Here is a 113,511-nt window from a genome sequence, read left to right as displayed (position 1 = left end):
CATTTCGGCGGCCGCTGCGTTTCGGCCGAGACGTTCGCGGCCATGACGCAGCAGGTGCGCGAGACTCTCACCCCCTTTGCGCGGCGCATGGCCTCCGAGCGCCGCTGTCCGCGCTTCCATCTTCTGGGCACTTCGGGAACCGTCACCACCCTGGCCGGCGTCCATCTTGGGCTCGAGCGCTACGACCGATGGCGGGTCGACGGCCTGTGGATGAGCGACGACGACGCGACCCGGGCGATCCTGCGGCTGCGGGACATGGATTTCGATGAGCGCGTCGCCAACGGCTGCATCGGACCGCAACGCGCCGATCTCGTCCTTGCCGGCTGCGCGATTTTCGAGGCGATTCGCACGCTTTTCCCGGCGCAGCGGACGCGCATCGCCGACCGGGGGTTGCGGGAAGGCATGCTGCTGGAGCTGATGGAGGCCGACGGCGCGCTGACGCGGCGCGCGTAGAGCGCTGCCCGTTCGCATCGAATCATGTGCTCGACAGGGAATCAAAATGTTTGATCAGATTCTTTGTCTGGCGGCTCGACGGCGGGCGCGCGGGGCGTCAGAAATGTCCACGACAAAATTCGAACGCTCGGGGAGCGGATGACAGACGCAGCCAATGGAGCGCGCCAACATGGGCCTTGCCGCGAGGCGCGGCGATGAGCGGACGCGGATTGTATCGGCCCTGCGTCGGCGTCTTGTTGCTCAATGCGCAAGGCCTCGCTTTTATCGGACGGCGGCGCGCCAAAGGCGCCCACGACCAGACCCGCCCGCCCTATCTCTGGCAGATGCCGCAAGGGGGCATCGACGAGGGCGAGACGCCCTATGAGGCGGCGCTGCGCGAGCTTCACGAAGAGACCAATGTGTCGAGCGTCGCCCTTCTCGGCGAGGCTCCTGACTGGCTTTGCTACGATCTCCCTAGAAACTCCAACAACCGCTGGAGCGGCAAATATGTCGGCCAAATCCAGCGCTGGTTCGCGCTGCGCTTCACCGGCGACGAAAGCGAGATCGATATTCATGCGCCGGGCTGCGGCGCGCATAAGCCCGAATTCGACGCCTGGCGCTGGGAGACGCTTTCGGCGCTGCCGGAACTCATCGTGCCCTTCAAGCGGGTCGTCTATGAGCAGGTGGTGAAGGAATTCGCGCCACTCGCCGCGGCGCAGGCCTAGAGCTAGGCCGACCGCAGGAGCCGCGCGGCGAAGAACCCGTCAATGCCGGCAAGGCGCGCATCTTCGTTCGGCCAATAATGCGGCAAGGTGCGCAGATCGCCGTCTCGGTTGATGAACGCCTCAGGGACGCCCTCGCTAGGATCGATCGGCATTCGGCGAAAATCGGGGTTGCGGCGCAAAAACGCGGCGATCTGCTGTTCGCCCTCCTCAGGCTCGAGCGAGCAGGAGCAATAGACGATGCGTCCGCCCGCCCGCGTCAGGAGCGCCGCGCGATTAAGCAGCTTTGTTTGCAAACTCGCGAGCGTTTCGATGTCACCCGGCTTCTTGGTCCAGGACACGTCGGGATGACGCCGGATCGTTCCCGTCGCCGAACAGGGCGCATCGATCAAAATCGCGTCGAAAGGCTGCGCCTGATAGGCGGCGGCGTCGCCGACGGCGACCTCCGCGTGCAATTGTAGCCGAGCGAGATTGGCGGCGAGCAGCTTCAGGCGCTCCGCCGAACGGTCCAGCGCGACGACCTGCGCGCGGGCAAGCGCCATTTGGGCCGTCTTGCCGCCAGGCGCGGCGCACATGTCGAGCACGCGTTCGTCGGGCTGCGGCGCGAGCAGGCGCGCCGGCAGAGCGGCGGCCGCGTCCTGCACCCACCACTCGCCGTCCTCATAGCCTGGCAGCTCGCTGATCGGCGCGTGGGTGCGCAGCCGCACCGAGCCTGTCGGCAGCACGACGCCGTCGAGCCGCTCCGCCCAGCCCTTCGGATCGTCTTTGACTGTCACGTCAAGAGGCGGCTCGAGCATATGCATGGCGGCGATGGCCCGCCCAACCTCTTCGCCATAATGCTTGCGCCAGCGTTGCGCCAGCCATGGCGGCGCATCGTGCTCGCCGCTTGCCGCGAGGTCCAGGAATTCCTGCCGCCGTCGCGCGAGGTTGCGCAGGACGCCGTTGACGAGCCCGCTAAAGCCGGCGGTTTTCGGTTCGAGGCGCGCCGCGCGCACCGCGAGATCGACGGCGGCGTGATCGGCCGCGTCGAGAAACAGGATCTGCGCCGCGGCGGCGATCAGCGAAAACTCAAGCCGCGCAGCCTGACGCGGCAACCCTTTTTCGAGGAGTTCGCCAAACACATGACGGATGAGGCCGAGCCGGCGCACCGCAACGGTGACGATCGAGCGGGTGAGCGAGACGTCACGGGCGTCGAGTCCCGAGAGGCGCGATGGCACGGCGTTCGCCGCGAAACACTCATCGAGACGATGGCCGCCCTGCACGATGTCGCCGATGATGTTGGCGGCGGCGAGGCGCGCCGGCAGCCCCGGAATCTTCGCCGCTTCGGCTTCCCGCACCGCTTCCGCGGGCACAAAGCCTTGCCGCGAGCCTTGACGCGCCGGCGCACGCGCCGATTTGGCCCGGGCGGAAATTGATCTACTGTCGCTGTTCGCCAAACGGCTTCTCCCTCCGCGACCGAACCGAATCATAGCACAATAGGCGCGGCCGCGGGCGACGAATGCATACAGGAACGGACCATGTCGATGGCAGAAGACCCAGCGCGTTCGACAGAGCAGCGCACGCAGCCGCCGCCCGCCGCGCAGCGCGCATTGGCCGAAGCGGAGGCGCGGCGCCGCGCGGCGGCGCAAGCTCCGGCCCCGCCGCAAGAACTTGGCGGCCGCGGCGGACCCGACCCGGCGCGCTACGGCGACTGGGAAGTCAAAGGAATCGCTAGCGATTTTTGATCCGCGCGCTCATGCGCGTTTCTGGAGAACGTCCCGATATGAAAAAACGAACAGCGTTAGGCGGTCTGTTTCTTTGTCTGACGTTCTCCGTCGCCCGACTGGAGCCGGCGCAAGCGCAGAGCCTCGATCTCGCGTCGAGCAAGGTCGTCGATCTCAGCCACGCCTTCAACGCCGAAACCGTCTACTGGCCGACGTCGCCGTCGGGTTTCGAGCTTAAAGTGCTGCACAAGGGGCCGACCAAGGCGGGTTTCTTCTATTTCGCCAACGCCTTTTGTTCGCCGGAGCATGGCGGCACCCATCTCGACGCGCCGATGCATTTCGCCGAGGGCCGCTGGACGAACGCCGAGATCCCGGTCGAGCGCTTCGTCGGCCCGGCGATCGTCATTGACGTCGCCGCCAAGGCCGAGGCGAACCCGGATTATGTGCTAACCGTCGAGGAGATCGCCGCCTGGGAGGCGGCGCACGGCCGCATTCCCGATAAGGCGATCGTGCTGCTGCGCACCGGATGGAGCGCGCGCTGGCCAGACAAGAAGGCCTATCTCGGCGACGACACGCCGGGCGACGCCACGCATCTCCATTTTCCGTCTTTTGGACCTGAGGCGGCGGCGTGGCTCGCGAAAGAGCGCCGCCCCAACCTCATCGGCGTCGACACGGCGAGCGTCGACAACGGTCCGTCGCAAGACTTCATGGTGCACCGGATCATAGGCGCCGCCAATATCGGCGGGCTCGAGAACCTCGCCAACCTCGATCAGCTGCCGCCGACGGGCGCGATCCTCGTCGCTTTGCCGATGAAGATCGAAAAAGGCTCGGGCGGCCCTGCCCGCATCATCGCGCTCGTCCCGCGATAAACGCGGTTACCCGACGCCCTTGGCGCGCAGGAAGGCCAGCGCCCTTTCCCAGGCGTCGCTGGCGGCGTCCGGCCGATAGCTGTCACGATAATCTGCGAAGAACGCATGCGGCGCATCGGCATAGACGATGATCTCGGCAGGCGCCTGCGCCTTCTTCAGGCGCTCTCGCATGGTCTCGATGAGTTCGGCGGGAATGCTCGGATCAGCGCCGCCGTACAGGCCCAGCGTCGGCGTTTTCAGCTCCCCCGCGATGTCGATCGGCCAGCGTGGCTGCGCCGGCGTATGCGGCCCATCAAGCCGCCCGTACCACGGAATGCAGGCGAGGAGTTGCGGATTGTGCGAGGCATAGAGCCAGGCGATGCGCCCGCCCCAGCAAAATCCGGTGATCGCCGCGCGTCCGGCGTCCCCGCCTCTCGTCGCGGCGTCAGCGAGCGCCTGATCGAATATCGCCATCGTCTCGGCGTCGGGGACCCTGGCGACGATGGCGCGAATGGCCTCTATGTCCGGCGCGTCTTGCGGGTCCCCGTAGCGAATGAGGAAGTCGGGCGCGATGGCGAGATACCCGAGCTTCGCGAATCGCCGGACGATGTCACGGATGTGTTCGTGCAGGCCAAAGATTTCCTGCGCCACGAGAATAATCGGAAAACTCCCGCCGGTCCGCGGGCGGGCGAGATAGGCCGGCGCGCCGCCCGGCAGAGTCGTCATGCCGGCCTCGAGTCCTTCGACGTCCGTAGCGATGGCGCTTGGCGCGGGCGCGCTCGCCGCTTGGGCGAACCGGGCTGGGTGGTCTGAAGGCGAGGTCACGAGGCCTCCTACCAAGCTGACGTCGAGGATTAGCTATGAAGAGGACCGGCTTTGTCCAGCGGGCCAAATCTACGCCGTCCGGTTTCCACCAGTTCTGACCGCCAGGAGGCCCTGCGGGAACGTAAAAGTCTGGCGCGCCAATATCGCGCCGCAACCTCGACTTCTCTTTGCGCGCAAAACCTCGTATATCGCCGCACCGTCATCGGCGGACCCACGCCGAAGGAGAGAGGAAGCCTTGGTCGCCCTCGTTCTCGCCCGGGGCGAGCGCCCTCTTCCGATGTCGATAAAAGGCGCGGCGGCTCCTATCAAAGGAAACCTCCCATGATGCAGCGATCCGACGCCGGTCCCGCCTCCGGCGGCGATGGGACGCAAGCTCATGCGCAACTCGGAGACGAGCGCGCCAAGGGCGGGCTCGCCGGCCTCATCATCGGATCGATCGGCGTCGTCTATGGCGACATCGGCACGAGCCCGCTGTACGCGCTGCGCGAGTCGCTCGCCCATCAGGTGGAGCATGACGCGCTGACGGAGGAGTCCGTCATCGGCGCCATCTCGCTGCTTATTTTTGCACTGATTTTCACGGTGACGATCAAATACGTCATCTTCGTCATGCGCGCCGACAACCGCGGCGAAGGCGGCATCCTTTCGCTGATGGCCTTGGCGCAGACCGCCATGGGACGTCGCACGAAAGTCGCTTTCATGCTCGGCGTCGGCGGCGCGGCGCTCTTCGCCGGCGAGGCGATTATCACGCCGGCGATCTCGGTGATGTCGGCGATTGAAGGCCTGGAGCTTGTCACTCACCGCTTCAGCGAATTCGTTCTGCCGATCACCATCTTCATTCTCGTCACGCTATTCTGGGTGCAAAGTCACGGAACGGCGCGAGTGGCGGCTTTTTTCGGGCCGATCATGATCGTCTTTTTTCTGACCATTGGCGTTTTGGGCGCGATGCATATTCCCGAAGCGCCGCAGGTGCTGCGCAGTTTCGATCCGCGGCAAGGCATCGCCTTTCTCGTGACCCACGGCTGGCTCGGCTTCGCCGTGCTCGGCTCGGTCTTCCTCGCGGTCACCGGCGTCGAGGCGCTTTACGCCGACATGGGTCATTTCGGTCGCGGGCCGATCCGCACGGCCTGGCTCGGATTCGTGTTGCCGGCGCTGCTGCTCAACTATCTTGGTCAGGGCGCGCTCGTGTTGTCGCGCCCCGAAGCCGTCGGCAACCCATTCTTCCTGCTCGCGCCGGACTGGGGGCTTTTGCCGCTTGTCGTCCTGTCGACGCTGGCCACGACAATCGCCGCGCAAGCGGTGATCACCGGAGCGTTCTCGCTGGCGCGGCAAGCGATTCAGCTTGGCCTCATTCCCCGGTTGGAGGTGACGCATACCTCGGCGTCGCAGGAGGGCCAGATCTATATCGGCCGCATCAACCGGCTGCTGCTCATCGGCGTGCTGCTGCTCGTCATCGCTTTCAAGAGTTCGTCGGCGCTTGCCTCCGCCTATGGCATCGCGGTCACCGGCACCATGGTGCTTTCGACGTCGCTGCTGTTCATCGTCGCCTGGCGCAAATGGGGCTGGCCGCTGTTCGCGGCGATCCTCTTCGCCGCCTCTTTCCTGGTCGTCGAATTCGCTTTTCTCACCGCCAATCTGATGAAGGTCAAAGATGGCGGCTGGGTGCCGCTCGCGCTCGGCGGCTGCGTCATGATCATCATGTGGACCTGGACGCGCGGCACGCGTCTTCTCGCCGAGAAAACCCATCGCGACTCCATTCCAATGATGGAGCTCATCGCGATGCTGCAGAAATCGAAGCCGACGCGCGTGCCCGGCACGGCGGTCTTTCTGACGAGCGATCCGGCTGTCGCGCCGACCGCGCTGATGCACAATCTCAAGCACAACAAGGTTCTGCACGAGCGCGTGCTGGTGATCTGCGTGAGAACGGAGGACCGGCCCCGCGTTGCGCCGGGCAAGCGCTTTGAAATAGATAAGCTCAGCGACGATTTCTACCGCGCCACGCTCCACTACGGCTTCATGGAGAGTCCTCGCGTTCCGGCCGCGCTCGCCGCCATGCGCAAGGCCGGACTGAAATACGACATCATGACCACGAGCTTCTTCCTGGGGCGGCGTTCGATCAAGGAAAGCCCCTCCTCCGAAATGCCCGTCTGGCAGGACAAGCTCTATGTCGCGCTCACCCGCCAGGCCGCCAACGCGACGGACTTCTTCTCAATCCCGTCCGACCGCGTCGTCGAACTCGGCGCGCAAGTGACGATTTAGCGCGCGCGAAAACAGTGGACGGGACGGGACCCAGGCACTAAGCAACGGCGGCCCGCGTGGCTCGCCTGAGAGCCGAAAAGGGCCTGGCGGCGCCCGGTCGAGAGGGCTTTTTGAAGAATTCGCCGGCTTACGAAGGACGTCTGTCGCTTATGCCCACCCGCATCGATGATCGCTTCGCCGCCCTCAAGAAGGAAGGGCGCGCCGCCCTCGTGACCTTTGTGATGGCGGGCGACCCGGATCTCGCGACGTCGCTCGACATATTGCGCGGCCTGCCCGGGGCCGGGGCGGACGTCATCGAGGTCGGCATGCCTTTCACCGATCCGATGGCGGATGGGCCGGCGATCCAGGCGGCCGGCCTGCGCGCGCTCAAGGCGGGGACCACGCTCAAGAAGACCTTAAAGCTCGTCGCCGACTTTCGCGCCGGAGACGACGCCACCCCCATCGTGCTGATGGGCTACTACAATCCGATTTATGTTTATGGCGTCGACGCCTTCCTGCGCGACGCCCGGAAGGCCGGCGTCGATGGCCTGATCGTCGTGGACCTGCCGCCGGAGGAAGATTCGGAACTCTGCACCCCCGCGCGGGAGGCCGGGCTGAACTTCATCCGCCTCGCAACGCCGACGACCGACGACAAGCGGCTTCCCAAGGTGCTCGAAAATACAAGCGGCTTCGTCTACTATGTGTCGCTTACCGGCATCACCGGCGCGGCGCTTGCCGACTACGCCGGCGTCAGTCAGGCTGTTGCGCGCATCAAGCGGCACACAGCGCTGCCGATCGCCGTCGGATTCGGCGTCAAAAATGCGGAGAACGCCGCCGAGCTCGCCCGGAACGCCGATGGCGTGGTCGTCGGCACGGCGCTGGTCCAAGCGCTCAAGGCTTCGCTCGACGCGGAGGGCCGCGCCGGACCGTCAAGCGTTGACGCTGTGACGGGGCTCGTCGCGTCCATCGCCGAAGGCGTGCGCGACGCCCGCCCTAAGGGCGGCGTGATGAGTTGGCTGACGAGGCTCGTGTCATGAATTGGTATTCGAACGTCGTCCCGCCGAAGATCAAGGCGCTGATCAAGCGAGAAGCGCCCGAAAATCTCTGGGTGAAATGTCCCGAGAGCGGCCAGCTCGTCTTCCATAAGGACATCGAGGCCAATCTCTATGTCGTGCCCGGCTCGGGCTACCACATGCGCTGTCCGGTCGAGACGCGGCTCGCCAGCCTTTTCGACGACGCCGAATGCGAGCTGATTCCGACGCCGGAAGCGCCTTTGGATCCGCTCAAGTTTCGCGACATCAAGCGTTACGTCGACAAGCTGAAAGAATATCGGGTCAAAACCGGCATGGCGGACGCCGTGACGGTCGCCTTCGGCAATCTCGAAGGCTCGCCGGTCACCGTCGCCGTACAGGATTTCGATTTCCTGGGCGGCTCGCTCGGCATGGCGGCCGGCGAGGCGATCATCGCCGGCTGCGAATACGCGCTCGCCAAACGCACGCCTTTTGTGATCTTCACGGCGTCCGGCGGCGCGCGCATGCAGGAGGGCATGTTCTCGCTCATGCAGATGCCGCGCACGACCATCGCCGTGCAGCGCCTGCGCGAGGCGCGCCTGCCCTATATCGTCGTGCTGACCAATCCGACGACCGGCGGCGTCACGGCGTCCTACGCCATGCTCGGCGACGTGCAGATCGCCGAGCCCGGCGCGATCATCGGCTTCGCCGGCGCCCGCGTCATCGAGCAGACGATCCGCGAGAAGCTTCCCGAAGGCTTCCAGCGCGCCGAATATCTATGCGATCACGGCATGGTCGATATGGTGGTGCCGCGTCAGGAGCTGCGCGAGACGCTGGCGCGCCTGTGCGGTCTCCTGACCAAGTCGCCGCCGCGCCGCGCCGCCGCCTGACATCGCGAGGCGCAGCCGCAATGGATCAGCACGACGCGATCCTGTCGCGACTGCTCACGCTCCATCCGAAGAGGATCGATCTGTCGCTGGGGCGCACGGAGCGGCTGCTCGCCGCGCTCGGCCGACCGGAACTCAGACTGCCGCCCATCATTCACGTCGCCGGCACCAACGGCAAAGGCTCGACGATCGCTTTTCTGCGCGCCATGCTCGAAGCCGCCGGCAAGCGCGTGCATGTCTACACGTCCCCTCACCTCCTGCGCTTCAATGAGCGGATTCGTCTCGGCGCCGAGGGCGGCGGAACGCTTGTCGACGACGAGCGTCTGAAGGCGGCGCTCGAACGCTGCGAACAGGCGAACGCGGGGCAGCCGATCACCTTCTTCGAGATCACGACGGCGGCGGCCTTTTTGCTCTTCGCCGAAGCGCCGGCCGACTGGCTGCTGCTCGAGACGGGCCTCGGCGGACGCTACGACGCGACCAATGTCATCTCGCAGCCCAAATGCGCCGTCATCACCTCGATCTCCCTCGACCATCTCGAGTTCCTTGGCGATACGGTCGAAAAGATCGCCTATGAGAAGGCCGGAATATTGAAGAAGGGCGCGCCGGCCGTGATCGGCTTCCAGTCGGAGCCCGTGGCGCGAACGCTGGAGCGAGAAGCGCGACGCGTCGGCGCGCCGCCGATCGTCGCCGGCCGGGACTTCCACATCTCCAACGAGAACGGGCGCCTCGTTTATGAGGACGAACGCGGTTTGCTCGATCTGCCGCTGCCGCGTCTCGCCGGACGCCACCAGCATGAAAACGCCGCCGGCGCGATCGCCGCCCTGCGCGCGGTCGCCCCGGAGATTCCGGCTGCGGCGATCGAAGCGGGGCTGACGCGCGCCGAATGGCCGGCGCGGCTGCAGCGGCTCATACGCGGGCGCATCGTCGATCTCGCGCCGCCCGGCGCCGAGGTGTGGCTCGACGGCGGCCATAATGAGGATGGCGGCCGCGTTCTGGCCGAGGCGATGGCCGAGTTCCACGACAAGGCGCCGCGACCGTTGGCGCTGATCTGCGGGGCGCAAACGACCAAGGACATTCGCGCGCTGCTCAAGCATTTCGTCGGACTGGCGCGCGAAGTTGTCGCGGTGCCGGTCGAGGGCGAGCATAAGAGCTGGCCGCCCGAGGATGTCGCGAGCCTCGCCAGGGCCGAGGGGATGCCCGGCGCCGCAGCGGGAGGCGTCGAGGAAGCGCTCGCGCTCCTTTCGACGCGCAGCTTCGACGCGCCGCCGCGCGTGCTCATCGCCGGTTCGCTTTATCTCGCCGCCTCGGTGCTCGCCGCCAATGGCTCGCTGGTGGAATAGAGACGTGCTCGCCGCCGCCGCTGCGCCAAATGCCCCCAGCCCCTCACCTTACCTCTCCCCGCAGGCGGGGAGAGGTGATAACCCGCTCGCGGGGAAAAGTGAGATGAGGGGCCTGGGGTCGTCGAGCTCGCGTCGGGAGCGCAACGCGACGTGGCGCCCTGACTGCACTATAAGAGACACGTCCATAGGGCTGTTTTCCCTAACTGGAGCCAAGAACTCATGACCCTGATGTTGGCGAGCGTTCTCTCCCGCGAAGAGGCGGAGATCGCCCTCGCGCGCGGCGCCGACATCATCGACTGCAAGGCGCCCTCGCGCGGCGCGCTGGGCGCCCTCCCCCTCGACACCGTCGCTGATATTGTCGCCTTCGTCGACGGCCGGCGGCCGGTCAGCGCCGTCGTCGAGCTGCCGCACGACGTCGCGCATGCGCTGCGCGACTTTGAGGAGGTCGTCGCAGCAGGCGTCGATTATGTGAAATTCGCCCTGCCGGCGACGCCCGACGCCGTCGAGATCATCGAGGCGCTGGCGCCGCTGACCGCAAAAACAAAGCTCGTGGCCGTCCTCTTCGCCGATCTCGGCCCCGAGTTCGACAATCTCGAACCGCTGGCCGGCGCCGGCTTTCATGGCGCGATGCTGGATACCGCGCATAAAGGCAAGGGCCGACTGCTCGACTATATGAGCGTCGGCGCGCTGTCCGAATTCGTGGCGCGCTGCCGCGCGCTCGGGCTCGCCTCCGGGCTCGCCGGCGCATTGGAGTCTCCGGACGTGCCGCGCCTGCTTGTCACGGGCGCCGACGTGCTTGGCTTTCGCGGCGCGCTCTGTGCGCATGGCGAGCGGCGCGCCGCCATCGACGCCCACGCCACGACGCTGATCCGCGATCTGATCCCATCGACCCGAGGCGCGCACGCCGATTTTTTCGCCCATTTGTCGTTCCTCGGCCGCGGCTATATCGAGCCTGCGGGCGCGAACGACACCGATTGCGTGTTTCTCAAGGATTATGTCGCGCCCGTCGAGATCGGCGCCTACGCCCACGAACACGGCCATACGCAGCGTGTGCGTTTCAACGTCGAAGCGGAAGTGACCCGCATAAACGGCTCCGACGACATGCGCTCGATCTTCTCCTATGACGTGATCATGGACGCGATCAAAATGATTCTCGCCGGCGGCCATATCGAGCTGGTCGAAACGATCGCCGAGCGCCTCGCCGAAAGCGTTCTGCTGCATGAACGCGTGCGCACTGTGACCGTGCAGGTTGAAAAGCTCGATGTCGCGCCGGGCGCCGTCGGCGTGAAAATCCGCCGCGCGCGCGCCCATGAGGACGCGCGTCGCCTGCAGCCGGCGCCGATGCGCATCGATGCCGTCAAGTAACGCGCCCCTCGTCGTTAAACTCGGCGGGAGCCTGCACGCTTCCCCGGCGCTCGCCGATTGGCTTGCGGCGCTGAAGCGCTATCCGCGGCCGCTGACGATCGTTCCCGGCGGCGGACCCTTCGCCGACACGGTGCGCGCCGCGCAGCCGACGATGCGCTACGACGATGCGACCGCACACGCCATGGCGATTCTGGCGATGGAGCAATATGCGCTGGCGCTCGCGAACCGTGACGATTCGCTGGAGCTCGCGGCCTCTCGTGACGCGATCGCAGCGGCGCAGGCGCGAGGACGAATCGCGCTTTGGCGGCCGAGCGCCATGGTCGCCGCGGCCGACGACATCGCGCCTTCCTGGGACGTCACCTCCGACAGTCTCGCCGCCTGGCTTGCCAAAAAAATCGGCACCTGCGCGCTGACGCTTATCAAAAGCGTGGATGTCAGCGATGGCGCCTCAATGACCGAGATTATGCGCAAGGGCGTTGTCGATCCGGCGCTTCCGGATTATCTCGATGGGACGCCGCTCTTTATCGCAGGCCCCTCGTCTCTCCCGCACGCCGCCACGCTTCTTGCCGACGGCGTCCCGCCGGGCGCAGCCATCGCAAATTTTCCAACGCGGAAGTTCGCCTGATGACCAAAAAGAAAGTAGTCACGCCGCGCTGGGGTTGGGCGCTCACCGGATCTGGGCATTTCTTCACCGAATGTCTCGAGATGATCCGCTCGCTCGACCACGTCGATCTTTTCGTCAGCAAGGCGGCGGCGGAAGTCGTGCGCATGTATAAGCACGATCTCGATCTGCCGGAGACGGTTCGCATCTTTAAGGACACCACCGCGAGCGCCGCCCCGGTCGGAAATTTTTACTACAACTTTTATCACACACTGGTTCTCGCGCCGGCGACCTCGAACACCGTCGCGAAATGCGTCGCCGGCATTTCCGACAACCTTGCGACGAATGTCTTCGCGCAGGCCGGCAAATGCCGCGTGCCGACGATCGTTTTCGCCTGCGACACCGCGCCCGAACTCGAGACGCGCGCGCCCAAGGGCATGGTGATGGTCTATCCGCGCCGCATTGATTTGCAGAACACCGACGCGCTTAAATCCTTCGAAGCGACGCAGGTCGTCGAAAGCCTCGCGGCGCTGCAGGAGGCGGTGGAGCGCCGCCGACGCGAAGTCGAGCCGCAACCTTAACGAAAGCTCCGCATGAGCGAGCGCCTGCTGTTCCTCACCGGCCATCTTGCACTGCCGCGATTGGAGCGCTTGGTCGCGAGCTTCGGCGAAGCGGCGCAGGAATGGCGTATCCACGACATTGGCGTGAAGGTCGCGGCGCTGATGACCCAGGAGATCATTCGGCGTCGCCTGCCGCGACCCGTGCAGGCTGACCGTGTCATCTTGCCCGGGCGCTGTCGCGCCGATCTCGCCGTGCTGACCGACGATTTTGGCGTCGTCTTTGAACGCGGGCCGGAGGAGATCGCCGATCTTCCCGCCTATCTCGGGCGCGGCGGCGCGGCGCCGGATCTCTCGCGCTACGACATGCAGATTTTCGCCGAGATCGTCGACGCGTCAAAGATGAGCGTCGCGGATATTTCGGTCAAGGCGCGCGAACTCGCCGCCGGCGGCGCCGACGTCATCGATCTCGGCTGTCTGCCGGATACGCCTTTCGATCATCTCGAGGAAACGATCGCGGCGCTCAAGGTCCATGGCCTGAAGCTGAGCGTCGACTCGGCCAACGTCGCCGAGCTTGAACGCGCGGCGAAGGCCGGCGTCGATCACCTCTTGAGTTTGGACGAAGAAACGCTGTCGATCCTTCCCGACAATTCACCCATTATTCCGATTCTGACGCCGCGGCCGCACGGCGATCTCGACTCGCTGCAGCGCGCCGCACGCCGCGCGCGCGAGCGCGGAATCAGCGCCATTCTCGATCCGATTCTCGATCCGATTCACTTCGGCCTCGCCGCCTCGATCGCCCGCTACGTCGAATTGCGCGCCCGCGAGCCTGAGGCCGAGATCATGATGGGAACGGGCAATCTCACGGAGCTTACCGACGCCGACTCCGCCGGCGTCACCGCGGCGATGCTCGGCATATGTTCCGAACTCGATATCCGGCACCTGCTCACGGTGCAGGTGTCCCCTCATACGCGGCGAACGCTGCAGGAGCACGACGCCGCAAGACGTTTGATGTTTGCGGCGCGCACCGACCGCGCTCTGCCAAAGGGCTATAGCGACGCCCTGCTGCAGATCCACGACCGCAAACCCTATGCTGCAACGCCGGAAGAGATTGCCGCGCTTGCACGCGAACTGCGCGATGCTAATTTCCGCATAGATGTGACGCAGGACGGCGTGCACATCTACGCCAAAGGATTCCACCATGTCGCGGCAGACGCGATGGCGCTCTTCCCGCATCTTGCCGTTGAGCATGACGGCGCCCACGCTTTTTACCTTGGCGCGGAATTAATGAAAGCCGAGATCGCCTACAAGCTCGGCAAGCGCTATCGTCAAGACGAGCCGCTCGACTTCGGAGTCGCGACGGACGTCAACGAAGAGGACGCGACGCGCTTCAAGGAAATGGGTCACACCATGCGCAAAGCGGGCGAAGGACCTGCGAAAGATGCCTCTGATACATGAATGCGTCGTCACGACGCTGTCGCCCGAAGGTCGACCGCATATCGCGCCGCTCGGACTGATCGAGGAACAAGGTTACTGGATCGCGGCGCCGTTTCGCCCCTCCTCAACTCTGTTCAATCTCACGCATAATCCCAAAGCGACGGCGAGCTTTACCGACGATGCGCGGATTTTTGCCGGACTCGTCGCCGGCCAACGCAACTGGCCGCTCACCGACATTGAAGACTGGCCCGCGCCGCGCCTTTCCGCCGCGCTGGCGCACGCCGAACTCATCGTCGCGCGCGTCGAGGAGCACGACTCGCGGCCGCGCTTCTTCTGCAGAGTGAGGCGGATTGAATCGCATCGCGCCTTTCTCGGCATGAACCGGGCGCGCGCCGCCGTGCTGGAAGCAGCGATTCTCGCGACGCGGCTCGACATGCTGCCACGCGAAAAGATCGAGAGCGAACTCGCCTATCTGCAGATCGCCATCGACAAAACCGCCGGCGAGGCCGAGCGCGAAGCCTGGGACATGGTGAAGGCGAAGATCGACGCGCATCAGCACGCCAAAGCAGCGGCGCAGTAGGGGCTTTACGGCAGATCGAGCAACGCCAGCGCCGAAGCCGGCGCGCAATTCGCCGCCCTTGCGGCCATATCCGTCGGCGCTGCGATCAGATCGGCGAAATCGATGAATGTTCGGCCTTGCGCATGCGCCAGACGCGCAGCGAGTTTGCGGCCAACGCCAGCGCCCACTATCGGCGCGTCATACGCAATCGCGTCACGCGATTGGAGCAACGCCATCTGATCTTCGATGGCGCGCAATTGCGCGCGCGCAAGATACAGCGCGAAGGCGCGCCATTGCGCATCGCTCAATTCGGCGGCGTCACGCCCGGCAAGACGCGCCAGCCGCGCGCGCGACGCCGCCGCCGTCTTCGGGCGCCCGTCCGCCGTCGGCGAAAGATCGGCGTCGGTTTCGCCTTCGGGGAGATCAGCGAGCACGCGCCGCACGTCGGCCATCGACGCAAAAGCCTCGTTGACGAGCGGCGTCCACCGTCCGGCGATCGGCGCATGCGCCGCATAGGCGTGAGGCGCGCCGCGCGAAAATCCGGCATAGACGAGTTCGCCACAAGCGAGGCGCTCGGCGTCGCTCGATCCAAGCGCCGCGACACGTCCGGCGCAGATCGGCGCAAGGTCCGTCGTCGTCGATCCAATGTCGATGAAAAGCGCCTCGGCGCAATGGCGCGCGACGAATTCAGCCGAGGCGCGCCAATTCGCCGAAGCGACGGCGTCGACATGGGCGTCCACCTCGTCGCGCGTCAGGAAACCTCGTTCGCCGGCGTAAAAAAGAATGTCAGGAACGCCGATCTCACGCGCGGCGATGGCGGCCACCGTAAGGACGCCGCGCGACCGACTTTCGAAGGCGTCGGAGAGCTCCGCCGTCATTGTCAGGCGATGACGCTCGGCCCCGCCGAGCGCTGCGCGCGCGTCGCGGAGCGCCTGCTCCAGGCTGGCGACGCCTTCATGCGGGGCGCAGGCGATCTGAACGACCGCCGTCAGGCGGCCATCGTCCGCGCGCGCCGCCTTGATATGGGCGCCGCCAATATCCCAGCCGATGACCGCCGCCATCCGCCTCTCCCAAAAGAAAAAAGGGGAGCCGCGCGGCTCCCCTTCGATACTGAAGACGTTCGCGCGGTTCAGTTCGGCGCGAAGGGGTGCTTGGCTTCGTTGCGCTTGGCGACGACTTCCGAAGCCTTCGGCTCGCCCTTGACGGCGCGCGCGATGGCTTCCTTCGTCGCGGTGTAATTGTAGTCCTGGATCTTCTTGTCGTCCGAAGCGTCCCAGTGAATGAACACGCCGACCGCAATGAAGATGTCGTCGGCCTCATCCATCGGGATCACGCCCTCGGCGACCGAATCCGCAACGGCCTTGGCGACGCCATGCTGCGCCGGGCCGAACATCTGAACGGCCTGCTTGGCGCCCTTGATCGTCACCTTGTTGAAGAGGATCGTGTTGGGCTTGCACAGCAGGTTCGGGGCGACGACGGCGAGCAACGTCGTGAAGCCGTCCTTGTTGTTGACGAGCGCATTGGCGAAAGCGAGCTCCGCCGCCGAGCCGCGCGGCCCCATGATCAAGTCGATATGCGCAACTTCATTGCCGTCGCCGACCAGCGACTCGCCGACCAGCATTTTGTTGATCAAAGCCATGTTTTTCTCCCAGAATTCTGGCGCCGGATTCACAGGCGCCCTAAACGAGCCGCACGCGGGGCGCGCGGCGATAAGAGCCCACGCTCGCGGCGCGGACTCAACCATTTTCACGCGTTCTTGCCAAGGCGCGAGACCTGGCAAGCGCGCGAGACGTCACACGAGTTCGCGGGCCAATGCGAAAGCGTGACGGAAGTCGAGGCAAAGCGGCTCGTCGGACGTCGCCATCTTCTTGAAGAGGCCGGATTCCGTGCCGTATTTGACGTTGCCGATCGCCAGCGCGCCGATGCCCAGCGCGCCATGAGGCGAAACCACGACGCCATTGTCGTGCAAACCGCAGCCTTCAACGCCCAGAGGCGGCACGGCGTTGACGTCGGCGGCGATCAGGAGATCCTTGGCGGCGGCGAGATCGTCCTTCGACAGCACCTGGACGCCGGCGCGCGCCGCGCACAGCGCGATTTCATGCTGGCGCAGCAATTCCCGAACTTGTTCTGGAGTGGAGCCGTCGGCAGGCGCCACCTTGATGTTAAAACGCTTGCACATTTCGTCGGCGAGCTTGGCGACACGCTCAAGGCCGCTATAGCCGACGACGGTGACTTCAGCGCCCTCGAGCGCCGAGATGACGGCGGCGGAATAGCCAACAACGCCCGTCGCCCCGTAGATGACGACTTTCGCGCCCTTGAGCTCGCGCTGTTTCTTTTCCCGCAGGATTTTTTCGACGCAGGCGACCATCGCGCCGGCGGTGGTGAAGGAGCCGTAGGGATCGGCGAAGAGCGACACTTCGAAGGGCTTGAGCAGCGCTTTCTTTGCCGTGTCCATCATGTCGAGCGCGAGCACGGCGTCGCGGCCGGCGAAAAAGATGCCGGTGCGCAGCGCCGCCGAAGGCGCGCGCGAGAACATCGCGTCCTGCACGAGCGCGGTGACTTCGTCGAGCGTGACATTGGTGTAAGGAATCGCCGCGTCATAGCCGGCGTCGAGGGCCATGTTCACATCGAAGGGGCTCATATGCTTCAACGTGCTGAGCATGTGCAGAATCGCTTTGGCCATTGAATCTCCCCAACCTTTCCCTCGATTTTCGCGTCTTACGCGGCCATAGGCGACGCGCGGCGGGAGACAGTCTCCAGCCCCTCGATCTCTCAATGATTCCGGCAAAACGAACGGCGCGCGGGCGCGCGCCTCGGCTCGCCCGGAGCGGTGGGAGGCTTAGAACCCAGAACGAAGCCGATGTCTAGAGGCGTGTGCGCCGCAGCGTGCGGCCCCATGGCGGCGGCTGTTGTTGACGGCGGCCGCGCTTTGCCTCTATAAGCCCCGCAATCGAGGCTCGGCGCAATCGGCGTCGCGCCTCGCTGTCTTTTTCACCCTCTGCTGGCGATCGCGGGCGACTGACGCCGCGGTCCATGCATGGAAGAATAGAGCGAAAGGAACCATTATGTCCCGCCGTTGCGAGCTGACCGGAAAGGGCGTGCAGTCCGGCAATCTCGTCAGCCATTCCAATCGGAAGACGAAGACCCGCTTTCTGCCCAATCTCGTCAATGTGACGCTCGCCTCAGAAGCGCTGGCGCGTTCGGTGCGGCTGCGCATCTCCGCGGCGGCGCTGCGGTCGGTGGAGCATCGCGGCGGGCTTGACGCTTTCCTCGCGAAGGCGAAGACCGAAGAGCTGTCGCAGAACGCCCGAACGCTCAAGCGCGAAATCGAGAAGAAGCAGGCGGCCGCGAGCGCTTAAAGCTTCGCCTTCTGTGTTGACATTTGGCCCCGTCGCCTTGCGGCGGGGCTTTTGTCGTTTTAGGCGCCCCCGAGTTTGCCGCGAACGTAATCGGCAAGGATGCCGATTACGCCAATGCGTTTGATCCATGCGAAACTGAGGGCCGATGGAGTTCAGCGCGGCTGCCCGATAACGCAGTTTCTACAAACTAGCGCGCCCAATCCCTCCCTTTACGGCGAAGGTGGTTCGCGAAGCGAACCGGGTGGGGTTTAAAGGGCCATAACGCCCCACCCGCTCGCCTTCGGCGAGCGACCTCCCCGCAAGGGGGGAGGTATGTGCGCTGTAGCTATGCACCGCCGAACTTTCCACGAACATAATCGGCGACAATGCCGATGACGCCAATACGTTTGATCCATACGCAAAACTGAGGGCCGATGGAGTTCAGCGCGGCCGCCCGATAACGCCACCGGGCACGGGAAAGCGGCATGCCAGCGTTTATGTCACTACGAAAATCCTCGTCCAAGCACTGCAAGAAGCTAGTGCGATATTTTGGCGTCGCGAAAAGGCCAACAAGAAATTCAGCAAGAACTGGCGGATTGAGAATCTCCACCCGGCTATCGCTCGCCAAATCAGTAGGGCACTGAAAGACGGCTGCGATCTTCTGAAAACTAGGTATTGGGCATGCCCATGTGATCCCCACTGCAATAGACGATGAAGCCAGAGTGCTCAACCCGAAGGCCCGACATCCAAAAATGCCAACAGCGTAGACAAATAGGGAAAACACAAATCTCCAAAGCCGCGGGGACAGATGTCTCGTAATCGCAACCGTCTCAACCGCCACTGGAACGCGGCGCATGATGAAGATAATCCTGTCAAGCATAGGCCCAGGCCCCTTCAATCTCGACGCCGTCGCGCATTGCATCAACTGCACGCAGGGACGCCTGTAAAGCGGACTGTCCTAGCGCAGTGATGATGAAATGCTGCTTCTTCCGCCCGCCGCGCGCCGCCGTCGCCTCGCCTTCACGGGAAGAAATCAGTCCCCGGTCTTCGAGCCGCTCCAGCACAGCGTAAATCGAGCCGAAGGAATATTCGCGATCCGTGCGCTTCTTGATTTCATCGCGGATCGAAACGCCATAGGCGTTAGGATGCTGAATCATGATGGCAAGCAGCGTCTGCTGCTCGGCGGTCGTCAACTCAGGGATTTTGGACAAGAAACGCTCCGCGATTCGATTTCTTCGCAAGATTGGAAGAAATCGAACACGGGGTCAAGCCCTCTCCTCACCCTCATGCTGAGGAGGCTCCGAAGGAGCCGTCTCGAAGCACGAGGGTGAGGAGAGGCAATATGTTTATCGAGTTTCCTCGTCCTTCGAGACGCGCGCGTTGCGCGCTCCTCAGGATGAGGAAACTCTTGGCCGCCCCTACCCTATATCCGGCCTAACCCCGCAGATCCGGCGGCGTCGCCTCATCGGACAACAACTTCAACGCCTCGTCGAGCGGCAGCTGCGTCTGCGCCTGCGAGCCGAGCCGGCGCATGGAGATCGTCCGTTCGGCCGCCTCCTTCTTGCCGGCGACGAGCAGCACGGGAACCTTCACGAGCGAATGTTCGCGCACCTTGTAGGTGATCTTCTCGTTGCGCGCGTCGACCTCGACGACAAGCCCGAGCTTTCGCGCCGCGGCGGCGACCTCATAGGCGTAGTCGTCGGCGTCCTGCGTGATCGTGCAGATGACGATCTGCAGCGGCGACAGCCACAACGGCAGATGTCCGGCGAAATGCTCGATTAGAATGCCGGTGAAGCGTTCGAGCGAGCCGAAGATCGCGCGATGGATCATCACCGGCGTCTTCTTCTCGCTGTCCGGCCCGATGTAATAGGCGCCAAAGCGCGACGGCAGGTTGAAGTCGACCTGCGTCGTGCCGCATTGCCACTCGCGGCCGATCGCATCGCGCAGCGTATATTCGAACTTGGGCCCGTAGAACGCGCCCTCGCCCGGATTAATGCCCGTCTTGATGCGTCCGCCCGAGCGCGCTTCGATTTCGCGCAAGACCCGCGTCATGATCGCCTCGGCTTCGTCCCAGGCCTCGTCGGAGCCGACGCGGTTCTCGGGACGCGTCGAGAGCTTCACGACCACTTCCTCGAAGCCGAAATCGGCGTAGGTCGACAGAATGAGATCGTTGATCTTGAGGCATTCTTCGGCCATCTGCGCTTCGGTGCAGAAGACATGCGCGTCGTCCTGCGTGAAGGCGCGCACGCGCAGCAGGCCATGCAGCGCGCCGGAGGGCTCATAGCGATGCACGACGCCGAACTCCGCCATGCGCAGCGGCAGATCGCGGTAGGACTTGAGGCCGTGTTTGAAGATCTGGATATGGCCGGGACAATTCATCGGCTTAATGGCGTACAGCCGATCTTCGTCCGTCTGCTCGCGCGCGGGCTGTGAGACGAACATGTTCTCGCGAAACCATTCCCAGTGGCCGGACGTCTCCCACAGCGACTTGTCGAGGAGCAGCGGCGCGTTGACTTCCTGGTAGTCGGCCTTCAAGCGACGGCGCATGTAGGAGATGACGTTCTGGAACAGCGCCCAGCCCTTCGGGTGCCAGAAGATCGCGCCAGGGCCTTCCTCCTGAAAATGGAAGAGGTCCATCTCGCGGCCTAAGCGGCGGTGATCGCGCCGTTCGGCTTCCTCCAGCCGGTGCAGATAGGCGTCGAGTTCCTCCTGCGTCGTCCAGGCCGTGCCGTAGATGCGCGACAGCATCGGCTTCGTCGAATCGCCACGCCAATAGGCGCCCGCGACCTTCATCAGCTTGAAAGCCGTGCCGACCTTGCCGACGGAGGGCATGTGCGGGCCGCGACAGAGGTCGAGCCACTGGCCCTGCCGATAGACGCTCAAGGGTTCATCGGACTTGATCGAGTCGATGAGTTCGCCCTTGAAAATCTCGCCCTTGGTCAGAAACCATTGCTTGGCGTCGTCGCGATCCCACACTTCGCGCGTGATCTTGGCGTCGCGCGCGACGATCTCGCGCATCTTCTTTTCGATCGCCGGCAGGTCTTCGAGCGTGAAGGGCTCGGCGCGGAAGAAATCGTAATAGAAGCCGTTCTCGATGACCGGGCCGATCGTCACCTGCGTGCCGGGATAGAGCTCCTGCACCGCCTCGGCCAGCACATGCGCCGCGTCGTGGCGGATGAGCTCCAGCGCGCGCGGATCTTCGCGCGTGACGAACTCGATCTTCGCGTCGCGCTCGATCGGTCTTGTCAGATCGACGAGCGCGCCGTCGAGCGTCATGGCGACGCTGCGCTTGGCGAGAGAGGGAGAGATGCTCTTGGCGATGTCGACGCCCGAAACGCCGGGCTCGAACTGACGGGACGCCCCGTCGGGGAATGTAACCGCTACCATAGTACGCTCCTGTCGCGCTCAGTCGCCGATACGAGTCGACGTAAGTCGCTTTGGATGAACGGCGCCTTCATAACGCCGCCCTCGCGCCGGCGCAAGCGTGTCTGAGGAGGAAGACGCGGCGCGCCTGGGAGCGTGTATTGCCTACCGGGCGCTTACCGGCAAGCAAGTCAAGGTTGAGCTAGCGCGCCTCTAGGACCGATACCGAGGCGCGCGCGATCGGAGACAGAGTCGCCCTAAAACCAGGGTAACCTCGCCGTAAGACAGCATGCCAAGAGCCGCGTTATTCAAACATGCGGCCCGTGTCGGCCTATCGACTAAAACCAGCGTCCTCGGCCGTACCAACCGCCGCCAAGGATGAGAAGAACAATAATAATGATGAGGAGCGTCTGCGTATCCATGATGTACATTCCCTTCAGTGCGATGGCTACGGCTTTGGCTTGTTCGCAAATGACCACGCCGAGATAGGCACATCATATGGGAGTCGCCGTCGGACAAAAAAGAAGTCGATGAATTACGTGACCAACCTGTCGCTGGATTCTTGGCGAGCAACCTAAGCCTTCAGCGCTCATCGCATGCGAAGTATTCCCGACAACAACTGCCCTGGAGACGCGCGGAAACCGCGAGGCGTGTGCTCGAGGAGTTCAAAATTGCGCCGACAGGGAAAGATCGTTGCGGGGAATTTTCAGAACGATGGCCGCACGCGTTGAAGACTCGTCAGCAGCACCTGAGCGGTGCAGCTGCGCGAGTCCATTCACTGTGCGGATCACTCAGGCCGGCATGACCAAGTGTATTGACTTCGTTTCGCCAATCTTGGGCCATGGGACTTTGATGCCAGCTGCCGACAGGAACATCTGCGCCACATAAAGAACGATGAACACCCCGACCAAAACGACGAGCACGTGAACAACTGTTCGAAATGGCTCCGCGAGAGGAATGACGCGGAGCAAGGTCGTCGCTGCCCACCAAAAAACCCCGATGATGATGACGAGAAAGATGAGTCCTATCAATGTTTCGATCATTGTGGCGTCTCCACCAAGTCGACTTTGCCCAAATGGCGGCCGGCCCTGCAGAAAATATGGACCTCTCTACCGTTCAGACAAGGCCAGCGATGGCGGTGAGCCGTTGTCGAATCGATGAGGACGGCGGCCAGACGCGCGGGAGCAATCGTTGAAATTGGCTCAGACCGGCGCCCCTCAATGCAGGGCTTGGAAGGGAGCGACATGAAAGCGGCGCGTCTCGGTTTGTGTCGCGCCACCATCCAGTCACGAGAATCCGAAGCGTGATCTGCGACCCGGGTGATGCGGCTCCCGCGTTTCGCTATGACCGCGCGTTTTTGTAATCGCGAGCGCTCAGGACGTCTTTCGCCATCAACTTTTGGGAGACCCGCGCGGGGGAAGGGCTAGTAGCTCGTCAGCCTTTTTGGCGTGTGAGCTTTGATAGGATGGCGCGCCCGAAAGGATTCGAACCTCTGACCCCCAGATTCGTAGTCTGGTGCTCTATCCAGCTGAGCTACGGGCGCCTGCTTCGCCATAGCCCCGATGCGTGAAACGGGCTATGGCGACGTGCCGGCTCGTTTACCGGCAAGCGACGCGAATGGCAAGAGCGCATTTACTTTCGCCGCGCGCAGCCTTGCGTCGACGTCGCAAGCATTTAGATAAAAGGCTCTAAGTGGGATTTATAATGGAAACGTTCCTGTCGGATGGCGTCGAGATAGCCTATGTGGATTTCGAGCCTTTAACGGAAGATCGCGGCGAACCGATCGTCCTCGTGCATGGCTTCGCCTCGACCCATGCCGTGAACTGGCTGTTCACGCAATGGGTCAAGACGCTGACTGAAGACGGCCGCCGCGTCATTGTCTTCGACAATCGCGGCCATGGTCGCTCCGCCAAGCTGTACGATCCGGCGCAATATAGTCTCGACCTGATGGCCGCCGACATCGTGCATCTGCTCGACCATCTGTCGATCCCGCGCGCCGACGTCATGGGCTATTCGCTCGGCGGACGCATCGGCACGGTGCTGGCGCTGACGGCGCCCGAGCGCGTGCGCTCCTTGATCCTCGGCGGCATCGGCGAAAATCTCATCGAGAACTCCGGCCTGCCGCGTGGCCTCGCCGAAGCCATGGAGATTGAGCGCATCGAGGACATCGACGATTCGACTCTCAAAATCTTCCGCGGCTTCGCCGAATCCACCCGCAGCGACCTCGCCGCCCTCGCCGCCTGCGTGCGCGGCGCCCGCAAGTCCGTCGAGCCAGAGTCGCTCGCGCGCATCACCGCGCCGGTGCTGATCTGCGTCGGCACGCGCGACGACGTCGCCGGCGACCCGCTCCCGCTGGCCGAGTTCTTCCCCAATGCCCGCGTGGTCGATATTCCCGGCCGCGACCACAACCGGGCCGTCGGCGACAGGATCTATAAGCAGGCGGTGCTGGAGTTCCTGGATACGCGGCCTTAACGCTCGCGGGCGGGCGCCCGTGCTATTGTCCCAGCGCTCCGCTATATCATTGCCTGACCAAGGAGGGGCGGATGGGCGCCGAAACGCGCGAACTTGGCGCGAAGATCATCGACTTCGCCCAAAATGACCCTCTGTTCGCGCGGCTGCGCGCGGAGGCGGAGGACGTGCTGCGGCGCGAACCGGAGCTCGGCGGCTTCCTGCATCCGGCGATCCTGTCGCAGAACGGCGTCTTGGGCGTCGTCGCGCATCGGGTGGCGCAGCGCCTCGACCGGCCGGAGGCGCCCTATATCGCGATCCGCCAGGCGTTCGAAGAATGCGCCGCGCGCGAACCGGGATTGGTCGAGGCGTTCCGCGCCGACCTGCTCGCCGTGCTTGAGCGCGATCCCGCCTGCACGAGGCTGATCGAGCCGGCGCTGTATTTCAAAGGCTTCCATGCGCTGCAGACCTATCGTCTGGCGCATTGGCTGTGGAAGAACGGCCGCAGCGACTTCGCCCTCATCCTGCAGAGCCTGTCGTCGCAGACCTTCCAGGTCGACATCCACCCCGCCGCCGTGATCGGCAAGAGCATTTTCATCGATCACGCGACCGGCCTCGTCATTGGCGCGACCAGCGTCGTCGAAGACGAAGTGTCGATGCTGCATGGCGTGACGCTCGGGGGCACCGGCAAGGCGCGCGGCGACCGCCATCCCAAGGTCAGGCGCGGCGTGCTGATCGGCGCCGGCGCGAAGGTCCTCGGCAATATTGAGATCGGCCGCTGCGCCATGATCGCCGCGGGTTCCGTGGTGCTCGACCCGGTTCCCGCCAACAAGACCGTCGCTGGCGTGCCGGCCCGGATCGTCGGCGAGGCGCGCTGCGCTGAGCCGGCGCTTGCCATGGATCAGATGCTGGCCTATCTCGACGCCGGCATGTGAAGGCGGAGTTGACCTTGAGCAAAATTCTCCTGGGCTTTGCGCTCGTTTTTGTCGCGGCGTCGTTGCTATCTTCACGCGCCGCGTTGGGCGCCGGCTGGCATTATTACGACCCGGAATGCCCGATCGATCTTGGCGGCAAGTCGATGAAATTCGTCGCCATGCAGCCCAAGAAGAATGTCGACCGGGAGTGCATCGCGCTGCCCGACGTCGGCCCCAGCGTCATCGTGCTCGACGCCGCCGACAATGAATTGCGCGACATGAATTGGGACATCCGCATCCTGCGCGGCAAGGGGCCGAACGGCGACGCCGACCCGGAAGCCGATATCGTCGGCCGCCTGCCGGTGCAGAAGTTTCGCAACGGCATGGTGAATTTCGACCAGAATTTTAAAGAGCCCGGCGAATACGTGCTCTACGCCAAGCTCACGAGCGACGACGGCGCCAAGAGCTTTGAGGGACGGCATCCGTTCTCGGTCGGCCTGATGACGGAAGAGGAATTTTATCTCTACATCGCCTTCGGCGTTTTCGTCCTCGTCGCCGGCGGCGTCGCCTTCACGCTCTGGCGCCAGGGCAAGCTGGGATTCAAGATCCCGGATTTTTCGAAACCACAGTAGGCCTGTCCACTATCAGCGCCGCGAGGGTGAAGGTCCCGCGCCGCGGGTGAAGTAAGGCCTCGGCAGGCCGGCATTCCGCCAAAGGAAAATCGGGCAAACTGGACGCCTCTTCGCGCAAGAGGCCCCCTTGCCAAATGCGATCGACAGGCAAATCCTCGATGCGGACCGGGCTTGGCCGGTCCGGGACGTGAAGCGCGGAATGACCTGCGACCTTGAGAAAAATGTGGAGCGGGTGCGACCACGCGGGAGCTCCAGTGGAGAAACGCCGCCCGCGGATTCGGTGGAAGCGCGGGCGTTAAATCCCTGGCTGGTCGTCGCCTTGGTCTCCATCGGCGCGTTTCTCGGTCAATTCGATGCGAGCGTGGTTCAACTGGCTTTGCCCACGCTCGGCAAGACCTTTGACGCCTCGCTGGAGACGGTGAGCTGGGTGGCTTTGGCGTATCTTGTGTCATTCGCCTCATGCCTGCCGATCTTCGGACGGCTCTGCGACATGTTCGGCAGGAAGTCGCTTTACCTCATCGGATATTTACTGTTCGTGTTTGCGAGTTCGTTGTGCGGTCTCGCCTCGGACATCGATTGGCTGATCCTGTTCCGCGTTCTTCAGGGCGTCGGCGGCTCCTTGCTGGGCGCAAACAGCATCGCAATACTGGTTAGCTCGGTTGGCAAGGACCAGCAGGGCCGGGCGTTGGGGTTCTTTGCCGCCGCCCAGGCGGTCGGAATGAGCGCCGGGCCGGCGGTCGGCGGTTTGCTTCTCGCTTCGCTGGGGTGGCGCTGGCTGTTCTGGGTTTGCGTTCCTATTGGCATTATCGCTGCGGCGATCGGATGGCTTGCGCTTCCCCAGACGAAAGTCCTCAACGAAAGAGCGACGTTCGATTGGCGCGGCGCCTTGCTTCTGGGCCCTGCCCTGATCTGTCTCGTGCTCGTTCTCAATCAGGTCTCGGCATGGGGCGCCGCCTCCCCCGCGACCCTCTTTCTTATCGCGCTGTCCGTCGTGCTGATGGCGCTTCTCGTGCGACAGGAGCGCGGCTCTCCCTCGCCGCTTGTCGACCTCCGGCTATTCCAGAGCAAGGGATTTTCCTTTGGCGCGATCGCCGTCCTTCTCGGCTACGCAATGCTTTACGGGATGTTTTTTCTCATATCGTTTGCGCTGGAGCATGGATATGGGGATAGCCCGCTGGCGGCCGGCCTGAGGTTGGCGATCATTCCCGTCGCCCTCGGCGTGACCGCTCCATTCGGCGGCTCGCTCAGTGATCGGCTGGGCGCGCGCATGCTCAGCGGCGCCGGCATGACGCTCTGCTGCGTCGCTCTGGCGGTTCTGGGTTTCGCGATCGTGAGCCAGAGCGCGAGCCGCACTCCCGACGCTGTCGCGTTCGCCTTGTTCGGCGCGGGCCTGGGCGTTTTCATCGCGCCCAACAATCACGCCACGATCAATGCAGCCCCGAAACATCTTGCGGGACAGGCAGGCGCGATGCTGAATCTCATGCGCGTCCTGGGCACGAGCATCGGCGTTGCGAGCGCTTCCTCGACATTGTCCTGGGGTATCCAGCTTGTGACCGGTTCCTACGGAGACTGGAAGTCGTTCCCGGGCTCCACGACGCTCTACGCCGTCGACATCGGGCTGGTGATGCTCGCCTGCATGGCCGCCGTCGCGGGGCTCATATCCGTGCTGCGGCCTGTCGAAGAGAAGGCGAGCTAGACGAGGGATCACCCAAACCGATTATTCCTCGGAAACCCTCTCGGCGGCAGTCGTCCCGCTTCGGCACGATGGCCGATCCAGTCCTTGAGTTCCGCCTTGTCGATCGTGAACACGCGGTTCGAGGCGTCCGTCCATGTGAGGCCGTCCTTCAGCGCGAAAACCTTCGCGTCCGCGACGCCGCCGTCCTTGTAGCGCTGCATGCGCACGCCCTTGCCGCGCGCCATGCGCGGCGCTTCGATCAAGGGAAACACCAGGAGCTTTCTATTCTCGCCGATGATGGCGATGTGGTCGCCCTCCGCCTGCGTCACGATCTTCAATATAGAGGGCGGCTCGACGTTGAGCGCCGCGCGTCCCTTGCGCGTCGACGACAAGAGATCATCCTCGCTCACGACGAAGCCGCGCCCGTCATTCGTCACCAGCAGCAGCGCGGCGCCCGCGACATGCGGCAGAACGGCGACGACGTCGGCGCCTTCCTCGATCTCGGCGAAGAGCCGGATCGGCTCGCCATGTCCGCGCCCGCCCGGAAGTTTCGACGCGTCTAACGTATAGGCCTTGCCGTTCGAGGCCAGCGCCAGGATTTTCGACGTCGTCTGCGCGAAGAAGGAGGCGCCGAGTTCGTCGTCGCCCTTGAACTGCAGGCTCGAGAGATCCTGCACATGACCCTTCAGCGCGCGAATCCAGCCCTTCTTCGAAACGACGATGGTCACCGGCTCGCGTTCGATCATCGCCTCGGCGAGGTCGAGATCAATCGGCTCTGGCGCGTCCTCAAATGTCGTGCGCCGCTTGCCCTTCGGCGTCTGCGGGCCGTAGGTTTTCTTCAGCTCGCGCACCTGCCAGGCGATGGTCTTCCACTGCTTGTCCTCATCGGCGAGCAGCGCCTCGATGTCCTTGCGCTCGGCCGAAAGCTCGCCGAGTTCCTTCTTCAGCTCCATTTCTTCGAGCCGGCGCAGAGCGCGCAGCCGCGTGTCGAGAATGTATTCGACCTGCAAATCGGTCAGCTTGAACGTCTTTTTCAGCTCGCCCTTCGCGTCGTCCTCTTCGCGGATGATGCGGATCACCTCATCGAGATTGAGGAAGACGATGACCATGCCTTCCAATTGCTCGATGCGCCGAACGATCGCGGCGAGGCGATGGCGCGAGCGGCGCTGCAGCACGGTCCGGCGATGGTCGAGCCATTGCCTTAAGGCTTCGTCGAGCGAAACGACGCGTGGCGTCACGCCGTCGACGAGCACATTCATGTTCATCGGAAAACGCGTTTCGAGCTCGGAGAGCTTGAACAAAGTCTCCATCATCAGCGCCGGATCGACCGTGCGCGCGCGCGGCTCGAAGACGATGCGCACGTCTTCCGCCGATTCATCGCGCACATCGGCGACGAGCGGCAGTTTGCGCTCGGAGATGAGTTCGGCGAGCCGTTCGATGAGGCGCGACTTCTGCACGCCATAAGGGATTTCCGTGACGACGGCGACCCATCCGCCGCGCGGCAGCTCCTCTTTCATCCAGCGCGCGCGCACACGAAACGAGCCGCGCCCGGTGCGATAGGTCTCGATAATCTCGTCGCGCTTGTCGACGATGATGCCGCCCGTTGGAAAATCCGGCCCCTGCACGAAAGTCAGCAGCTGTTCGGCGGTCGCCTTGCGGTGGGAGATGAGATAGAGCGCCGCGTCGCACAGCTCGGCGAGATTATGCGGCGGAATGGACGTCGCCATGCCGACGGCGATCCCCTGCGCGCCATTGGCGAGCAGATTGGGCAGCGCCGCGGGCAGCACCACCGGCTCCTTCTCCTCGCCGGAATAGTTGGGGATGAAGTCGATCGCGTCTTCGTCGATGCCTTCCAGAAGAGAGCGCGCGACCGCCGTCATGCGCGCCTCGGTGTAGCGATAGGCGGCCGCCGAATCGCCGTCGACATTGCCGAAATTGCCCTGCCCGTCGACGAGCGGATAGCGAGAGGAGAAATCCTGCGCGAGGCGCACCAGCGCGTCATAGATCGCCTGATCGCCATGCGGGTGGAACGAGCCCATCACGTCGCCGACGATCTTTGCACATTTCTTGAACGGCGCGCCGGGATCGAGGCGAAGAATATGCATCCCGTAAAGGATGCGTCGGTGCACGGGTTTAAGCCCGTCGCGGGCGTCGGGCAGCGCGCGGCCGGTGATGGTCGAAAGCGCGTAACGCAGATAGCGCTCCTCGAGCGCCTCGCGCAGATCGACGGGCGCAATTACGCTAACATCGCTTGCGCCCTTGCCTTTTCCCGTTCCCGCGCCGCCTTTTTGCGCCATGTCAAAAACCCGATTCTGCCTTTGCGATCGGTACTATGGCCGCGCGGGCGTCGGCGCAAGCGAAGGATTTCGAAGCGGCTCTTTAACTCTGAAAAGACGTCGTCGACGTATCGACTGCGTTTTGTGCGGCATTGTAACAAATAAGGTCTTGCGGGCGACGCGTTTCGTCCTTTAGAAGGCTGCCAAGCGATGGCGCGGATCGGCGCGGTCGAATTTTCGCCGGTTTTCCGCGGCTTTCAAAACATGGCGTCCATGAAGAAACTGTTTTTGGCGCTCATCTCGGCGCTGCTTGTCACCTCCGCCTCCTTCGCCTTGGATAGATCGACGGTCTCCGGTCCGACGGTCGCCGCGCGGGACCGCGCGCTTCAGGCGCGCGACGCTGACGAAGACATGCAGGCGATCTGCCGCGAGGTGCTCGTCGACATCGATCAGGGCTACGGCGTCAGCAGCCATGAATCGCGTTATATTTGCGGCGACAAGCGCCGCTAACCGATCCGCCGACGACTCATCTACGCCGCTGCGTTTTTCGCTCTCTCACACCACGCGCAAAAGAGCGCCAACGTAAAGTTCGCGCGCCGCCGGCAGCGCGACGCCGCGCGGCTTGAGCACGTCGCGCGTCAGGAAATATCCGGTCAATCGGAACGCGGCGATGAGATCGGCCTGCTCCGCCACAATGCTCTCATGCTGAAGAAAGTCGGGATAGGGCAGGAGTTTGTCGCGCCACGGCGCGCCGGCGGCGCGGCTCACCGCGCGGCCCGATTTCGGCGACACATAGGCGAGATCGTCCCTCGCGCCGGTCAGCGCGCAGGCGTTGAGATCGAGCCCGAAGCCGAGCGCGCCGAGCAGCGCAAGTTCGAATCGCGCCAACATCGTCGCGGCGCCTTCGGCGCCGCGAATGTCGCCGAACAACGCCGCAATGGCGTCGGCCATTTCGAACAATTCCTCATGGGGGTCGCGCTCCGGCAGCAGACGCAGCAACGCGCAGAGCGAGACGACGCCATGGAGCGCCGCGGCGCGGTCGAGGAAATAGGCGGCGCGGGCGACGAGCGGCTCGACCGTCAAGGCGCCGAGATGATCCTCAAGACGCGCCCGCCACTGCGCCGCGACGAGATTGCCGGGCTGCAGAATCGGACGGAGCCGGCGCGAGCGACCGCCGCGCACGAGACCAAGATGGCGGCCGTGTCCACGCGTCATCACCTCGAGGATGACGGAAGTTTCGCCATGCCGACGCGCGCCGAGAATAAGAGCGTCGTCGCGCCATTCCATATCAGGCTCACACTTCGGAAAGCTTCATATCCGGCCTGTAATCTAAGCCTTCGACATCCTTGATCAAAGCCTGGCCGCAAATCACCCGGTTTTGCGTCGGGTCGAAGGTGAGCGACGGCGATCCGTGGAGTCGCCAGCCGAGGCTCAACGCTTCCGTGACGCGATGGCAAAACGCCGCGTCGTCGGGCCCGGTGAGAAAACGATAGGCGGTCATCGCCTTGCGTTCGTTCGACATTCAATTCTCCAGCGCCGCGCGAATCACCTGACCTTGGCCGATATTATTTCCCCTTGGGAAAATCGAGGCGCATCTCGCGATAGCGCTCCGGGTCGTCGGCCCAATTTTCCCGGACCTTCACGAACAGGAAGAGATGCACCGGCTGTTCGGCGGCCTCGGCGATCTCCCGGCGCGCCGCCTGACCGATGGCCTTGATGGTGCGGCCGCCTTCGCCGATGACGATCTTTTTCTGGCTGTCGCGCGCGACAAAAATCGTCTGCTCGATGCGCGCCGAGCCGTCCTTCTGATTGGTCCAGGAGTCGGTCTCGACCGTCGACTGATAAGGCAATTCGTCGTGCAGCCGCTCATAGATCTGCTCGCGGGTGATTTCCGAGGCGAGCAGCCGCAGTGGCGCGTCCGAGAGCTGATCCTCGGGATAGAGCCAGGGCGATGGCCCCATGCGCTGCGCGAGCGCTTTGCGCAGATCGCCGACGCCGTCGCCTTTCAGCGCCGAGATCATGAACGTTTCGTCGAATTTTTCGCGCGCGTTGAGCGTTTGCGCCAGCGCCAGCAGCCTTTCGCGGGGAATGAGATCGATCTTGTTCAGGACGAGGAGCTTGGGCGCCTTGGCGTGCTGAAGCTGCGTCAGTATCGCGTCCACTTCTTCGTCGATCCCCTTGCGGGAGTCGATGAGCAGCGCAATCACGTCGGCGTCGGCGGCGCCGGAGAGCGCGCTCGCCACCATGGCGCGATCGAGCCGCCGCTTGGGCTTGAAGATGCCCGGCGTGTCGACGAGGATGATCTGCGCCGCGCCCTCGATGGCGATGCCGCGAATAAGCGCCCGCGTCGTCTGCGCCTTGCGCGAGACGATCGAGACCTTGGCGCCGACAAGTTGATTAAGCAGCGTCGACTTGCCGGCGTTGGGCGCGCCGACCAGCGCCGCGAAGCCGCAGCGCGTATCTTCTCGCGCCAATTCGTCGTCGCCGCTCATGTATCGCCCTTCCCTGTGGCCGCGTCCTCGCGGGCCAGAAATGCCGCCGCAGCGGCCTGTTCCGCGACCCGTTTCGAGGCGCCCGATCCGGGCGCCGCCGCAAATCCCTGCACCTCCACGACGACCTCGAAGAAGGGCGCGTGGTCCGGTCCGCTGCGGGCGACGAGCCGGTAGCGGGGCGTGGCGAGGCCGCGCGCCTGAGCCCATTCCTGCAAGGCGGTCTTCGCGTCGCGCAAATCCTGGCCGCTCGCCGCCATACGGTCGCTGAACGCCTTGCGAACGATATGTTCGGCCGCAGCGGCGCCCCCGTCGAGAAAGGCGGCGCCGATGATCGCTTCGCAAATGTCGCCGAGCAAGGCGCGTTTGCCGCGTCCGCCGGTCTGGGCCTCGCCCTCGCCGAGCCGCATCGCGGCGCCAACGCCCCAGACTTCGGCCACCTCGGCGCAGGTTTCCTTGCGCACCAGCGCCGCGAGGCGGCGCGACAGCTCGCCTTCGCTCTCGTTTGGAAAGGCGTCATAGAGCATGTGCGCCACGGCGAGGCCGAGCACGCGGTCGCCTAAAAACTCCAGCCGCTCGTAAGAATCGCGCCGGGCCGGGGACGCGCTGACATGCGTCAGCGCGCGGCCGAGCAGCGCCGGATCGGCGAAGTCATGTCCGATACGCGCTTGTAGATCAGCGAGCCCCGCGTCGCGGCTGCGCGTCATGTCACGCCTGTGCGTCCGATCAATGAACGGGCCGGAACAGCCGGTCCCAACGCACGGACCAAGGCCAGCGCCAGAAGGCGAGCGCCGATTCGTCCTTCCTGACCGAGAAGAAGATGATCTCGGCGCGGCCCACGAGATTGACGAAGGGCACGAAACCGACGCCGCCAAGCTCTGGCGCGATGCGCGAATCGGTGGAGTTGTCGCGATTATCACCCATCATGAAATAGTGATCGGGCGGCACCACGAACAGATCGGTGTTGTCGTTGATGCCGTGATCGCCCTCGATTTCGATGATCGTATGTTCGACCGCGGGATGATCGCCGTTGCCGGGGAGCGTCTCCTGGTACGTCGTCACGGGGACTTCGCGGCCTTCGCGGTTCTCCGTCACTTCCTTTTCGAGCGGCGTGCGGGGCACGATGACGCCGTTGATATAGAGCCGGCCGTCGATGACCTGGATGCGGTCGCCGGGAAGGCCGATGACCCGCTTGATATAGTCGGTCTCATTGTCCCGCGGCAGCTTGAAGACGATGACGTCGCCGCGGTTGGGGGGCGACGCCAGAATGCGGCCGGAGAAGATGTCGGGGCCGAACGGCATCGAGTAATTCGAATAGCCATAGGCGTATTTCGACACGAAAACGTAATCGCCGATCAGCAGCGTCGGGATCATCGAGCCCGAAGGAATATTGAACGGCTGAAAGAGCAGCGTGCGAATGACAAGCGCGATCGCCAGCGCCTGAAGGATGACCTTGATGGTTTCGAGAACCCCGCCCTCTTCGCGTTTTTCAGCCACCGGAACGTTCCTGCTCAAGCCGACTCACTCCTCATGCATTGGGGCGGCGTCGGCCCGCCCGGCCGCCCGGCTTAACACGCTAAAGCTTCCATGAGAACCTTCGCCCGAGCCAAAGAATAGCCCCGGGCCGGCGTCAAATGGATGACCGCCCGCCACCTTAGCGCGCTCAGCCGGCGCGTCTCCGCCCGATCGGGATTAACGCTAACGCCGCGCCTGCGCTTGCGCTCCGCCGGCCGCGCCGCGCCTTGGCCCTAGAAGGCTTGCGCCCGGCCCTGCTCCATCGCCTCCCGCATCCGCCGGATCGCCTCCGCGAGCCCGACGAATATCGCCTCGCCGACGAGAAAATGGCCGATGTTGAGTTCGACGATCTGCGGCAAGGCGCTCACGCGGCGCGCCGTTTCATAATCGAGGCCGTGGCCGGCGTGAATTTCGAGGCCGAGGGCGGCGCCATAGGCGGCGGCTTCGGCGACCCGCGCGAATTCCGCCTCGGCCCGGCCCATATCCCCGACCTCGACGGCGTGGCACCAGGCGCCCGTATGGAGCTCGACGACCGGCGCCTTGACCGAAACGGCGGCGTCAATCGCCTCTGTCGACGGCTCGATGAACAGCGACACGCGCACGCCTTCCCGCGTCAGCTGATCGACGTAAGGCAAGAGGTAGTCGTGCTGGCCGACGACGTCGAGGCCGCCCTCGGTCGTGCGCTCGGTGCGCTTTTCCGGCACGAGACAGACGGCGTGCGGCGCCGTCGCGACGGCGATGTCGAGCATCTGCTCGGTCGCCGCCATCTCGAAATTGAGCGGCTTCGAAATCGCCGCCTTCAGCCGCGCCATGTCCGCGTCATTGATGTGACGGCGGTCTTCCCGCAGATGCGCGGTGACGCCGTCGGCGCCGGCCTCGATGGCGAGCAGCGCCGCGCGAACGGGGTCGGGCCGCGGACCGCCGCGCGCGTTGCGGACGGTGGCGACATGATCGACGTTAACGCCGAGGCGGAGGGGCGGCGAAGTCATTGCGCTCTATAGCGCGCGGGCGGACGGTTTGTCATTGGGCGCGCGGCTGGCGCGGCGGCGCAAAGAGCAATTTCAGTCAGGAAGCCGGCCGTCGCGATTGCTACGATGCAAAAATGGAGACCAGGACAAGACGAAAGGAACCTGACTATGCGCGACGCATCAATCGCGTGCTGGATTACATCGACAAGCATCTCGACGAAGAACTTACCATCGACGTGCTGAGCGACGTCGCGAACTTTTCAAAATTCCACTTCCATCGGCAATTTTCCCAGAACTGCGGGATTAGCCTCTCACGCTACATCCAATTCATGAGGCTCAAGAGAGCCTCTTATCGACTGGCGTTTAATCCGACCGCGCCGATCATCGACGTCGCGTTGGATTCGGGATTCGAGAATCCAGAATCCTTTTCCCGCGCCTTCAAAGCCGCGTTCGGCCAGACGCCCAGCGCGTTTCGCAAGAAGCCGGATTGGACGTCATGGAGCGCGCGATCTCGAATAAGCCTCCCACCCAGTGAAAGGACGAAAGACATGGACGTAAAGATCATCGACGTCGAACCCGTATTGGTCGCGGCGCTCGAACATCGCGGCGCGCCGGCGCTGCTCAACGATTCAGTGCAGCGCTTCATCGCCTGGCGAAAATCGTCCGGGCTTTCTCCGATCAGGCAATGCGAAACCTACGGCGTGCCTTATAACGACCCCAACACGACGCCGCCCGAGGAGTTCCGCTTCGACATTTGCGGCTCGGCGCCGGCGCCGGTTCCCGCCAATGAACAGGGCGTCGTCACGAAGACGATCCCGGGCGGCCGCTGCGCCATGACGATCCATGCCGGTTCTCGCGACCGGATCGATGAGAGCGTTTACGCGCTCTATCGGGATTGGCTGCCGCAATCGGGAGAGGAATTACGGGATTTCCCGGTCTATTTTCACTATCTGAACCTTGATCACGATACGCCCGAACATCGCCATTTGACCGAGATCTATCTGCCGCTCAAATAGGGCTCTGATTGCCTTGCCAACAATTCGTCGGCATCGCAATATTCGAGGCCCTAATTTATGAGTTTCGGCTTCATGCCTTCGCGCGCTATTTTCGTCGCGGTCTTGATGGCCTTCGTGACCAGCGCCAATTCGGCGCTGGCTCATTCTCCGTATTTCTCGAAAGCGGAAAAAATCACGCTTCCCAGCGGAAAATCGGGCGAACTACGCCTGGTGCATGGCGACGGCATCTTCTGGGTAGACCCTATTCGGGTCCTCGCATTGGATGAAGAGGGGCGGATGATCGCGCGCAGCCCGCCGTCGCCAAGCATGGCCCTCTCATGTCTAAACACCCGATGTCGCGTGTTCGATCCCGCTGAAGGCGCTGTCCTCGAACTCGATCCCTCGACATTCCGCATCGGCGCGGTGGTCCCGGCGATCGACAATGCTGACCACGATCTAAACTGGGAGTTTTACGGAAACGACAATGAGAGCTGGGGTTGGCGCTGGCGGAAAGCCGACTTCTTAGAATCGATCTGGGGAAATTTGGCGCTCGCGCACCGCATCGGCATGAGCATTGGTTTCACGATCATTGCCGGCGCTATCGCCGGACCAGTCTTACGCGCCGCCTTCAAACGGAAACCGACGGTTGATCGGCCGATCCTGATCATGTCGATGGCGCGCCTTATCCGGCGTCTTATGTTAATTATGACGAGTTCTGCGTTGGTATTCACTAGCTTCTTGCTTGCTATCATCGGATCTGGCGCCACTTTGGCGCTATGGACGGCCTCTCTCATCGGAGGCGCAGCCGTTACAATGACGATTTCGGCGGTTCTTCGCGGGATGGAGGAAGACGAGCAACCGCCGTCGGCTATCACGCGGTAGCCGCACGCCTCACCCAATCATCCTTTCGACCTTGCTCACCAAAGCGCTCGCGCGCAGCCGCGTGACGACGCCGTTCAGATGTTTCAGATCGGCGACTTCAAGATCGAAGGTCATTTCGCGGAAATCCGGCGAATGCGCCTTGAAGCTGATGTTGTCGATATTGGCGCCGGTCTCGCCGATGAGCGTCGCCAGCGCGCCGAGCGAGCCCGGCTCATTGATCGCGGTCACGACGATGCGAACGGGAAACAGCGCCGAAGAACCAGCTTCGATATCCCAGCGCACGTCGAGCCAGCGTTCGGGCTGGTCGTCGAAGGCGGTGAGCGACGGCGACTGGATCGGATAGATGGTGATGCCTTCGCCGGGCGTGAAAATGCCGACGATGCGGTCGCCCGGCACGGCGCCGCCGTCGGGCGCGAAACGCACCGGCGCGTCGCCGCGCAGCCCGCGAATCGGAATCGCGCCGCCGCCTTCGTCTTTCGCGCCGGGCGCCTTGAAGACGACATTGGCGTTCGCCTTGACGCCGAACCAACCCGGCTCGCCGGGTCGGATGGCGGCGGGCCCGGCTTTGCGCTCTTCGCTGAAATCCGGATAGACCGCCTTGACGACGTCGCCCGAATAGATTTCGCCGCGGCCGACGGCGGCGAGCGCGTCTTCAACCGACGGCCGCGCGAGCCTGGTCAGCGCCGCCTTCAGTTTCTCTTCGCTCCACACGCGCCCGGCGCGCTCGAAGGCGCGTTCAACGATCTGGCGGCCGAGCCCGGCATATTGCTGGCGCACCGCGTCGCGCGTCGCGCGTCGGATCGCGGCGCGCGCCTTGCCGGTCGCCACCGCGCCCTCCCAGGCGGCCGGGGGAACATGCCCCTCGGCGCGGATGATCTCGACCTCGTCGCCGTTTTTCAGCTGCGACAACACCGGGCCGACGCGTCCGTTGATCTTCGCGCCAACGGCTGAATCGCCGAGCTTCGTGTGTACGGCGTAGGCGAAATCGATCGGCGTCGCGCCGCGCGGCAGCGCGATCAATCCGCCCTTCGGCGTGAAGCAGAACACCTGATCTTGAAAGAGTTCGAGCCGCGTGTGCTCGAGAAACTCCTCGGGATTGTCGCCATGCGCGAGGAGATCGAGCGTTTCCTGCAGCCAGCGGAAGGCGCGGCTTTCCTTGGCGAGCTGCTCGCGGCCATGCGCGCCGACCGCGTCCTTGTAGAGCGCATGCGCGGCGATGCCGAAGCGCGCGATCTCATGCATTTCGGCGGTGCGAATCTGAAGTTCGACGCGCTGGTGGCCAGGACCGATCACCGTCGTATGGATCGAACGATAGTCGTTCTGTTTCGGCGTCGAGATGTAATCCTTGAAGCGGCCGGGGACGTTGGGCCACTTGGTATGCACGACGCCGAGCGCGCGATAGCAATCCTCCACCGCCCCGACGATGATCCGAAAGCCGAAGATGTCGGACAATTGCTCGAAGGAGATCGACTTGCGCTCCATCTTGCGCCACACCGAAAAGGTCGTCTTCTGCCGTCCGGTGACCGCCGCGGTGATGCCGCGCGCCTCGAACTCCTTGGTGAGCTCGTCCTCGATGCGCTTGATGATGCGTCCGTTCTTCGCGCGTAGATCGTGCAGCCGCTGCTCGATGGTCTGATGCGCTTCCGGCATCAAATGCCGAAAGGCGAGGCCCTCGAGCTCCTCGCGCAGGCGCTGCATGCCCATGCGGCCGGCGAGCGGCGCGTAGATGTCGAGCGTCTCCTGAGCGATGCGCGCGCGCTTTTCCTGCGGGACGAAATGCAGCGTGCGCATATTGTGCAGGCGGTCGGCGAGCTTGACGAGCAGCACACGCACGTCTTCGGCGACGGCGAGCAGCAATTTGCGGAAGTTCTCGCCCTGCCGCGCCTGCTTGGTGACGAGATCGAGTTTTTCGATCTTGGTCAGGCCCTCGACGAGTTTGCCGATCTGTTCGCCAAACAGCCGGTCGATCTCTTCGCGCGTGGCGTCGGTGTCTTCGAGCGTATCGTGCAGAACGGCCGCGACGATCGTCGCGTCGTCGAGCTTCAGATCGGTGAGGATCGCGGCGACTTCGAGCGGGTGGGAAAAATAAGGGTCGCCGGAGGCGCGGGTTTGCGCCCCGTGCGCCTTCATCGCGTAGACATAGGCCCGGTTTAGCAAATCCTCATCGACGCGCGGGTTATACTTCCGCACGCGTTCGACAAGCTCATACTGACGCATCATGCGCGTGGCGCCAATGACCGGTTATGCGCCGACCCGGCCGCCGCCCAAGCGTAAATTCCACGCAAAAGGCAAGCGAGCGGCGCCGGAGCGGCGAGTGTGTCGGCGAGAATAGCGCAGGCCGGCCGCCATGACCAACGACCATGACAAACAACCATGACCAACGGCGACGAGGCGCCAAGGCGCGGGTCGGCAGGAGAGGTCGCGGCGGAGCGCGTCGTGAACGCCCCGCCAGCGGGGATCGGGCGAACCTACTCCGCTTCGTCCTCGACCTCTGCGGGCGGCACAAGCCCTTCGAGTCCACGCAGCAGGTCTTCTTCCGTCATCCGGTCGAACTGGCCCTCGCCTTCGAGTTCGCCGGGGACCGCAGGGGTCAAGGCCGGCGCCGCTTCGGCCTCCGGCTCGTCGACTTCGACGTGATGCTGCAGCGAGTGGATGAAATCCTCGGAAAGGTCTTCCGGCGCGAGCGCCGATTCAGCGATCTCGCGCAGGGCGACCACGGGATTTTTGTCGCGGTCGCGATCGACGAGGATCGGCTGACCAGACGAGATGTTTCGCGCCCGATGCGCCGCGAGAAGGACAAGGTCGAAGCGATTTTCGATCTTGTCGACGCAATCTTCGACAGTAACGCGCGCCATCTGCTGTCAAGCTCCATTCGGTTCGGGAGTAGCGCTGATACGCCAATTAGGAAAATTAGGCAATAATCTCTTAGCTCTAGACGCGCGGCCGTTTTTTTTTGACGCTGCTGAGCCAATTTTTTCTAGAAAATGCCCAATCATCGCCCCGTAAAAAAACGGAGTTCCTCTTGACGCTGTGACATGGAGAGGCGATGTATTTGCTAGAGACGCGTGCGGCGCTTTTCAAAGATGGCTCTGAATAGCCGGCGAATGCAGCGAGAACGGCGCAATCGCTAATTGTAATTTAGGCGCCGAACATTGAGATTGAGCGAAACGCCGTACTGCGGGTTTGACGGCGTTAGCCGGCGCCGCCCGCGTTTAACACCTTAACCCGACCGCGAGACTAAGATGGCAGATATCGAACGAACTGCGTTGTTCATTGACGGCGCGAACTTGTACGCGACCGCGAAATCGCTTGGATTCGATATTGATTATAAGCGCTTGCTCCGCGAATTCCAGGGCAAGGGCCGCCTGATCCGCGCGTTCTACTACACTGCTCTGATCGAGGATCAAGAGTATTCGTCGATCCGTCCTCTGATCGATTGGCTGGATTACAACGGTTATGCAGTCGTGACCAAGCCGACGAAGGAGTTCGTCGATTCGCTCGGGCGCCGCAAAGTCAAAGGCAATATGGACATCGAGCTGGCTGTCGACGCCATGGAGATGGCCGGGCATATCGACCACATGGTCCTGTTCTCCGGCGACGGCGACTTCCGGTCGCTGGTCGAGGCCGTGCAGCGGCGCGGCGTCCGGGTTTCGGTCATTTCGACGATCACCACCCAGCCGCCGATGATCGCTGACGAATTGCGTCGCCAAGCCGACGAATTCATCGACCTTATCCATCTTGTGGGCAAGATCGGCCGAGATCCGGGCGAACGCGCCGAGCGCATGCAGCGGTATCAGGAGCGCCCTCGTCCCGCGCCACAAGCGGCTCACGCCGAAGAAGAAGACGGCGAGTGACCGAAAGGTCCAGACGGAAATCCTAAGGTTCGGCGTCTCGATATCGGGGCGCCGAATTTTTGTAAGTCGGGTCAGCCGCGCGCGCGCAACAACCGACCTTTTTCGCGGCTCCAGTCGCGCTTTTTTTCGACTTCACGTTTATCGTGCAGCTTCTTGCCCTTTCCCAGGGCGATTTGCAGCTTGGCCCTGCCCTTGGCGTTGAAATAGAGCTTCAGCGGCACGATCGTCATGCCTTCGCGCTCGATAGCCTGCGAGAGCTTGGCGAGCTCCCGCGACTTGAGCAGCAGTTTGCGCGGCCGCTTCGGCGGATGGTTGAACCGGTTGCCGGCGAGATATTCGGGAATGTTGGCGTTGACGAGCCATGCCTCGCCTTGGCGATCGACATGGGCGTAGCTTTCCGCGATTGTCGCTTTGCCCGTGCGCAGCGACTTCACCTCAGTGCCCGTCAGCGCCAGTCCAGCTTCGAAAATTTCGCCGATTTCATAATTGTAGCGCGCCTTGCGGTTGTCCGCGACGACCTTGAAATTCGGATCCGGCTTTGCGGCCACTGATTTTCCTCAAAGCGTCTCGATGAAGGAGAGACGCGCATCTGGCGCCTTAGGCGGGGAGCACGCCGGCGTGGATCATCGCCGCGCGTATGCGATCCTTCGTCGGTTGCGTGCACGGCACCAGAGGAAGACGCACCTCTTCTTCAGCCTTGCCCAGAAGCGACAGCCCGTATTTCGCGCCCGTGACGCCGGCCTCAACAAAGGTCGCGACATGCAGCGGCGTCAGCTTGTCCTGAATCTCCAGCGCCTTGGCGTAATCGCCGGCAAGACAGGCGTTCTGCAGATCGGCGCAAAGCCGCGGCGCGATGTTGGCGACGACCGAGATGCACCCATGCGCGCCCGCCGCCATGCAGGCGAGGGCCGTGAGATCGTCGCCCGAAAGCTGGATGAAATCCGGGCCCATCGCCGCGCGTTGAAGCGAAATGCGGCCGATGTTGCCCGTGGCGTCCTTCACGCCGACGACATTCCTCAACTCGGCGCAGCGCTTCATGGTCTCGACGCTCATATCGATGACCGAGCGCGGCGGGATATTGTAGATGATGATGGGAATCGAGACGGCGTCGTTGATCGCCTTGAAGTGCAGATAAAGCCCTTCCTGGTTGGGCTTATTGTAATAAGGCGTGACGATGAGGAGCCCATCGGCGCCCGCGCGCTCTGCATGGCCGGCGATGGCGATCGCCTCGCGAGTATTGTTCGAGCCCGCGCCGGCGACGACCGGCACGCGCCCTCGCGCGGCGCGGATCGTCTCGGTGATGACGCGCCCATGCTCCTCATGGCTCAGCGTCGGGCTCTCGCCCGTCGTGCCGACGGGCACGAGGCCGTGCGTTCCATTTTCAATCTGCCAATCAATCAGCGCGCGTAGTGCGTCATAATCGACCTCTCCATGGGAAAACGGCGTGACCAGGGCCGTCATCGACCCATGAAAAATCGGCTTTACGCTCATAAATCAATGCTTTCCCTACGCCTCAGAGCCGCCGTAATCGCGTCGCTAAGATTGAATGCCCTTCATAGCCGTTGGGCTGCGTCGAGGAAAGCCCCACGCCACAAAGCCCGACACTGTGCTATAAGGCCCCACGCCATAATGGGAGACGACGAGAGGTCGAAGACAGCCGTCGCGCGAAGTTGACTCTTCGTAAACCAAATGAGCGCAGCTTTTTCACACCAGTAGGGAAACGCGCTGATGATGTTGCCTCGACGCGTCGCGACGCGGTTCAAACTGACGGTCGGCATCGCCGCCCTCGTGATCGCGGCGCCCGCTTTCACGGGCCTCGACCGTCTTGGCGACGGCGAGGCGAAACGCAAAACCGCCTCACGCTGGACGCCGTCGATTCCCTTCAGTCTTGGCGCCTGGCGCTCGCGGGTCGGCACCTTGCAGGAGACCGTGCGCGAGTTCGTCGAGCGCAAACGCGCTGACGACGAGGCGGCGCATCCCCTGGAAAACTCGCTCTTTGCCGCCGATGAAGGCGCGCTCTCGCCGGTCGTCGCCAATGCCCCTGCGCAGGACTGGCTTAACGGCGAGGTGGCCGCTGATCCCGCCGCCGCCCTGCTGGGAGACGACGCGGAGGTTTTCACCCAGGCGATCGCCGCATACAGGTCCGGAGATTTCGCCCAAGGCGACGACGCCGCGTCGCGGCTCCATGCGCCGCTTGCGGACGCGGCCCGATGGACCGGCCTTCGGCTGCATTCCCGCGAAGCCGGGTTCAGGCGTATCGCCGAATTCCTTTCGGCCCACCCGAATTGGCCCGCCGGCGACTGGTTGCGCCGTCGCGGCGAGCAGGCGCTCGTCGCCGAGCGTCACGCCGACAAGACCGTGCTGGCCTGGTTCGCGGAGAACAAGCCGCTCACCGGCTTTGGCAAATATGCCCTGGCGCGGGCGATCGCGCGCGAGGGAGATTTCGAATCGGCGGCGGCGCTGGCGCGCGACGCTTGGCGCAATGACGATATCGGACAGGGGTTCGATACGATCTTCAACAAGGAGCTCGGCGAGTTCCTGACGCCGGCCGATCACAAGTTCCGCGCCGATCGTCTGCTCTACGCCGGAAAGAATACGCTCGCTTTGCGAAGCGCCGAGCTTGCCGGCAAGGATGTCACGCTGCTCGCCCGCGCGCGCATTTCCGGCGTCGAAAAGCTGGCGGCCGCTTTGCCGGCGTCTGTGCAGAACGATCCCGGATTGCTTTACGGACGCGTGCACAAACTGCGCAAGGACAAGAAATTCGTTGAAGCGGGCGCGCTGCTGCGCAAGGCGCCGCGCGAAATCGAGCAGGTCGTCGACGGCGACGCCTGGTGGGAGGAGCGGCGCATCGTCGCTCGCAAGCTCCTCGACCAGGGCGATCCGCAGACCGCTTATACGCTTTGCGCGGATCACGCCGCCGCAAAGACCAGCAACAAGGTCGACGCCGAATTCAACGCCGGTTGGATTGCGCTGCGGTTCTTGAACGAGCCGGTCAAGGCCGAGCGCCATTTCACGCGGCTCGCTGACGCCGCCGAGACTCCGCTGCAAAAGTCCCGCGCTTACTATTGGTTGGGGCGCGCGGCGGAAGCCATGCAAGCCGAAGACGACTCTAAAGCGCGCAATTTCTATCTCCAGGCGGCTGCGCATTCGACGACGTTCTACGGGCAACTCGCCAATTCCCGCCTCGGCGCCCAAGAGCGCCCGCTCCGCCAGCCGCCGACAGCCGCCTCCGGCGACGGTCGGGACGAAGCGGTTCGCGTTGCGGAGCTGCTGTTCGCCGTGGGCGAGAAGGACGTCGCGGCGCCGCTTGCGCTCGATAGCGCGAAATATTTACAGGACGAGACGCAGGTCGCGGCGCTCGGAGAGGTCGTTGCGCGCCAGGGCGACGCAAAACTCTCGCTCATTTACGGCAAGGCCGCCTCCTACAGGGGCATCGCGCTCGACGACGTCGCGTTCCCCGCCTATGGCGTTCCCGATTTCAACGCCCTTCCAGGCTCGGCGTCGCGCTCGATCGTCTTCGCCGTCGCACGCCAGGAAAGCGCCTTCGATCCCAAGGCTGTTTCATCCGCCGGCGCCATGGGATTGATGCAGATGATCGCCTCCACGGCGCGGCATACCGCCTCCATGCGCGGCGTCAGCTTCGACATGTCGCGGATGCTCAACGATCCGCCCTTCAACGCTCAGCTCGGCGCGGCGCATCTCGGCATTCTGCTGGGCGAATATCGGGGCGCCTATCTCCTTACCTTCGCCGCCTATAACGCCGGCGGCGGGCGGGTGAAACAGTGGATCGACGCCTATGGCGACCCGCGCAAGCCCAATGTCGATCCAATCGACTGGGTCGAGCGGATTCCGATCACTGAAACGCGCAATTACGTGCAGCGGGTGATGGAGAATTTCGTCGTCTATCGCGCGAAGTTCGAGGACACCAAGACGCGGTCGCCGCAGGTCGAACTGGCGCGCGCCGGCGACACCCTGTGATCTGACGCCTTAGCAGGGAAATCGGTTGTGATAGCCAAGCAGCGCGCCCAGCGGCCAGCTGTGGCGCAGCTCCGTCAGCGGCTCGGCAAAATATTGCGTGCTGCCTGAATAAGGATAGCCGAAATCGCAGCCGGACGTCTGGGTGACCCTAGACGACATGAACACAAGCTCCAGAGTCGCGACGAAAAAACGCCTCTTGTCGATGGCGATGCGCGTCCAGCTTGGATCGTCGCGCAGGATTCTGATCTCCGTCCCCGCCGGCGCGGTCGTGATCGCCGCGTAATTCTCCTCTGGACCTGCGCGCAGCACCGCCGGATAGGCCAGCGTCAGCTTTATCGCCGCCGCCTGCTGAGCGCAGGAGAGCGCGCCAAAAAGAACAAAGGCGAATAGCGACCGACGCATGCTGACTTCCCTGGTTTTGATGTGCGCAAGCGCAAGCCCCAGACGCAGAACCTAGCCTAAAAGATATTCCCGCCGGCTCCAAATGGCGTCGGCTAAACAAACGCGTGGGACAGCGGCATGGACGAATCGTCGGCGCAGCGAGAGGCGCGTGGCTCTCGACTCAGGCGCGACGCGCGGCCTATGCTTCACTCCAGCGGCGGCACGGCTTTTCCGGCGAGTCCGCTGGCTTACGGTGCGCTCATGCGGCGGATCGCGTTTTCTCTTGTCGCCGCTTTTGCAGCGTATTTTGCGCAGCCGTTGTGGCGCGCCACACAAAACGCAATCGCCGAGACAAGAGCCAAACCAAGCTCGATCAGCTTTACGCCAGGCGAGTTGGCGGCGAACCGCGACGGCGCGAGTCTCCTGACCGTTCCCGCGCCAGGCCGCTATTCGATCCGCGCAAAGAGTCCCTCCGGCGCGCGCATCGAACTCGTCGACATGATCGCCGGCCCGCTTGACTCAAGCGGCGCGCCCGGCCTGCGCGACGGACGCATCGACGCGCTGCTCGATAAGGGCGTCTACAAGCTACGAGTTTTCGGCGTGACAGGCGCGAGCGGCAAGGCCGCGCTCTCCGCGCAGGCGTTCGTCGAATCCAGCCCGTCGAAGCCAACGCTCGCGCCAGGGCGCATCCAAAGCGGCGAACTCGGCGATCTGCAGCAACGCTCCTATTCCTTCGACGTCGGCGCAGAGGGGCGCGTGAGCCTCGAGGCGATCGGCCGGGCGCTCAGCGACCTGCGCGTCTGGCGTAGCGACGGCGAACTCGTCGATCTCGCCTTCGAGCAGGAGACGGTCGAAACAAAGCCGGGCCGCGCGATGAATCGACTGCGCGTTGAAGGCGCACTGGAGCCGGGCCGCTATGTCGTCACCGCCTATGGCGGCGAAAAGCTGGTCTGGGCGCAAGGCGATGCGGGGCAGCCCTTCTTGCTGCGGCTCGAAGAGCCGGCGCTGCTCGCGGCGGGCGTCGCCGAGGGCGTGATCGGCCCCTTCGGCGCCGAGCGTTTCGGCGCGCCGGCAAGCTACGACGCTTTCCGTCTCGACCTCGCGCAGACGACGTCGGCGCGGCTTGAAGCGCGGCGCAACGCATCGAAAGAGATTGCGACGATCTCGAAGAACAGCCGTGCGCCCTCGGCAAACGTAAGGCTCGCGTCCGACGGCAAAACAAATGCGCGTCTTGAAGTCTCAGGCTACGAGGGTGAGGCGTTCACGCTGCGCGGACTGCGTCAGTCGGACCGCGAAACATTCGAAGCGTCTGGTCCGCATCTCGTCAGCGTCGACCTCGCGGGCGAGGGAGGCGATGAAGCGCCGGCGACGGCGCTCTTTGCGCGGATCGAGAAGGACGGCAAGACGCGGGTGATCGCTTCGGACGCGCCGCGCATCGGCGCCGGAAAAGCGTGGCGGGGAAAGTTCAATCTCTTCGGGCCGACGTCGATCCTCTTCGAGGCGACGCGCGACGGGCTCGTCGCGATCGATGCGAAAGGCGTCAAGGTCGACGCTTCGATCGAACCGGCGCTTGGCGCGCTGGCGCCCCGCGCGGACGGAAAGAATCCGGCGCGCTACGATCTCCAGGCGGGCTATTATTTCCTGCGGCTGGAGCCAAAGGGCGACTCAGCCGGCGTTATCGACGTGACGCTCGGGCCTCCCGGCCTCGCCGTATCATCGCCTGCGGCGGCGCCTTCACGCTCCACAATTTCCTTCGGGACGCAGACTCTCGAAAGGGACGGCTCCTATCTCATCCTGACGAATGTCGCGCCGCAACTCCTAACCGGGCCGCGCGTCGTCGCGCTTCCCGTTGAGCTCGAAAGGGCGCCGTTGGCGCTCTGGCAGGACGCAGGCAAGGACGTCGCGTTGCCGGTGCGGCTTCCCAAGACCGGCAAGGCGATTGCGCGCGATTGGCATAACGCCGATGTCGCGTTGACCCTCGGCGATCAAAAGGAGGAGAATGCGCAGCGCCTGGCGACAATAAAGATCGCGGCGTCAGAAAAACCGCGCGCGCTGGGCCTCATCTTCGTTCCCGAATCGACGCCGGCAAAGTCCGAAGAACCGGGCAAGCCTGCGCCAACGACGCTTTCCGCCTCTGTCGCGCGTCCGGCCTTTTTTGATCTTGGCCGCGACGAAACAAAACGCATGCGCTTCGACGTGCCCCAAGGCGGGCTCTACCGGGTCGAGACGCTCGGGCGCATGAAGACGGCGCTGCGCGTCGGCGCGAATGTCTCGCCGCGTCTTGGCCAAGGCGAAGCGAATGGGCCTGGCGACAACGCGCTGGTGACCGCGTTTCTGCGCGCCGGCGGCTATCGCGCGGCTGTCACCGCGAAGGACTCCGCCGGCCATCTCGGCCTTGCCGTATCGCCTGCGACTCTCGCGCCGACGGCGAAACTCGTCGATGCGGGAATCGCGCGCGCGACGCTCGATTCCGGCAAGGGCGCCATCGTGCCGATCGAGATCACGCGCGAAGGCGAATATCACATCGAGCTTCTCGGCCTGAAGCAGAAATGGCGCGCGAGATTGGAGGACGCCGACGGCTGGCCGCTCGCGGCGCCGGGCGAAATGCAGCGATTGACGCGCCGGTTCGAGAAAGGCGCCTATCGGCTGGTCGTCATGCCGAGAGACGTCGAAGCGCGTATGGTGGCGCGACTGAGCCCTATTGTCGCCGCGAAGACGCTCGAAGGCCACGGCCCCCACCCCCTACCCTTTAGCAAGACGCAACGACTGCAATGGCGCGAGCCGCAGGCGCGCGATGCGCCGCGCGCCCCCGATGTGTGGCGCTTCGCGCTCTATGGCGACGCCAAGATCGAGCTTTCGATCGGCGAAGGCATGGTTGGCGAAATTTTCAGAGGCGAGAAGGACAGCGTCGGCAAGGTTGCTGCGGGCAGGCCGTTCAAATCGAAGCTGCCGGCCGGCGACTACCGCGTCGAGGCGCGAAGCCTCGCCCATGACGATCGCCTCGACTACGAGATTTCACTCAATTCGAAGGAATTGCAGCCGGGTGCGCCGCGTGCGGTTCAGCCCCCGACGCACGTCGATTTTTCTCTGGCGAATGACAGCGTCGTCGACCTTTCAAGCTTTGGAGACATCGAAACGATCGGCGTGCTGAAAGACGGCGGGGGCGATGTGATCGAGCGCCTGCAGCCGCGCGCCGACGACTGGAATGTCGCGCTGTCTCGGCGGCTGCCCGCCGGCAATTACCGGCTCGCACTCGAAAAGCTTGGCGCGGAGCCGCGCACCCCTGCGGGGGTTGAAGAAGCGCCGAGCGAGGAAACCGAAGAAGTTTCCAATGAAGGAGAAGCCGCGCAAAGCGAGGACGCGCCTCTCAACGGCGTCGAGCTCCGCCTGGCGCTGCCCATTGAGAAGAATGACGGCGCCCTGGCGCTCTCGGGCGAGAAGACGCTGAACGGCGACGGCGCGCATATCCTTTCTCTGCCGCCTGCTCCCTCGGCGAGTCTCGGGCTGATCGCGGCGCGGTCGGAAGGCGACGTCGCCATCTCAATCGAACGGCGCGACGCCGACGGCCAATGGCGCGCCATCGGCGTCGAGCGCGGACGCGCGCCCGTCGCGGCATGGCCTGCGGCCAACGACGGCGAACTGCGCGCGGTCGTTTGGGCGATTGGCGGCGAAGACGCGCCGATCACGGTCTCCGCGCGCGCCGTCGAACGCCGTGCGCGCCGGCTTGGCGAAGTCGCCCTTGATCCCGTCGACGGCGTCGCCGGAGTCTGCATCGCCAAGGTGGCGACGCCCGACGCGACGCTCGTAACTTTAGCGTCGAAGGAGGACATCGCCGCCGGCTCGATGGCGGGGACATTGTTGCGCGCGGCGCGCTCCGGACCGCTGGCGCCGCAAGCGCAGGAGTTGTGGCTGATGGGGCGCGGCGACTGCGCCGCTCGGGTCGGCGTCGCCGCTTTCGATTGGAAGGACGCGGAGATTTCGCTCGACATCGGCGACGGCGAGCGCGCGCATCTCGTACCGCTCGCGCCAGCCGCCGGCAAGTTGCGGCTTTGGCTTGCGCGATCCGCCTTCGCTCAGCCGGCGCTCGACGGTGGACGCGGCGTCGGTGTGGCGAAGGGCGCGGCGCTGGCGCTTGCCGGCGACACGCCGCTGGCGCTTTGGAACGGTGAAGGAAGCGCGCCCATGCGCGTCGCGCTGAGCGCGATCGACGTCGAGACGCGGCCGGCGGTGAAAGGCGGCGCGCTGTTTTCGGGAATCGTCCCGCCGATGAGCGCGCAGCCTATCGATATGGATGACGCCGCGGGGCCGCTCGCGCTCGACCTCGCCGGCGGGCTTGCCGCCGTTGCGCAGCCGCGCGTCGTCTTTAACGACGGCGCCGCCACGTCGCGGATTCTGCACGGCGTCAAATCGCGTGTGCTTCTCGTCAACATGACGCAAACGCCGCTGCCGGCGCGCATCGCGCGCGAGCCGGGCGAGAACAGACGACTCGACGCAGCGCGCGCATTCACGCGCCTCTTCCCTGCGGCCGGACAGATTTCGCTGCCGCTCGACGCGCAGCAAAACGACAGGCTGATCGTCAGCGGCGCGCAGGCGACGGTCATATCCAACAGCGGCCGTGTTTCCCGCGGCGCCAACATCGCGCTCGACGGCGCGGGTGAAGCGATCATTGACCATGGACCCGGACTGGTCGCCTTTTGGATCGAGCGCGCCGGCGTATCCCCCTGGCCGACGCCGGCGGCGCGCACGCTCAATCTTTCGCAGCGCGTGGCGCTGGAGGGCGCGGCGATGCGCTTTGCAATCAAGAGCGATAAGCCGGCGCTGTTGAGAGCGACAGGCGGCGCGCCGGCGATCGTCGGTTTCACGCAGAACGGCAGGCGGGAGACGCTCGCCTTCGCCAATGGCGTCGATCTTCATCGCTACATGACGCCGGGCGAAGCGACGCTCGACATTTACGCGCCCTATGACGGCGCGCTGTCCGGCATGCTCGATATTTCGACGCAGCCCGTCATCGAGGCGCATGAAGGCGTGAATGATGCGGTGGCGGTTTCGCCCGGCGCAAGCGCGCTGTTCAGTTTCGAGGTGAAAGACGCGCGCAACATCGGCCTCGGCCTGCGCGCGGAACCCGACCGCATCAGTGCGCGGCTGATCGATGCGCAAGGCAAGACGCTCGGCGAAGGCGTCGCGCAAACGATGACGCTTTCGCCCGGCCGGTATTTTATCGAGGCGCGCACGCCCGCCGACGCGCCGGCGACGACGATCCGCATCGCGATCGTCGGGCTGTCGCCGCCTGTGAACGCGCCGCCGGCGGAGATCGTCGCCGAGCTGCTCGACAAGGCCGGCATGAAGAAAAGCAAGGCGCAATGATTTCGAAAGGCGCGGCGATGAAAAACATTCTGCTTCTCTCTCTCTGCGCGCTCCTTGCCGCGGCGACGCCGCTGCGCGCCGAGACCCCGCCAGTGTTCGACCGCGCGCAACGCGCCGATGGCGCGCGCGTCGCGCCAGATAGGTTTCTGCGCGCTTATGATCCGGTGACGGTCTTCTTCTCCAGCGACGCGGGACCAAAGGCCGGCGGCGCGGAAGACACGCCGCAAAAATATGTGACGATGACCCCGCAGCCCGCCGGCGAATGGCGCTGGCTCGGTCCGCGCGCGCTGCAGTTTCGGCCCGCCGACGCCTGGAAGCCGCTGTCGCGCGTCGACGTGAAGCTCGGCGCTGCGGAGACCAGACTCGTCGCGCTGCTGCCGACGCCGCGTTCCACCAATCCCGCCGAGGGCGCCGATCCGCAGCTCGAACTGACGCAGATCGCCCTCACCTTCGCCGAGCCGGTCGATGTCGCCGCGCTGACGCGGCTGCTCACGATTGAAGTGCGTCCCTCGCCCGGCGTCTCGCCGCAGGGCGGACAAATGCTCAGCGCTTCGGCCTATGAGATCCGCGCGCTGGAGCGGGGCGAGCGCGCCGAGGAACAGACCTACGTCATCCGTTTCCGTGATCGGATCGCCGACGGCCGCGTCGCGATCCTGCGGCTTCGCCTTTCCGACGAAGCCGGACTCGACGACCAGACCTATGAATTGCGGCTGCGCACCGCGCCGCCCTTCGCGGCGACTGAGGCGAGCTGCGGGCGCGGCTGGAGCGACGACCGCGCCGAAAACGTGTTGCGTTGCGCCTCCTATCTCATGTCGCCGGAGAGCGGCGACGAGGAAGGCGAAGCCGCCGCCATCCCCTATGCGCCGGCGAGCAAGCGCCAGCTTACGCTCTCTTTCAACGCGACGCCCGAGACGATCGACATTCTGCGCGCGCGCGAGGCGCTGCGCATCACCCCGCCCGTCGACGATCTTGCCGTCGAAACCGACGGCAGGCGGCTGCGCATCGTTGCGAAATTCCTGTCGGACCAGATTTACGAACTCTCCATCGCCGAAGGCGCGCTGAAAGACTCGCAAGGACGCGCGCTGGCGAGCGCCTTCTCGCAGCGCTTCGCCTTCACCCGCGACGCGCCGGCGCTGCAATGGGACGCCGGCTATGGCGTCGCCGAACGGCTCGGTCCGCAGCTTCTGCCGCTGCGCGGCCGCGGCTATGACCGCGCGGACGTCCGCATCCACGCCATCGATCCGCTGTCGCGCGACTTCTTTCCCTTCCCGGCGCATGGCGTCGAAACGAGCGATTCCGACGCGCCGCCCTTGCCCGGCAACGAGCCGAAGTTGTGGAGCGAGACCGCCAACATCGAGGCTGAGGCGATCAAGCAGCGCATCAAGTCGCTCGGATCTCCCGCGGTGTCGCGGCTGGTCGATCTGCCGATCCGCCGCAATGGCCCCGACGCGAAATTCGGCGTCGACCTCAAGGAGGATTTCGCCAAAGTCAGCGGCCGCGACCAACCGGGCTCCTATCTCGTCGGCCTGCGCGCGGTCGATGACGACAAGCGCCGCTGGCTGCGCGTGCAGATCACCGATCTCTCGCTCTCGGCCATCGAAGAGCCGACGCGGGTGCGTTTCGCGGTCACTTCGCTGTCGACGACGCAGCCTGTCAATGGCGCGCAAATCCGCGTCGAAGGGATCAAGGACGATAAATTCGTCACGCTCGCGAGCGGAACCACCGACGCTTCGGGCTTCTTTTCCTGGACGCCCGACAAGCGCGGCGGCGGCGAAGCGCGCCGCATCGTGGCCAACAAGGGGCTCGACACGCTCGTCATCGACCCCACCAGCGCGCCGTCGGAATATTCGCGGGAAATCTGGTCAAAGCCGGAATCGGAATGGCTCGCCTGGACAAGCGAGGCGGACCAGCCGCGCGCCGAAAAGCCGCGAACGCTCTGCCACCTCTTCTCGGAGCGGCCGATCTATCGGCCGGAAGAATTCGCGCACATCAAGGGCTTCGTGCGCAGCTATCGCGGCGGCGCGCTGAGTCTCACCAAGACGGGCGGGACGCTTGTCGTGACAGGACCCGCCAATCAGGAATGGCGCATTCCGGTGAAGCTCGACGCAGCCGGCGGCTTCTATCACAAGTTCGACGCGCAAACGCAGGCGACGGGCGACTATTCGGCGCGGTTTGAACCGGATGCGCCGAAAAAGGCAAAGAAGGCGGAAGCACAGAAAACCGAAGCGGAGGAAGCCGCCGAGGGCGAGAGCGAATCGGCAGAAGCCGCTCAGGACATTTCCTGCGGCCAGTTCACCTTCAAGAAAGAAGCCTATCGTCTTCCGACGTTTGAGGTCGTGCTCAATGCGCCGCAGACCGTTGCGCTCGACGGGACCTTCGACGTTGACCTCCTTGCCCGTTATTTCGCTGGCGGACTTGCGGCGGAGCGCCCCGTCAAATGGCGCGCCGCGCAATTTCCGCATGTCTTCACGCCGCCGGGGCGCGAAGGCTTTCTGTTTTCGACCGACGCGCGCTTCTCCGGCGACGGCAAGTTCAAGTCGACGGCGGTGCTCGAGCGCGATCAGCGCACCGACGCCGGCGGCGCCGCGCGCATGACCTTCGACACCGCGATCGAGCCGACGGCGCAGCCGCGCCGCTACTCCATCGAAGCGACGGTGACGGGCGACGACGGCGTCGAAGTGCGCAATGTGCAGAACGTCATCGCGCTGCCGCCCTTCGTGCTCGGCGTAAAGACCCCTCGCTATGTCGAGCGCCCCGGCGCGGTGACGCCGGAGCTCATCGCCATTGATGGCAAGGGCGACGCGGTCGTCGGTCTTGAGATGACGCTGCGGCTCATCAAACGCAACTGGATTTCGACGCTACAGGCCTCCGACTTCGCGCAGGGCGCGGCGAAATATGTCACGCAGACGCAAGACGACATTCTCATCGAACGCAAGGTGGCGAGCACCAAGGAAGCGCAGAAGGTCCAGTTGGAGACGCGCGACGCCGGCGTCTATGTCGTGCAGCTGGAGGCCTATGACAGGCTCAAGCGCCGACAGCAGGTGAGCGTCGACTTTTTCGTCGGCGGCGATACGCCTGTCACCTTCGCGCGGCCGCCAGCCGAATCCGCGACGATCACGACCGACAAGGACAAATATGCGCCGGGCGAAACGGCGACGCTGATTATCCAATCGCCGTTCCAGCATGCGCGCGCGCTCGCCATCGTCGAACAGCCGAGCGGCGTCTATGATTATGAGTTCGTCGACATCGCCAATGGCTTCGGCCGCTATGCTCTGCCAGTCAGAAAGGAGCAGACGCCAAAGCTCGCCGTGCATTTTCTGATCATGCGCGGACGGCTGAAGGATGCGCCGCCGCAGCCGACGGCGAGTTTCGACCAAGGCAAACCTGTCACCATCGCGGCGACGAAATGGATCGAGGTGACGCCGGTCAAGAACATCGTCAATGTGAAGATCGAACATCCGGCCAAGGCGCGCCCGGGCGACGCGATCGAGGTCGCCTTGCGGCTGTCCGACGACGCCGGCAAACCGCTATCCGGCGAAGCGACCTTCTGGATGGTCGATCAGGCGGTGCTGTCGCTCGCCAAGGAACGCCCGCTCGATCCCCTGCCCAACTTTATCGTCGAGCGCGAAACGAAAATGGCGGCGCGCGACACGCGCAACATGGCTTTCGGCGTCATTCCGCTCGAAGAGATCGCCGGCGGCGACGGCGACGAGCTGCAGGAATGGGGCGCTGAGAACAATATTTCCGTGCGCAAGAATTTCACACCCGTGCCGATCTATCTGCCGAGCGTGAAGATCGGCCCCGACGGCGTCGCAAAAATCAAGGTGCAGCTTCCCGATACGCTGACCGTGTTCAAGCTGCGCGCCAAGGCGGTGAGCGGGCCGGATCGTTTCGGCGCGGCCGGCGGCGAACTGCTGATCCGTCAGGCGCTCGTCGCGCAGCCGGCGTTGCCGCGCTTCATTCGGCCGGGCGATTCCTTCGATATCGGCCTCGTCGCGCGCATCGTCGAAGGACCGGGCGGCGCGGGCAAGGCGTCGATCGCGGCGCCGGCGCTGACGCTCTCGGGCGAAACGAGCCGCAAGATCGAATGGGCGCAGAATAGACCAGTGCGCATCGATCTGCGCGCCGCGGCTCCGGCGCAACTCGCCGGCGACGCGACGCTCGGCTTTCGCATCGAGCGTGACGCCGACCGCGCGAAAGACGCGGTCGAAATCGCCCTGCCGGTGAAAGAGGATCGCGAGGCGACGCGCCGCTTCGAATTGGTTGAGATCGCGCCCGGCGAAACGAAGACGCTCCCTCCCACTGGCGCGCAGGCGCGGCCGGGCAGCTTCTCGCGCGAGACGATCGTCGCCGCCGACCCGTCGCTCATTAAGCTCGTCGCTGGATTGAATGCGCTCGTCGAATATCCCTATGGCTGCACCGAGCAACGGCTGTCGCTCGCGCGCGGCGGACTGGCGCTGAAGAGCTTCGGGCCAATTCTCGCGGCGGCGGGGCTCGAGGATCGCGTCTCCGCCAATGTGAAGTCGACGGCGCAAATCATCGACCAGTCGATCGACGCCGACGGGCTCGTCGCCTTCTGGCCGCGGGCGCGCGGCAATGTCTCGCTGACCGCCTGGTCTTATGATTTCCTCGCGCGGGCGGAACGCGCCGGCGAGCCGATCGACAAGACGCTGTTGGATCGTCTCGCCAATATCCTGAAATTGTCACTGCGCTCCGACTATCCGCGATTGCTTTCGGGCGATGAATTGCGCGAGCGCGTCGAGGCGCTTTCGGCGCTGGCTGAAGGCGGCAAGCTCGACGACTCCTATGTCGCCGAATTTTCGCGGCGCGCCGACTTCCTGCCCAATCTCAGCGTCGCGCAGATGGCGTCCGCCGCCGCGCTTCTCCCCAATGTCGATCAGCGCGCGCTCGCGTCGCTGATCGATACGATGTGGAGCCGCGTGAAATTCGCCAGCCGCAATGGCGTGCAGGTCTATGCCGGACAGGCGGCGGAGAGCGCTTCGCCGATTATTCTTCCTTCCGAAACGCGCAGCCTCGCCGAAATGGTGCGCGCCGCGGCGCTCACCGCCTCGGGCGATCCGCGCGCCAATGCGCTACGCGACGCGCTGCTGCGGCTTGGCGAAGGCGACGGCTGGGGAACGACCAACGCCGACGCCGCCGCGATCGAAGCGCTGGCCGAGGGGTGGCGGCGGCCGACCGCGGCTATCGGCGTGACCTTCACTGATGGCGGACAGGATCGCGCGCTGACGCTCGACGCCAATACGCCGGTCGTGCGCCATGTCTCCAGCAGCGACGCGCCGCTGAAGATCGCCAACGGCTCCAACGCGCCGCTCGTCGCGATGATCGAGACAAGCTACATGCCGGCGGAGCCGGGCGCGAAGGCGCAAGCGACGAGCGACGGCTTTACGATCACGCGCCAGGGCTGGCGCATCGAAAGCGGCAAGGCGCCGGAAAAGATCGAAGCTCGCGACGGCGTTATGCAGGTGAAGCAGGGCGATCTCATCGAAGAGACGGCCGAAGTGGTCAATCCCGAGGATCGCACGCATATCGCGATTTCGATCCCGCTCGCGGCGGGCTTCGAGCCGCTCAATCCCAATCTCGCCACGGCGCCCGCCGAAGCGCAGCCCTCAATGGCGCCGACGCTGCCGCCGACATGGGTCGCCTTTGGCGATGACCGGGTGTTCTACGCCTACGATTCGCTGCCGAAGGGAACCTATCGCTTCGCCTTCCGCCTCCGCGCGCAAACGGCGGGCGCCTATACGCAGCCGCCAGCGATTGTCGCAGCGATGTATAAGAAGGGCCTTCGGGCGACGAGCGCCGGCGCGCGGGTGGAGATTGGGAAATAGGCGCATGGCAAACGGCTTTGTGCGCGGAATCTTTCTTGCACTCATTGCGGCGTTCGTTGCAGGCGCGGCCTGGCTCTCGCATGAAGCGCTGTCGCGCGCCGAACTTATTTCTCCGCGCGCCAGCGCCATCGTCTACGACCGCAACGGCGCCTTCTTGACGCAGATCGGCGAGAAGACTCGCGATCCTGTGACTAAGAGCCTGCGCGTCGACTACGGCTATTGGCCGCTCGCCGCCATTCCGCAGCGCGTGGCGCGCGCGACTCTCGCTCTCGAAGACCGCCGCTTTTACGATCATCCCGGCGTTGACCTCCGCGCGCTGGCGCGCGCCGCATGGCGCAATCTGACGACGCGCGGCAGACGCGAAGGCGCCTCGACGATCGCCATGCAGGTTGCGCGCATGCAAGGCGAGCGGCCACGCTCCTTCGCCGAAAAGCTGATGCAGGCGGCGACGGCGCTCGCCATCGTCGCGCGCAATGGACATGAGGCGACGCTGGCGCATTATCTGCGCCTCGCGCCTTACGGATTGAACGGCCATGGCGTCGCCCATGCCGCGCGCTTTTATTTCGACAGACCGGTCGAGGATCTTTCCTGGGCGCAGGCGGCGCTGCTCGCCGCCATTCCGCAATCGCCGGGCCGGATGAACGTCACGCGCGAGAGCGGCCTTCGATTGGCGACGGCGCGCGCGCGTCACGCGCTCGCGCGGCTCGAAGACGAAGGCGCGCTCGACGCCGCGCAGGCGGCGCTGGCGCGCGCCGAGCTCGATCATATGCGGCCGCTCGACGCCAAGCGCCGTCCCGAAACATTGCATCTGGCGCTGCGCTACGAAGCGCTCGCGCGCGAGGCCCTGGCGCGACCTATTGCGGACGGCGACCGGCGCATCAATGCGACGATCGATCTGGCGGTCGAACAGGACGTGCTCCGGCTCGCCCGCCGCTATCTTTCGAATTTCCGCCGCCGCGGCGCGCGGCAGGTCGCGGTGATGGTCATTGAGCGGGGAACCAACGCCGTCATCGCCGACGTCGGCTCCTCCGACTACAACGACCCGCAGGCCGGAGCCTTCGATTTCACCCGCGTGCGGCGTTCTCCCGGTTCGACGTTGAAGCCTTTCATCTTTGCGCTGGCGTTCGAGCGCGGCGTTCTCAAAACGACGGATCTCTTGAACGACATTCCCGAAGGCGCATCGGGCGTCAGCAACGCCGACGGGCTCTATCTCGGTCCGCTGACGCCGCGTCAGGCGCTCGCCAATTCCCGCAATGTGCCGGCGACAAATCTGCTGCGGCGCGTCGGGCTCGAGGCGAATTTCAATTTCCTTCGCGACCTCGGCCTGCATGATCTCGAAACGCCGGCGGAGAGTTTCGGGATTTCGATGGCGATTGGCGCGCTGCCGGCGCGGCTCGAGGATGTGATGCGCGCCTATGCCGCGCTCGCCGACGACGGGATCATGCACGACCTTGCGTTCACGCGCGACGAATCGCGACGTCCGGCGCGGCGCGTCTTGTCGGTCGACAGCGCGCGGCTGATCGCCTCGATGCTCGCCGATCCGCAGGCGCGGCTTCCGTCCTTTCCGCGCTACGGGCCGCTCGAATATCCCTTCGCCGTCGCCGTGAAGACCGGCACGTCGCAAGCCTATCGCGACGCCTGGACGATCGCCTTTTCGCATAAATTTATCGTCGGCGTATGGCTCGGCCGCGGCGACGCCGGCGCGATGCGCGCGATGACCGGCGTGTCATCGGCGGCGCGGCTCGCCCACGCCGTGCTCGTAAAGCTGCATGGCGCCAAGCCCGGAGACATCGCGCCGGAAACTTTTGCGCCGCCGCCGGGACGCATCGCCATCGATCTCTGTCGCGCCGACGGCGGCGCCGACTGCGCGCAGACATTGCGCGAATGGGTGAAGCCGGAAGACGCCGATTGGAGCCAGACGCAAGATCCGCGTCCTCATCCTGAGGAGCCGCGAAGCGGCGTCTCGAAGGATGTTCGGGAAAAGGCGCTCTGCGCGCCATCAGCCTTCGAGACGCGCCTTTCAGGCGCTCCGCAGGGCGATGAAGCGGATCATATGTGCAACTCTCGAGCAATGAGCGTCGCGCCACTCGTCATCGCAACGCCGGAACACAACACGCATATCTGGCGTAACCCGGAGCAGCCCGATCGCTTCAACCGTCTCGCGTTGAAACTCGCACCCTCAGGCGCGGATGCGCAGATCGTCTGGACGATCGACGGCGAGCCCTTCGCCACGGCGCAGGCGAACGAGACCGTGTTCTGGCCGATGACGCCAGGCGCGCATCGCATTCAGGCGCGGCTGGCGCTCGCCCCTGTCGCGTCGCGCGCGGTGAAGGTTGTGATCGAGTGACTCCTGAGCGTCCCTCGTCTTCATTTCTCGATTGGCGTTGGCAGCGACGAGCTTGAACTGCGAGAATTCTGGTCGCCCGAATCGAGCTTGCCGTTGTGGTTTGTGTCGAAGACATTGAGCGGCGCTTATATCGGAGGCGGCCGTCGGGTCCCATTCGGTGAAGACGATCTCGTTCTTCTGATTGATGACGCCGTCATTATTGGCGTCGAAGGCGAGCACCGCGTCGCCGGCGCCGGCCCAGGCGGTGCGATGCTGATAGCCGTCGCCCGCCGTGTCGAAGAAGGTGTTCGAAGAACTCAGCGGATTGATTTCGATTCCGTCGCCATCGAGGTCGAGGACGATGGGCCAGTTCTGGTCCCAATAGAAATCATCCCAATAATTATCCCAAAATTCCAGTCGGATTTCCATTGCCATGAAATTGCGTCGAAGCTGGTGCCCCCGAAGCCGAAACCAAAATCGCCGAAGCCGCCAAAATCGGAGAAGCCGAAATCGAAATCGGACAAGACGGCGTCGAATCCTGCGGCAATATCGTCCAACACACTGAATATATGAGTATATATTTCTCTCATGTTGAGGCGATGTTTCCGTAATTTCGCATGAATTCGTCAATGGACTCCAATCCAGTGGAGAACCTTTGACTCGCTGTCTCCACCCTGTCTCAGCTCCCAAACCCCACAAGATCCTGTTTCATAAAAAGTGCCGTGGCGGAGCGGAAGAGAACTGAAATCCAGCGTCACCATGCGGCCAGATGGCTCACGCCAACGCCTTTTCGGGGCATGAATGAAGTAAAGTCTTTGAATTGTCGTAACTACTTGCCTAAACTTTAGGGGACCGATACTCTTTGAGCATCCTCCGTCGCAAAAGCCAAGCTCAAGAACCGATAGGCGTTTATTCAGCAACCGTTGAGGTCCTTTTATAACGCGTAATACTTTCAATTTAGATATTTCTGCGTCAAAAGATCCAATCACATTGCCCTTTAAATCTTTTATGTCCATCTGACCAACGCTCGCAGTTTCCTCTGCTCGCCCGAAGAGCGCAATCTGCGTTCCCGCAAGCATCTCAAGAAACTGTCCCTTGTTAAGGCTTTCGATGTTTATACATTCGTTGGCGGCCGCAGTTGCGAAAGGCCCACCCGAAGCAATAGACAAAATTAATACTATTCCAAAAACTTTAATGGCATAAGTGAATTGGAAGGCACAACTTATGTGCTGTACAACTGGCAACAGTCGTCTCAATGAAAGCCTCGCTTCTACATCCTAAGCGCTCCGTTTACGCCGTCAAGCGGCTTTCGCGAAAATATATTTGGGAGTTTCTCCTATTTGTGACGGGATTATACAAATTAACCCCTGTCGAAGCGTCTTGGAGACGTCGCCGTTGACGACCGTCGTCTCCGTCTGAACAAGGTCAATGACGCCGTCGCCGTCGACATCATGCAAACGTCACGAGCGACACCGTCGCGGCTGGTTTCGGTCGTTCCATTGGCGCGGGTTGAATTTGGTCTGGTCGGTGATCGACGAACCGTCGACGAAGGTCTGGACTCCGCCCCTCACCCCGCCGCGGTGATGCGCTCGATTTCAGCGCCGCAGTCGCGCAGCTTCTTCTCCAGGCGCTCGAATCCGCGATCGAGATGATAGACTCGGTTGATCGTCGTCTCGCCGCGCGCGGCGAGCGCCGCAATGACGAGCGAGACGGAAGCGCGCAGATCGGTCGCCATCACCGGCGCGCCGTCGAGGTGATCCGCCCCCGTCACGATCGCCGTATCCCCTTCAAGCTTGATTTGAGCGCCAAGCCGCGCGAGCTCCTGCACATGCATGAAGCGGTTCTCGAAAATCGTCTCGGTGATGCGCGAAACGCCCTTGGCGCGCGTCATCAGCGCCATGAACTGCGCCTGCAGATCGGTCGGGAAAGCCGGGAACGGCGCCGTCGCGACATCGACCGGCGAAATGCCGGCGCCGTTACGCGTCACCCGTAGACCTTCATTCGTCTCGGTGATGCTGGCGCCGGCCTGCACGAGGGCGTCGAGCCCCGCCTGCAGAAGATCGGCGCGCGCGCCGGCGAGCAGAACGTCGCCCCCCGTCATCGCCACCGCCATGGCGTAAGTGCCCGCCTCGATGCGGTCGGGCATGACGGCGTGTCTTGCCCCGAAAAGCGAACCCACGCCCTCGATCTCGATCGTCGACTGGCCGGCGCCCTTGATGCGCGCGCCCATTTTTATGAGACAGTCGGCAAGATCGACGACTTCGGGTTCGCGCGCGGCGTTGCGCAGCACGGTGGTCCCGCGCGCGAGCGACGCGGCCATCAGCGCCGTATGCGTGCCGCCGACCGTGACTTTGGGAAAGTCGATCTCGGCGCCGGTGAGACCGTTCTTGGCCGAGGCGACGACGTAACCATTTTCGATGTCCAGTTTGGCCCCGAGCTTTTCCAGCGCCATGAGCAGAAGATCGACAGGGCGGGTGCCGATGGCGCAGCCGCCCGGCAGCGACACGCGCGCCTCGCCGCAACGCGCGACGAGCGGCGCGAGCACCCAGAAGCTGGCGCGCATACGCGAGACAAGGTCATAGGGCGCGGTGGTGTCGACGATTTCACGCGCGGTGAGATGGACGGTGCGGCCGGCGTCGACGGACTCGCCGGTGCGCTTGCCGGCGATGGCGTAATCCACGCCATGATTGCCGAGAATGCGCTCGAGAAGCATCACGTCCGCGAGCAGCGGCATGTTGGCGAGCGTCACGGTTTCGCGCGTCAGGAGCGATGCGATCATCAACGGCAAGGCGGCGTTCTTCGCGCCGGAAATCGGGATCACGCCATTGAGCCTGGTCCCGCCGACGATCTTGATCTTATCCATCACCCCTCGCTGTCGGTTTTCGAGTCCTCGCCGTGTTTCGCTGGCGCCTGGTCCCGCAGCGCGCGCTCGCGCGCCTTGCGCCGGGCAAGATTGGCGCGCAAGGCGGCGGCAAGCGCCGCCTTCTTCTTCGGCTCGCCGTTAGACTTCGGGCTAAAATCCGCCCCTTTTGGGGCGCCCCTCCTGCCCTGCTCGTCGTTCTCGGTCATCGCGGTCGACCGCCCCTCTTGCAAAACTCCTGCGATTCTAGGGCCCTAGCCGATCAAGTCATCGCCCGCACGGCGAGCGTCGCATTAATGCCGCCAAAGGCGAAAGAATTCGAGAGCGCGACGCGAATCGGCATTTGCCGCGCGACGTTGGGAATGGCGTCGACCGCGCATTTGGGGTCAGGCTCAAGGAAATTGATCGTCGGCGGCGCGATTTGATCGCGCAGCGCGGAAATCGTCACGACGAGCTCCAGCCCGCCGCTCGCGCCGAGCGCATGGCCGTGCACGGGTTTCGTTGACGAAACCGGCGGCGGCGCGTCGCCGAAGACGGCGCGCATCGCCTGCGACTCGGTGATGTCATTGGCGTAGGTCGCCGTGCCATGGGCGTTGAGATAGTCGACGTCTTCCGGTTTCAATCCGGCGCTGTCGAGCGCAAGCCGCATGCAGCGCGACGGGCCTTCGACATCGGCGCGCAGCGGATCGAAAGCGTCGCTTGTCGTGCCATAGCCGGCGAGTTCGCAGAGCGGCGTCGCGCCGCGCGCCAGCGCGCCTTCCAGCGTCTCCAGGATGAAGACAGCGGCGCCTTCGCCAAGCGTCATGCCGTTGCGCTTTGACGAAAACGGGCGGCAGAGATCCGGGGTGAGAACGCGCAGCGCCTCCCACGAACGAATCGAACCGTTGATCACGCAGGCTTCCGCGCCGCCGGCGATCGCGCGGTCGGCGCGCCCCGCGCGCAGCATCTCAAAGGCCTCGCCGATGGCCTGCGCCGCCGAGGAACAGGCGGAGGCGAGCGCGAAAGTCGGTCCCTTGGCGCCGTAGCGCATGCCGAGAGTCGTCGGCGCGGCGCTCGGTATCAGGCGCGGCACGGTCAACGTATCGGGACGGCCGTCGAGCTTATATTCGAGATAGGCGTTGTTATCGATGGTCGTGGCGCCGCCGATGCCGGTGCCGATGATGACCGCCGTGCGCGGCCCGCCGACCGCCTTGCGCTCAAACCCGGCTTGCGCCAGCGCTTCATCGGCGGCGACGATGGAAAATTGGGTGAAGGGATCGCAGTACGGGAGCAGTTCGGCTTCGATATAGGCGGCGGGATCGAAATCCGGGACCTGCGCGGCGATCTTGATTCGCCCCACATAGGGGCGCTCCGATTTCAGCGGGCGCACGCAGGACACGCCGTCGCGCGCCGCGCGCCACAGCGGCGTCGCGCCAATGCCGGCGGCCGACACCGCGCCCATTCCGGTAATGACGATTCTACGCGCGGCGCCCTGTTGCGGCATCAATGTTCAATCCTTTGCTTGATTTCAACCACGCGCGGCGACGCGCCGATCTTAAGAATCGTTTGAAGGTTTAATGAGGCGCGCGCCCGCGTCAAACGGCGAACCCTGCCGCGGACAAGAGCCGCAGCTCGCCCGAGACGCGCACAAGCCACTGTCTTTTTTGGATATACACTCTATTCGAGCATCTTCTTCAGCTCGGCGCGCAGGCCCTCCGCGACGTCCGGCCGCGCCAGGCCAAAAGCCACATTGGCCGCGAGAAATCCGAGCTTTGAACCCGTGTCATAGGTGCGTCCGTCGAAGCGTACGGCGTGGAAGGGCCGCGTCTTCGCAAGATGGATCATGGCGTCGGTGAGCTGAATTTCGCCGCCCGCGCCTTTTTCATGCTTTTCGAGCAGCCCGAAAATTTCCGGCTCCAGAATATAGCGACCGGAAATGATGAAATTGCTGGGCGCGGTTCCCTGCGGCGGCTTCTCGACCATGCCGGTGATTTCGAAGGTCGAACCATAATCCTTGCCGCGCGCGACGATGCCGTATTGATGCGTCTCTTCCGGCTTCACTTCCTCGACCGCGATGATATTGCCGCCGTGTTTTTCATAGGCCGCGACCGCCTCGGCGAGGCAGCGCGCGTTCTGGCCCGGCGCCGGAAGCGTGATCATGTCGGGCAGCAGCACCGCGAAGGGTTCGTCGCCGATAATGTCGCGCGCGCACCATACGGCGTGGCCGAGGCCAAGCGGCGCCTGCTGGCGGGTGAAGCTTGTCGCGCCGGCGGCCGGCAGGTCCGACATCAGCGCTTCATATTCCTTGGTCTTGTTGCGGCGGCGCAGCGTGTCCTCAAGCTCATAGGCCATGTCGAAATGATCTTCGATGGCGCCCTTGCCGCGCCCGGTGACGAAAATGAAATGCTCTATTCCGGCTTCTCGCGCCTCGTCCACGACATGCTGCACGACCGGGCGGTCGACGACGGTCAGCATTTCCTTCGGCACGGCCTTGGTGGCGGGCAGAAAGCGCGTGCCGAGGCCGGCGACAGGGAAAACAGCCTTGCGAATGCGTTTGCTCATGGAGAAGCCCGTTGAGAGGTGAGACGGCGAAGGGGTGATAGCGGCGAATCGCTCCGGAGGCGACTCGCCCAGGTCGTCGGAAGGCGTCTTGAAACTCGGCCGTTTAGCACGATTTGGCGGGATCGTAGAGTTCGCGACGCGAACGGCGCAAAGGCATTGAGGGGCTTCAGGCTGCGGCGTTCACGCCCGGCGGCGGATACGAGAGGAAGGTTGCGGCATGACGGTTCTGGTTACGGGCGGCGCCGGCTATATCGGCAGTCATACGGTTCTCGAACTGCTCGACGCCGGCGAAGGTCCGCCCGTCGTGCTCGACGATCTTTCGACCGGTTTTCGCTGGTCGGTTCCGGAAGGGACGCCGCTCGTCGTCGGCGATTTCGGCGACGCGGATCTCGTCGCCGATCTAATCGAGCGCCACGGCGTCGATGAGATCATTCACTTCGCCGCAAAGATCGTCGTTCCCGACTCCGTCGCCGACCCTCTCGGCTATTATCTCAACAATACGGCGAAAGCGCGCACCCTGCTCGCGACGGCGGTGGCGCGTCGCGTCAAGCGCTTCATCTTTTCTTCGACCGCCGCCGTCTACGGCGACCCGCTGCAAAATCCGGTCAGCGAGGACGAGCCGTTGAAGCCGGTTTCGCCCTATGGGCGATCCAAGCTCATGGTCGAGTGGATGCTCGAGGATACGGCGCGCGCGCACGGCCTTGCCTATGTCGCTTTGCGCTATTTCAATGTCGCCGGCGCGGATCCGAAGGGGCGTTCGGGGCAATCGACGCCCGAGGCCACGCATCTCATCAAGGTCGCCGTGCAGACGGCGCTCGGCCTGCGCCCGAAGCTGCAGGTTTTCGGCGATGATTACCCGACGCCGGACGGCACATGCGTGCGCGATTATATCCAGGTCACCGATCTGTCGCGCGCCCATCTCGACGCCTTGCGTTATCTGCGCGACGGCGGCGCCAATCTCACCGCCAATTGCGGCTATGAGCGCGGCTTTTCCGTTCTCGAGGTGATCGAATCGGTGAAGCGGGTTTCCGGCGTCGATTTCGAAGTTGAAATTGCCCCGCGCCGGCCCGGCGACCCCGCGGCGATCGTTGCGGCAAACGAAAGAATTCGCCGGACTCTCGGCTGGACGCCGCAGCATGACAATCTCGACGAGATCGTTCGTCAGGCTCTGGAGTGGGAGAAGCGCCTGATGGCGCGCGGCTGATCATCAACTAAAAACTTAAGTGAGTGATGAAGTTTTTCTTGTCTTTGCGCCCCTGAAACGATTCTTAAGCGAATGCCTAAGCGTTCGGAGAGTCTCGATCGCATGTTCTCGGCGCTCGCCGATCCGACGCGACGCGCCATGGTCGAGCGCCTTGCGCGCGGGCCGGCGAATGTCAGCGACTTGGCCAAGCCGCTCAACATGTCGCTGCCTGCGGTCATGCAGCATTTGCAGACTCTGGAGCGGAGCGGGCTTGTGACGAGCCGTAAGGTCGGGCGCGTGCGCACCTGCCGCATCCAGCCAAAAAGATTCGACGCCGCGCAGGCGTGGCTCGCGCGGCAACGCGCGCATTGGGAGGCGCGCTTCGACCGTTTGGATGCGTTCCTGGAGAAAAGCGAGGATTGAGGATGGGCGATCAAAAACCGGATCTTGAAATTTCCCGCTTGGTGGCCGCCCCCCGCGCGCGCGTCTGGCAGGCTTGGGCCGACCCGGCGCTCTTGAAGGAATGGTGGTGCCCTCGACCCTGGACGACGGAGGTCCGCGCCTTCGACTTCCGTCCCGGCGGCGCCTTTCACACGTTCATGAGCGGGCCGGATGGCGGAGAAAGCGACAATCCCGGCTGCTTTCTCGACATCGCGGCGCAGGAGCGGATCGTCTTCACCTCGATGCTGATCGGCGGCTGGCGTCCCGCCTCGCCCTGGCTCGCGTTCACCGCGATCGTGAGCATGGCCGACGAGGGCTCCGGGACGCGCTACGTCGCGCGCGTCATGCATAAGGACGACGCCGAACGCCGACGCCATGAAGAGCTGGGATTTTACGACGGCTGGGGCGCATGCATCACGCAACTCGAAGACGTGGCGCGCGATCTGTCCTGAAGAGTTATGCCCCCTGGCGCCGGCGGGCCCACGACGCAATTTTTCTAAAACGCGCTCTATGCTAGACAGGGAGCGACGCGGTCCCGTAGCTCAGCAGGATAGAGCAGCGGTTTCCTAAACCGAAGGTCAGGGGTTCGAATCCCTTCGGGACCGCCAACACGTCGAGGCGTATGGACCTCCGGCAAATTCGGCGGAGCGTCGACGCCGCCGAATCAGATCACCCGCGCCGCGCGAATGGCGCGCGCCACCAGGGCGCTCTGTCTTCTTCTTCGGCCTTCTTGCGTTTGGCTTCCAAAGCCACCCCCATCTGCATCATTCGGTCGACATAGAAATCGTCGAACACATTGGGCGGAACAGCAAAATGCCTTTGCAGGTCGGCGTGTTCACAGGCGACATAAAAGCGATTGAGTCCATCGAAATAGGCAAACGTATAGTCGGACCGCAAAATATGCGGCTCCCAAGCACCGTGCGATTCCAGCGTGGAGCCCGGCACTACGGATTCAACGAGAATGATCCACGGCCGAAACCGGCCAAGGTCAAACTCTACGATAACATCTCTCTCAGATCCTTCGCAGTCGATCTTGAGAAAATGCACTGTGGACGGCGCCTGCTCCTCAAAAATGCTGTTGAGTGTGCGCACCTCTACTTGCATCTCCTCCTGTTCGAAGCCGAGCGGCGCATGCGATGCCGCCACCTTGGCGTCGAGGCTGGACATGCCGGTATCGTGGACGAGCGTCATGGTCGCCTGACCCGCTCGCGCGCCGACCGCGACAGATAGATTGACGTCGCGCGGACGCCGCTCCTGCAGCCGCCTGAAATAATAAGGATTTGGCTCGATATTGACGCCGCGCCAACCGCGTTCGTAGAAATGCCGCGTCACAGATTCAAGGTCCGGGTCCCATGCGCCAACGTCAACATAGACGCCTTCCGCCAGATCCGCGAAGGCGCGCTCGAGCATGACGTCTTCGAAATTTTGTGCGTAGGAGATCCACATCTCGCGCCTTTCAACTCTCGGTGCTATTCGCTTGTGCGCGCGAATGTGAGCGGCGCCAGCGCATTGTTAATTGGCGAAACCACGTTTAGTCTCATGGCCGCTGTGGCTAGAGTCTTTTGCACGAGCCAGGGACAATTGGAAAGGGCTTTTGATGAACGGAAAAGGCGAAACAACAAATAGTCCGGCCAAAACGCCCCGCCGCAGCGTTCGCATCGCCGCTAACTTCATTGTGATCGTCCTGTGTTTGCTTGCTGTAGAAGCCGGCTTCACTCTTTATTATTTTCTGAGCGAAGGAAAACTCGTCAGCCCGCAAACGCGCGAAGAAATCCGTTCGAATACGTTCGTGGTGCACATGACGTCGAAGAGAAACGTCAAATGCCGCTACATGGACACTGTTTATCCTCACCCCTATTTGACCAACGTTCATGCGGATAATCCGCCCTGCGAGAATTCAGAGTTCGAGATAAACAATGTCGGTTTGTTCGGACGCGACTTTCCCTACAAAAAGGAGACCGACAAGTTTCGCATCATGGTGAGCGGCGGATCGGTGGCCGCCATGTTCGGCCAATTGCATAAAGACAAACCCAAATTCCTCGAAGAACATTTAAATAAATGCTATGTTCCTCCGGAGGGACGGACGACATTTGAAGTTTATAACGGCGCCGATGGCGGCTGGAAGCAGCCGCAACAGGCCATCATGACCCTTCTCTACGGCGAGGTTTTTGATGGCATCATTACCTTGGAAGGCTTCAATGAGAAGGATATGCTTCTCGATAAATGGACGTCTTGGTCAAAACGTTTTGAATGGCCTTCGAACAACTTTATCTTAGTGAATCCATCTGCATCGGGCACCTATCTGCCGATACTCGGCGGCGCGGCGCTGAACTCATTTTATTCATTTTACTTTAATATGCCGCTTTTGAGGTCATCAAACGCGATATTCTTTTTTGTCGACGCGGCCCGCACCAAACTCAACGATTCAATTATGAAAAACATGGCGTCGCTTCATAAGTCGCATTTGACGAATTTTTCCGTGCCCAAGGAGTGGAGTCGCGACGAAGTTTACGAGTACAACCTCGATCAGTACAAAAAATATTTCAAAACGACCGCCGCGCTCGCCCAAGCGCAAGGCGCAAAAGTGGTGTTCTTCATTCAGCCCTCGCCGGTTTACGGCAAGACCCTCACCGAAGAGGAAAAAGGCGTGGTTGGCGATTTGAGCTACAAGGATCTGTATCTCAAGATGGCCGATACGCTGCTCAAGCTGAAGCAGGATGGAATCGCCATCCATAGCCTGCTGGACGTTTTCTCCGCAATTCCGGACACGATTTACGCAGATCATATTCACTTTTTCGCCGACCCGGCGACCGGCGAAAGCGTCGGCAACCGCGCTGTCGCCAAGGCGATCGCCGCTCGGCTGGCCGACGAGTGGCGGTTCGAAAAAAAGTGCAGCGACTGATGAGCGGTCTCAGCGCGGCGCCGGGAAAGTCTGCAGCACAGATTCGATCGGCCCCGAATCGACCGTCATCCCGCCGTTGAACGGATTGTCCATCGCGGCAATCAAAAACACGACCGATCCCATAAAGAGCGCAATAGCGCCGCTGAGGATCAGATGGACATGGAGCTCCATGTCGAAAATGGTCACGAGGCCAAGCAACAAGAATCCGCCGAGACACATAACCCACCAGAGCTCCTTCGGAATGCCGCTGTCGCCGGCGGCGATGAGATAACGGCGATGCTCGACAAGCGTATTCAGACGCGCGAACGTCTCGGCTTGGACCAGTTCCTGGCTTTTGAGCTTGGGCTGAAAATTCATGACCTGGGCGAATAGCGCGGTCAATCCCGGCGAGCGTGAATGGGCTTCGCGAGGGACATTCGGCGGCGGATGTACGGCCTCGACCGCCTCGAGTGCGTAGCTGCGAAGTTTTTCCTGAAGCTCGCTGCTGGTCGGCTGCGGAAAGCCGTCGAAATCTCGGTGAAGAGCGGCGATCGTGAGCGCCTCCTTTGAGACGACGTCGCCGACCGCAGAGAAGTCCTGATAGGCCTCAACCGCGAGCAGCCCCAAAAGAATGCCGTAAAGCGTCGAGAACGCGGCCAGCGTCAGTCCGATCATTTCGTTGGCGTTACGACGGCCGTGGATCCATTGATGCGCGAGAGTGCGAAAAAGGAACACGCCCAGCCATGTCGCGGCAAGGAACCCGATGCAGAACAGCGCAGCCATTTCCGTCACGGACAGATATCTAAAAAACGTCGGCACAGGCGCCTCCCTTTTCGGCGGCATTAGCCGACGCCCGCGTCAAATTGTCAAAAGGGCTTATCGACTGAACAGCCATAAAAGCAGGCTGATGACGACGCTCAAAACGAGCGAGGTGGCGAGCGGAAAGTAGAATTTGAAATTGCCACGCTCGACGACGATATCGCCTGGCAGACGCCCGAGGCCAAATCTCTCCCCGACCGTCCAAAGAATGCCGAGGCCGACCATGACGAGCCCGGCGATGATGAGAAACTTGGCCATTGTCAGCCTTTCGTCGCGTTCCTGATCGATGACGTTCACGATTGCTATTTCGCGCATTTCGACGAAATCGCCAGCAGCGCCGGCGCGTCATCGTGATCGCCGCTTCAGGTGACACATTGTCGCAAAGCCAGGAATCTCGTCGTCCTTCGCTTGACCAAGCGCTTTGTCAAAGTTTAGGTGCCGGCGAAGGGTTCGACGTCGTTGCATTGGGTTTCGCCTGCGGCGAACCGACGCAATCGAACCGACGGCGCATGGCGCGCCTCTTGCGGGAGCCTGTTGGAGACGCAGGCCGCGCGACTCTTCGCAAAGCAACCGTCTCATTGCATGGGTCGCTCCTGATGCGATCGCCGGCGCGCAGCGGTTGCGTGCGACTACGAGGGTTTTCATGAGGCCTGATCACATTTATCTCGCCATGACCATGGTCAAGCACAGCACGCTGGCGGCCGCCTGCATCTATGCGTTCAAGATCGTTTCGTTTTTCGTGAAGACGTTATAGTTTCGCGGGAGCGTTTCACGCGCCGTTGCGCCGGCGCCGCCCTTCGCGCATAACCCTTCCGGCATATATGCGACGCGACGGAAGGGCGCAGGTTCATGGCGGCGATTGATGGTCCGAGAGTGCAGGCGCGTTCCGGCAAGCCAAAGCAGCTCGTCGTTTTTCTTCATGGCTACGGCGCCGACGGCGCCGATCTCATCGAGATCGGCCGCCAATGGCGCGCCTTCCTTCCCGACGCCGATTTCGTCGCGCCGCATGCGCCGGATCGATGCGCCGCATCGCCGACCGGACGGCAATGGTTTCCGCTCACCATGCGCGACCCGGAAGAGCGCTGGCGCGGCTGCATTGCCGCGCGTCCGACGCTCGACGCCTTTCTCGACGCCGAACTCGACCAGCGCGGCCTCGACGATCGCGCGCTGGCGCTCGTCGGATTCAGCCAGGGCACGATGATGGCGCTGCATACGGGGCTGCGCCGCAAGGGTGCGCCGCGCGCGATTCTTGGCTATTCGGGCGTTTATGTGCTCGGCCCGGCGCAGGCCGACGAAGCGCCGGTGGCCTATGAGAAACCGCCGGCCGTCCTTTTGGCGCACGGCGAAGAAGACGAAATGATCCCCGTCGAGGCGCTGCTCATGTCCGCCAATGCGCTCGCCGACTCCGGCGTGCCGACCCAATGGCACCTCTCGGCGCGGCTCGGCCACGGAATCGACGAAACCGGGCTGATCCACGGCGCCCTGTTTCTGGCGCAGTCGTTCGGCGTCGCCGTCGAACTTCGCCGGCGCTGACGTTTAGGTCAGGTTCCGAAAAAGTGGGCGGACTTTTTCGATGAGAACCTGCTCCGCCATTTGTGATTTGAGCGATTCCTGACCGATCATCAGATTCGATGTGATCGGGAAGCGCCAGCTGAGCCCGTCGAATCGACGCTCATCCGCAGCCTCAAATTCCCTCAAGCCCGGCCTCGGCGCCCGCCGGCTCCATCGCCGGTTCAAGTTCGACCGGCACGCGGCGCACGGCGCGGCGCATGACCGGGCGATAGAGCTGCTTCGTCGCCTCGACAATATGCACGCCGCCGCCGGGCAGCGAGAAGCGGCCGGCGATTCGCTCGAAGGCCGGCGCCGAACGCAGCAGCGACGCGCGCTGGAACGGCGGCACGTAAAGCGCCTCGTCCCAATAAAGCGGCAGGAACTGCGCTTCCTGCAGCAATTGCTGCAGCTGACCGCGCGAATAGGGGTGACCCTGTCCAAAGGGCGTCGTGTCGACGCGCGCCCAAAGGCCGGTGCGACTCGGCGCGACGATCAGCACCCGGCCGCCGGGCGCGAGAATGCGCCAGATTTCTTCGAGCAGATCATGCGGATGTTCGTCGGTCTCCAGCGCATGCACGATCAGGATGCGATCCATGCTGGCGTCAGGCAGCGGCGTCATCGACGGCTCCACCAGGGCCGAGGCGGAGCGCCCGTCGGGCGGCCAATGGACGACGCCCTGCGTGGCCGGCATGAAGGCGAGAACTCGCTGCGCCTTCTCCCGAAAACTGTCGAGGTAAGGCGTCGCATAGCCAAGACCGAGCACGCGCAGCCCGGCGTGATCCTGCCAGCGCGTGCGCACCAGCCGCGACACCAGGCGGCGCGCGACCTCCCCCAGCGCCGTGTCGTAAAAGGCCCGCAAATTGACGACGTCGAGCATGGCCTCGATCATCGACTCAATCGATCGGTAGCGCAAGGCGCGCCGGTCGCGCGCGTTCGGCTGTCGCGTTGTTTGGCGAAGCGCTATGGTAGGCGACCGCCCAAGGAGACGACGCCCCATGGCTTTGGAAGTCGCGCAGTTCATCTGCCTGAATGACAATTTCGGCCTGCTCATTCATGAGCCGGAACTCGGCGCAACCGCGAGCGTCGACGCGCCGGACGGCGAAGCGATCGCCAAGGAGGCCGAGCGGCGCGGCTGGCCGCTGACGCATTTGCTGCTGACCCATCACCACGCCGATCACGTTCAGGGGACGCAGACGCTCAAGTCGCGCTTTCCGCGCATGCAGGTCATCGGCGCAGCCAAGGACGCGCATCGCCTCCCGCCGCTCGATCGCGCGGTGATCGAAGGCGACGTGGTCGAGGTCGGAGAGGCCCGCGCGCGCGTCATTGAAACGCCCGGCCATACGCTGGGACACATCGCCTATTATTTCGGCGACAATGAACTCGCATTTGTCGGCGACACGCTCTTCTCGCTCGGCTGCGGCCGCGTTTTCGAGGGCACCATGGACATGATGCATCTCACCCTCGAAGCGCTCGCCAACCTGCCCGGCGAAACGCGCGTCTATTGCGGCCACGAATATACGCAGGCCAACGCCAAATTCGCGCTCACCGTCGATCCCGACAATCCGGTGCTGCGCGAACGGGCGCAAACGGTCGCCGAGCTGCGCGAGAACGGAAAATTCACGCTCCCGACGACGATTGCGCTGGAAAACGCCACCAACCCGTTTCTGCGCGTCGAGGACCCGAGCGTGAAGGCCGCGATGGGCATGCAGGGCGCCGATCCTTTCGCGGTCTTCGCGGCGATGCGCGAGCGCAAGAACAGTTTCGCCGCATGACAAGCGCGCTTTCGACGCAGGAGATCGTGCAGCTGCTCGAACTCGCGCCACATCCCGAGGGCGGCTTTTATCGGCAGACCTTCCGCGATCCCCTGCCGGTCGGCGGCCCCCGCGCCGCATCGACGGCGATCTATTATCTGCTGCCCGGCGGCGAAATCTCCCACTGGCATAGGGTCGACGCCGCCGAAGTCTGGCACTTCTACGCCGGCGCGGCGCTCGAGCTTAAGATCGCGACGCAGGGCGCCCCGACCGAAGTCTTGCGCCTGGGCGCCGAACTCGCGGCGGGCGAGCGGCCCCAGGCCGTCGTCCCCGCGGGCGTGTGGCAGTCGGCGAAAAGCCTCGGCCGGGGGGCGAGCGAATGGACCCTCGTCGGGTGCACGGTCGCGCCGGGCTTTGAATTCGCCGGCTTCGAGCTGGCGCCCGCGGACTTCTCCCCCGACGTTCCAGCCTGAACTCAAGGGCTTTTCAGCCGATCGGGGGCTTTGACCGACCCGGCGGATAGTGTATCGGGTCGCAGACAATAAAAATGAGGAAATGTCCGAATGTGTTGGAGTGGAGAGGCGTCAGCGGTGTTGGCGACGGCGGGGATCGCCGGCGCGGCCTATTCGGCGCTCAAAAAGGACCCCGAACCGCTCGCCCTCTGGGTCTGCCTTCTCTACTTCGCCAGCATGGAGTCGCTTCAGGCGGTCGCCTACTCGGTCTTGAATCAGTGCGACTCGCCGCTCAACCAATTGATGACCATGTTTGGTTATCTCCACATCACATTCCAGCCCTTCTTCATTAACGCCGTCGCGCTTTATTTCATGCCCAAGGACAGCGCCCGCATCATCGCGCCCTGGGCCTATTTCGGCTGCTTCGTCGCGGCTATCGCCATGCTGCTCCAGCTGTATCCCTTCGCCTGGGCTGGACACTGCGCCGCCGGACGACCGCTCTGCGGCGACATGCTGTGCACGGTCCGCGGCGAATGGCACATCGCCTGGCTGCTGCCGACGAATGGCCTTGGCAATTCCATGGTCGATAACGCCTATCTCGGCCGCGGCTACATCGAATATCCGCTGATGGCCTTCTACATCCCAGCGCTCTTCGGCAGCTGGCGCTTCATCCTGTTCTCCTGGCTTGCGGGGCCGTTTCTCGCCGGTCTGACGACCAGCAACATTAATGAATGGCCGGCGGTCTGGTGTCTGTTCTCGATCGGACTCGTGCTCGCCATCATCAAGACGCCGCTGCGCTATCACCTGCACGTCGGCGACCCGTGGTGGATGATGTTGATCAAATGGTGGAAGCGGCGCAAAGCGGCGGCAAAGGCGGCCCTCGCCGCGGCGGCGCCGCAGCCGGCCGAGCCGGTCGCTCTCCTCACCGAGGTCAAAGAGCCGGCGGAATAATCAGTCTCGCGCGTTGACGACGCCGCCGACGAGATTTTCCGCCAGCAGCGACTCGGTGGTCATCTCGGCGCCGAGAGGCTCGCGCGTCGCGCCGGCCTCGATGGCCTCAAAATAGGCGCGGCGGGCGGCGACCGCCTCGTCCCAGTCCACGGCGCGGAAGGACAGGTCTTCGCCGGGACGCAATTGCGCCAGCCGGCAGATGTCCGCCCCGATCACCGTCGCGATCTTCGGATAGCCGCCGGTCGGCTGTCGGTCCGCCATGAGCGCGAGCGGCGCGCCGTCGCCGGGAATCTGAATGGCGCCCATGGCGACCCCATCGGAGACGATGTCATGTCCGCGCCGATGGCGGATCGCCGGACCCTCGAGCCGATAGGCCATCCGATCGCTGCGGGCGCCGATGCGCCAGCGTGCGTTCAAAAAGGCCTCGATCTCCTCCGGCGCAAAATAGTCCGCCTGAGGCCCGACAAGAACGCGGATCGGCGCGCCGCTTGCGGCGAGCCAAGGCGCCGCCAAGGCCAGCGGCTCGAGCGGCGGCGCCGCCGCCTCGGCGAGCATCAAGGCGTCGCCGGCGGCGAGCGGCTTTGGCCCGAGCCCGGACCGGGCGTGCGTCGAGCGCGAACCAAGCGTCGGCGCGAGATCGAGCCTTCCGCCAACGGCGACATAGCACCACGCCCCCGACCCGCCCGCGCGCAGCACGAGCCGCGCGCCCTCGGTAAGCGGCAGCAGGCACGCCGGCGGCATTGGCCGCCCGTCGAGCCGGATGTCGAAATCGCCTCCCGCCACAGCGACGCAAAGCGTCGCGCCTTCCGCCCGAACCGTCGCGCCCCCGAGCGAAACTTCGATCGCGCTGTCGGCGCCGGCGGCGCGTGTGGCGGCGACATAAGCGCCAAGATCCATCGGCCCCGCCAGCGTGACGCCGTAGCGCGACAGTCCGAAGCGGCCCTCGTCCTGAATCGTGACGCCGGGCCCGGCGGCCTCGATAAGCAGCCGCGCGCTCAAAACAGCGTCTCCCGGCGCGCCACCGTCTCGCCGGCCAAGGCGCGCGCATCGAGCGTCAGGAATGTCTTTGCGTCGATCGGCTCAAAACGCACGGCGTCGCCCGGCGCGACAAGAAAAGGCGGGTCGCGGTCCAGCGCGAACATGCGCTCAGGCGTGCGCCCGACGACATACCAACCGGTTGGCATGGGACTAGCGGCGATCAAAGAGAGCGCGCCGCCGATCAACGTCCCGCCCTGCGGCGTCGGACCGCGGGGGGTGGCGCGCCGCGGGATCGCGAGCGCCTGCGGCAGCCCGCCGAGATAGCACCACCCCGGCGCGAAACCATACATGTAGGCGCGATAGTCTGCGCCGGCGTGCAGCTGCGCCAGCGATTGCGCCGTTTGCCCGAGCAACGCGGCGGCTTCGCCAATGTCTTCCGCGAACTCGGGATCATAGCAGCAGGGAATGGTCCAGCGCGCAGCCGGCTGCAGCGCCCGCGCGTCCATATCAAGAGGCGCGATCAGACCTTCGATCGCCGCAACAAGCGCGGCGCGCGAAATTTCGAGCGGCTCGTAGCGCATGAACAGCGCGCGGTAAGTGGGCGTCGTTTCGCGCAGGCCGGCCGGCGGCGCGGCGCGAAGACGCTCGTCGAGCGCCAGCACGCGGGCGTTGACGGCAGGATCGACGCTGTCGCCGAATTCCACTGAAAGCGCCGCCTCGCCGCAGTCGAGAAAGCGCGGCGTCTCATCGTCCATCGCAATCACGCTCCTGCGAAGGCGCGCAGCTTCCAGCCGTCGCCTTCGAGCGCGGCGCGCAGCCTCCGGGCCATTTCAACCGCAAGGGTCGAATCGCCGTGAACGCAGACCGAGTCGATTTGCGTCGACAGGAGTTTGCCGCTCGCGGTCCTCAACCCCCCCTGCGCGAGCATGTCGCGCACGCGGGCGCAGGCTCTTTCGATATCCTCGATCACCGCGCCTTCTTCCGATCGCGGCTGCAGGCGTCCGTCGTCCATATAAGCGCGGTCGGCGAAAATTTCATTTACGACGCGCAGCCCCGCGCGCGCCCCCGCGTGCGTTTGCTCGGACAGCGCAATCGCGAGCAGCGCGAGCGACGGATCGACGCCGCGGACCGCGCGGGCGATGGCGTCCGCGACGTCGGCGTCGCGCTCGGCGATATTGGCGAGCGCGCCATGCGCCTTCACATGCGTGATTCGATGTCCGCTCAGAGCCGCCAGCGCTTGCGCCGCGCCCAGCTGATAGGCGACCGCACGCTCGATCTCCCGCGCGCTCATCGGCAAACTGCGCCGCCCGAAGCCCGCGAGGTCCGGAAAAGCGACATGGGCGCCGACCGCCACTCCCTTTTCTTTGGCGCGCGAGAATGTCGTCGCCATGATGTCGGGATCGCCGGCGTGGAAGCCGCAAGCGACATTGGCGCTCGTCACGATGTCGAGCATCGCGCTGTCGTCGCCCATGCGCCAGTGGCCGAAGCCTTCCCCGAGGTCGGCGTTAAGGTCGATCGTGCGAGCGGCGGAAGTCATGGGGAAGCGAGTCGCCTTCAAAAGAGGGCAGCGAGATTGGCGCAACCGCGCCACGGCGGCAATGCGCAACGCTCGGTCAGTCTGCGCCCTACAACTTCTTATGGGCCGATGGCTTCAGCGCCGCGATTGTCGGCCTGTGACATAGCGATCCGTGCAGCGAAGATCGGCACAAACCCGCACAAATAGGGCAAGGTGGCGCTTGACAAAGACAGTGCCCTTTGGTGAAGCTATATCGCGGCGAAGCCGGAAAAAAGAGCCACTGGCTGGCTCAATGTGGGAGGAAAAAATATGCAGTATCTTATCCCGGGACTCATGCTCGCTATCGTCATCGGCGGCGCTCTCGTCGCGATGAAGATTGGCCGCTAAGGTCAAGAAAAGTAAGGCCTTACGTTCCATACGGTCCGTTGGCGAGCACTAGCTTGGCCTAAGCGTCGGCGTTGTTGCGCCAACGGACTGAGCTGCTCCGGTTCAGCTTTCGTTTCCTACCGGCCCCTCTTCCATCGTTGTTCGGACTACTCCGCCGCGAGAGCTTGCGGCGGAGGAAACGCGATTTCGATCAGAGTGCCCTCATTGTGACGGCTCTTAATGCTGAATGACGCGTGATTCGCCTCGATTAAGGCCTTTGTCAGCGGCAGTCCAAGCCCCGTTCCGCTCGCCCTGCGCAAAGCGCCAACCTGCCGGAACGGCTCCAAGGCGGTCGCGACATCCTCCTCCGACATGCCGATCCCCGTATCCTTGACCCGGATGACGACAGAGCCGGCGTCGTTCAGCGCGCTCGACACGATGACCTGCCCGCCCGGCTCGTTGAACTTCACTGCATTCGACAGAAGATTGAGAAGTATCTGTTTGAGCGAGCGCGCATCGGCGCGCAGCGGCGGCAGGCCCGCCGCAAGCGCGAGACGCATGACGACGCGCCCCTGATTGGCTTGGGCCTGCATAATCGACGCGCATTCGGCGATGGCTGCATTGGCGTCAACGCGCGAGAAGGAAAGCTCCATCTTGCCGGCTTCGATCTTCGAGAGATCCAAAAGATCGTTGACGAGGGATAAGACATGCGCGCCGGACGCGCGGATGTCTTTCAAATATTCCTTGTAGCGAGGAGAGCCGATCGGCCCGAGACGCTCCTCCATCATCACTTCCGCAAAACCCATGATCGCGTTTAACGGGGTGCGAATCTCATGCGATACGCGGGTCAGGAAATCGGATTTCGCCGCATTGGCGCTTTCGGCAAAACGCGCCGCTTCAAGCGCGCGGTCATCCGCAGATACGGCCTCCCGAGGCTCCGCGGAAACCAACATCATCGGCTTTCCCTCGACGGAGACCCGGCGCAGGATGAGATCGACGGGGACGCTCCCACGCAGCGGCGCTGTGGCCAGCGATACGCGCGCGTGGGCGTGCGGCTGGTCGTCAGAAAAGTCCCGACTGAGGATTTGCGCGTCGGACGGGTTGAGAAAAGACGCCAGGTTGCGACTCTCAAGCGCAGTCGCCTCCGTCGCCAAGCAAGCCGCGAACGGCGCGTTGGCTCTCAGGATCATCCCGTCCGCCGCCACGATCGCAAGCGGCGCGCGCGCGAGGTCGAAAGCCACGCCAAGCAGCGCGTTCTCGGACTTCGCCCGCGCTAGCTTTTCTTCGAGCGCGCGGGCGAGCGCCAGCGCGCTCTGCTCGGGGCCCGGCGCGATGAACTCGCGATTGCGCCATGTTGGCGCCGCTTGTTGTTCCGGCTCGGGCTCCGACGGCGCGGCGGCCTCCGCTGCCGGGATGACGAGATCGCCGCCCTTGAGCGCCCGCGCGATTTCATCAAACGCCAGGCGTTCGCTCGAACTGAGAGCCTCTCCCACATCGACGCGCGCCGAAGCCGGCGCACGCAGCATCACGACATTGTCGAGCGACGGCTCGAAGGCGTTCTCTTCAAAACTCCCATCGGAAACCGTCGCCGCTGCGGGTTCGGCGGCGCGCGCGCGGTCGATGTGCAACACGCCATAGCCCTGATAGCCGAGAAACCGCCGCGCCGAATCCCTCCTCTGCCGAGCGCCGAGCGTCGTCGGCACGCATCCGCCGTCGTAAGCCAAGGGCCAATCGACCTCGACGCCGCTCCACGCGCGGCGCGAGGCGACGGCGCGGGCGAATGCAGCGTCGAGCGCGAGGGCCTGGGATGCGTCCTGCACTGAGCGGCCGAGAACGTCGGCCGCCTTTTCGCCGACAACATCCGCAAGCCCGTGGCTGACGTCGGTGAATCGTCCAGCCGCGTCGGTCTTCCACAGAAAGCGCGGCGAACGCGCGCCATGTCGCGCCGCGAGGCTGCGGCGGAGGGCCGCCGTCTCATCGCTGACCCGCCCTTCAGCCGAATCGTCGGCCAGCCGCAGGTTCTGCGTCGGCCCATCCGCGCGAACGCCAAGCGCCGCGATAATGAAACAGGCGCCGCTGTCCGCGGCGAGGCTGCGGCATAGAAAAGTGATCGTCTGCGCCAGCCCGGAGACACGAAAGCGCAGCCGCTCAAGGCGAAGGCCCGGGCGGTGGCGCATGTCGCCGACCAGCTCGGCCAGGCGTCTCGGCCCCGGATCGTCGCCGCGAAACAGCCGCTCGGCAAGCGCGCCGGCGTCTTCGCCAAAGACCGCGCGGGCGGACTCGTTCACGAAAGCAATGCGCAGGGGATCTCCGCTCGCTGCGACGATCGGCGCGCCTGAGGCGTCGAGCGCGGAAAAAACAGGATCCGCCGCCACGCAAGCGGCTGCTCGCGCGTCTTCTTCGAGGTCCTGCTGCGAACCGCCCATTGCCTACCGCCTCAACCGACGGTCTCGCTCGTCGCGCGCTTGTCTGGCGTCTCGTCGGCTCGACGCTAACGGATGACGCAAATTAGTCGCCGCCGCGCGCAAGGTCTATGATTGTCGTGCGTCTTTCATCGTATTTCTACGTTCACCTTCCCGATCTGCTGCGTCGCACAAATTTGTTGCATTGCAACATAACATCGGGCAGTATGACTGGACTCGCTGGATCGCCGTTGGGGCCGGGCGCGACGCGGGTTAATATCGTTTAGCGCGGCGCTTGTTTAATTTTCACCGCACGGAGGTGCGCCATGGTCGAAGCTGTCTACCAAATTCCCACTGAAGTCCGCGATTTTGCGGAGAAGAGCGTCGAGCAGGCGCGCAAGGCCTTTGAAGGTTTCGCCGGAGCCGCGCAGAAGGCGCTCGACACTTCGGCGGACATCCCGTTCGGGCTGCCGAGCGCCAAGGACGTCAGCGTCAAGGCCCTGTCGTTTGCCGAGGCCAATGTAAACGCGGCCTTCGATCTGGCCCAGAAGCTCGTCCACGCCAAGGACCCGCAGGAAGTCTTCAAGCTTCAGTCGGAGTTCGTGCAGGCGCAACTGCGGGCGATCCAGGAGCAGACCACGGAGCTTGGCGCGAGCCTCCAGCGCACGACGACGAAGTCCTAACCGGGAGAAGCTCAATGGCCAATCCGCAGAACGGTTCCCCCAAGCCAAAGGCCCCGGAAACGAAACGCTTGGCCCCCGGCCCGGAGGCCGAGACGGCTCCGACGGCGAACGAAGCTGTCAGCGCAGAGCCGGCGCCGGCCTCCGTCGAAACGCAGACACCGGCGGTCGTGGCGGCTCCGTCTACAGCCCTCGCGATCTCCGAACCGCCAAAGCCCGCCGAAAGCGAGGCCGAAGGATTCGACCCTGCCCTCTGGCAGCAGAAGTCCATCGAGCTCTGGTCGGAAAACGCCACGGCGTTCCTCGACTTCGCCGAGCGGCTCGCCAACGCCAAGACGATCGACGAGGCGACGACTCTTCAGTCGCGTTTCGTGAGCGACCGGCTCGACGCGCTGCTGCGGCAGTCGACCGAATTGATGACGCTCGCGCAACGCCTGCTGAGCTTCTCCGTCGCGCCGATCTACGGCGCGCGAGCGGCGTAACGCGAACTTCGAATTGATGTAAGAAGAGCGCCGCGGCGATGTCGCGGCGCTCTTTCTTTTACAGCGTTGCGACGATCTTTTACAGCGTTGCGACGATCTTGGCGCGCAGCGCCGGCGTCACCTCCGGCATCACGCCGGTCCAGTCGCGAAACGCCGGGCGCGCCTGGTGCAGCAGCATGCCGAGCCCGTCGACGGGAGTCGCGCCATGTTTGCGGGCGGCCGCCAACAATGGCGTCTCAAGCGGCGCATAAACAATGTCGGCGACGAGCGCCGATGTCGGCAGCGCCGCGAGCGACAGATCCAGCGGCGACTGGCCGACCATGCCCTGGCTCGTCGCATTGACGAGAAGCCCCGCTCCGGCGAACCCCGCCTCGCGTTCTTCCCAGCGCAGCGCCGACACGCGCGGCCCAAAGTCGGCGGCGAGAATGTCCGCCCGCGCCAGGGTGCGGTTGAACAGACGAATCTCGCGCGCGCCCGCCTCAAGCAAGCCATGGACAATCGCGCGCGCCCCGCCGCCGGCGCCGATGATGACGCAGGGCGCGTTCTCGGCGCGCCAAAGCGGCGCCGCCTCATAAAGCGACGCGAGGAACCCGTAGCCGTCGTAATTGCGGCCGATCAGAGCGCCGTTTTTTTCGACGACCACACAATTGACCGCCCCGATCCGCGCCGCCGACTCATCGATATGATCGAGGAACGGGAGCGCGGTTTCCTTGTGCGGAATCGTGAGGTTGCAGCCGGCGAAGCCGAGCGCCGGCATGGCGCGCAACGCCGCCTCCAGCCGGCCGGGCTCGACCGGCAGCGGCGCGTAGCAGCCCTCGATCCCATATTGCGCGAACCAGTGATTGTGGATTTTTGGCGAGCGCGAATGCGCGATCGGCCAGCCCATGACCCCGGCGAGAACAAAGCGATGGCCGGTCATCACGTTCTCATCTCCACGTCTCGTCTCCATCTCACGCGTCAGGGGCGACGGAAAATCCCGCGCCGCAAAAGGCGACGAGCGCGGCTTCGTCCGCCGGCTCCTCGCGCAGCGCATCGACTCGCGCGAGCCGTGGACCCCGCCGCGCCGCAGCGATAAGCGCGTCAAGCGCCGGGCGCGGCCCCGAGACGACCGACTCTACCGCGCCGTCGCGCCGGTTGCGCGCCCAGCCGGTCAGATCGAGCGCGAGCGCCTCGCGGACGAGAAAGGCGCGGTAGCCGACGCCCTGCACCCGGCCTTCGATGAAAAGCCGTATGATCTCCCGATCGCTCATCATTGGACCGCGATATTGTCGATGAGCCGCGTCGCGCCGAGCTTCGCCGCCGCCAGCAGACGAATGGGACCATCTTCGAGAGAGGAGACCGGCGCCAGCGTCTCGGCATGGCGCGCTTCGAGATAGTCCACCTCGAATCCCCCCTCGGTAAGCGCGGCGCCCGCGCCTGCCGTCGCCGCGCCGATGTTCTCGCCAGCAAGGATGCGCCGCGCCGCTTCGCTCAGCGCGCCGTGCAGTTGCTTTGCGCGTTCACGGTCCTCGCGGGAAAGATAGACGTTGCGCGAAGACATGGCGAGGCCGTCGGCCTCGCGCAGAGTCGGCGCGCCGACGATTTCGGTGGCGATGTCGAGATCGCGCGCGAGACGCTTGATCACCAAAAGCTGCTGGTAATCCTTCTCGCCAAAGACCGCGACGTCGGCCTGCGCCTGATTGAGCAGCTTCGTCACCACCGTCGCGACGCCGGAAAAATGCGTCGGCCGAAATCGGTCTTCGAGGTCGGCGGTCGCCGGCCCCTCGAGCACCACTTTCGTCGAAAAGCCCGGCGGATAGATCTCGTCGACGGACGGCGCGAAGACCAGATCTGCGGCGACGCTGCAAAGCTTCTCGACATCCGCCACAAGCGTGCGCGGATAGCGGGCGAAATCTTCCTTCGGGCCGAACTGCGCCGGATTGACGAAGATCGTGACGACGACGCGGTCCGCCGCCTGCCGCGCCGCGTCCACGAGCGACAGATGGCCGGCGTGGAGCGCGCCCATGGTCGGCACAAGGCCGATGCGCTCGCCGGCGGCGCGGCGCGCGCGCACATAGCGGCGCAGTTCGTCGACGGCGCCGACGATAGGCGTTTTTGCATTCATGATCGTCGCCCTGATTGCGGAGCGGAAAGCAAGCTCGATAGATAGTCGACATACGGGCCCGGCAGCGCTTGCGCGCGCGCCGCGGCGATGACCCCCTCGAAATAGCCGCGGGGCGCCGCGCCGAGCTCGGGCCGCGCGCCGACATAGGTCAGCGCCAGGACGGAGCCGACCGGTTCGCGCAGAATCGGCAAATTTTTCTTGGCGTAAAGACCATGGGCGACGTCTTCGTAGCGATCGAGCGACGCCACGTCGCCGACCGCGACGTCCCACAGCACGCCATGAACGCTCATGCGGCGGTCCGTCGCGACGCTGACAAAGCCTGAAGGCATCAAAATTGTCCTGAAGCCGGCAAGCCGCCCCCGCCCGAGCAGCCGGGACCGGGGGCAGCGACCCGCCATGGCGGCGGCGTCCATGTTGGAGCCGTAGGCGAAGTAGAGGGGCACGCGCAAATCCGGGTCGCGAAAAAAAGACGACGCGTGCTATATCACGACCGACGCGGAAGGGTGGCCGAGTGGTTTAAGGCACCGGTCTTGAAAACCGGCGTGGGGGCGACTCCACCGTGGGTTCGAATCCCACCCCTTCCGCCAGACTGCCGCCGATTGCTGGTCGGTAATGACAGGTATCTGCCCGAGTCAACGCGGATGCTCCAGGCGTTCCTTAAAGGGTGAGCGCGGGTGGGATTAACTTTCAAGCCCTATAAGCAAAATGCTTGCTGCTTGTGCGGCTCGACGGAAGATTTGACGGGCGAGCACAAGATCAAGGCGTCTGCTCTACGCGCGGAATTCGGCGCTGACCGAATGGTGATCGGGCTTGATGGTAATCCGAGTGATCAAATGAAACCCGTCCAGGGCGTGAAGTCGAAAGCCCTTCGCTTCACTGCGCGGATGTGCGGGTCTTGCAACAACGCGCGTACCCAAGGCGCTGACCGCGAGTTTGACTGCTTTCACCAAGCCGCCCGTGAACTAATGGCTAAGCGTGGAAACCCCAAGCTCGTCTTCGCCGATGACCGGTATAGGGTCGGTTCGGACGCCTATCTGAACCTGTTTCGCTACTTCGCGAAGCTGTTGTGCTGCCAAATAGCAGAAATCGGCGCGCCCCGCCCGCTGCACATGTCCCGCTTCGCAATCGGCCAATCGAGCGCGAACTGCGTTTGGCTCGATGTGGACGAAGACTGGACCTACAAGCAGACATCCGCTGAAGTTGGCCCGCATCAATATGCTGCCCACGGTGGGTTGGTGATCTATGGGGACAAGAAGACTGGAGGTGCTAACGCCTTTCATTCGACGCTTACAGTTGGCTCGCTACGCTACATCTTCTTTTTGCGCCTCAACTGGCTCGAGCGACTGGAATTGCGGCTAGGTCATCGCCAGTTTTATGATTGGTGCCGTAAGCAAGTGCAGAAATCGGTGGAGCACCCGATTGCCGAGGCGGATTGGTTTAAGCTCGGTTTATCGATTAAGGAACCATCGGAAAAATAGACTTTGCTATAGCGAGACATAGTGCTCATCATCTCGGGTACGGCCCGCCCACATCTACGCGAGAGCCCGCTGCCACAGCCGATTTTGGCCGGCGCTATGGCTGGCCATTAGGCGACACTTCGGCGGTATAGAAAGAGCGATATTATCGCTTGACGATCTGTGCCGCTAAGCGATATTATCGCTCGTGAAGACGATCATCCTCACACTGAGCGCCGCGAAAGATCTCGACGCCCTGCCCCGAGACGCGCGCGAGCAGGTGGAGGCGGGGCTTCACCGCTACGCTGCGACGGGTCAAGGCGACGTGAAAGCCCTTCAAGGCCGCGCCGGTTATCGCCTCCGCATTGGCGGCTACCGGGTGATTTTCGATGAGGATGCAACCACGATTCTGGCGATCTACATCGGACGCCGGGCCACGACGACTTACAAGAGGAGCTAAGGCTATGAGCGCGCCGCAGATCATTCGAACGCCCAGCGGCGAAGAGCTGGTGGTGTTGCCCAGGGCCGAATATGAAGCGCTCCTCGACCGCGCCGATCGCCAGGCCGAGGATGACGACGACATCGCCATTTACGATGCACGGAAGGCCGAATTAGCTGCCGGCGGCGTCGTGCTGCCCCCGGAGGTCAGCGCGGCGATTCTTCGAGGTGAGAGTCGGTTGAAAGCCATCCGCAACTGGCGCGACGAAACGCAACTCCATTTGAATTTCAAAACAGGCATCAGTCAGGGCTATCTGTCCGATCTCGAAAGTGGCCGCCGTACGGGAACCCCCGAGACCATCGCGAAGCTCGCGCAGGCGTTGAATGTGCCGGTGGAGTGGCTTTCGTAGACCATATCGCATGCCTCAATATCGCTGTGGCGTTCGAGACGGCTCTCGCCGCTAGACCCGTCATAGCGCCACAGCCTAGGCATATGCTCATCTTCGTCGCCCGCGGCCCCCACGCGCGCAGCGCCGACCTTACTTCAGCACGGCGCAGGCGATACGCGCGCCGGCGCCGCCAATCGGCTGCGACATGTGGTCGTCGGGGCTCGCATGCACCACGATCGCCGATCCGTCCGCGTCCAGGAGATTGATCTTACCGCCGCTCAAGGACACGCCGTCGACGAACATTTCCGCCTGCGCGGAGCCATCTGAATATGCATAGACATTCGGCAGGTCCGCCGGGTGCGGCCCCTTGGGATTGAGGAACCCATGTTCGGCACTTGACGGATTGACATGGCCCTTCGAGTGCATGAATTTTTCGATGTCGGAGCAGTCGCCAACTTCGTGCACATGAACGCCATGCCAGCCCGGCGCGAGCGCGCCCGGCCGCAGCATGACGCGCAGAACGACCCCATGCGGCCCCTGTTTGACCTCGATGGAGCCTATCCCCTTCCCTTTGTTGTCGACGACGTCGGCGGTTCGCTCCTCCGCGCATGCAAAGCCGGTCATGAGCGCGATTGAAACTAAGGCGAGGACAAGTTTGTCGAACATGTTTCTCTCTCACGTCTTTGCGAACCGGCGGTCGTCGCGGCGTCGCAGGATATTACGCGCGCCAGCACAGTTCCAGGCTTTCCAACCACTGAGCTATAAAGGGCGACTGGATAAAGGGTGCATGCGGTCAAAGCGAATATAGATCCAGCGCCCCCGAGAGGCGCGTGCGATATTGTTCCAGCCGAGCTTTGTCCCTTTCCGCGGCGGCCCGCTCCACATAGGGCGCGTAATTGATCAGATTGATCGCCTTGATGATCGGCGCCATTTCGCGGATCTTTTCCTCCTTCAGGCCATAGCCCATCAGAAATTCCTGCTTGGCGTCGACCGAGAGATCATGAAGCGCCATTGAAAGATCCCAGTAGGGCGCAACGTTGGAGGCGCAGCACTCCCAGTCAATCACGGCGGTGATCGCGCCAGAGGCGTCGGCGACCACGTTCTTCAGCCGCATGTCGCCGTGGTTGAGGACGGGCGAAGGGTCCCAGCGCTCCATGTCGCGAACGACCGATCTCAGCCGTTTAAGCTGGCCGGAGTCGAGCATGTCCTGCGCATCGAGCAAGTCGACGCGCGCTTCAATTTTCAATTCGCCGTGCAGGTAATCCTTCCAGGTGTCGTTGCGTGAGAGCTGATTGCCCGACCAATCAAACGTTTGGCCAAAGCCCGATGTCTTGACGGAGTGGATCAGAGCGGTCAGCCGCCCCATCTCACGCAAAATTGCGAAGCGATCGGGATGATGCGTCGCCTCCTGTCCCTCGACTTTCGGAAGCACCATGTAAGGCATGCCGATAATGTCGGCGCCGACCTCCAGAATTTTCGCGGTCGGCACGCCAGCCTCGCTGGCCTTGGTGATCGCCCATTGCTCCTTGAGATAATCCTTTAGCTTGTCCGGCGTTGTGTTCATGCGGACGATGAAATCGCCTTCGGCGTGACGGACCTCGAACACGAAATTGGTGATGCCGCCGCCGCGCGCCACGATGCTCTTTGGCTTTGACCCTAGGTGATGCTCGATAATTTTGCCCGCATTGGATCGCGCCTTGCGCGGATCGATTGGCGCTTCTTGCGCAGCGGTCATTGCAGCGCCTCGCTCTCGAGGCCGCCAAGACGAAACAGCAATTCGCCAAGCTCCTGGGAGCTTTCAATCTTCACCGTCCGCAGCAGGCCCTTATATTCCAGATCGCGCGACCCGACATGGACGGCAAGGCCGACGCCGGAAAGAAAAGAATCCATCTGCGTGTCGCCGCAGCCGACAGAGGCCTGCAGGTCGACGCCGAGCCGGTCCGCAATGGCGCGCACGCCGAACAATTTGTCGACGCCCTTGCGCGTCGCGAAATTCGAGCGCTTGACGTGCTGATAGGCCATCAGGCGATCCTGCGGGGCTTCGACGAGCAGAAACATCATGCAGATGTCCTGGGCCATCAAAGACTCGCGAAGATCATCCAGCGAGAGGCAGACGATAGACGACGCGCTCGTGTATTTTGTCTGAAGATGCGGGATCTTCTCCCTGACAGGCGTCCAGATCGTCTCGCCGATCATCCAGTCGCGCGTGTAGTAGAAGATGAGAAGGTCGTCGACGCCATTCTCAAGCAGCCCGCGCACGCCCGTCAGAACCTCGTCAATTTCCAGCGGCTCAAGCGGAAAAGCGTCGAGCTCCTCGAAGACGATCTCTCCAGCCGCATCTTCTCTAAGATAGCCGACGACGCCGCCGTTGAGCGAGACGAGCGGCAGGGGCGCATTGGTGATCGAATACCACTCGCGCCCGAAGGTGCGGATGACGTTCAGCGGAAACCGCAGCGTGTTCAGCACAATGGGCCGGCCAAGATCATTGAGGCGCTTTAAACCGCAAGCAACCGGATCTGGAATGACGATGCGCCCTTCAAACTCATGCACCGCAGTTCCGTCGAGGTCCGTTATGACGGCGCCCGCTCCGGTGAAATTGGTCTCCGCCAGAAACGCCCTGAGTTCGTCGTCGATCTGTTCCCTCAGCGCCATTCGCGGTCCTTCATCCTCTGTCGCCGCTTTTCGCCCTACGGCGTTCGAGCAGCGGGCCTTCACATGGGCGGGCATTCGCATGGCGAAGGAGACATGGTGATCGCGCCTGCTTTACCCAACGAGAACCCGTCGGTCGGCGTGCGCTGCGGCGCGCCTCGTTCTATGTGGCGCCGATGCGCTTAAGCGACAGCCCCTCGACTTCTGAACTTTTTCTCTCGCGCGCCGGCGCCGGAATTTTTGCGCTTGCGGCGCGGTGAAAAGGTTCGGCCGGGGCTTTTTGCGCAATCATTCTCGACGGCAAGCCCAGCGTCGCTTCATCGAGCTGAGGGACGCCTCGCGGGCGCCGCCCATGAGACGGCCGACATGACCCGGCCGCGCTTGCGCCGCTAGTCGCCGGGGAACTCCACCATCAGCGTCGTGCCGGCGGAGGCGTTCATCTCCAGCGATCCGCCCAGCTGACGCGCAAAGGCCTGCATGATGCTCATGCCGAGCGAGCCAGACGCAACCGCAGACGCCGGCGCGATCCCGGGCCCGTCGTCGCGCACGATAAGCTGCAAACGGCCGTTCGCCAGCTTGAGCAAGGCGACTTCGAATTTCGATCCGGCGCCTTTTTGGAAGACGTGCTTGACAGCGTTGAGCGCGGCTTCATTGACCAGAAGAAGCGCCGCCGTCATCTGATCCACCGACAATTTTGCGTCCCGGGAAATCTCTAACGACAGCTGGATCGGCAGGTCGCCAAAGTCATTGCGCAGCATGTCCCGAAGAATAGGCGCGAGCCCCTGTTCGTAGGTTGTTTTGTCGTAAAGCCGGCGATGCAGGGCCGACATGACCGCGATCCGATCTTCGGCGGCGGCGATCCGTTCGGCGGCCGTCGCGTCCAGCACGCCCCGACGGGCGTTGCTGATCATGGCCAGGACAATTTGGAGGTTATTGGCGACGCGATGCTGAAGCTCGCCGAACAGGCTGACCTGCACCTGGTGCGCCGCTTCCAGACGCCTGATCAGATCGGCCATTCCCGCCACGAGAACAAGCAGGAACCCGCCGACGAGGACAAATGCGATCAACGCGAACGTTGCGTTCTGCTCTCTGAGCAAAAACGAGTTGCGCGGCTCGAAGAATAAATACCACCCCGACAAAGCGGAGAGCGCCAACACCATCGCGCCCTGACGCCAGCCGCACAGGAGCGCACTGGCCGCGATCGCCGGATAAAAGGTGAGAAACTTTAAGGGGTCGAGCCAGCGATCCAAAATCACGCGAACAGACAGGCTCACGCCGAATAACGCCAAAGCAATAATCCAGGAGGGCGCGCCTTCTATTCTCTTCGACGCCCTGTAGACTTTCGTTGCCCACGCCACCTCAAGCACCCTGACGTAACTTGCCGAAATCCCGTGATTCCCGCCCCACTCCGGCGCGCGAATAGTTGCATAGCGCATAGTTCCGAACAAGATCGAATGCGCTGCCGCTGCATCCGCCATCCCGCGCGCTCGCGGCGTCGCCAAGAGATGACATCGCTTCGCAAGTTGCAGTTGGGCTTCTCTTGGCTGCGAGAGAATTTTCCTGCCCGGGGAACAAGTCAGATCGCCCGAGGTTTCGCTCACGGGACATTCGCGTTTCGTCGCGGTTTTTTTCGGAGTTTTTCTGATGGGCTCAAAGCGCAATCCAGTCACATCGGCCATGGTGAACGCTGGAAAGAGTCAAATCGCGCAACCCGATATTCTGGCGGCCGAGACTGAGATGTCTTACGCGCAGCCGCAAGGCGACGGCGGTGAAACGCGCCAGACCGCCAACGACGAAGTTGAGACGCTCACCACGCAGCAGGGCATCCCGGTTTCCGATGACCAAAACACGCTTCGCATTGGCGCGCGCGGTCCGAGCCTCATCGAAGACTTCCATTTCCGCGAGAAAATCTTCCATTTCGATCACGAGCGCATCCCGGAACGCGTCGTTCACGCGCGGGGATTCGGCGTGCATGGCTATTTCGAACTCACGAAGTCTCTCGCAGACGTCACGCGCGCCGATCTTTTCCAGCGGGCTGGCGAGCAGACGCCGGTGTTTGTGCGGTTCTCGACCGTAGCCGGCAGCAAGGGATCCTTCGACCTTGCCCGCGACGTGCGAGGCTTCGCGGTGAAGTTCTATACCAAGGAAGGCAATTGGGATCTCGTCGGCAATAACATCCCAGTGTTCTTCATACAGGATGCGATCAAGTTTCCAGACTTGATCCATGCCGCGAAGCCCGAGCCTGATCGCGGCTTCCCCCAGGCGCAAACGGCGCACGACAACTTCTGGGACTTCGTTTCGCTCTCGCCGGAAAGCTTTCACATGATCATGTGGATCATGTCCGATCGCGCCATTCCGCGCTCCTTCCGCTTCATGGAAGGCTTTGGGGTTCACTCTTTCCGTTTCGTCAACGCGGAAGGCAAGTCGGCGTTCGTCAAGTTTCATTGGAAGCCGAAGCTCGGTCTGCAATCGGTGCTTTGGAATGAAGCAGTGAAGATCAATGGCGCCGATCCCGATTTCCATCGGCGAGATCTTTGGGACGCCATCAAGGGCGGACATTTCCCGGAATGGGAGCTCGGCCTTCAGCTCTTTGACGAAGAGTTCGCTGACACATTCGAATTCGACATTCTCGACTCGACCAAGATTATTCCCGAAGAGCAGATCCCCGTGCAGATCGTCGGGCGCCTCGTGCTCGACCGCACCGTGGATAATTTCTTCGCGGAAACCGAACAGGTCGCCTTCTGCACGCAGAATATCGTTCCTGGCGTCGATTTCAGCGACGATCCGCTGCTCCAAGGGCGCAACTTCTCCTATCTCGACACGCAGTTGAAGCGGCTCGGCAGCCCGAACTTTACCCATCTTCCCGTCAATGCGCCGCGATGCCCGATGGCGCATTTCCAACAGGACGGGCATATGGCGATGAAAAATCCCAAGAGCCGCGCCAATTACGAGCCCAACAGCTGGGGCGAGCTCGGCGGACCGCGCGAAAATCCCGAGCGCGGCTTCACGTCATTTCCAGAAGAAGTCGCCGGGCCGAAGACGAGACGTCGTTCCGAAAGCTTCGCCGATCACTACAGCCAGGCGCGGCAATTCTTCATCAGCCAGACGCCGATCGAGCGCAAGCATATTGGCGACGCGCTGACGTTTGAATTGAGCAAGTGCGAGCGCCCGGACATTCGCTCCCGCGTCGTGTCGCATCTCCTAAACATCGACGTTGCGCTCGCTACGCGCGTCGCTGACGGCTTGCGGCTTGAAATGCCCGATCCGGCGAAGGCCGCGCGCCCGACTCGGCAAGAGCTTCCCCCGTCCGCGCCGTTGAGCATTTTGGCGCGTCCCAAATCCTTCACGGGGCGCAAGCTCGGGATTCTCGTGACGGACGGCGCCGATGCGAAGCTGTTGAAGGCGCTGATCGAGGCCGTCGAAAAGATCGGAGCGGTTTACGAGATTGTCGCGCCCCACATCGGCGGCGTGGTGCTTGACGACGGCGCCATGCAGCCCGCCGCGCAAAAGATCGACGGAGGACCGTCGGTGCTCTATGACGCCGTCGTCATCGTCGCGTCGGAGACCGGCGCCGCCGATCTCGTCGCCGATGCCGCCGCGCGCGATTTTGCAAGCGACGCCTTCGCGCACTGCAAGTTCATCGGCTTCACCGAGAGCGCGTTGCCGCTGCTGCAGAAAGCCGGCGTCGCCGACGCGCTGGATGAAGCGTGCATTCAGCTTGCGACCGTCAAGGACGCGACCGCGTTCATCGCGGCCTGCGGCGAACTTCGTTATTGGCCCAGAGAACTGACGGTCGATCTGGATGCGTGATGCGGTCACGCAGACAGAACAGCCAAGTTAACAACCGCGCAAAGGAGAACCAAAATGCCAACGGCAAGCACGGGCAGCAGCACGAAAAGGTCGAAACCTCGAACGGGCGCGAAGACGTCGGCCAGCGCCTCCAAAACGGCGGACGCCATCAAGCTCCTGAAAGAGGATCACCGAGAGGTGAAAACCTGGTTCAAACAGTACGAAAAGCTCGACAAGGAAAACGAGAAGGAAGAGCTCGCCCGAAAAATTTGCGCCGCGCTCACGGTTCACGCCAAGATCGAAGAGGAAATCTTCTATCCGGCGCTGCGCAAAAGCATCGACGACGACGAGCTTCTCGACGAAGCCGAAGTTGAGCACGCAAGCGCCAAACAGCTGATCGCCGAGATCCGATCGATGTCGCCAAAGGATCATCTGTTCGACGCAAAGGTCAAGGTGCTGGGCGAATATGTCATGCACCATGTCCAAGAAGAAGAGCAGGAAATGTTTCCCGAGGCGCGCAAGAGCGATGTCGATCTCGACGCCCTGGGCGTGAAGCTATCGAAGCGTAAGGCCGAACTGATGAAAAAAGCGGCCTGATCGCGGCCGCCTCAACGCTCATTCATGCAGCCGCGGCAGGCACGTCATGCGCATGCACGTCGCGGCCGGAATGTTTGGCGAGAATGCGCTTGGCGGTTTCCTCCAGCGCTGCGTTCCGCGTTCGCACCCAGAGCAACAAACCGCCGTGGTCAAGTTGCTCCTGGAGATATTTCGCGTGACGCTCCTCCATGAACTCGCCAAGCACGACGCCGATGAGGCCGCCAAATTCCGCGCCGATCAGGCCGCTCACGAGAAGCATCGCCAGGGCTCCGCCTGATGCCAGCGCCGCGCCGGCCGCCACAGTGGCGCCGACATAGACAAGACCGCCTATGATCGCGCCCTCTTTCTTGCTCAGAGATTCCCTCGGCGCATAGGCCACGCGCGGGGCGGCGCCGTCGTCTTCGGCCGCCTCCACCTTTTCATATTTATGGCCGAGCTTGCCGACGATCGCCTTTTCACCCGCGAGCAGGCTGATGTCGCCGAGATCGAACCCCGAATTCAACAGTTCTTCGACAGCGCTCTCGAGCACATAGCCGTCCGAGAAAACGCCGACCACCTCTCGCGCCCGCCGCTCCGCACTGGACATGCCGCCCTCCCCTAGACTTGCGCGCCTCGATCCGCTTCGAAGCGTCCCGCCGCATTCGGCTGTTCTGAGCAGAGTGCTGCCGAAGGCCGGCCCTTGGCAAGAGCCGCATTGACGCTGGCGAAGGAGCTAAGGAGAGCGCGAGGCGGACCGTGTATCGGCAGAGGCCGCCAGCAGGGAGAGGTATTCCCAAGCCATCGTCGCGCCGGCGAGCGCGGTGATTTCGGAAACATCATAGGCCGGCGCCACTTCGACGACGTCCATCCCGACGAAGTTCAGACCGGCGAGCTTGCGGATGACCGACTGCGCCTGCCAGGTGGCCAGACCGCCGATTTCCGGCGTCCCGGTCCCGGGGGCAAAGGCCGGATCAAGCGCGTCGACGTCGAACGTCAAATAGACGGGGGCGTCGCCGACGACGTCGACGATCCGCGAGGCGATCGCCGCTGGCCCGATCTCATGCGCCTCCTGCGCGGCGACGATCGTAACGCCTTGTCCAAGCGTCCAGTCGTAGACGTCGCGTTGCACCGGCGAGCGAATGCCGATCTGAATCATCCGGCGCGCATCGACGACGCCTTCGTTGATCGCATGATAGAACATCGAGCCATGCGCATAGGGCTGGCCAAAGTTATCGGGCCATGTATCGACGTGGGCGTCGAAATGAATCAGCGCCAGCGGTCCGCGCTTTCTTGCGCAGGCGCGCAAGAGAGGCAGCGTGATTCCATGGTCGCCGCCCAGCGTCACAAGATGCGCATAGGCCGAGGCCTGCTCCTCGATGAGCTTCAGACTTGCGGCGATGTCGCCCAGCGCGATGGCGAAATCCCCTACGTCGGCGAGCGGCAGATCGACGGGGGACGTCCAGTGCGAAGGATGCTCGCCGTCGATCAACATACGACTGGCGTGACGAATCGCCGACGGCCCGAAGCGTGCGCCGCTGCGGTTGGTCGTGCCGATGTCGAAAGGGACGCCGGCGACGACAACCGCCGCGTCAGCGCGCGGGGCGACGCCGAGGAAAGTCCGCGGAGCGGCGAATGTCGGCGTCCCGCTCATGGCAAACCATCGAGTTTGACGAAGCGAAACACCGCTGCGGCGACCGCGCAGGTCCAATCGCCGTTCGGCGCGCCTTGGGCCGCCGCGGTCAAGGACAGGCTCTCAACGATTAGTTCGCTTATTTCATAGACCTTCTTGCGCTCGTTCCAGGCGGCGTCAGGATCGAATTCGATCCCGAGCGTCGAAGCGAGCATCGTCGCCGCGAGATCTTCCGCATAATCGCCGCTCTCGCGCTCCGTCATGCCATAGCCGTGATGTTCCGAAATATAGCCGTAGAGCGTCGGCTCCCTTGGCCGCGCGAGGCCGATGCTCGCCGTGATGCGCCGTCCGGGCTCGTCGGTCTCAGCGCGCGCAAGCACCGTGAAAGTGATTTCGCCAGGCTGAAGCGTCGCGACGCCCCGCTCCACCGGAATGACGTCGCATCCCGCCGGCAGAATCGACGACACCGCCACGAGATTCTGCTGTTCGATGTCGGCGTCGCGCAGCGCATATTCGAACGCCGTCAGACGATGGCGGTGGACGCCGACGCCGCGCGTGAGAAAAACGCATTGCGGAATGGGAAACATCGAACTCGCTCCGTCGCGCATGGATCGTCATCGCCTCAATTAGGACAAGGGGCCCGCTCGGCAAAACTTTTTGTCAAGCTTCGTCTATGGCCTCGCGCTTGCGAACCGGATAGAATCGTCAAGCGGGCTGCTGCTCGCGACCATTGGCGCAACATATCTCCATGGCATGAAAATTTTGTGGGCATGAAAATTTTGCTGCTCGGCGGCTCCAACGCCGGAATGCGGGAAGGCTGGGCTTTCCAATTTCAACGGCAGGCGTCGGCGCACGAGGTCGAGAATCGTTTTCTCGGCGCGGTAGGGTCGCTCTACGGTCTGCTGGCGCTTTTGAAGATGGAACGCGAGGAGACGGCTTCTCCGGACGTCATCATTTTCGAATATTGTCTCAACGACATTCTGCTTTTCGCGGCCGGCTGCCTGCGCCCGAAGCTCGTCGCCGATACGCTTGAAGCGATCGCGGTCTGCTGCGCCCGGCGCGGAATTCGCCTGATGTTTCTCTGTCTGGACCCACGGCCGACGGCCTCCAAAGCGCTGCGTAGCGCAACGCGGCGCGCGCATCGGCTCTACGCGGACGCGGCGACGCGTTATGCGACGCCCGCCATCTGGCTCGACGAGATTTTTTTGGGAGGACCCACGACGACGCATTATCAGGATGAAAACCATCTGACGGTCGACGCCTCAACGGCGGTGGCCGCCGCGGCTCTGAGCCGGATCGGCGACGCGCGCGTTCCATCGGCGCCCAACGCCGAGATCCGCTTCGATTACGTCGACGCGACGCAGGCGCAGCGTCGCGGGGCATGCGAGCTGCATCACATAGACTCAAAGGTTTTCGAAGGCGCGTTCATCCGTCTCAACCGACAGAGCGAATGCTATTGGCCCGGAAGCGGCCGTCTCGTCGCGCTGATGCTGCGGTCCGACGACAGGAGCGGCGAATATCTCATTCGCGCGCCGCGATGCGTCTATCGCAAGAATCCGCGCTCTAAGATGCAGGAGATCGTCGCCAATCTCATGCTGCTGCATTACGTAACGCGCGCGATCGCCACGGACCGCGGCGTCGCCATCGCAATGCCCGACGACGAAGCGGAGCTGAAACGCGCTCCAGAGGATGCGACGCTCCTCGCCGTTCCGCCGACGGCGGATTTTTTGGACCAGACTCTCGATATCCACGCCGCGATCTTCTGGCGGCCCCAATCCATCGCGAGCACGATCGCAGCGCTCTTGCGCCAACGGTGAACCGCTGAAGATCGCGCTATTTTTTGCAGGTCGGCGTCGGCTGCAGGACGAGATCCGTCATGTCGCCGCGCAAGACGAAGTCGCCGTAGTCGAGCTTCAGCGCGCGCGAGACGCCGTTTTCATAAAGGTCGAAGGACAGCACATAAATCGGCTGCCCGTCCTTCTTGCCCAGCTCGAAATAGGAAATCGCAACCGGCCAGCGACGGATATTGTTGAGCGCATTCACGCGCGCGACCTTTTCTTGGGGCGGCTCGGTCGTCGGCTTGCCGATGACCGTCAAGGTATCGAACGCCTTTTCGCCGTCGCCCGTGCCATCGAAAATCCGCGCCTCCAGCAGCTGTTCGCCGGTAGCGGCCGTTTCCACGATCTTGCGCAGATGTTCCGTCGGAAAGAGCATCGGACCGGCCAGCTCCAGTCGCGTGCGCTTTGGCTTTGCAAGATCGATGGCAAGGCGGGAGTCGGCGGATTTTTTGGCCTTTCCGTCGACTTCATCGGTCCGCGAATTGTCGACTTTGGTCTCCACCTTGAAGCGAAACTCCGCGCCGTCGCCGCCTTCGAATGTCGCCGAACGCATGTCGGAGAGCTTGGCCGCCCCTTCCGAGGGCTGCAATTCGGTGATCTGGCGGAAGTTCTGCACATAGCCCTCGCAGGCCGACCCGGAAAAGTCGAAGGCGATCCGACCGCGCGCCTGCGCCGGCGCCTTCGCGCCGCTCGATTTCAACAGGCTCAGATCATAAACAGCGCGATGATTGGCGAGCGGCAATGCGCGCTCGGCGAACGCCTGGCCAACCGGCGTCGCCGCGCAGATCGCGGCGGCCAGCACGCGTAACGAAATCATTGGACCTCTTCTGTGTGGCGGCGCCTGCGACGCCATTGCGTCGGGTGGAGTAGGAAACTAGGGTCGCGCTCCATTGGGAGCAACGACTTTCTCTTTGAGGAGGCGCTATGACCGCACCGTCCGACACCCCGCTCGCGCGGCTGCAAGCGCTGGGACTGACTCTACCCGCCGCGGCCGCGCCGGTCGCCAACTATGTTCCTTTTGTGCGCACGGGCGCCTTGCTGTTCATATCGGGACAGCTGCCGCTCGGCGCCAATGGCGTCGACCCGGCGCATCAAGGCAAGCTCGGCGCCGGCGTTTCGCTTGAGGCCGGGCAGTCCGCCGCGCGTCAGGCGGCGCTCAACGTCCTCGCCCAAGCCAACGCCGCCATCGGCGATCTTGCGAAATTGCGCGCCGTCCGGCTCGGCGGCTATGTCAACAGCGCGCCCGACTTCGCTTCGCTGCCGCAGGTCGTTAACGGCGCTTCCGATCTCATGGCCGCCGTGTTGGGCGAGAATGGCAAACATGCACGCTTCGCCGTTGGCGTCGCGCAATTGCCGCTCGACGCCGCTGTCGAAGTGGAAGGAATCTTCGAGATTCTTCCGTGAACTCCCGTGATTTTTCGTGGCTGACGGCGCGGCCGATCGCCCACCGCGGACTGCATGATCCCTCGAAGGGCGTGATCGAAAATTCGATTTCGGCCGCCCGCGCCGCGATCGCCGCGGGCTTTGGCGTCGAATGCGACGTGCAGCTCACAGCCGACGGCGAACTAGTTGTATTTCACGACGAGACTCTCGAGCGCCTGACCGAAAGCGCCGGGCCCGTCGCGATGCGCAGCGCGGATGAGCTCAGTCGTCTGAGGCTGCGCGGCGCCAATGACGCCATTCCGAGGTTTTCCGAGTTTCTCGCCGAGATCGGCGGGCGAACGCCGATCATTGTAGAGATCAAGAGCGCCTTCGATGGCGACACGACCCCGGCGCAGCGCACGGCGCAGGCGCTGGCGCGTTACAGCGGTCCCGTCGCCGTCGAAAGTTTCGACCCCGATCAGATCGCCTTTCTGCGCGCGCGCGTCGCCGCGCTCGGGATCGCGCATCGGCCGCTCGGCATCGTTGGCGAGGCGCATTATGAGGCGGATGACTGGTCGCAGCTGTCCACCGCGCAGCGCGTGGAGCTCACGCACTTTCTGCACTACAGGCGCACGCTGCCGGACTTCCTGTCTTGGCGCGTGCGCGATCTTCCGCACGCCATTCCGCTGCTGCTGCGCGATGCGCTCAAGATTCCCGTAACGACCTGGACCGTGCGCTCGCCCGAGATGGCGGCGCGAGCGCGAGAATGGACGGATCAGATCGTCTTCGAGGGCTTCGCGCCATAGGCTCTGGAATCGCGCGGCCTGTGCGCCGCCGCATCCGCTCAAGCGCCAGTTCTTGTTAGCAAAGCCGATCGGGCGCGACATGGATCACAATCGAGCGCCCCTCGATCGAGGGAGCAACATCGCCATGCGCCAGCGCGGACGCTCAATTCGCCTTGTGCTAACAATTGGGATAGCGGCGATCCTGGGAGTCGGAACAGCCATCGCCGACGCAAAAAACGGGTCCTTCGACGCTGACGGCGCCCGCCGCGCAACAGGCGAAATGGATCGCGACAAGACGCTGCAATCCAGCGCGCGCGCCTGTCCGGCGGACGTCTTCCGTAAGGAAGCCTCGCTTGGCGGATTGCTCCTGGGAGATGAAGAGGTCACGCGCGATCACTGCGCAGCCCGCCCTGAGGAATGCTATCAAGCGTGCATTGGCAAGCGCAGCGGCGAACACTGCTTCCGGTTGGCGCTTGCGCTTCAGGAGAACGAAAACGTCATCGCGCCGCGCTACGCGCAGCTCATGTTCGCCATGGCCTGCGCGCTTGGCAAGGCTTCCGGCTGCACCAACCGCGCCGCGCATATGCGCAACGCCGCCGAAGAGGGCGATCCGCTCGAGTCGCTGTCGGCCAAGGCCAAAGATCGCTGCCAATTTCGCAGCTTTAAGATCGCCTGCGAAAAAAACGATCCTTGGGGGTGCGCCATGCTCGGACAGTCGCACCGCAACGGCGAGGGCGTTAAGAAAAGCGTTGCCCTCGCGCGTCGCTCCTACAGGAAATCCTGCAGGCTCGACCCAGAATTCGCCGCCTGCGATTTTTCCCGCCGAGCGCTGACGTCGATGTGACTCGCCGCCGAGCTATTCTGCGGGGATCAATCCGTTGACCGGCTCCAGGCCGCGCATGTCCTTGAGTTCCACCCGGATATTGTAATCGCTCGCCGCTTTGATGAAGTCCTGAATCGTCTCCATGATGTCCTGATCGATAAAGCCGGCGCGCGTGCCATCGATCACCAGATAACTGTTCTCCTCGACATTCTCGAGGTAGTTGCGCAGCTGCGCCTTATTGAGGAAGGACACATCCTTTTGCAGGCGCAGCAGGTAGTTCCGGCCATCGCGCGTGAGCGTGAACGCGGAGTGGTAATTCGCGCGCAACACGAAGAAGAGGCCCACGGCCATGCCAATCGCCATGCCTTTGAGGAGATCCGTCGAAAGAATGGCGCCGACCGTCACCGCGAAGGGTGCGAATTGATTAAAGCCCTTCTCATATTGATGAACGAAGAGCTTTGGCTTCGCGAGCTTGTAGCCGGTCAGGAGCAGCACCGCTGCAAGACAGGCGAGCGGAATCATGTTGAGCACGCTCGCCAGGAACATCGCGCTCAGCAACAGCAGCACGCCGTGGACAAATGACGCCACCTTGGTGTGTGCGCCAGCGTCGATGCTGGCGGAGCTGCGCACGATCACTGCGGTGATCGGCAATCCGCCCAACATGCCGCTCAGGAAATTGCCGACGCCTTGGGCTTTGAGCTCCTGATTGGTCGGCGCGATGCGCTTGAGCGGGTCGAGCTTATCGACCGCCTCGAGACTCAGTAGAGTTTCAAGGCTGCCGACCAGCGCCAAAGTGGCGGCGGTCACATAGATCTGGACGTCGATCAGCCGCGTAAGATCCGGAAAGCTGAGCTCCCGCGCGAAATCTATCGGTCCAAAGATGGCCGGAAGATTGACGAGATGCTGCGGCGCGATCGCCAAAGAGGGAAACAGCGTCTGAGCCACGATGTTATAGGCGACGCCAAACAGCACTGCGACAAGCGCGCCCGGCGCGAGCGAAAGGTAGCGATGCTTCTTGATGTAGGGCGTATCCCAAAGGAGCATGATCGCGAGGGAGACGACGCTGACGATCACCGCTCCCGTCGAAAAAGAGCGAAAGGCGTCAAAGATAAAGGAGAGATGCGTGTGGCTATCGTCCTCGAGGAACGACAAGTCAGCTTCCGCGTCGGCGTCGTAGCCGACCGCGTGCGGCAGTTGCTTCATGATCAGGATCAACCCGATCGCCGCGAGCATGCCTTTGATGACCGCCGAGGGAAAAAACGCGCCGATGACGCCCGCCCGCAGAAAGCCCATCCCCAATTGCAGGAGGCCCGACAGCGCCACCGCAAGCAGCATGGCGTCGAAGCCCAGTTTTTCGACCGCGGTCGCGACAATGACGGTCAGGCCTGCGGCAGGACCCGAAACGCTCAGCTGCGAACCGCTAAGGACAGAGACGACGAGCCCGCCGATAATCCCGGAAATGACGCCGGAAAAGGGCGGCGCGCCGGAAGCGACGGCAATGCCGAGGCACAACGGCACTGCGACGAGAAACACCACGACCCCCGCCGGAATATCATGATCGAGGTAGCGGACGTAGTAGTCGAGATGCCTCTTAAACACGCCTGAATTCTCCCTGTTGGCGTTTATGCCGCGCGGCCGGTTAGAAATCCTCGCCGCCATGTTGCTGATAGATGACGTCCACCTCGCTGCCCGGCGGCAATGTGATGAGCTGATGCAGGATTCCATCGTCGAGTCCGAACACCCAGCCGTGCAACATCGGCTGCTGGTCCTCTTTCCAGGCGGTCTGAACAATCGAAAATTGCGACAGACGCATCACCTGCTCGATCACATTGATTTCGACCAGTCGGTTGGCGCGTTCCGTCTGAGAGTTGAGCGCGTCGATCTCTTCTCTGTGCATCCGATAGACGTCTTTGATATGCATCAGCCATTTATTGAGCAGCGCCAGATCGGGGCGCTGTCGGTCGAGGGCGGCGCGAACGCCGCCGCAATTATAGTGACCGCAGACGATGACGTGTTGAACTTTGAGCACCTGCACAGCGTATTGAATGACGCTGAGACAGTTGAAGTCCGTGGCGATCACCTGATTGGCGATGTTGCGGTGCGCGAAAATCGCGCCTGGCAGCGCGTTGACGATGATGTCGGCGGGCACGCGGCTGTCGGAGCAGCCAATCCACAAGAATTCGGGCTTCTGATTGGCCGCGAGACGCTCGAAATAGCCGGGATCGCGCTCACGGACTTCTTCGGCCCAGGCTTTGTTCTCAAGCAACAGTTTTTCGAAGGATTTCATCACGCCCGTTTTCTTTCGGCCATCGCCTCAAAAGCGGTCTGGCTGCGACAGCAATGTGACAGCGACGGAAGCCGCTCGGACAGGAGCGCGAACTACGGCGATTATCGTCGGAGTCGAGCGCCCTCGCTCAAGCAGGATGAGTCTACGAAGGTCTCGAGGTCACCACAAGTGTCCGCCGGCTTATCGGCGCATGGGGCCACGCTCGTAAAACAGCCAAGGACGCCGCTAGCTTCGGCTGCCTATTTTTGTTGGGCCGCGCAGAGCTCCCGCCACACCTGCGGCAAGGCGGCGATGATATCGTCGGCGATCAGCCCAGGTCCAAAAATCTCGGCGGCGCGCGCATGCATCCAGGCGGCGCAGGACGCCGCGAGGAAGCCGTCCATGCGCTGCGCCAGCAAGCCGGCGATGACGCCGGTCAAGACGTCGCCTGAGCCTGCGGTGGCGAGCCAGGGCGTGGCATAAGCAAGAATCGAGGCGCGTCCGTCGGGCGCGGCGACGACCGTGTCCGCCCCCTTGAAAAGCACGACCGCGCCGCTGGCGCGCGCCGCCTCGCGCGCCTTGTCGAGTTTCGAGCGGCAGCCGCAGTCGTTCTCGCAAGCGGCGAAGAGCCGTGCGAACTCGCCGGCGTGCGGCGTCATCACCACCGGACCGGGCGCCGCGCGGGTTGCGCGCCACAGCCGCTCTGGATCGCCGGCGAAGCTCGAGAGCGCGTCCGCGTCGAGGACCGCGGCGCGGCGATAGGCCTGCGGCGCAAGCGCTGTTTCGACCTGTGCGCAGCTTTCCTCGCTGACGCCCAGCCCCGGACCGATGGCGACGGCGTTCTTTCGTTCATCGGAGAGAACCTTGGCGAGGCCCTTCGCCCCGTCGGCCGGCCGAACCATGACGGAGGTGAGCGCGCTGGCGTTGACCGCAAGCGCTTCGGTTGGGCTGGCGAGCGTCACGAGGCCCGCGCCGGCGCGCAAGGACGCAGCCGCCGAAAGCCGCGCGGCGCCTGTAAAGGAGGCGCCGCCCGAAACGACCAGCGCGTGGCCGCGCGAATATTTGTGCCCCTCGACTTGCGGCAGCGGCAGCGCGGCGCGCCAGAGCTGCGGCATATTGACGAAGGTTTCAACGCCCAGCGAATCGAGCGCGGAGGGTCGAATGCCGATATGCGTGCAGGTGAGCGCGCCGCAATGCAGACGGCCGGGCAGCAGCAGATGGCCGGTCTTCACGCGAAAGAAGGTGACGGTCGCGTCGGCCTCGACCGCCGCGCCGCGCACCGCGCCGGTCGTGCCGTCGACGCCGCTTGGAATATCGACGGCGACGACGTTCTGGCCGCTTTCGCGACGCCAGCGGTTCAGGCGGCGGACGAGCGCGCTGGCGTTCGAATCGAGATCGCGCGCGAGGCCGGTCCCAAACAGAGCGTCGATCACGAGGTCGACGCCGTCGAAGCTGCAGTCGAGCGCGGACGTGACGGGACAAGGCCAAGCGGCGGCCGCTTGCGCCGCATCGCCGCGCAATTGGTCGAGCGGGGTCAGGGAGGCGACGCGGACTTTATAGCGCAGCGCGCGCAGCAGCCGCGCCGCGACAAAACCGTCGCCGCCGTTGTTGCCAGGACCGCAGAGCACCAAGACCCGCCGTCCGCTGGTGCGTTGAAGAATTTGGCTGGTCGCCCGCGCGATCGCCGCGGCGGCGCTCTCCATCAGCGACATCGCCGGCACGCCGCTTTCGATCGTCAGGCGATCGGCGCGCGCCATTTGATCCGTCGTGAGGATTTCGAGCGGGAAACCGGAGGGCATGGCGCGATGGTGACCGAAGGCCGCCGCCCGCGCAATGGGCGCCGGCTCACAAGATGGACGCTGCGCTCGTGAATGCGGCGCCGCATTCCGCCGCGCCCCGCTTTCCGCTATGTCATCGATATGCTGACCGCCGCACTGATCGCCTTCGACTCTCCCGGCGCGCCGCTGCGCCGGGAGGCGGTGGCGCGCAGCCTTGGTTCGCTCGTCGACTCGTGCGTCCAGGGATTGATCGCCGACGCTCTGATCCTCGCCGCGCCGGGGCGAGGCCTGGACGGGATCGCCGACGAAGCCGGCTGCGCGCTGATCGAAACGCCGCAGGCCGCCGACGGCATGGCGCAGGCGCTGAAAGCGGCGCGGCGCGACCACCTTCTCCTTCTGCTGGCAGGTTTCGCCGTGGAGCGCGGCTTTGCCGAGGAAGCGCAGGATTTTTTCGCCTATGGCGATCCCAGCCGCGCCCGAACGCTTCGGCTGGCTCCGGATTCATTAGTCACCCGTCTTGCGCCAGGTCTGGCGCGTCCGGTCGGGCTCATTGCGCCAAAGAGCGCGCTCTCATCCGCCGAAGGCGCGGATCTGGCGCGACTCGTGCGACAGATGCGTGGCGCCGATCTGACGACCCGCGCCCGGCGAGTCTCGTAGCCAAGGGTTGGTCACTTTAGCGCGCGAATGTATCGCAGGCGTCAATGCTGCCCGTGCGCAAGCCTTTCAGCAGCCATTGCGCGCGCTGCGCCGCCGAGCCGTGCGTGAAACTATCCGGCACCACATAGCCGCGAGTGGCTTTTTGCTGCCGGTCGTCGCCGATCGCCTGCGCCGAAGCGACCGCCTGTTCGATGTCGCCTTCCTCGAGAATCGGCTTCTGCTTGTTGGCGTTATTGGCCCAGACTCCGGCGAGGCAATCGGCCATCAGCTCCGCGCGCACCGAAAGCGCATTGGCTTCCGAGCGGCTGCCCGCCAATTGCTGAGCCCGCTGGATTTTCGGCAGAATGCCCAGCAAATTTTGGACGTGATGGCCCATCTCATGGGAGATCACATAGGCATAGGCGAAATCGCCGCCCCCGCCGAAGCGCCGCTGCATGTCGCGAAAGAAGGACGTGTCGAGATAGATGCGCTGGTCGAGCGGACAATAGAACGGCCCCATCGCCGACTGCGCCGCGCCACAGCGCGACTGGGTGTAGCCGTTGAAGAGAACGAGCCGTGGCGGCTGGAAGCGCACGCCCTTTTGCTCAGGAAGCACTCGCGACCAGACCTGCTCGTTGGAGCCGACCACCTTTGCGACGAAGCGCCCCAGTTGATCGGTCGGCGCGCTTTGCCGCGGGGCCTCCTGGCGAGGCAATGCCACCTCGCGCTCCTGGCGCATATTGTTGATCATCTGCGCGCCGCCGATGAGAATCGCAGGATTGACGCCGAGCGCCCAGCCGATCAATCCGAGGATAACCATCGTGCCAAGGCCAATGCCGCCTGCGCCGACGCGGGGCCCGCCCCCCATCATCGACCCGCCGCCGCGGCGATCCTCGATATTCTCGGACGACTGGAGATCTTCCCATTTCATATTCGCGCGCTCCTGACCGGCGCCCGGGGGGCGCTGCTCGATGGCTATTTAAGCGAGCTTATCGGCTCTTGGTAGAGTTTATGCAGGCGGCGGCCGGCGCGCAGACGCCGACCGCAACGGTTCGGCGCGCAAACAGATGCGAAGTTTCACTTTAACTCGTCCAGCTGACGGCAGCCTCACGATGAAGCCTGTTGAAAATAAACGTCACGCTCAAACAATAGCGAGTTTTATTCATCACTATTTTATCTACATTGTAGGAGCTTCTTACTTTGCAGCCGCGCTTTGGCCAACGGCCGGCCTGAAGATTCGCAGCGTAGAACTCGCTCCCCTCGATCTCTTCGCGGTGAAGCTGCATGTTTCGCCGCCGACGCTCATGTTGGCGCTCCTGCTTTTCAACGCAGGGCTCTCCGCCCGGACCGCCGACATCAAAAACCTGCTGAGCCCGCCGACTCTCTTGGCGTCCGGATTGGCGGCCAATATTCTCGTGCCGCTGGCATTTATCGCCGCGATAAGCGGCACGCTCTTGTTTTGGCATAATCCCCAAGAGGTTCAACAGATCCTGGTTGGGCTCGCGCTGATCGCCTCCATGCCGATCGCGGGCGCTTCGACGGCTTGGTCGCAAAATGCGAATGGCAATCTCGCACTCAGCCTCTCGCTCGTGCTGCTGACGACGTTGCTCAGTCCGATACTGACGCCGCTTGTTCTGCACGGGGTCGGCTATGTGACCATCGGGGACTATTCCGAAGACCTGCACGAACTCGCCTCCGGCGGCGCATTCGCCTTTCTCGGCGCATGGGTCATCCTGCCGACGGTTTCAGGACTCGCGGTCAATCGGATCGTGGGACAAAAGGGCGTCGGAGCGGCGAGCCCTTACCTGAAGATCGCGAATATGATCGTCCTGGCGCTGCTCAATTATTCGAACGCCGCGCTGTCCCTGCCGAACGTCGTCGCTCACCCCGACTTGGATTTTTTGGCGGCGATTCTGGCGATCGTCGGCGGCTTATGCCTCGTGATGTTCGCTGCTGGCTACGGTCTCGCCCGGGCCTTGGACGCCACTCGGGCGGACACAGCTTCGATGATGTTTGGACTGGGGATGAATAACAACGGCACGGCGCTGGTGCTTGCCTCAACGGCCCTTGCCGAGCACCCGCAAGTGATGCTGCCGGTCATCCTCTATAACCTTGTCCAGCATTTTGCGGCGTCGCTCGTCGATCGCGCGGCATCTCGATCGTGATGAGCGAAACCGTCGCGCGTGTTCACGACGCGTCCCATTCCTTCGGCCACTCTTCCCGCAGCCGGCCGCCGAGCCGCACCGGCGAGATCATCGTCGCCAGACCGTCGGCGCCGATTTCGGCCGCCACGCCGCAGAAGGTGGCCTCGCCATTCGCGGGCTCATAGCGCGCGCCGGGCGTCTTGCGCAGGAACCGGCGAAGCGGCTCCTCCTTGTCCATGCCGACGACGGAGTCGTAATCGCCCGTCATGCCCGCGTCGGTCTGATAGCCGGTGCCTCCAGGCAGAATCTGCGCGTCAGCGGTCGGCGTATGCGTATGCGAGCCGACCACCACGGACGCGCGGCCGTCGACGAAATGCGCCATCGCCATTTTCTCGCTCGACGCCTCGGCGTGCATGTCGATAAAGATGGCGTCGCATCCGACGCCGAGCGGGCAGGCGCCAAGCTCGCGCTCAATGGAGGCAAAAGGATCGTCGAGCGCGTCCATGAAGACCCGGCCGATCGGATTGACGACGAGCACTTGCTGCCCGCGCGCCGCCGTATAGAGGCCGGCGCCGCGTCCCGGCGCTCCCGGCGGATAATTGATCGGGCGCAGCAGCCGCGGCTGGCGATCGATGAAGACCAGCGCCTCGCGCTGATCGAAGGCGTGATTGCCCAGCGTGACGCAATCGACGCCAAGGCCGAGCATTTCCTCGCAAATGGCTTCGGTGATGCCAAAGCCTCCGGCGGCGTTCTCGCCATTGGCGACGACGAAGTCGAGCGCCCATTTTTCGCGCAGCCGGGGGACAAAGCGCGACAAAGCCGCGCGGCCCGAACGGCCCAGAACGTCGCCGATGAAGAGAAAGCGGAGCGGCGGGGATTTTGACATAAGGCCTCATAGACCGCGCGCGCAGCGAGAGCAAAGCGCATCGGAGGTTGCGCGACGATGCAACCTTTCATAACTGGAGCCGGCTGATGTAACATCACGTTCCTTTGCGAGCCCCGCCAAAAATGCAAGACGCCGCCGAACGCCCCGCCGTCCAGACGCAAAAAGACGCGCCGGCGCGGCCTTACGTCGTTTTCGAAGACGGCCGCAGCGACGGACAGGCGCTGCTGTTCGAGGAGCCGGAGGAGATCATCGTCGCGCGTGCGGCGACAGACGTCGCGGCGGCGTTCGAACGCATGGAGGCGGCGACAAGGCGCGGCCTCTATCTCGCCGGCTACGCCGGCTACGAGCTCGGCTATGCGCTGGAGCCCAGATTCGCCGCTCAAGCGACGCCCGACGCGCAGACGCCGCTGCTCCTCTTCGGCGCGTTTCGGGCGTCGCGGCCCTGGTCGCTGCCGCCCGCCGAAAGCGCGGCGCCGAACATTCCGCTTTCCCCTGCCTGGACTCAGGAGGAGTACACGCAGCGATTCAACACGTGCCGAGACTATATTTTCGCCGGCGACGTTTATCAGATCAATCTCACCTTCCCGCTGTACGGACGCTATGACGGCGACGCGCTTTCGCTTTATCGCGGTCTTCGCAAGCGCCAGCCGGTCGCTTATGGCGGCGTCGTCGCGCTGGAAGCCGAAACCGTCGTGTCGCTCTCGCCGGAAGTCTTCTTCGAGGCGCAGGACCGCGACATTCGCGCCCGCCCGATGAAAGGCACTGCGCAGCGCGGCGTGATGCCGACCGAAGACATGGCGCGCGCGCAGCATCTCGTCGAAGACGAAAAATCGCGCGCTGAAAATCTGATGATCGTTGATCTTCTTCGAAATGATCTGTCGCGGCTCGCCGTCGTCGGCACGGTGAAAGTGACGGATCTTTTCACCATCCAGACCTATCCGACGCTGCATCAGATGACGTCGGGCATCGAGGCGCGGCTGCGCGACGACGTGACGCTGAAGGATCTGTTCACCGGACTTTTCCCGTGCGGCTCGGTGACCGGCGCGCCCAAGATCCGCGCGATGGAGATCATCCGCGATCTCGAATGCGCGGCGCGCGGCGTCTATTGCGGGGCGCTCGGCGTCATCGCGCCAGACGGCGACATTCGTTTCAACGTCGCGATCCGCACGCTGACCATTTTTCCGGAAGGCGACCTCGTCTGCAATGTCGGCTCCGCCGTCGTCGCCGACTCCCGCGCGCGCGAAGAGTATGAGGAATGTCTGATCAAGGCGCGCTTTCTGACGGGCGCGAGAACGACTTCGGCCTGATCGAAACGCTGCTGTGGACGCGCGACGAGGGCTTTGGACTCTTGCCGGAACATCTCGCGCGGCTTGCGGCTTCGAGCGCTGCGCTCGGCTTCGCCCATGATGACGCCCGCATCCGCGACGCGCTGAACGCCGCTGTCGCGGGGACGTCGAGCGGGCGCCTTCGCGCGCGGCTGGTTCTTGCCCGCGACGGAACGATCGAAACCAGCGTCACGCCGATCGAGCCGATTCCGCCCGATACCGTCTGGCGCGTCGCGGTCGCGAAACGGCGCTTTTCCTCCGTCGATCCGCTGTTGCGGCACAAGACGACGCGGCGCGCGCTCTATGAAGACGCGCTCACTGATGCGGCGCAGCGCTACGGGGCCGATGAAGTTCTCTTTCAAAACGAGCGCGACGAGCTTTGCGAAGCGGCGCGCTGCAACCTCTTCGCGCCTCGGGGCGACATTTTGCTGACCCCGCCGCTCTCCTGCGGCCTGCTGCCGGGAACGCTGCGCGCCGCGCTCATCGCGCAAGGGCGCGCCCGCGAGTCCATCCTGCGGCTTGAAGATATTTCGCAGTCAGAGTTTCTTCTCGGCAATTCGGTGCGCGGGCTGGTTCGCGCGCGACTTATCGAGTGACGCTTGTCTTACGTCTGTCCCGGTTTCAGCCGGTAGAAAATATGCCTGCCGATGACATCCATCTTTCGGAGCGCACGCGCCCAGCGCGGATGGGCGTAATTGGCGTGGTAATGCGTCGAACGGCCGACGTCGGAGATGTAGGTTCGACCAACCATGACCTCCTTGGCGACGCGCACCGCCTGTTCCCAGGCGTCGCCTTCGGTGATGCGGAGCGACTTGCCCTCGCAGGCGAAGGAGAATTGGCAGCCGCGATAGCGATGCCTGTTCTGATAGACGACGCCGCAGACGCTTGCGGGATAAAGCCCGCTCTGGACACGATTGAGCACGACCTGCGCGACGGCGGCCTGCCCCGCCTCGGGCTCGCTGCGGGCCTCGAAATAGACCGCTTCCGCCAGACAGCGAGCCTCCCGGCCAAGCTTTTCCGGATCGATCGAGGCGGCATAATCCGGACGTGATGCGCTCAACGCCTGGCCTGGCGTCGACAGCGCCAGCGTCGCGCCGGGGAAGGATGACACTTCGATGGGCACGGCGTCCGGCTGCGCCGGCGTCGAGGAGCCCAGCGCGACGGCGCGCGGCGTCTGCGGGGATGCGCCATGAAGGGCGCGTTCGGTCTGCGCCTCCCGCCCGAGGTCGCGGGGCGCGTCGGCGCCGGTCGGCGTCGAGATCGACGAACTTTGCGCCGGCGAGGCGGCCGCCATCGATTTTTGCGTCGTCGCCGGCTCCGGCGCGGAGCCCGCGTCCGCCTCTTCGAGCGCTTCGTCGCCCGGGGTTTTGCCGCGAGGCGCAAGCGGCGTCGCGGTCGGCCGCGTCGACTTGCCCTCAAGGCCAAAGGAAAGCGGCGGCGACTCGCTCAGCCCCAGATTCGCCGGCTGCGGCCGGCGGGTCTCGAAACCGGGCCGCATGGCGACCACCGGATCGCCCTTATGCCGCCGATCGACCTGGGGAAAATGCTTCACATCCGGCTTGAGATCGACATGCGGTTCGCGCTCGTCGGGGACTGCGCCGTTCTCCTCGGGGGCGCCAACATTGAGGCGCGCCTGCTGAATTTGCGCGCGGGTGGGGCCGTAGAACCCGTAATCGCCGCTTGCCGCCTCGCTGAAGCCGAGCGTCAGCGCCCCCGGCGCACGGGCCGCGAGCGGAGAAACGCGCCAGTCGGCGACGGGGTCCTGCCCGGCGACCGCGGTGAAGGAGACCAGCATGCCCACGCCAAGCGCCCATGGCGCCGTTACGCTAAAGACCCAGGGCGCAACCCCTCTGCGCACGAAACGCGTTCTCGACTGACGACGCATAGACTGATCCATGTGCGACGGCGCGTCTGGCAAGGCGCCGCGATTTGCGTCGCTCCGCCCCGGATGCGATCCTTCGTAAAATCTTATCGTTCATTAGCCTTGCGGAACCGTTGCCGGCGCGGCGCCGTCATCGTGCCAGAATGACGCAACGGCGCGATCATTCGCCGATCAGATGCAGCGCGACCTCGCGCCGGTGCGCCCGCCGGCGGTGCTCGAAAAGAAAGACGCCCTGCCAAGTTCCAAGCGCCAGCGCGCCGCCAATGAGGGGAATCGAGAGCTGCGTCTGCGTGAGCGCGGCGCGGATATGCGCCGGCATGTCGTCGGCGCCCTCCGTATGATGGGCGTAATCCGCGCCTTCGGGCGCGAGCCGCGCGAAGACGGCTTCGAGATCGCGCAAAACGGTGGGATCAGCGTTTTCCTGAATGAGCAGCGACGCGGAGGTGTGGCGACAGAACGCCGTCGCCAGCCCCTGCGTCATGCGCGCAGCGCGCGCAAAGTCGCGGACGGCCTCGGTAAATTCGTAAAATCCGCGCCCGGATGTCTCGATCCGCAGGATTCGGCTCGTTTGTCGCATGGAGCGAATGTGCGAAAGCGCATGGGAAAGTCCAGTCCCGCACGCTTTTTTGAACGCTTGTCTTGATTGCGCGCAAAGGTTAAGCGCGGCGTAAGGATGGAAGCTGATATGTCGGAACTGATCGATACGCTAATGAGCTGGGCCGCGTCCGATACGGGAAAGACGGTCGGCGGGGCGGCGCTGACGGCGCTCGCCTGGGCGGAAGCGTCGACCGTCGTCGGCGCCGCTTACATGAAGCGGATGATCCCGCTGCGCATCACGGCGATGCTCGGCAATGTGCTCGGCGTGACCTTGGGGCTGATCATCGCCAGCCCGCCGACGATCGCCAAACACGCCATCAACCTGCCGCTCAACTTCACCCGCATGCGCGAAATGCGCAAGCTCATCGCCAGCGTGCGCGAAGCCAACGGCAGCGACCTGAACATCGAATGGCTGAAGCCCTTCATGCATCCGCGCACGCTGCGACGCGGCGAAGCGGTCTTCATGAAGGGCGACGCAGCCGCCGAGGCCTTTGTCGTGGTCGAAGGAAATGTCGAAATCGTCGAACGCGACGCGCTTCTCTCGCCTGGCGCCATTTTCGGCGAGATGGCGCTATTTACGACAAACGGCAAACGCACCGCGACGGCGCGCTGCAAGAGCGACGTCAGTCTGCTCGTCATCACCTATGAGCAGTTCGAACAGCTCTATTTTCAAAACCCCGAATTCGGCCTTTATCTCGTGCGGCTGATCGTGCGCCGCTTCGAGATGAATCACCGCGAGCAGGAGCTGGAGAGCGCGTGAGGCGCGGCGTCTCTCCTGCGTGGATGGCCGGGACAAGCCCGGCCATGACGAGCCGGCGAGACGCGTTTCTTTAGCGCTGCTCTTCGAGCAGGATCACGCCGTGCTCGACGCCTTCTCGCCGAGCGCCGCCTGCGCCGCGGCGAGCCGCGCGATCGGCACGCGGAACGGCGAACAGGACACATAGTCGAAGCCGATCTTGTCGAAGAAGGCGACGGAAACCGGATCGCCGCCATGCTCGCCGCAGACGCCGAGCGTAATCGTCGGATTTGCGGCGCGGGCGCGTTTGCAGCCGAGCTCGACGAGTTCGCCGACGCCTTCCTGATCGATCGTCACAAAGGGGTCGGCCGGCAGCAGCCCCTTTTCGACATAGGCGTTGAGGAAGGAGCCCGAATCGTCGCGCGAAATGCCGAGCGTCGTTTGCGTCAGGTCGTTGGTGCCGAAGGAGAAGAAATCCGCTGACGGGGCGATGTCGCCGGCGCGCAGCGCCGCCCGCGGCAATTCGATCATGGTGCCGACGTGGTAATTCGGCCTGATCCCGGTTTCGCCCTCGACGAGCTTCGCCATTTCGGCGACGCGCGCCTTGACGAGATCGAGCTCCGCGCGTGTGAAGACGAGCGGCGCCATGATCTCGATGTCGACGGGTTCGCCCGTCGAAAGGCTGGCTTCGATCGCCGCCTCGAAAATCGCGCGCGCCTGCATGTCGACGATCTCGGGGAAGATGACGGCGAGCCGCACGCCGCGAAAGCCGAGCATCGGATTGAATTCCGAAAGCTGCGCAGCGCGGCGGCGCAGTTTCACTGGATCGGCGCCCATCGCCCGCGCCACGGCGGCGATCTCGGCATCCGAATGCGGCAGGAATTCATGCAGCGGCGGATCGAGCAGACGGATCGTGACCGGCAGGCCCGACATGATCTCGAACAGCTGCTTGAAGTCCTCGCGCTGCATGGGCAGCAGTTTCGCCAGCGCGAGGCGGCGCCCTTCAGCGTCATCGGCGAGGATCATCTCGCGCACCGCGACGATGCGCTCGCCTTCGAAAAACATGTGCTCGGTGCGCGCCAGACCAATTCCCTCGGCGCCGAAACGACGGGCGGCGCGCGCGTCTGACGGCGTTTCGGCGTTGGCGCGGATTTTCAGCCGCCGTTTCTGGTCCGCCCAGGACATCAGCACGGCGAATTCGCCGGTGAGCTCCGGCCGCTGCATCTTCACTTCGCCGGCGATCACCTGGCCGGCGGAGCCGTCGATGGTGATGCGGTCGCCCTTGCCGAAACGCTTGCCGGCGACGGTGAAGCTCTGGTCCTCATAATCGATGCGCAGCGCGCCGGCGCCGGTGACGCAAGGCTTGCCCATGCCGCGCGCCACGACGGCGGCGTGCGAGGTCATGCCGCCGCGCGCAGTGAGAATGCCTTCCGCCCCATGCATGCCGGTGATGTCTTCGGGACTCGTCTCGATGCGCACGAGGATGATCTTGCGGCCGTTCGAGGCGAGCTTTGCGGCTTCTTCCGGATCGAAGACGATTTCGCCGACAGCCGCGCCCGGCGAAGCGGGGAGACCCGTCGCGAGAATATTGCGCTTCGCCGCGGGATCGATCGTCGGATGCAGCAATTGTTCCAGCGACTGCGGCTCGACGCGCGTGAGCGCCTCATCCTTGCCGATGAGGCCTTCGCGGGCCATGTCGACGGCGAGCTTGAGCGCCGCGCGGGCGGTGCGTTTGCCGGCGCGTGTCTGCAGCATCCATAATTTCCCCCGCTCGACCGTAAACTCCATGTCCTGCATGTCGCGGAAATGGCGTTCGAGCTTGTCGGCGTAGCCTTTGAATTCGGCGAAGATCGCCGGCATCGCCGCTTCGAGCGAAATCTTCTCGAAACCGGAGGCGTGGCTCGCGGCTTGGGCGATCGGCTGCGGCGTGCGAATGCCGGCGACGACGTCTTCGCCCTGCGCATTGATGAGATATTCGCCATAGAGCTCGCGCACGCCGGTCGAAGGGTTGCGCGTGAAGGCGACGCCGGTCGCCGACTGCGCGCCCATATTGCCGAACACCATCGCCTGAATACTGACGGCGGTGCCCCAGCTTTCGGGGATGTTGTGCAGGCCGCGATAGACGATGGCGCGATTGTTCATCCAGGATGAAAACACCGCCTTGATCGCGCCCCACAACTGCTCGCGCGGATCCTGTGGGAAGCTCTTGCCGGCGGCCTGTTCGACGATCGCCTTATATTGCGCGGCGACCGTGCGCCAATCGTCGGCCGTCAGCTGCGTATCGAGCGCGAAGCCCTTGCTCTCCTTGATTCTCTCCAGCGCGTCCTCGAACTCGTGATGTTCGACGCCGAGCACGACGCTAGAATACATTTCGATGAAGCGTCTGTAGCAGTCCCAGGCGAAGCGTTCGTCGCCGGAGTTGTGCGCGATCGCTTCCACGGTCTCGTCGTTGAGACCGAGATTGAGCACCGTGTCCATCATCCCGGGCATTGAGGCGCGGGCGCCCGAACGCACCGAGACGAGCAGCGGCTGCTGCGGGTCTTCGAAGGCGTGCCCGGCGACGCGGCCGATATCGGCAAGCGCTGCGTCGACCTGCCCGGCTAGATCGGCGGGAAAGGTCTTGCCGTTGGCGTAAAAATAGGCGCAGACCTCGGTGGTGATGGTGAAGCCGGGCGGCACTGGCAGTCCGAGGGCCGCCATTTCAGCGAGATTGGCTCCCTTGCCGCCCAAAAGCTCTTTCATCGACGCCGATCCTTCGGACCGACCGGCGCTGAAACTATACACCCACTTGGTCATACCTATTTCGTCCGGAAAGAGAGGCGGGCGCGGGACGCGCCGCGCCTTGGCGGTCTTGGGCGCTTCCGGCCGCGCCGCGGCCGCCGACGCCCCGCCTGCGCGGATCATCAAGCGCGCCGGAAGTTACGCTCAAATGACGCGCGTCCACAAGTTGGCGCATGACTCCTTGAGCGCTATTTTGGCCAGCGAGCGAAGAAATCCAGCCGAGGTCGCGCGGTGATGAAAAGCGAACAGGATGACGCGCCGCGTCCCGCGGCTTTCGAGATCGGCCAACCGCTCGATCTTCTGTCCGTCGCCGAACTCGACGAGCGCATCGAACGACTACGGCAGGAGATCGCCCGGCTTGAGGCCAAGCGCGCGGCCAAACAAGCGGCAAGCGCGGCGGCGGAAGCGTTCTTCCGGAAATAGCCTCTTACCGGCGCAGGGCTATCGGGTGAAGGGCTTCCTCATCCTTGTAACTTAAACCGTGGCGGATCGGCTAACATTGCCGCTGCGGTGGCGGACGGGACGCCGGCTCATCCTCGGGCGATCGAGCCCGTTCCTCAGCTTGGCCGCCCGTCTGCCGTTCCATCGAACCCGAACAGTCGCTTGGGCCGCGCGAAGCGAAGCCCGCTTAGGCAAGGACGGGACATGATGGACGCTGTGTATGTCGGGATCGATGTTTCCAAAGACCGGCTTGATGTGCATGCGCTTCCGCAAGGCGCGGCCTTTATGGTGGCGCGTAATGGCGAAGGCGTTGCGCAGCTCGTCGAACGGCTAAAAGGGCTGTCGCCCGCGCTGATCGCGCTCGAAGCCACCGGCGGCTTCGAGACCGTGGTCGCTGCGGCGCTTGCCGCCGCCTCTCTGCCCATCGTCGTCGTCAATCCGGCGCAGGTGCGTCACTTTGCGCAGGCGCTTGGTCGGCGCGCCAAGACCGATCCGATCGACGCCGCGGTCATCGCGCGCTTCGCGCAAGCGACGCGACCCGCCGCGCGTCCGCTGCCCGACGAAATGACGCAGCTTCTCGCCG

The 113,511-nt window shown here is 63.8% G+C and carries 107 protein-coding genes and 3 tRNA genes (1 of these 110 only partly in view); 55 read left to right on the top strand and 55 right to left on the bottom strand.

All coding sequences use genetic code 11. From position 1 onward, the window contains the following. Both IYX23_RS07000 and IYX23_RS06995 read left to right on the top strand, forming a co-directional pair. Positions 1-453, top strand: partial view of a Ppx/GppA phosphatase family protein gene (locus IYX23_RS07000; RefSeq protein ID WP_196394673.1) — the final stretch only. The gene continues 642 nt to the left of window position 1, outside the view; the window shows 453 of its 1,095 coding nt (coding positions 643-1,095); its start codon lies off the left edge, out of view; its stop codon occupies positions 451-453. Between the two features lie 194 nt (positions 454-647). Beyond that, entirely contained in the window at positions 648-1,157 is a 510-nt protein-coding gene (locus tag IYX23_RS06995) for an RNA pyrophosphohydrolase (protein ID WP_196394674.1), read from the top strand. A gap of 2 nt (positions 1,158-1,159) precedes the next feature. On the opposite strand, the gene IYX23_RS06990 is transcribed toward IYX23_RS06995, so the two are convergent. Further along, positions 1,160-2,506 (bottom strand): transcription antitermination factor NusB, encoded by a 1,347-nt coding sequence (locus tag IYX23_RS06990; RefSeq protein WP_196394776.1) that lies wholly within the window; start codon positions 2,504-2,506, stop codon positions 1,160-1,162. Between the two features lie 165 nt (positions 2,507-2,671). Here IYX23_RS06990 and IYX23_RS06985 point away from each other — a divergent pair, with 165 nt between their 5' ends. Further along, complete coding sequence (locus IYX23_RS06985; protein ID WP_196394675.1) at positions 2,672-2,878, top strand: DUF1674 domain-containing protein; 207 nt, start codon at positions 2,672-2,674, stop codon at positions 2,876-2,878. A gap of 38 nt (positions 2,879-2,916) precedes the next feature. Next, positions 2,917-3,726, top strand: a complete 810-nt coding sequence (locus IYX23_RS06980; RefSeq protein WP_196394676.1) for a cyclase family protein — start codon at positions 2,917-2,919, stop codon at positions 3,724-3,726. A gap of 6 nt (positions 3,727-3,732) precedes the next feature. Here IYX23_RS06980 and IYX23_RS06975 read toward each other — a convergent pair whose 3' ends face one another. Next, positions 3,733-4,530, bottom strand: coding sequence for a dienelactone hydrolase family protein (locus IYX23_RS06975; protein ID WP_196394677.1), 798 nt, complete (start codon positions 4,528-4,530; stop codon positions 3,733-3,735). A 321-nt stretch (positions 4,531-4,851) separates the two neighbouring features. On the opposite strand from IYX23_RS06975, the gene IYX23_RS06970 reads away from it, so the two are divergent. The 9 genes from IYX23_RS06970 to IYX23_RS06930 all read left to right on the top strand — a co-directional run bounded on the left by IYX23_RS06970 (position 4,852) and on the right by IYX23_RS06930 (position 14,542). After that, positions 4,852-6,786: a potassium transporter Kup gene (locus IYX23_RS06970; RefSeq protein ID WP_196394678.1), complete on the top strand. Its 1,935-nt coding sequence runs from the start codon at positions 4,852-4,854 to the stop codon at positions 6,784-6,786. A 149-nt stretch (positions 6,787-6,935) separates the two neighbouring features. Beyond that, the gene (trpA, locus tag IYX23_RS06965; RefSeq protein ID WP_196394777.1) at positions 6,936-7,802 is read left to right on the top strand and encodes a tryptophan synthase subunit alpha; all 867 of its coding nucleotides are present in this window, start codon (positions 6,936-6,938) and stop codon (positions 7,800-7,802) included. Beyond that, positions 7,799-8,665, top strand: coding sequence for an acetyl-CoA carboxylase, carboxyltransferase subunit beta (gene accD / locus IYX23_RS06960; protein ID WP_196394679.1), 867 nt, complete (start codon positions 7,799-7,801; stop codon positions 8,663-8,665). Before trpA ends, accD begins: the two co-directional genes overlap by 4 nt. Positions 8,666-8,685: 20 nt before the next feature. Continuing rightward, the gene (locus IYX23_RS06955; RefSeq protein WP_196394680.1) at positions 8,686-10,002 is read left to right on the top strand and encodes a folylpolyglutamate synthase/dihydrofolate synthase family protein; all 1,317 of its coding nucleotides are present in this window, start codon (positions 8,686-8,688) and stop codon (positions 10,000-10,002) included. A 219-nt stretch (positions 10,003-10,221) separates the two neighbouring features. Then, positions 10,222-11,367 carry a (5-formylfuran-3-yl)methyl phosphate synthase gene (locus IYX23_RS06950; RefSeq protein WP_196394681.1) on the top strand — a complete coding sequence of 382 codons (1,146 nt, stop codon included), beginning with the start codon at positions 10,222-10,224 and terminating at the stop codon, positions 11,365-11,367. Further along, on the top strand, positions 11,354-11,992 hold the full coding sequence (locus tag IYX23_RS06945; protein WP_196394682.1) for a uridylate kinase: 639 nt from the start codon (positions 11,354-11,356) through the stop codon (positions 11,990-11,992). The genes IYX23_RS06950 and IYX23_RS06945 overlap by 14 nt, the downstream gene beginning before the upstream one ends. Next, positions 11,992-12,549, top strand: a complete 558-nt coding sequence (locus IYX23_RS06940) for a flavoprotein (RefSeq protein ID WP_018409685.1) — start codon at positions 11,992-11,994, stop codon at positions 12,547-12,549. Before IYX23_RS06945 ends, IYX23_RS06940 begins: the two co-directional genes overlap by 1 nt. Before the next feature lie 12 nt (positions 12,550-12,561). After that, positions 12,562-13,983: a DUF6513 domain-containing protein gene (locus IYX23_RS06935; protein WP_196394683.1), complete on the top strand. Its 1,422-nt coding sequence runs from the start codon at positions 12,562-12,564 to the stop codon at positions 13,981-13,983. Then, a complete protein-coding gene (locus IYX23_RS06930; RefSeq protein ID WP_196394684.1) occupies positions 13,967-14,542 on the top strand; it encodes a DUF447 domain-containing protein in 576 nt (191 codons plus the stop codon). The genes IYX23_RS06935 and IYX23_RS06930 overlap by 17 nt, the downstream gene beginning before the upstream one ends. A 5-nt stretch (positions 14,543-14,547) precedes the next feature. Here the strand turns inward: IYX23_RS06930 and IYX23_RS06925 are convergent, their stop codons facing one another. The 3 genes from IYX23_RS06925 to IYX23_RS06915 form a co-directional block, all read right to left on the bottom strand. Then, on the bottom strand, positions 14,548-15,582 hold the full coding sequence (locus tag IYX23_RS06925) for a hydantoinase/oxoprolinase family protein (protein ID WP_196394685.1): 1,035 nt from the start codon (positions 15,580-15,582) through the stop codon (positions 14,548-14,550). A 68-nt stretch (positions 15,583-15,650) separates the two neighbouring features. Then, positions 15,651-16,160 (bottom strand): formaldehyde-activating enzyme, encoded by a 510-nt coding sequence (gene fae / locus IYX23_RS06920; RefSeq protein ID WP_026223198.1) that lies wholly within the window; start codon positions 16,158-16,160, stop codon positions 15,651-15,653. Positions 16,161-16,313: 153 nt separating this feature from the next. After that, the gene (locus IYX23_RS06915; protein WP_196394686.1) at positions 16,314-17,204 is read right to left on the bottom strand and encodes an NAD(P)-dependent methylenetetrahydromethanopterin dehydrogenase; all 891 of its coding nucleotides are present in this window, start codon (positions 17,202-17,204) and stop codon (positions 16,314-16,316) included. A gap of 382 nt (positions 17,205-17,586) precedes the next feature. Here IYX23_RS06915 and rpmB point away from each other — a divergent pair, with 382 nt between their 5' ends. Further along, a complete protein-coding gene (gene rpmB / locus IYX23_RS06910; protein WP_029651098.1) occupies positions 17,587-17,880 on the top strand; it encodes a 50S ribosomal protein L28 in 294 nt (97 codons plus the stop codon). A gap of 325 nt (positions 17,881-18,205) precedes the next feature. On the opposite strand, the gene IYX23_RS06905 is transcribed toward rpmB, so the two are convergent. The 5 genes from IYX23_RS06905 to IYX23_RS06885 form a co-directional block, all read right to left on the bottom strand. Then, positions 18,206-18,469: a hypothetical protein gene (locus IYX23_RS06905; protein WP_196394687.1), complete on the bottom strand. Its 264-nt coding sequence runs from the start codon at positions 18,467-18,469 to the stop codon at positions 18,206-18,208. 262 nt (positions 18,470-18,731) lie between these two features. Continuing rightward, on the bottom strand, positions 18,732-19,070 hold the full coding sequence (locus tag IYX23_RS06900; protein ID WP_196394688.1) for a helix-turn-helix transcriptional regulator: 339 nt from the start codon (positions 19,068-19,070) through the stop codon (positions 18,732-18,734). Positions 19,071-19,293: 223 nt separating this feature from the next. Continuing rightward, positions 19,294-21,246 (bottom strand): threonine--tRNA ligase, encoded by a 1,953-nt coding sequence (gene thrS, locus IYX23_RS06895; protein WP_196394689.1) that lies wholly within the window; start codon positions 21,244-21,246, stop codon positions 19,294-19,296. Between the two features lie 767 nt (positions 21,247-22,013). Next, entirely contained in the window at positions 22,014-22,265 is a 252-nt protein-coding gene (locus tag IYX23_RS06890) for a hypothetical protein (RefSeq protein WP_196394690.1), read from the bottom strand. A gap of 423 nt (positions 22,266-22,688) precedes the next feature. Beyond that, positions 22,689-22,765, bottom strand: a tRNA-Arg gene (locus tag IYX23_RS06885). 161 nt (positions 22,766-22,926) lie between these two features. On the opposite strand from IYX23_RS06885, the gene IYX23_RS06880 reads away from it, so the two are divergent. From IYX23_RS06880 to IYX23_RS06865, 4 genes are all read left to right on the top strand, one after another. Then, positions 22,927-23,694, top strand: coding sequence for an alpha/beta hydrolase (locus IYX23_RS06880; protein WP_018409697.1), 768 nt, complete (start codon positions 22,927-22,929; stop codon positions 23,692-23,694). 71 nt (positions 23,695-23,765) lie between these two features. Further along, on the top strand, positions 23,766-24,605 hold the full coding sequence (gene cysE, locus IYX23_RS06875; protein ID WP_196394691.1) for a serine O-acetyltransferase: 840 nt from the start codon (positions 23,766-23,768) through the stop codon (positions 24,603-24,605). Between the two features lie 14 nt (positions 24,606-24,619). Beyond that, positions 24,620-25,216, top strand: a complete 597-nt coding sequence (locus tag IYX23_RS06870; protein WP_246716547.1) for a hypothetical protein — start codon at positions 24,620-24,622, stop codon at positions 25,214-25,216. Between the two features lie 199 nt (positions 25,217-25,415). Next, entirely contained in the window at positions 25,416-26,912 is a 1,497-nt protein-coding gene (locus IYX23_RS06865) for a DHA2 family efflux MFS transporter permease subunit (RefSeq protein ID WP_196394693.1), read from the top strand. A gap of 8 nt (positions 26,913-26,920) precedes the next feature. On the opposite strand, the gene parC is transcribed toward IYX23_RS06865, so the two are convergent. Continuing rightward, on the bottom strand, positions 26,921-29,188 hold the full coding sequence (gene parC, locus IYX23_RS06860) for a DNA topoisomerase IV subunit A (RefSeq protein ID WP_196394694.1): 2,268 nt from the start codon (positions 29,186-29,188) through the stop codon (positions 26,921-26,923). A gap of 189 nt (positions 29,189-29,377) precedes the next feature. Between parC and IYX23_RS06855 the strand changes: the two genes are divergently transcribed. Beyond that, positions 29,378-29,677 carry a hypothetical protein gene (locus tag IYX23_RS06855; protein WP_196394695.1) on the top strand — a complete coding sequence of 100 codons (300 nt, stop codon included), beginning with the start codon at positions 29,378-29,380 and terminating at the stop codon, positions 29,675-29,677. Between the two features lie 45 nt (positions 29,678-29,722). Here the strand turns inward: IYX23_RS06855 and recO are convergent, their stop codons facing one another. The 6 genes from recO to IYX23_RS06825 form a co-directional block, all read right to left on the bottom strand. Then, positions 29,723-30,454 carry a DNA repair protein RecO gene (gene recO, locus IYX23_RS06850; protein WP_196394696.1) on the bottom strand — a complete coding sequence of 244 codons (732 nt, stop codon included), beginning with the start codon at positions 30,452-30,454 and terminating at the stop codon, positions 29,723-29,725. Between the two features lie 7 nt (positions 30,455-30,461). Next, the gene (locus IYX23_RS06845; RefSeq protein ID WP_026223201.1) at positions 30,462-30,668 is read right to left on the bottom strand and encodes a DUF1737 domain-containing protein; all 207 of its coding nucleotides are present in this window, start codon (positions 30,666-30,668) and stop codon (positions 30,462-30,464) included. Between the two features lie 64 nt (positions 30,669-30,732). Next, on the bottom strand, positions 30,733-31,659 hold the full coding sequence (gene era / locus IYX23_RS06840) for a GTPase Era (RefSeq protein ID WP_196394697.1): 927 nt from the start codon (positions 31,657-31,659) through the stop codon (positions 30,733-30,735). After that, entirely contained in the window at positions 31,656-32,363 is a 708-nt protein-coding gene (gene rnc, locus IYX23_RS06835; protein WP_124739016.1) for a ribonuclease III, read from the bottom strand. Before rnc ends, era begins: the two co-directional genes overlap by 4 nt. A gap of 19 nt (positions 32,364-32,382) precedes the next feature. Beyond that, complete coding sequence (gene lepB / locus IYX23_RS06830) at positions 32,383-33,153, bottom strand: signal peptidase I (protein WP_196394778.1); 771 nt, start codon at positions 33,151-33,153, stop codon at positions 32,383-32,385. A gap of 251 nt (positions 33,154-33,404) precedes the next feature. Next, a complete protein-coding gene (locus tag IYX23_RS06825; RefSeq protein ID WP_196394698.1) occupies positions 33,405-34,160 on the bottom strand; it encodes a pyridoxine 5'-phosphate synthase in 756 nt (251 codons plus the stop codon). A gap of 113 nt (positions 34,161-34,273) precedes the next feature. Here IYX23_RS06825 and IYX23_RS06820 point away from each other — a divergent pair, with 113 nt between their 5' ends. Both IYX23_RS06820 and IYX23_RS06815 read left to right on the top strand, forming a co-directional pair. Beyond that, positions 34,274-35,155: an AraC family transcriptional regulator gene (locus tag IYX23_RS06820; protein ID WP_196394699.1), complete on the top strand. Its 882-nt coding sequence runs from the start codon at positions 34,274-34,276 to the stop codon at positions 35,153-35,155. Between the two features lie 57 nt (positions 35,156-35,212). Further along, positions 35,213-36,016: a hypothetical protein gene (locus tag IYX23_RS06815; protein ID WP_196394700.1), complete on the top strand. Its 804-nt coding sequence runs from the start codon at positions 35,213-35,215 to the stop codon at positions 36,014-36,016. 9 nt (positions 36,017-36,025) lie between these two features. Here the strand turns inward: IYX23_RS06815 and IYX23_RS06810 are convergent, their stop codons facing one another. Together IYX23_RS06810 and rpoZ are read right to left on the bottom strand one after the other, a co-directional pair. Continuing rightward, positions 36,026-38,236, bottom strand: a complete 2,211-nt coding sequence (locus IYX23_RS06810; RefSeq protein WP_196394701.1) for a bifunctional (p)ppGpp synthetase/guanosine-3',5'-bis(diphosphate) 3'-pyrophosphohydrolase — start codon at positions 38,234-38,236, stop codon at positions 36,026-36,028. A gap of 248 nt (positions 38,237-38,484) precedes the next feature. After that, entirely contained in the window at positions 38,485-38,871 is a 387-nt protein-coding gene (rpoZ, locus tag IYX23_RS06805; RefSeq protein ID WP_196394702.1) for a DNA-directed RNA polymerase subunit omega, read from the bottom strand. Between the two features lie 387 nt (positions 38,872-39,258). Between rpoZ and IYX23_RS06800 the strand changes: the two genes are divergently transcribed. Continuing rightward, on the top strand, positions 39,259-39,870 hold the full coding sequence (locus IYX23_RS06800; RefSeq protein ID WP_196394703.1) for an NYN domain-containing protein: 612 nt from the start codon (positions 39,259-39,261) through the stop codon (positions 39,868-39,870). A gap of 71 nt (positions 39,871-39,941) precedes the next feature. Here the strand turns inward: IYX23_RS06800 and smpB are convergent, their stop codons facing one another. Both smpB and dapA read right to left on the bottom strand, forming a co-directional pair. Then, positions 39,942-40,418, bottom strand: a complete 477-nt coding sequence (gene smpB / locus IYX23_RS06795; RefSeq protein WP_196394704.1) for an SsrA-binding protein SmpB — start codon at positions 40,416-40,418, stop codon at positions 39,942-39,944. A 49-nt stretch (positions 40,419-40,467) separates the two neighbouring features. Further along, positions 40,468-41,361, bottom strand: coding sequence for a 4-hydroxy-tetrahydrodipicolinate synthase (dapA, locus tag IYX23_RS06790; RefSeq protein WP_196394705.1), 894 nt, complete (start codon positions 41,359-41,361; stop codon positions 40,468-40,470). 237 nt (positions 41,362-41,598) lie between these two features. Between dapA and IYX23_RS20475 the strand changes: the two genes are divergently transcribed. Further along, positions 41,599-43,848, top strand: coding sequence for a lytic transglycosylase domain-containing protein (locus IYX23_RS20475; RefSeq protein WP_196394706.1), 2,250 nt, complete (start codon positions 41,599-41,601; stop codon positions 43,846-43,848). Between the two features lie 9 nt (positions 43,849-43,857). On the opposite strand, the gene IYX23_RS06780 is transcribed toward IYX23_RS20475, so the two are convergent. Then, on the bottom strand, positions 43,858-44,250 hold the full coding sequence (locus tag IYX23_RS06780) for an SH3 domain-containing protein (RefSeq protein ID WP_196394707.1): 393 nt from the start codon (positions 44,248-44,250) through the stop codon (positions 43,858-43,860). A 180-nt stretch (positions 44,251-44,430) separates the two neighbouring features. Here IYX23_RS06780 and IYX23_RS06775 point away from each other — a divergent pair, with 180 nt between their 5' ends. The 4 genes from IYX23_RS06775 (at position 44,431) to IYX23_RS06760 (ending at position 58,338) form a co-directional block, all read left to right on the top strand. After that, the gene (locus IYX23_RS06775) at positions 44,431-49,593 is read left to right on the top strand and encodes a hypothetical protein (protein ID WP_246716545.1); all 5,163 of its coding nucleotides are present in this window, start codon (positions 44,431-44,433) and stop codon (positions 49,591-49,593) included. Beyond that, entirely contained in the window at positions 49,590-55,439 is a 5,850-nt protein-coding gene (locus tag IYX23_RS06770; protein WP_196394709.1) for an MG2 domain-containing protein, read from the top strand. The genes IYX23_RS06775 and IYX23_RS06770 overlap by 4 nt, the downstream gene beginning before the upstream one ends. A gap of 4 nt (positions 55,440-55,443) precedes the next feature. Continuing rightward, the gene (locus IYX23_RS06765; protein WP_246716543.1) at positions 55,444-57,786 is read left to right on the top strand and encodes a transglycosylase domain-containing protein; all 2,343 of its coding nucleotides are present in this window, start codon (positions 55,444-55,446) and stop codon (positions 57,784-57,786) included. A gap of 93 nt (positions 57,787-57,879) precedes the next feature. Next, positions 57,880-58,338, top strand: coding sequence for a hypothetical protein (locus IYX23_RS06760; protein WP_196394710.1), 459 nt, complete (start codon positions 57,880-57,882; stop codon positions 58,336-58,338). A 53-nt stretch (positions 58,339-58,391) separates the two neighbouring features. Here IYX23_RS06760 and IYX23_RS06755 read toward each other — a convergent pair whose 3' ends face one another. From IYX23_RS06755 to galU, 5 genes are all read right to left on the bottom strand, one after another. Next, on the bottom strand, positions 58,392-59,021 hold the full coding sequence (locus IYX23_RS06755; protein ID WP_196394711.1) for a hypothetical protein: 630 nt from the start codon (positions 59,019-59,021) through the stop codon (positions 58,392-58,394). Between the two features lie 311 nt (positions 59,022-59,332). Next, positions 59,333-60,628 (bottom strand): UDP-N-acetylglucosamine 1-carboxyvinyltransferase, encoded by a 1,296-nt coding sequence (gene murA / locus IYX23_RS06750; RefSeq protein WP_196394712.1) that lies wholly within the window; start codon positions 60,626-60,628, stop codon positions 59,333-59,335. Then, complete coding sequence (locus IYX23_RS06745) at positions 60,628-60,834, bottom strand: hypothetical protein (RefSeq protein ID WP_124739030.1); 207 nt, start codon at positions 60,832-60,834, stop codon at positions 60,628-60,630. Before IYX23_RS06745 ends, murA begins: the two co-directional genes overlap by 1 nt. Positions 60,835-60,887: 53 nt before the next feature. Beyond that, on the bottom strand, positions 60,888-62,108 hold the full coding sequence (locus IYX23_RS06740) for a beta-ketoacyl-[acyl-carrier-protein] synthase family protein (protein ID WP_196394713.1): 1,221 nt from the start codon (positions 62,106-62,108) through the stop codon (positions 60,888-60,890). Between the two features lie 173 nt (positions 62,109-62,281). Then, positions 62,282-63,166, bottom strand: coding sequence for a UTP--glucose-1-phosphate uridylyltransferase GalU (gene galU, locus IYX23_RS06735; RefSeq protein ID WP_196394714.1), 885 nt, complete (start codon positions 63,164-63,166; stop codon positions 62,282-62,284). A gap of 217 nt (positions 63,167-63,383) precedes the next feature. On the opposite strand from galU, the gene galE reads away from it, so the two are divergent. The 4 genes from galE to IYX23_RS06715 all read left to right on the top strand — a co-directional run bounded on the left by galE (position 63,384) and on the right by IYX23_RS06715 (position 65,398). Continuing rightward, positions 63,384-64,370, top strand: coding sequence for a UDP-glucose 4-epimerase GalE (gene galE, locus IYX23_RS06730; protein ID WP_196394715.1), 987 nt, complete (start codon positions 63,384-63,386; stop codon positions 64,368-64,370). Between the two features lie 72 nt (positions 64,371-64,442). Beyond that, entirely contained in the window at positions 64,443-64,772 is a 330-nt protein-coding gene (locus IYX23_RS06725; protein WP_124739034.1) for a metalloregulator ArsR/SmtB family transcription factor, read from the top strand. Positions 64,773-64,774: 2 nt separating this feature from the next. Further along, entirely contained in the window at positions 64,775-65,242 is a 468-nt protein-coding gene (locus IYX23_RS06720; RefSeq protein ID WP_196394716.1) for an SRPBCC family protein, read from the top strand. A gap of 79 nt (positions 65,243-65,321) precedes the next feature. Further along, positions 65,322-65,398: transfer RNA gene (locus IYX23_RS06715), tRNA-Arg, on the top strand. Positions 65,399-65,459: 61 nt separating this feature from the next. Here IYX23_RS06715 and IYX23_RS06710 read toward each other — a convergent pair. Then, the gene (locus IYX23_RS06710) at positions 65,460-66,236 is read right to left on the bottom strand and encodes an FkbM family methyltransferase (protein ID WP_196394717.1); all 777 of its coding nucleotides are present in this window, start codon (positions 66,234-66,236) and stop codon (positions 65,460-65,462) included. Positions 66,237-66,387: 151 nt separating this feature from the next. Between IYX23_RS06710 and IYX23_RS06705 the strand changes: the two genes are divergently transcribed. After that, the gene (locus IYX23_RS06705) at positions 66,388-67,692 is read left to right on the top strand and encodes a hypothetical protein (RefSeq protein WP_196394718.1); all 1,305 of its coding nucleotides are present in this window, start codon (positions 66,388-66,390) and stop codon (positions 67,690-67,692) included. Positions 67,693-67,701: 9 nt separating this feature from the next. Here the strand turns inward: IYX23_RS06705 and IYX23_RS06700 are convergent, their stop codons facing one another. Next, positions 67,702-68,490 (bottom strand): hypothetical protein, encoded by a 789-nt coding sequence (locus IYX23_RS06700; RefSeq protein ID WP_348643635.1) that lies wholly within the window; start codon positions 68,488-68,490, stop codon positions 67,702-67,704. Between the two features lie 57 nt (positions 68,491-68,547). Beyond that, the gene (locus IYX23_RS06695; protein ID WP_246716541.1) at positions 68,548-68,805 is read right to left on the bottom strand and encodes a DUF2905 domain-containing protein; all 258 of its coding nucleotides are present in this window, start codon (positions 68,803-68,805) and stop codon (positions 68,548-68,550) included. Between the two features lie 534 nt (positions 68,806-69,339). Between IYX23_RS06695 and IYX23_RS06690 the strand changes: the two genes are divergently transcribed. Then, complete coding sequence (locus IYX23_RS06690) at positions 69,340-70,023, top strand: phospholipase (protein WP_196394720.1); 684 nt, start codon at positions 69,340-69,342, stop codon at positions 70,021-70,023. A gap of 151 nt (positions 70,024-70,174) precedes the next feature. On the opposite strand, the gene IYX23_RS06685 is transcribed toward IYX23_RS06690, so the two are convergent. Further along, complete coding sequence (locus IYX23_RS06685; protein ID WP_018409750.1) at positions 70,175-70,930, bottom strand: methyltransferase domain-containing protein; 756 nt, start codon at positions 70,928-70,930, stop codon at positions 70,175-70,177. A 106-nt stretch (positions 70,931-71,036) separates the two neighbouring features. On the opposite strand from IYX23_RS06685, the gene gloB reads away from it, so the two are divergent. The 3 genes from gloB to IYX23_RS06670 all read left to right on the top strand — a co-directional run bounded on the left by gloB (position 71,037) and on the right by IYX23_RS06670 (position 73,195). Beyond that, entirely contained in the window at positions 71,037-71,813 is a 777-nt protein-coding gene (gene gloB, locus IYX23_RS06680; RefSeq protein ID WP_196394721.1) for a hydroxyacylglutathione hydrolase, read from the top strand. Next, complete coding sequence (locus IYX23_RS06675) at positions 71,810-72,265, top strand: cupin domain-containing protein (protein WP_196394722.1); 456 nt, start codon at positions 71,810-71,812, stop codon at positions 72,263-72,265. Before gloB ends, IYX23_RS06675 begins: the two co-directional genes overlap by 4 nt. Before the next feature lie 90 nt (positions 72,266-72,355). Then, positions 72,356-73,195, top strand: coding sequence for a DUF5765 domain-containing protein (locus IYX23_RS06670; protein ID WP_026223206.1), 840 nt, complete (start codon positions 72,356-72,358; stop codon positions 73,193-73,195). Here the strand turns inward: IYX23_RS06670 and IYX23_RS06665 are convergent, their stop codons facing one another. From IYX23_RS06665 to IYX23_RS06650, 4 genes are all read right to left on the bottom strand, one after another. Then, complete coding sequence (locus tag IYX23_RS06665) at positions 73,196-74,194, bottom strand: biotin-dependent carboxyltransferase family protein (RefSeq protein ID WP_196394723.1); 999 nt, start codon at positions 74,192-74,194, stop codon at positions 73,196-73,198. After that, complete coding sequence (locus IYX23_RS06660; protein ID WP_196394724.1) at positions 74,191-74,928, bottom strand: allophanate hydrolase subunit 1; 738 nt, start codon at positions 74,926-74,928, stop codon at positions 74,191-74,193. The genes IYX23_RS06665 and IYX23_RS06660 overlap by 4 nt, the downstream gene beginning before the upstream one ends. 5 nt (positions 74,929-74,933) lie before the next feature. Continuing rightward, on the bottom strand, positions 74,934-75,710 hold the full coding sequence (locus IYX23_RS06655) for a 5-oxoprolinase subunit PxpA (RefSeq protein ID WP_196394725.1): 777 nt from the start codon (positions 75,708-75,710) through the stop codon (positions 74,934-74,936). Positions 75,711-76,222: 512 nt separating this feature from the next. Beyond that, the gene (locus IYX23_RS06650) at positions 76,223-78,481 is read right to left on the bottom strand and encodes a HAMP domain-containing sensor histidine kinase (protein ID WP_196394726.1); all 2,259 of its coding nucleotides are present in this window, start codon (positions 78,479-78,481) and stop codon (positions 76,223-76,225) included. Between the two features lie 302 nt (positions 78,482-78,783). Between IYX23_RS06650 and IYX23_RS06645 the strand changes: the two genes are divergently transcribed. Continuing rightward, complete coding sequence (locus IYX23_RS06645; protein ID WP_196394727.1) at positions 78,784-79,140, top strand: phasin; 357 nt, start codon at positions 78,784-78,786, stop codon at positions 79,138-79,140. Between the two features lie 14 nt (positions 79,141-79,154). After that, entirely contained in the window at positions 79,155-79,619 is a 465-nt protein-coding gene (locus IYX23_RS06640; RefSeq protein ID WP_196394728.1) for a phasin family protein, read from the top strand. Positions 79,620-79,698: 79 nt separating this feature from the next. Here IYX23_RS06640 and IYX23_RS06635 read toward each other — a convergent pair whose 3' ends face one another. Genes IYX23_RS06635 through IYX23_RS06620 form a run of 4 tightly spaced genes read right to left on the bottom strand, consistent with a single transcriptional unit; the run spans position 79,699 to position 82,172 of the window. Then, entirely contained in the window at positions 79,699-80,541 is an 843-nt protein-coding gene (locus tag IYX23_RS06635; protein WP_196394780.1) for a shikimate dehydrogenase, read from the bottom strand. A gap of 28 nt (positions 80,542-80,569) precedes the next feature. After that, a complete protein-coding gene (locus IYX23_RS06630) occupies positions 80,570-80,869 on the bottom strand; it encodes an acylphosphatase (protein ID WP_196394729.1) in 300 nt (99 codons plus the stop codon). Continuing rightward, positions 80,869-81,723: a pantoate--beta-alanine ligase gene (gene panC / locus IYX23_RS06625; protein WP_196394730.1), complete on the bottom strand. Its 855-nt coding sequence runs from the start codon at positions 81,721-81,723 to the stop codon at positions 80,869-80,871. Before panC ends, IYX23_RS06630 begins: the two co-directional genes overlap by 1 nt. After that, positions 81,720-82,172 (bottom strand): gamma-glutamylcyclotransferase family protein, encoded by a 453-nt coding sequence (locus IYX23_RS06620; protein ID WP_196394731.1) that lies wholly within the window; start codon positions 82,170-82,172, stop codon positions 81,720-81,722. The genes panC and IYX23_RS06620 overlap by 4 nt, the downstream gene beginning before the upstream one ends. A gap of 48 nt (positions 82,173-82,220) precedes the next feature. Here IYX23_RS06620 and IYX23_RS06615 point away from each other — a divergent pair. The 4 genes from IYX23_RS06615 (at position 82,221) to IYX23_RS06600 (ending at position 84,025) form a co-directional block, all read left to right on the top strand. After that, positions 82,221-82,310 (top strand) — tRNA-Ser (locus IYX23_RS06615). An 87-nt stretch (positions 82,311-82,397) separates the two neighbouring features. Continuing rightward, entirely contained in the window at positions 82,398-83,201 is an 804-nt protein-coding gene (locus tag IYX23_RS06610; RefSeq protein ID WP_196394732.1) for a hypothetical protein, read from the top strand. A 184-nt stretch (positions 83,202-83,385) separates the two neighbouring features. After that, positions 83,386-83,637 (top strand): type II toxin-antitoxin system RelE/ParE family toxin, encoded by a 252-nt coding sequence (locus IYX23_RS06605; protein WP_196394733.1) that lies wholly within the window; start codon positions 83,386-83,388, stop codon positions 83,635-83,637. A 4-nt stretch (positions 83,638-83,641) separates the two neighbouring features. After that, positions 83,642-84,025 (top strand): helix-turn-helix transcriptional regulator, encoded by a 384-nt coding sequence (locus IYX23_RS06600; RefSeq protein WP_196394734.1) that lies wholly within the window; start codon positions 83,642-83,644, stop codon positions 84,023-84,025. 129 nt (positions 84,026-84,154) lie between these two features. Here the strand turns inward: IYX23_RS06600 and IYX23_RS06595 are convergent, their stop codons facing one another. The 4 genes from IYX23_RS06595 to IYX23_RS06580 all read right to left on the bottom strand — a co-directional run bounded on the left by IYX23_RS06595 (position 84,155) and on the right by IYX23_RS06580 (position 88,131). Next, entirely contained in the window at positions 84,155-84,670 is a 516-nt protein-coding gene (locus IYX23_RS06595; RefSeq protein ID WP_196394735.1) for a superoxide dismutase family protein, read from the bottom strand. A 127-nt stretch (positions 84,671-84,797) separates the two neighbouring features. Continuing rightward, positions 84,798-85,739, bottom strand: a complete 942-nt coding sequence (locus IYX23_RS06590) for an aminoglycoside phosphotransferase family protein (RefSeq protein ID WP_196394736.1) — start codon at positions 85,737-85,739, stop codon at positions 84,798-84,800. Then, a complete protein-coding gene (locus IYX23_RS06585; RefSeq protein ID WP_196394737.1) occupies positions 85,736-86,656 on the bottom strand; it encodes an HAD hydrolase family protein in 921 nt (306 codons plus the stop codon). Before IYX23_RS06585 ends, IYX23_RS06590 begins: the two co-directional genes overlap by 4 nt. Positions 86,657-87,042: 386 nt before the next feature. Continuing rightward, entirely contained in the window at positions 87,043-88,131 is a 1,089-nt protein-coding gene (locus tag IYX23_RS06580) for a histidine kinase dimerization/phosphoacceptor domain -containing protein (protein ID WP_246716540.1), read from the bottom strand. Between the two features lie 259 nt (positions 88,132-88,390). Here IYX23_RS06580 and IYX23_RS06575 point away from each other — a divergent pair, with 259 nt between their 5' ends. After that, the gene (locus IYX23_RS06575) at positions 88,391-90,463 is read left to right on the top strand and encodes a catalase (RefSeq protein ID WP_246716551.1); all 2,073 of its coding nucleotides are present in this window, start codon (positions 88,391-88,393) and stop codon (positions 90,461-90,463) included. A gap of 54 nt (positions 90,464-90,517) precedes the next feature. After that, complete coding sequence (locus IYX23_RS06570; RefSeq protein WP_196394739.1) at positions 90,518-91,039, top strand: hemerythrin domain-containing protein; 522 nt, start codon at positions 90,518-90,520, stop codon at positions 91,037-91,039. A 22-nt stretch (positions 91,040-91,061) separates the two neighbouring features. On the opposite strand, the gene IYX23_RS06565 is transcribed toward IYX23_RS06570, so the two are convergent. The 3 genes from IYX23_RS06565 to IYX23_RS06555 all read right to left on the bottom strand — a co-directional run bounded on the left by IYX23_RS06565 (position 91,062) and on the right by IYX23_RS06555 (position 93,235). Further along, on the bottom strand, positions 91,062-91,625 hold the full coding sequence (locus tag IYX23_RS06565; protein WP_196394740.1) for a hypothetical protein: 564 nt from the start codon (positions 91,623-91,625) through the stop codon (positions 91,062-91,064). 126 nt (positions 91,626-91,751) lie between these two features. Next, positions 91,752-92,669: an agmatinase gene (speB, locus tag IYX23_RS06560; protein ID WP_196394741.1), complete on the bottom strand. Its 918-nt coding sequence runs from the start codon at positions 92,667-92,669 to the stop codon at positions 91,752-91,754. Then, positions 92,666-93,235, bottom strand: a complete 570-nt coding sequence (locus IYX23_RS06555) for an arginine decarboxylase, pyruvoyl-dependent (protein WP_196394742.1) — start codon at positions 93,233-93,235, stop codon at positions 92,666-92,668. Before IYX23_RS06555 ends, speB begins: the two co-directional genes overlap by 4 nt. 177 nt (positions 93,236-93,412) lie before the next feature. On the opposite strand from IYX23_RS06555, the gene IYX23_RS06550 reads away from it, so the two are divergent. Then, positions 93,413-94,465: a hypothetical protein gene (locus tag IYX23_RS06550; protein WP_196394743.1), complete on the top strand. Its 1,053-nt coding sequence runs from the start codon at positions 93,413-93,415 to the stop codon at positions 94,463-94,465. Between the two features lie 16 nt (positions 94,466-94,481). On the opposite strand, the gene IYX23_RS06545 is transcribed toward IYX23_RS06550, so the two are convergent. Further along, positions 94,482-95,303 (bottom strand): cell envelope integrity EipB family protein, encoded by an 822-nt coding sequence (locus IYX23_RS06545; protein WP_196394744.1) that lies wholly within the window; start codon positions 95,301-95,303, stop codon positions 94,482-94,484. A 107-nt stretch (positions 95,304-95,410) separates the two neighbouring features. Between IYX23_RS06545 and IYX23_RS06540 the strand changes: the two genes are divergently transcribed. The 3 genes from IYX23_RS06540 (at position 95,411) to IYX23_RS06530 (ending at position 97,477) form a co-directional block, all read left to right on the top strand. Next, positions 95,411-95,890: a RidA family protein gene (locus IYX23_RS06540; protein ID WP_196394745.1), complete on the top strand. Its 480-nt coding sequence runs from the start codon at positions 95,411-95,413 to the stop codon at positions 95,888-95,890. Beyond that, positions 95,887-96,654 (top strand): glycerophosphodiester phosphodiesterase family protein, encoded by a 768-nt coding sequence (locus IYX23_RS06535; protein ID WP_196394746.1) that lies wholly within the window; start codon positions 95,887-95,889, stop codon positions 96,652-96,654. The genes IYX23_RS06540 and IYX23_RS06535 overlap by 4 nt, the downstream gene beginning before the upstream one ends. 124 nt (positions 96,655-96,778) lie before the next feature. Beyond that, positions 96,779-97,477 (top strand): sel1 repeat family protein, encoded by a 699-nt coding sequence (locus IYX23_RS06530; RefSeq protein ID WP_246716539.1) that lies wholly within the window; start codon positions 96,779-96,781, stop codon positions 97,475-97,477. Positions 97,478-97,489: 12 nt separating this feature from the next. On the opposite strand, the gene IYX23_RS06525 is transcribed toward IYX23_RS06530, so the two are convergent. The 3 genes from IYX23_RS06525 to IYX23_RS06515 all read right to left on the bottom strand — a co-directional run bounded on the left by IYX23_RS06525 (position 97,490) and on the right by IYX23_RS06515 (position 101,521). Beyond that, a complete protein-coding gene (locus IYX23_RS06525; RefSeq protein WP_196394747.1) occupies positions 97,490-99,055 on the bottom strand; it encodes a SulP family inorganic anion transporter in 1,566 nt (521 codons plus the stop codon). A gap of 40 nt (positions 99,056-99,095) precedes the next feature. Further along, complete coding sequence (locus tag IYX23_RS06520) at positions 99,096-99,743, bottom strand: carbonic anhydrase (RefSeq protein ID WP_196394783.1); 648 nt, start codon at positions 99,741-99,743, stop codon at positions 99,096-99,098. A 239-nt stretch (positions 99,744-99,982) separates the two neighbouring features. Next, positions 99,983-101,521 (bottom strand): NAD(P)H-hydrate dehydratase, encoded by a 1,539-nt coding sequence (locus tag IYX23_RS06515; protein ID WP_196394748.1) that lies wholly within the window; start codon positions 101,519-101,521, stop codon positions 99,983-99,985. A gap of 72 nt (positions 101,522-101,593) precedes the next feature. On the opposite strand from IYX23_RS06515, the gene IYX23_RS06510 reads away from it, so the two are divergent. After that, positions 101,594-102,157 carry a transposase gene (locus tag IYX23_RS06510; RefSeq protein WP_246716538.1) on the top strand — a complete coding sequence of 188 codons (564 nt, stop codon included), beginning with the start codon at positions 101,594-101,596 and terminating at the stop codon, positions 102,155-102,157. A gap of 16 nt (positions 102,158-102,173) precedes the next feature. On the opposite strand, the gene IYX23_RS06505 is transcribed toward IYX23_RS06510, so the two are convergent. Then, positions 102,174-103,067 (bottom strand): neutral zinc metallopeptidase, encoded by an 894-nt coding sequence (locus tag IYX23_RS06505; RefSeq protein ID WP_196394749.1) that lies wholly within the window; start codon positions 103,065-103,067, stop codon positions 102,174-102,176. A gap of 181 nt (positions 103,068-103,248) precedes the next feature. Here IYX23_RS06505 and IYX23_RS06500 point away from each other — a divergent pair, with 181 nt between their 5' ends. Then, entirely contained in the window at positions 103,249-104,301 is a 1,053-nt protein-coding gene (locus IYX23_RS06500) for a bile acid:sodium symporter (protein WP_246716537.1), read from the top strand. Between the two features lie 22 nt (positions 104,302-104,323). On the opposite strand, the gene IYX23_RS06495 is transcribed toward IYX23_RS06500, so the two are convergent. Beyond that, positions 104,324-105,166 carry a TIGR00282 family metallophosphoesterase gene (locus tag IYX23_RS06495; RefSeq protein WP_196394750.1) on the bottom strand — a complete coding sequence of 281 codons (843 nt, stop codon included), beginning with the start codon at positions 105,164-105,166 and terminating at the stop codon, positions 104,324-104,326. A 122-nt stretch (positions 105,167-105,288) separates the two neighbouring features. Between IYX23_RS06495 and IYX23_RS06490 the strand changes: the two genes are divergently transcribed. Beyond that, the gene (locus IYX23_RS06490; RefSeq protein ID WP_196394751.1) at positions 105,289-106,473 is read left to right on the top strand and encodes an aminodeoxychorismate synthase component I; all 1,185 of its coding nucleotides are present in this window, start codon (positions 105,289-105,291) and stop codon (positions 106,471-106,473) included. Next, entirely contained in the window at positions 106,422-107,087 is a 666-nt protein-coding gene (locus IYX23_RS06485; protein WP_196394752.1) for an aminotransferase class IV, read from the top strand. The genes IYX23_RS06490 and IYX23_RS06485 overlap by 52 nt, the downstream gene beginning before the upstream one ends. Positions 107,088-107,095: 8 nt before the next feature. Here IYX23_RS06485 and IYX23_RS06480 read toward each other — a convergent pair whose 3' ends face one another. Both IYX23_RS06480 and IYX23_RS06475 read right to left on the bottom strand, forming a co-directional pair. Further along, positions 107,096-108,376 (bottom strand): cell wall hydrolase, encoded by a 1,281-nt coding sequence (locus IYX23_RS06480; RefSeq protein ID WP_246716536.1) that lies wholly within the window; start codon positions 108,374-108,376, stop codon positions 107,096-107,098. Between the two features lie 157 nt (positions 108,377-108,533). Next, positions 108,534-108,950 carry a secondary thiamine-phosphate synthase enzyme YjbQ gene (locus IYX23_RS06475; RefSeq protein ID WP_196394754.1) on the bottom strand — a complete coding sequence of 139 codons (417 nt, stop codon included), beginning with the start codon at positions 108,948-108,950 and terminating at the stop codon, positions 108,534-108,536. Positions 108,951-109,058: 108 nt separating this feature from the next. On the opposite strand from IYX23_RS06475, the gene IYX23_RS06470 reads away from it, so the two are divergent. After that, positions 109,059-109,730 carry a cyclic nucleotide-binding domain-containing protein gene (locus tag IYX23_RS06470; RefSeq protein WP_196394755.1) on the top strand — a complete coding sequence of 224 codons (672 nt, stop codon included), beginning with the start codon at positions 109,059-109,061 and terminating at the stop codon, positions 109,728-109,730. Between the two features lie 93 nt (positions 109,731-109,823). Here the strand turns inward: IYX23_RS06470 and ppdK are convergent, their stop codons facing one another. Further along, positions 109,824-112,502: a pyruvate, phosphate dikinase gene (ppdK, locus tag IYX23_RS06465; protein ID WP_196394756.1), complete on the bottom strand. Its 2,679-nt coding sequence runs from the start codon at positions 112,500-112,502 to the stop codon at positions 109,824-109,826. Positions 112,503-112,721: 219 nt separating this feature from the next. Between ppdK and IYX23_RS06460 the strand changes: the two genes are divergently transcribed. Then, positions 112,722-112,910, top strand: a complete 189-nt coding sequence (locus IYX23_RS06460) for a DUF1192 domain-containing protein (RefSeq protein WP_124739102.1) — start codon at positions 112,722-112,724, stop codon at positions 112,908-112,910. 225 nt (positions 112,911-113,135) lie between these two features. Further along, positions 113,136-113,511 (top strand): transposase (locus tag IYX23_RS06455; protein WP_196398837.1); only part of this gene is annotated, 376 nt, incomplete at its 3' end.

It is taken from the genome of Methylocystis sp. L43, from assembly GCF_015709525.1.
GTDB lineage: Bacteria > Pseudomonadota > Alphaproteobacteria > Rhizobiales > Beijerinckiaceae > Methylocystis.
The sequence above is the reverse complement of the archived record's forward strand: the minus strand, read 5'-3'. Positions and strand labels throughout refer to the sequence as shown.

Coding starts and splice junctions, on each gene's coding strand:
- IYX23_RS06780 (WP_196394707.1), bottom strand. CDS start 44,250: ATGCGTCGGTCGCTATTCGCCTTTGTTCTTTTTGGCGCGCTCTCCTGC.
- IYX23_RS06930 (WP_196394684.1), top strand. CDS start 13,967: ATGCCTCTGATACATGAATGCGTCGTCACGACGCTGTCGCCCGAAGGT.
- IYX23_RS06500 (WP_246716537.1), top strand. CDS start 103,249: ATGAAGCCTGTTGAAAATAAACGTCACGCTCAAACAATAGCGAGTTTT.
- IYX23_RS06745 (WP_124739030.1), bottom strand. CDS start 60,834: ATGACCGAGAACGACGAGCAGGGCAGGAGGGGCGCCCCAAAAGGGGCG.
- IYX23_RS06720 (WP_196394716.1), top strand. CDS start 64,775: ATGGGCGATCAAAAACCGGATCTTGAAATTTCCCGCTTGGTGGCCGCC.
- IYX23_RS06770 (WP_196394709.1), top strand. CDS start 49,590: ATGATTTCGAAAGGCGCGGCGATGAAAAACATTCTGCTTCTCTCTCTC.
- murA (WP_196394712.1), bottom strand. CDS start 60,628: ATGGATAAGATCAAGATCGTCGGCGGGACCAGGCTCAATGGCGTGATC.
- IYX23_RS06935 (WP_196394683.1), top strand. CDS start 12,562: ATGAGCGAGCGCCTGCTGTTCCTCACCGGCCATCTTGCACTGCCGCGA.
- IYX23_RS06505 (WP_196394749.1), bottom strand. CDS start 103,067: ATGAAATGGGAAGATCTCCAGTCGTCCGAGAATATCGAGGATCGCCGC.
- IYX23_RS06645 (WP_196394727.1), top strand. CDS start 78,784: ATGGTCGAAGCTGTCTACCAAATTCCCACTGAAGTCCGCGATTTTGCG.
- IYX23_RS06980 (WP_196394676.1), top strand. CDS start 2,917: ATGAAAAAACGAACAGCGTTAGGCGGTCTGTTTCTTTGTCTGACGTTC.
- IYX23_RS06710 (WP_196394717.1), bottom strand. CDS start 66,236: ATGTGGATCTCCTACGCACAAAATTTCGAAGACGTCATGCTCGAGCGC.
- IYX23_RS06940 (WP_018409685.1), top strand. CDS start 11,992: ATGACCAAAAAGAAAGTAGTCACGCCGCGCTGGGGTTGGGCGCTCACC.
- rpmB (WP_029651098.1), top strand. CDS start 17,587: ATGTCCCGCCGTTGCGAGCTGACCGGAAAGGGCGTGCAGTCCGGCAAT.
- IYX23_RS06825 (WP_196394698.1), bottom strand. CDS start 34,160: ATGACTTCGCCGCCCCTCCGCCTCGGCGTTAACGTCGATCATGTCGCC.
- IYX23_RS20475 (WP_196394706.1), top strand. CDS start 41,599: ATGATGTTGCCTCGACGCGTCGCGACGCGGTTCAAACTGACGGTCGGC.
- IYX23_RS06460 (WP_124739102.1), top strand. CDS start 112,722: ATGAAAAGCGAACAGGATGACGCGCCGCGTCCCGCGGCTTTCGAGATC.
- rnc (WP_124739016.1), bottom strand. CDS start 32,363: ATGACGCGCAGCCGCGACGCGGGGCTCGCTGATCTACAAGCGCGTATC.
- IYX23_RS06555 (WP_196394742.1), bottom strand. CDS start 93,235: ATGTTTCCCATTCCGCAATGCGTTTTTCTCACGCGCGGCGTCGGCGTC.
- era (WP_196394697.1), bottom strand. CDS start 31,659: ATGAGCGGCGACGACGAATTGGCGCGAGAAGATACGCGCTGCGGCTTC.
- IYX23_RS06655 (WP_196394725.1), bottom strand. CDS start 75,710: ATGACTTCCGCCGCTCGCACGATCGACCTTAACGCCGACCTCGGGGAA.
- IYX23_RS06640 (WP_196394728.1), top strand. CDS start 79,155: ATGGCCAATCCGCAGAACGGTTCCCCCAAGCCAAAGGCCCCGGAAACG.
- IYX23_RS06545 (WP_196394744.1), bottom strand. CDS start 95,303: ATGATTTCGTTACGCGTGCTGGCCGCCGCGATCTGCGCGGCGACGCCG.
- IYX23_RS06955 (WP_196394680.1), top strand. CDS start 8,686: ATGGATCAGCACGACGCGATCCTGTCGCGACTGCTCACGCTCCATCCG.
- IYX23_RS06815 (WP_196394700.1), top strand. CDS start 35,213: ATGAGTTTCGGCTTCATGCCTTCGCGCGCTATTTTCGTCGCGGTCTTG.
- trpA (WP_196394777.1), top strand. CDS start 6,936: ATGCCCACCCGCATCGATGATCGCTTCGCCGCCCTCAAGAAGGAAGGG.
- IYX23_RS06510 (WP_246716538.1), top strand. CDS start 101,594: ATGCGGCGCCGCATTCCGCCGCGCCCCGCTTTCCGCTATGTCATCGAT.
- speB (WP_196394741.1), bottom strand. CDS start 92,669: ATGAGCGGGACGCCGACATTCGCCGCTCCGCGGACTTTCCTCGGCGTC.
- IYX23_RS06970 (WP_196394678.1), top strand. CDS start 4,852: ATGATGCAGCGATCCGACGCCGGTCCCGCCTCCGGCGGCGATGGGACG.
- fae (WP_026223198.1), bottom strand. CDS start 16,160: ATGGCTTTGATCAACAAAATGCTGGTCGGCGAGTCGCTGGTCGGCGAC.
- IYX23_RS06950 (WP_196394681.1), top strand. CDS start 10,222: ATGACCCTGATGTTGGCGAGCGTTCTCTCCCGCGAAGAGGCGGAGATC.
- IYX23_RS06520 (WP_196394783.1), bottom strand. CDS start 99,743: ATGAAATCCTTCGAAAAACTGTTGCTTGAGAACAAAGCCTGGGCCGAA.
- accD (WP_196394679.1), top strand. CDS start 7,799: ATGAATTGGTATTCGAACGTCGTCCCGCCGAAGATCAAGGCGCTGATC.
- dapA (WP_196394705.1), bottom strand. CDS start 41,361: ATGAGCGTAAAGCCGATTTTTCATGGGTCGATGACGGCCCTGGTCACG.
- IYX23_RS06475 (WP_196394754.1), bottom strand. CDS start 108,950: ATGCGACAAACGAGCCGAATCCTGCGGATCGAGACATCCGGGCGCGGA.
- IYX23_RS06590 (WP_196394736.1), bottom strand. CDS start 85,739: ATGACCGCTGCGCAAGAAGCGCCAATCGATCCGCGCAAGGCGCGATCC.
- IYX23_RS06480 (WP_246716536.1), bottom strand. CDS start 108,376: ATGCGTCGTCAGTCGAGAACGCGTTTCGTGCGCAGAGGGGTTGCGCCC.
- IYX23_RS06495 (WP_196394750.1), bottom strand. CDS start 105,166: ATGTCAAAATCCCCGCCGCTCCGCTTTCTCTTCATCGGCGACGTTCTG.
- IYX23_RS06570 (WP_196394739.1), top strand. CDS start 90,518: ATGCCAACGGCAAGCACGGGCAGCAGCACGAAAAGGTCGAAACCTCGA.
- IYX23_RS06925 (WP_196394685.1), bottom strand. CDS start 15,582: ATGGCGGCGGTCATCGGCTGGGATATTGGCGGCGCCCATATCAAGGCG.
- IYX23_RS06945 (WP_196394682.1), top strand. CDS start 11,354: ATGCCGTCAAGTAACGCGCCCCTCGTCGTTAAACTCGGCGGGAGCCTG.
- IYX23_RS06695 (WP_246716541.1), bottom strand. CDS start 68,805: ATGCGCGAAATAGCAATCGTGAACGTCATCGATCAGGAACGCGACGAA.
- IYX23_RS06580 (WP_246716540.1), bottom strand. CDS start 88,131: ATGGCGGATGCAGCGGCAGCGCATTCGATCTTGTTCGGAACTATGCGC.
- parC (WP_196394694.1), bottom strand. CDS start 29,188: ATGGCGCAAAAAGGCGGCGCGGGAACGGGAAAAGGCAAGGGCGCAAGC.
- IYX23_RS06740 (WP_196394713.1), bottom strand. CDS start 62,108: ATGCCGCAACAGGGCGCCGCGCGTAGAATCGTCATTACCGGAATGGGC.
- rpoZ (WP_196394702.1), bottom strand. CDS start 38,871: ATGGCGCGCGTTACTGTCGAAGATTGCGTCGACAAGATCGAAAATCGC.
- IYX23_RS06595 (WP_196394735.1), bottom strand. CDS start 84,670: ATGTTCGACAAACTTGTCCTCGCCTTAGTTTCAATCGCGCTCATGACC.
- IYX23_RS06775 (WP_246716545.1), top strand. CDS start 44,431: ATGCTTCACTCCAGCGGCGGCACGGCTTTTCCGGCGAGTCCGCTGGCT.
- IYX23_RS06660 (WP_196394724.1), bottom strand. CDS start 74,928: ATGGACGATGAGACGCCGCGCTTTCTCGACTGCGGCGAGGCGGCGCTT.
- IYX23_RS06630 (WP_196394729.1), bottom strand. CDS start 80,869: ATGAGCGATCGGGAGATCATACGGCTTTTCATCGAAGGCCGGGTGCAG.
- IYX23_RS06880 (WP_018409697.1), top strand. CDS start 22,927: ATGGAAACGTTCCTGTCGGATGGCGTCGAGATAGCCTATGTGGATTTC.
- IYX23_RS06585 (WP_196394737.1), bottom strand. CDS start 86,656: ATGGCGCTGAGGGAACAGATCGACGACGAACTCAGGGCGTTTCTGGCG.
- IYX23_RS06800 (WP_196394703.1), top strand. CDS start 39,259: ATGGCAGATATCGAACGAACTGCGTTGTTCATTGACGGCGCGAACTTG.
- IYX23_RS06765 (WP_246716543.1), top strand. CDS start 55,444: ATGGCAAACGGCTTTGTGCGCGGAATCTTTCTTGCACTCATTGCGGCG.
- IYX23_RS06675 (WP_196394722.1), top strand. CDS start 71,810: ATGACAAGCGCGCTTTCGACGCAGGAGATCGTGCAGCTGCTCGAACTC.
- IYX23_RS06575 (WP_246716551.1), top strand. CDS start 88,391: ATGTCTTACGCGCAGCCGCAAGGCGACGGCGGTGAAACGCGCCAGACC.
- IYX23_RS06725 (WP_124739034.1), top strand. CDS start 64,443: ATGCCTAAGCGTTCGGAGAGTCTCGATCGCATGTTCTCGGCGCTCGCC.
- IYX23_RS06515 (WP_196394748.1), bottom strand. CDS start 101,521: ATGCCCTCCGGTTTCCCGCTCGAAATCCTCACGACGGATCAAATGGCG.
- IYX23_RS06485 (WP_196394752.1), top strand. CDS start 106,422: ATGTCTGATCAAGGCGCGCTTTCTGACGGGCGCGAGAACGACTTCGGC.
- IYX23_RS06540 (WP_196394745.1), top strand. CDS start 95,411: ATGACCGCACCGTCCGACACCCCGCTCGCGCGGCTGCAAGCGCTGGGA.
- thrS (WP_196394689.1), bottom strand. CDS start 21,246: ATGGTAGCGGTTACATTCCCCGACGGGGCGTCCCGTCAGTTCGAGCCC.
- IYX23_RS06810 (WP_196394701.1), bottom strand. CDS start 38,236: ATGATGCGTCAGTATGAGCTTGTCGAACGCGTGCGGAAGTATAACCCG.
- IYX23_RS06530 (WP_246716539.1), top strand. CDS start 96,779: ATGCGCCAGCGCGGACGCTCAATTCGCCTTGTGCTAACAATTGGGATA.
- IYX23_RS06705 (WP_196394718.1), top strand. CDS start 66,388: ATGAACGGAAAAGGCGAAACAACAAATAGTCCGGCCAAAACGCCCCGC.
- ppdK (WP_196394756.1), bottom strand. CDS start 112,502: ATGACCAAGTGGGTGTATAGTTTCAGCGCCGGTCGGTCCGAAGGATCG.
- IYX23_RS06565 (WP_196394740.1), bottom strand. CDS start 91,625: ATGTCCAGTGCGGAGCGGCGGGCGCGAGAGGTGGTCGGCGTTTTCTCG.
- panC (WP_196394730.1), bottom strand. CDS start 81,723: ATGAATGCAAAAACGCCTATCGTCGGCGCCGTCGACGAACTGCGCCGC.
- cysE (WP_196394691.1), top strand. CDS start 23,766: ATGGGCGCCGAAACGCGCGAACTTGGCGCGAAGATCATCGACTTCGCC.
- IYX23_RS06845 (WP_026223201.1), bottom strand. CDS start 30,668: ATGACCGCCTATCGTTTTCTCACCGGGCCCGACGACGCGGCGTTTTGC.
- IYX23_RS06985 (WP_196394675.1), top strand. CDS start 2,672: ATGTCGATGGCAGAAGACCCAGCGCGTTCGACAGAGCAGCGCACGCAG.
- IYX23_RS06865 (WP_196394693.1), top strand. CDS start 25,416: ATGACCTGCGACCTTGAGAAAAATGTGGAGCGGGTGCGACCACGCGGG.
- IYX23_RS06690 (WP_196394720.1), top strand. CDS start 69,340: ATGGCGGCGATTGATGGTCCGAGAGTGCAGGCGCGTTCCGGCAAGCCA.
- IYX23_RS06650 (WP_196394726.1), bottom strand. CDS start 78,481: ATGGGCGGTTCGCAGCAGGACCTCGAAGAAGACGCGCGAGCAGCCGCT.
- galE (WP_196394715.1), top strand. CDS start 63,384: ATGACGGTTCTGGTTACGGGCGGCGCCGGCTATATCGGCAGTCATACG.
- IYX23_RS06995 (WP_196394674.1), top strand. CDS start 648: ATGAGCGGACGCGGATTGTATCGGCCCTGCGTCGGCGTCTTGTTGCTC.
- gloB (WP_196394721.1), top strand. CDS start 71,037: ATGGCTTTGGAAGTCGCGCAGTTCATCTGCCTGAATGACAATTTCGGC.
- IYX23_RS06600 (WP_196394734.1), top strand. CDS start 83,642: ATGAGCGCGCCGCAGATCATTCGAACGCCCAGCGGCGAAGAGCTGGTG.
- IYX23_RS06890 (WP_196394690.1), bottom strand. CDS start 22,265: ATGATCGAAACATTGATAGGACTCATCTTTCTCGTCATCATCATCGGG.
- galU (WP_196394714.1), bottom strand. CDS start 63,166: ATGAGCAAACGCATTCGCAAGGCTGTTTTCCCTGTCGCCGGCCTCGGC.
- IYX23_RS06685 (WP_018409750.1), bottom strand. CDS start 70,930: ATGATCGAGGCCATGCTCGACGTCGTCAATTTGCGGGCCTTTTACGAC.
- IYX23_RS06820 (WP_196394699.1), top strand. CDS start 34,274: ATGGAGACCAGGACAAGACGAAAGGAACCTGACTATGCGCGACGCATC.
- IYX23_RS06855 (WP_196394695.1), top strand. CDS start 29,378: ATGGCGCGGATCGGCGCGGTCGAATTTTCGCCGGTTTTCCGCGGCTTT.
- IYX23_RS06470 (WP_196394755.1), top strand. CDS start 109,059: ATGTCGGAACTGATCGATACGCTAATGAGCTGGGCCGCGTCCGATACG.
- IYX23_RS06915 (WP_196394686.1), bottom strand. CDS start 17,204: ATGGCCAAAGCGATTCTGCACATGCTCAGCACGTTGAAGCATATGAGC.
- IYX23_RS06670 (WP_026223206.1), top strand. CDS start 72,356: ATGTGTTGGAGTGGAGAGGCGTCAGCGGTGTTGGCGACGGCGGGGATC.
- recO (WP_196394696.1), bottom strand. CDS start 30,454: ATGGAATGGCGCGACGACGCTCTTATTCTCGGCGCGCGTCGGCATGGC.
- IYX23_RS06490 (WP_196394751.1), top strand. CDS start 105,289: ATGCAAGACGCCGCCGAACGCCCCGCCGTCCAGACGCAAAAAGACGCG.